This window comes from Kitasatospora sp. NPDC001159 (assembly GCF_053598235.1).
This window is the reverse complement of sequence record NZ_JBSFJV010000020.1, coordinates 16226-106675: the sequence shown is the minus strand read 5'-3', so window position 1 is coordinate 106675 and position 90450 is coordinate 16226. Positions and strand designations below refer to the sequence as shown.

The 90450-nt window shown below is 72.9% G+C and carries 98 protein-coding genes and 12 pseudogenes; 52 read left to right on the top strand and 58 right to left on the bottom strand.

The window, feature by feature from the left end:
• The 3 genes from ACWC9T_RS13595 to ACWC9T_RS13585 all read right to left on the bottom strand — a co-directional run.
• The coding region (locus ACWC9T_RS13595) for a helix-turn-helix domain-containing protein (protein ID WP_449821203.1) at window positions 1-584 on the bottom strand (584 nt) is incomplete at its 3' end.
• A 204-nt stretch (window positions 585-788) separates the two neighbouring features.
• Window positions 789-1154, bottom strand: coding sequence for a hypothetical protein (locus ACWC9T_RS13590; RefSeq protein ID WP_449821202.1), 366 nt, complete (start codon window positions 1152-1154; stop codon window positions 789-791).
• 136 nt (window positions 1155-1290) lie between these two features.
• Window positions 1291-1497: a hypothetical protein gene (locus ACWC9T_RS13585; RefSeq protein WP_449821201.1), complete on the bottom strand. Its 207-nt coding sequence runs from the start codon at window positions 1495-1497 to the stop codon at window positions 1291-1293.
• Between the two features lie 37 nt (window positions 1498-1534).
• Here ACWC9T_RS13585 and ACWC9T_RS13580 point away from each other — a divergent pair, with 37 nt between their 5' ends.
• On the top strand, window positions 1535-2002 hold the full coding sequence (locus ACWC9T_RS13580; protein ID WP_449821200.1) for a hypothetical protein: 468 nt from the start codon (window positions 1535-1537) through the stop codon (window positions 2000-2002).
• 295 nt (window positions 2003-2297) lie between these two features.
• Here the strand turns inward: ACWC9T_RS13580 and ACWC9T_RS13575 are convergent, their stop codons facing one another.
• Entirely contained in the window at window positions 2298-2519 is a 222-nt protein-coding gene (locus tag ACWC9T_RS13575; protein WP_449821199.1) for a hypothetical protein, read from the bottom strand.
• Between the two features lie 56 nt (window positions 2520-2575).
• On the opposite strand from ACWC9T_RS13575, the gene ACWC9T_RS13570 reads away from it, so the two are divergent.
• The gene (locus ACWC9T_RS13570) at window positions 2576-3073 is read left to right on the top strand and encodes a MarR family winged helix-turn-helix transcriptional regulator (protein WP_449821198.1); all 498 of its coding nucleotides are present in this window, start codon (window positions 2576-2578) and stop codon (window positions 3071-3073) included.
• A gap of 71 nt (window positions 3074-3144) precedes the next feature.
• On the opposite strand, the gene ACWC9T_RS13565 is transcribed toward ACWC9T_RS13570, so the two are convergent.
• Window positions 3145-4410 carry a cytochrome P450 family protein gene (locus ACWC9T_RS13565; RefSeq protein ID WP_449821197.1) on the bottom strand — a complete coding sequence of 422 codons (1266 nt, stop codon included), beginning with the start codon at window positions 4408-4410 and terminating at the stop codon, window positions 3145-3147.
• 723 nt (window positions 4411-5133) lie between these two features.
• Window positions 5134-5616, bottom strand: coding sequence for a MarR family winged helix-turn-helix transcriptional regulator (locus tag ACWC9T_RS13560; RefSeq protein ID WP_449821196.1), 483 nt, complete (start codon window positions 5614-5616; stop codon window positions 5134-5136).
• A 44-nt stretch (window positions 5617-5660) separates the two neighbouring features.
• Here ACWC9T_RS13560 and ACWC9T_RS13555 point away from each other — a divergent pair, with 44 nt between their 5' ends.
• The 3 genes from ACWC9T_RS13555 (at window position 5661) to ACWC9T_RS13545 (ending at window position 7515) form a co-directional block, all read left to right on the top strand.
• Window positions 5661-6602, top strand: a complete 942-nt coding sequence (locus ACWC9T_RS13555) for an alpha/beta hydrolase (protein WP_449821195.1) — start codon at window positions 5661-5663, stop codon at window positions 6600-6602.
• Window positions 6603-6740: 138 nt separating this feature from the next.
• Complete coding sequence (locus tag ACWC9T_RS13550) at window positions 6741-6899, top strand: hypothetical protein (protein WP_449821194.1); 159 nt, start codon at window positions 6741-6743, stop codon at window positions 6897-6899.
• Window positions 6900-7008: 109 nt separating this feature from the next.
• On the top strand, window positions 7009-7515 hold the full coding sequence (locus tag ACWC9T_RS13545; RefSeq protein WP_449821193.1) for a nucleotidyltransferase domain-containing protein: 507 nt from the start codon (window positions 7009-7011) through the stop codon (window positions 7513-7515).
• Between the two features lie 41 nt (window positions 7516-7556).
• On the opposite strand, the gene ACWC9T_RS13540 is transcribed toward ACWC9T_RS13545, so the two are convergent.
• From ACWC9T_RS13540 to ACWC9T_RS13520, 5 genes are all read right to left on the bottom strand, one after another.
• Complete coding sequence (locus ACWC9T_RS13540; protein ID WP_449821192.1) at window positions 7557-7763, bottom strand: DUF397 domain-containing protein; 207 nt, start codon at window positions 7761-7763, stop codon at window positions 7557-7559.
• Window positions 7748-7903 (bottom strand): hypothetical protein, encoded by a 156-nt coding sequence (locus ACWC9T_RS13535; RefSeq protein WP_449821191.1) that lies wholly within the window; start codon window positions 7901-7903, stop codon window positions 7748-7750. The genes ACWC9T_RS13540 and ACWC9T_RS13535 overlap by 16 nt, the downstream gene beginning before the upstream one ends.
• Before the next feature lie 282 nt (window positions 7904-8185).
• Complete coding sequence (locus ACWC9T_RS13530; protein WP_449821190.1) at window positions 8186-8665, bottom strand: hypothetical protein; 480 nt, start codon at window positions 8663-8665, stop codon at window positions 8186-8188.
• 146 nt (window positions 8666-8811) lie between these two features.
• Window positions 8812-9204, bottom strand: a complete 393-nt coding sequence (locus tag ACWC9T_RS13525; RefSeq protein ID WP_449821189.1) for a nuclear transport factor 2 family protein — start codon at window positions 9202-9204, stop codon at window positions 8812-8814.
• A 117-nt stretch (window positions 9205-9321) separates the two neighbouring features.
• Window positions 9322-10485 (bottom strand): hypothetical protein, encoded by a 1164-nt coding sequence (locus tag ACWC9T_RS13520; RefSeq protein ID WP_449821188.1) that lies wholly within the window; start codon window positions 10483-10485, stop codon window positions 9322-9324.
• 346 nt (window positions 10486-10831) lie between these two features.
• On the opposite strand from ACWC9T_RS13520, the gene ACWC9T_RS13515 reads away from it, so the two are divergent.
• Both ACWC9T_RS13515 and ACWC9T_RS13510 read left to right on the top strand, forming a co-directional pair.
• The gene (locus tag ACWC9T_RS13515; protein WP_449821187.1) at window positions 10832-11953 is read left to right on the top strand and encodes a peptidoglycan recognition protein family protein; all 1122 of its coding nucleotides are present in this window, start codon (window positions 10832-10834) and stop codon (window positions 11951-11953) included.
• 41 nt (window positions 11954-11994) lie between these two features.
• The gene (locus ACWC9T_RS13510; protein WP_449821186.1) at window positions 11995-12534 is read left to right on the top strand and encodes a SixA phosphatase family protein; all 540 of its coding nucleotides are present in this window, start codon (window positions 11995-11997) and stop codon (window positions 12532-12534) included.
• Window positions 12535-12587: 53 nt separating this feature from the next.
• Here ACWC9T_RS13510 and ACWC9T_RS13505 read toward each other — a convergent pair whose 3' ends face one another.
• Both ACWC9T_RS13505 and sigJ read right to left on the bottom strand, forming a co-directional pair.
• Window positions 12588-13259 (bottom strand): hypothetical protein, encoded by a 672-nt coding sequence (locus ACWC9T_RS13505; protein ID WP_449821185.1) that lies wholly within the window; start codon window positions 13257-13259, stop codon window positions 12588-12590.
• Between the two features lie 139 nt (window positions 13260-13398).
• Window positions 13399-14343: an RNA polymerase sigma factor SigJ gene (sigJ, locus tag ACWC9T_RS13500; RefSeq protein ID WP_449821184.1), complete on the bottom strand. Its 945-nt coding sequence runs from the start codon at window positions 14341-14343 to the stop codon at window positions 13399-13401.
• Between the two features lie 127 nt (window positions 14344-14470).
• Here sigJ and ACWC9T_RS13495 point away from each other — a divergent pair, with 127 nt between their 5' ends.
• Together ACWC9T_RS13495 and ACWC9T_RS13490 are read left to right on the top strand one after the other, a co-directional pair.
• Window positions 14471-14950 carry a carboxymuconolactone decarboxylase family protein gene (locus tag ACWC9T_RS13495; protein WP_449821183.1) on the top strand — a complete coding sequence of 160 codons (480 nt, stop codon included), beginning with the start codon at window positions 14471-14473 and terminating at the stop codon, window positions 14948-14950.
• A gap of 30 nt (window positions 14951-14980) precedes the next feature.
• Window positions 14981-15367, top strand: a complete 387-nt coding sequence (locus ACWC9T_RS13490) for a DoxX family protein (RefSeq protein WP_449821182.1) — start codon at window positions 14981-14983, stop codon at window positions 15365-15367.
• A gap of 106 nt (window positions 15368-15473) precedes the next feature.
• Here the strand turns inward: ACWC9T_RS13490 and ACWC9T_RS13485 are convergent.
• Window positions 15474-15770, bottom strand: a pseudogene (locus ACWC9T_RS13485) (hypothetical protein); the annotation flags it as partial.
• A 1324-nt stretch (window positions 15771-17094) separates the two neighbouring features.
• Between ACWC9T_RS13485 and ACWC9T_RS13480 the strand changes: the two are divergent.
• Both ACWC9T_RS13480 and ACWC9T_RS13475 read left to right on the top strand, forming a co-directional pair.
• Window positions 17095-21081 carry a Pls/PosA family non-ribosomal peptide synthetase gene (locus ACWC9T_RS13480; RefSeq protein WP_449821181.1) on the top strand — a complete coding sequence of 1329 codons (3987 nt, stop codon included), beginning with the start codon at window positions 17095-17097 and terminating at the stop codon, window positions 21079-21081.
• Window positions 21082-21182: 101 nt separating this feature from the next.
• Window positions 21183-21422, top strand: a complete 240-nt coding sequence (locus ACWC9T_RS13475) for a DUF4287 domain-containing protein (protein ID WP_449821180.1) — start codon at window positions 21183-21185, stop codon at window positions 21420-21422.
• A gap of 76 nt (window positions 21423-21498) precedes the next feature.
• Here the strand turns inward: ACWC9T_RS13475 and ACWC9T_RS13470 are convergent, their stop codons facing one another.
• A complete protein-coding gene (locus ACWC9T_RS13470; RefSeq protein ID WP_396251009.1) occupies window positions 21499-21972 on the bottom strand; it encodes a MarR family winged helix-turn-helix transcriptional regulator in 474 nt (157 codons plus the stop codon).
• A 238-nt stretch (window positions 21973-22210) separates the two neighbouring features.
• On the opposite strand from ACWC9T_RS13470, the gene ACWC9T_RS13465 reads away from it, so the two are divergent.
• Together ACWC9T_RS13465 and ACWC9T_RS13460 are read left to right on the top strand one after the other, a co-directional pair.
• The gene (locus ACWC9T_RS13465; RefSeq protein WP_449821179.1) at window positions 22211-23404 is read left to right on the top strand and encodes an MFS transporter; all 1194 of its coding nucleotides are present in this window, start codon (window positions 22211-22213) and stop codon (window positions 23402-23404) included.
• A gap of 462 nt (window positions 23405-23866) precedes the next feature.
• A complete protein-coding gene (locus ACWC9T_RS13460) occupies window positions 23867-24457 on the top strand; it encodes a hypothetical protein (RefSeq protein ID WP_449821178.1) in 591 nt (196 codons plus the stop codon).
• A gap of 61 nt (window positions 24458-24518) precedes the next feature.
• On the opposite strand, the gene ACWC9T_RS13455 is transcribed toward ACWC9T_RS13460, so the two are convergent.
• The 3 genes from ACWC9T_RS13455 to ACWC9T_RS13445 all read right to left on the bottom strand — a co-directional run bounded on the left by ACWC9T_RS13455 (window position 24519) and on the right by ACWC9T_RS13445 (window position 27033).
• A complete protein-coding gene (locus ACWC9T_RS13455) occupies window positions 24519-25151 on the bottom strand; it encodes a flavin reductase family protein (RefSeq protein WP_449821177.1) in 633 nt (210 codons plus the stop codon).
• A gap of 104 nt (window positions 25152-25255) precedes the next feature.
• Window positions 25256-25888 carry a carbonic anhydrase gene (locus ACWC9T_RS13450; RefSeq protein ID WP_449821176.1) on the bottom strand — a complete coding sequence of 211 codons (633 nt, stop codon included), beginning with the start codon at window positions 25886-25888 and terminating at the stop codon, window positions 25256-25258.
• Window positions 25885-27033, bottom strand: a complete 1149-nt coding sequence (locus ACWC9T_RS13445; protein ID WP_449821175.1) for a PP2C family protein-serine/threonine phosphatase — start codon at window positions 27031-27033, stop codon at window positions 25885-25887. Before ACWC9T_RS13445 ends, ACWC9T_RS13450 begins: the two co-directional genes overlap by 4 nt.
• A 198-nt stretch (window positions 27034-27231) precedes the next feature.
• Here ACWC9T_RS13445 and ACWC9T_RS13440 point away from each other — a divergent pair, with 198 nt between their 5' ends.
• A complete protein-coding gene (locus ACWC9T_RS13440; RefSeq protein ID WP_449821206.1) occupies window positions 27232-27612 on the top strand; it encodes a helix-turn-helix transcriptional regulator in 381 nt (126 codons plus the stop codon).
• Window positions 27613-27617: 5 nt separating this feature from the next.
• Entirely contained in the window at window positions 27618-28034 is a 417-nt protein-coding gene (locus ACWC9T_RS13435; protein ID WP_402948911.1) for a VOC family protein, read from the top strand.
• A 3-nt stretch (window positions 28035-28037) separates the two neighbouring features.
• Here ACWC9T_RS13435 and ACWC9T_RS13430 read toward each other — a convergent pair whose 3' ends face one another.
• The 4 genes from ACWC9T_RS13430 to ACWC9T_RS13415 form a co-directional block, all read right to left on the bottom strand.
• The gene (locus ACWC9T_RS13430; RefSeq protein ID WP_449821174.1) at window positions 28038-28232 is read right to left on the bottom strand and encodes a hypothetical protein; all 195 of its coding nucleotides are present in this window, start codon (window positions 28230-28232) and stop codon (window positions 28038-28040) included.
• A gap of 26 nt (window positions 28233-28258) precedes the next feature.
• Complete coding sequence (locus ACWC9T_RS13425) at window positions 28259-29032, bottom strand: MerR family transcriptional regulator (protein WP_449821173.1); 774 nt, start codon at window positions 29030-29032, stop codon at window positions 28259-28261.
• Between the two features lie 70 nt (window positions 29033-29102).
• A complete protein-coding gene (locus ACWC9T_RS13420) occupies window positions 29103-30317 on the bottom strand; it encodes an FAD-dependent monooxygenase (protein WP_449821172.1) in 1215 nt (404 codons plus the stop codon).
• 191 nt (window positions 30318-30508) lie between these two features.
• Entirely contained in the window at window positions 30509-31246 is a 738-nt protein-coding gene (locus ACWC9T_RS13415) for a maleylpyruvate isomerase N-terminal domain-containing protein (RefSeq protein WP_449821171.1), read from the bottom strand.
• A gap of 75 nt (window positions 31247-31321) precedes the next feature.
• Between ACWC9T_RS13415 and ACWC9T_RS13410 the strand changes: the two genes are divergently transcribed.
• Window positions 31322-31822, top strand: coding sequence for a zinc ribbon domain-containing protein (locus ACWC9T_RS13410; RefSeq protein WP_449821170.1), 501 nt, complete (start codon window positions 31322-31324; stop codon window positions 31820-31822).
• Here ACWC9T_RS13410 and ACWC9T_RS13405 read toward each other — a convergent pair.
• Window positions 31720-32577 (bottom strand): BPL-N domain-containing protein, encoded by an 858-nt coding sequence (locus ACWC9T_RS13405; protein ID WP_449821169.1) that lies wholly within the window; start codon window positions 32575-32577, stop codon window positions 31720-31722. The two genes, ACWC9T_RS13410 and ACWC9T_RS13405, sit on opposite strands and share 103 nt — an antisense overlap.
• Window positions 32578-32782: 205 nt before the next feature.
• Here ACWC9T_RS13405 and ACWC9T_RS13400 point away from each other — a divergent pair, with 205 nt between their 5' ends.
• Together ACWC9T_RS13400 and dmpI are read left to right on the top strand one after the other, a co-directional pair.
• Window positions 32783-33679, top strand: a complete 897-nt coding sequence (locus ACWC9T_RS13400) for a LysR substrate-binding domain-containing protein (protein ID WP_449821168.1) — start codon at window positions 32783-32785, stop codon at window positions 33677-33679.
• Between the two features lie 124 nt (window positions 33680-33803).
• Window positions 33804-33986, top strand: a complete 183-nt coding sequence (gene dmpI / locus ACWC9T_RS13395) for a 4-oxalocrotonate tautomerase DmpI (RefSeq protein WP_449821167.1) — start codon at window positions 33804-33806, stop codon at window positions 33984-33986.
• A gap of 54 nt (window positions 33987-34040) precedes the next feature.
• Here the strand turns inward: dmpI and ACWC9T_RS13390 are convergent, their stop codons facing one another.
• The gene (locus tag ACWC9T_RS13390; RefSeq protein WP_449821166.1) at window positions 34041-34826 is read right to left on the bottom strand and encodes an NAD(P)-dependent oxidoreductase; all 786 of its coding nucleotides are present in this window, start codon (window positions 34824-34826) and stop codon (window positions 34041-34043) included.
• A 65-nt stretch (window positions 34827-34891) separates the two neighbouring features.
• Between ACWC9T_RS13390 and ACWC9T_RS13385 the strand changes: the two are divergent.
• A pseudogene (locus ACWC9T_RS13385) lies at window positions 34892-35722 on the top strand (LysR family transcriptional regulator); the annotation flags it as partial.
• A gap of 80 nt (window positions 35723-35802) precedes the next feature.
• Here the strand turns inward: ACWC9T_RS13385 and ACWC9T_RS13380 are convergent.
• Window positions 35803-35939 (bottom strand): annotated as a pseudogene (locus ACWC9T_RS13380) (bifunctional 5,10-methylene-tetrahydrofolate dehydrogenase/5,10-methylene-tetrahydrofolate cyclohydrolase); the annotation flags it as partial.
• A 470-nt stretch (window positions 35940-36409) separates the two neighbouring features.
• Here ACWC9T_RS13380 and ACWC9T_RS13375 point away from each other — a divergent pair.
• Together ACWC9T_RS13375 and ACWC9T_RS13370 are read left to right on the top strand one after the other, a co-directional pair.
• On the top strand, window positions 36410-36979 hold the full coding sequence (locus ACWC9T_RS13375; RefSeq protein ID WP_449821165.1) for a helix-turn-helix transcriptional regulator: 570 nt from the start codon (window positions 36410-36412) through the stop codon (window positions 36977-36979).
• A 164-nt stretch (window positions 36980-37143) separates the two neighbouring features.
• A pseudogene (locus ACWC9T_RS13370) lies at window positions 37144-37347 on the top strand (cupin domain-containing protein); the annotation flags it as partial.
• A 245-nt stretch (window positions 37348-37592) separates the two neighbouring features.
• Here the strand turns inward: ACWC9T_RS13370 and ACWC9T_RS13365 are convergent.
• Complete coding sequence (locus ACWC9T_RS13365; RefSeq protein ID WP_449821164.1) at window positions 37593-38102, bottom strand: hypothetical protein; 510 nt, start codon at window positions 38100-38102, stop codon at window positions 37593-37595.
• A gap of 171 nt (window positions 38103-38273) precedes the next feature.
• Here ACWC9T_RS13365 and ACWC9T_RS13360 point away from each other — a divergent pair, with 171 nt between their 5' ends.
• On the top strand, window positions 38274-38588 hold the full coding sequence (locus tag ACWC9T_RS13360; protein ID WP_449821163.1) for a hypothetical protein: 315 nt from the start codon (window positions 38274-38276) through the stop codon (window positions 38586-38588).
• A 54-nt stretch (window positions 38589-38642) separates the two neighbouring features.
• Here the strand turns inward: ACWC9T_RS13360 and ACWC9T_RS13355 are convergent, their stop codons facing one another.
• Complete coding sequence (locus ACWC9T_RS13355) at window positions 38643-38792, bottom strand: hypothetical protein (protein WP_449821161.1); 150 nt, start codon at window positions 38790-38792, stop codon at window positions 38643-38645.
• Window positions 38793-38987: 195 nt separating this feature from the next.
• Window positions 38988-39227, bottom strand: a complete 240-nt coding sequence (locus tag ACWC9T_RS13350; RefSeq protein ID WP_449821160.1) for a zinc ribbon domain-containing protein — start codon at window positions 39225-39227, stop codon at window positions 38988-38990.
• Here ACWC9T_RS13350 and ACWC9T_RS13345 point away from each other — a divergent pair.
• Window positions 39156-39884, top strand: coding sequence for an RNA-guided endonuclease InsQ/TnpB family protein (locus tag ACWC9T_RS13345; protein ID WP_449821159.1), 729 nt, complete (start codon window positions 39156-39158; stop codon window positions 39882-39884). The two genes, ACWC9T_RS13350 and ACWC9T_RS13345, sit on opposite strands and share 72 nt — an antisense overlap.
• A gap of 239 nt (window positions 39885-40123) precedes the next feature.
• Here ACWC9T_RS13345 and ACWC9T_RS13340 read toward each other — a convergent pair whose 3' ends face one another.
• The 4 genes from ACWC9T_RS13340 to ACWC9T_RS13325 form a co-directional block, all read right to left on the bottom strand.
• Window positions 40124-40630, bottom strand: coding sequence for an XRE family transcriptional regulator (locus ACWC9T_RS13340; protein WP_449821158.1), 507 nt, complete (start codon window positions 40628-40630; stop codon window positions 40124-40126).
• A 285-nt stretch (window positions 40631-40915) separates the two neighbouring features.
• A complete protein-coding gene (locus ACWC9T_RS13335) occupies window positions 40916-42157 on the bottom strand; it encodes a cytochrome P450 (protein ID WP_449821157.1) in 1242 nt (413 codons plus the stop codon).
• A gap of 13 nt (window positions 42158-42170) precedes the next feature.
• Window positions 42171-43565 (bottom strand): NAD(P)/FAD-dependent oxidoreductase, encoded by a 1395-nt coding sequence (locus tag ACWC9T_RS13330; protein WP_449821156.1) that lies wholly within the window; start codon window positions 43563-43565, stop codon window positions 42171-42173.
• Window positions 43562-43789, bottom strand: coding sequence for a ferredoxin (locus tag ACWC9T_RS13325; protein WP_449821155.1), 228 nt, complete (start codon window positions 43787-43789; stop codon window positions 43562-43564). Before ACWC9T_RS13325 ends, ACWC9T_RS13330 begins: the two co-directional genes overlap by 4 nt.
• A gap of 395 nt (window positions 43790-44184) precedes the next feature.
• Here ACWC9T_RS13325 and ACWC9T_RS13320 point away from each other — a divergent pair, with 395 nt between their 5' ends.
• Window positions 44185-45180: an aldo/keto reductase gene (locus ACWC9T_RS13320; protein WP_449821154.1), complete on the top strand. Its 996-nt coding sequence runs from the start codon at window positions 44185-44187 to the stop codon at window positions 45178-45180.
• A 233-nt stretch (window positions 45181-45413) separates the two neighbouring features.
• Here ACWC9T_RS13320 and ACWC9T_RS13315 read toward each other — a convergent pair whose 3' ends face one another.
• Both ACWC9T_RS13315 and ACWC9T_RS13310 read right to left on the bottom strand, forming a co-directional pair.
• Window positions 45414-45614 (bottom strand): DUF397 domain-containing protein, encoded by a 201-nt coding sequence (locus ACWC9T_RS13315; RefSeq protein WP_449821153.1) that lies wholly within the window; start codon window positions 45612-45614, stop codon window positions 45414-45416.
• Complete coding sequence (locus ACWC9T_RS13310; protein WP_449821152.1) at window positions 45595-46443, bottom strand: Scr1 family TA system antitoxin-like transcriptional regulator; 849 nt, start codon at window positions 46441-46443, stop codon at window positions 45595-45597. The genes ACWC9T_RS13315 and ACWC9T_RS13310 overlap by 20 nt, the downstream gene beginning before the upstream one ends.
• A 147-nt stretch (window positions 46444-46590) precedes the next feature.
• Between ACWC9T_RS13310 and ACWC9T_RS13305 the strand changes: the two genes are divergently transcribed.
• The 3 genes and pseudogenes from ACWC9T_RS13305 to ACWC9T_RS13295 all read left to right on the top strand — a co-directional run.
• On the top strand, window positions 46591-46800 hold the full coding sequence (locus tag ACWC9T_RS13305) for a hypothetical protein (RefSeq protein ID WP_449821151.1): 210 nt from the start codon (window positions 46591-46593) through the stop codon (window positions 46798-46800).
• Window positions 46800-47045: a hypothetical protein gene (locus ACWC9T_RS13300; protein ID WP_449821150.1), complete on the top strand. Its 246-nt coding sequence runs from the start codon at window positions 46800-46802 to the stop codon at window positions 47043-47045. The genes ACWC9T_RS13305 and ACWC9T_RS13300 overlap by 1 nt, the downstream gene beginning before the upstream one ends.
• 75 nt (window positions 47046-47120) lie before the next feature.
• Window positions 47121-47384 (top strand): annotated as a pseudogene (locus ACWC9T_RS13295) (NUDIX domain-containing protein); the annotation flags it as partial.
• Between the two features lie 95 nt (window positions 47385-47479).
• Here ACWC9T_RS13295 and ACWC9T_RS13290 read toward each other — a convergent pair.
• Together ACWC9T_RS13290 and ACWC9T_RS13285 are read right to left on the bottom strand one after the other, a co-directional pair.
• Entirely contained in the window at window positions 47480-49270 is a 1791-nt protein-coding gene (locus ACWC9T_RS13290) for a glycoside hydrolase family 35 protein (RefSeq protein WP_449821149.1), read from the bottom strand.
• 317 nt (window positions 49271-49587) lie between these two features.
• On the bottom strand, window positions 49588-50160 hold the full coding sequence (locus ACWC9T_RS13285) for a hypothetical protein (protein ID WP_449821148.1): 573 nt from the start codon (window positions 50158-50160) through the stop codon (window positions 49588-49590).
• Window positions 50161-50365: 205 nt separating this feature from the next.
• Here ACWC9T_RS13285 and ACWC9T_RS13280 point away from each other — a divergent pair, with 205 nt between their 5' ends.
• A complete protein-coding gene (locus ACWC9T_RS13280) occupies window positions 50366-50695 on the top strand; it encodes a DUF1330 domain-containing protein (RefSeq protein ID WP_449821147.1) in 330 nt (109 codons plus the stop codon).
• Between the two features lie 9 nt (window positions 50696-50704).
• On the opposite strand, the pseudogene ACWC9T_RS13275 reads toward ACWC9T_RS13280, so the two are convergent.
• Window positions 50705-51660: pseudogene (locus tag ACWC9T_RS13275) on the bottom strand (NAD-dependent epimerase/dehydratase family protein).
• Between the two features lie 152 nt (window positions 51661-51812).
• Between ACWC9T_RS13275 and ACWC9T_RS13270 the strand changes: the two are divergent.
• A complete protein-coding gene (locus ACWC9T_RS13270; protein WP_449821146.1) occupies window positions 51813-53192 on the top strand; it encodes an ALF repeat-containing protein in 1380 nt (459 codons plus the stop codon).
• Between the two features lie 58 nt (window positions 53193-53250).
• Here the strand turns inward: ACWC9T_RS13270 and ACWC9T_RS13265 are convergent, their stop codons facing one another.
• Window positions 53251-53742, bottom strand: coding sequence for a hypothetical protein (locus ACWC9T_RS13265; RefSeq protein WP_449821145.1), 492 nt, complete (start codon window positions 53740-53742; stop codon window positions 53251-53253).
• Window positions 53743-53786: 44 nt separating this feature from the next.
• Here ACWC9T_RS13265 and ACWC9T_RS13260 point away from each other — a divergent pair, with 44 nt between their 5' ends.
• From ACWC9T_RS13260 to ACWC9T_RS13250, 3 genes are all read left to right on the top strand, one after another.
• Window positions 53787-54308, top strand: a complete 522-nt coding sequence (locus ACWC9T_RS13260) for a peptidylprolyl isomerase (protein WP_449821144.1) — start codon at window positions 53787-53789, stop codon at window positions 54306-54308.
• An 11-nt stretch (window positions 54309-54319) separates the two neighbouring features.
• Window positions 54320-54757 (top strand): hypothetical protein, encoded by a 438-nt coding sequence (locus ACWC9T_RS13255; RefSeq protein WP_449821143.1) that lies wholly within the window; start codon window positions 54320-54322, stop codon window positions 54755-54757.
• A gap of 194 nt (window positions 54758-54951) precedes the next feature.
• Window positions 54952-55170, top strand: coding sequence for a hypothetical protein (locus ACWC9T_RS13250; protein WP_449821142.1), 219 nt, complete (start codon window positions 54952-54954; stop codon window positions 55168-55170).
• Between the two features lie 107 nt (window positions 55171-55277).
• Here the strand turns inward: ACWC9T_RS13250 and ACWC9T_RS13245 are convergent, their stop codons facing one another.
• Window positions 55278-55610 carry a cupin domain-containing protein gene (locus ACWC9T_RS13245; RefSeq protein ID WP_449821141.1) on the bottom strand — a complete coding sequence of 111 codons (333 nt, stop codon included), beginning with the start codon at window positions 55608-55610 and terminating at the stop codon, window positions 55278-55280.
• 71 nt (window positions 55611-55681) lie between these two features.
• Between ACWC9T_RS13245 and ACWC9T_RS13240 the strand changes: the two genes are divergently transcribed.
• A complete protein-coding gene (locus ACWC9T_RS13240; RefSeq protein ID WP_449821140.1) occupies window positions 55682-56662 on the top strand; it encodes a helix-turn-helix domain-containing protein in 981 nt (326 codons plus the stop codon).
• 69 nt (window positions 56663-56731) lie between these two features.
• On the opposite strand, the gene ACWC9T_RS13235 is transcribed toward ACWC9T_RS13240, so the two are convergent.
• Entirely contained in the window at window positions 56732-57145 is a 414-nt protein-coding gene (locus tag ACWC9T_RS13235; RefSeq protein WP_449821139.1) for a winged helix-turn-helix transcriptional regulator, read from the bottom strand.
• A gap of 120 nt (window positions 57146-57265) precedes the next feature.
• Here ACWC9T_RS13235 and ACWC9T_RS13230 point away from each other — a divergent pair, with 120 nt between their 5' ends.
• The 3 genes from ACWC9T_RS13230 (at window position 57266) to ACWC9T_RS13220 (ending at window position 60639) form a co-directional block, all read left to right on the top strand.
• Window positions 57266-58315 (top strand): zinc-binding alcohol dehydrogenase family protein, encoded by a 1050-nt coding sequence (locus ACWC9T_RS13230; protein ID WP_449821138.1) that lies wholly within the window; start codon window positions 57266-57268, stop codon window positions 58313-58315.
• A 555-nt stretch (window positions 58316-58870) separates the two neighbouring features.
• Window positions 58871-59704 (top strand): hypothetical protein, encoded by an 834-nt coding sequence (locus ACWC9T_RS13225; protein WP_449821137.1) that lies wholly within the window; start codon window positions 58871-58873, stop codon window positions 59702-59704.
• A gap of 212 nt (window positions 59705-59916) precedes the next feature.
• The gene (locus ACWC9T_RS13220) at window positions 59917-60639 is read left to right on the top strand and encodes a hypothetical protein (protein ID WP_449821136.1); all 723 of its coding nucleotides are present in this window, start codon (window positions 59917-59919) and stop codon (window positions 60637-60639) included.
• Between the two features lie 33 nt (window positions 60640-60672).
• On the opposite strand, the gene ACWC9T_RS13215 is transcribed toward ACWC9T_RS13220, so the two are convergent.
• Window positions 60673-61941 carry an RNA-guided endonuclease InsQ/TnpB family protein gene (locus ACWC9T_RS13215; RefSeq protein ID WP_449821135.1) on the bottom strand — a complete coding sequence of 423 codons (1269 nt, stop codon included), beginning with the start codon at window positions 61939-61941 and terminating at the stop codon, window positions 60673-60675.
• 109 nt (window positions 61942-62050) lie between these two features.
• Here ACWC9T_RS13215 and ACWC9T_RS13210 point away from each other — a divergent pair, with 109 nt between their 5' ends.
• Together ACWC9T_RS13210 and ACWC9T_RS13205 are read left to right on the top strand one after the other, a co-directional pair.
• Window positions 62051-62917 (top strand): hypothetical protein, encoded by an 867-nt coding sequence (locus tag ACWC9T_RS13210; RefSeq protein ID WP_449821134.1) that lies wholly within the window; start codon window positions 62051-62053, stop codon window positions 62915-62917.
• Window positions 62914-63948 carry a hypothetical protein gene (locus ACWC9T_RS13205; protein WP_449821133.1) on the top strand — a complete coding sequence of 345 codons (1035 nt, stop codon included), beginning with the start codon at window positions 62914-62916 and terminating at the stop codon, window positions 63946-63948. The genes ACWC9T_RS13210 and ACWC9T_RS13205 overlap by 4 nt, the downstream gene beginning before the upstream one ends.
• Window positions 63949-64296: 348 nt before the next feature.
• Here ACWC9T_RS13205 and ACWC9T_RS13200 read toward each other — a convergent pair whose 3' ends face one another.
• Together ACWC9T_RS13200 and ACWC9T_RS13195 are read right to left on the bottom strand one after the other, a co-directional pair.
• A complete protein-coding gene (locus ACWC9T_RS13200) occupies window positions 64297-65400 on the bottom strand; it encodes an NADH:flavin oxidoreductase/NADH oxidase (protein ID WP_449821131.1) in 1104 nt (367 codons plus the stop codon).
• 147 nt (window positions 65401-65547) lie between these two features.
• Window positions 65548-68292: an ATP-binding protein gene (locus ACWC9T_RS13195; RefSeq protein WP_449821130.1), complete on the bottom strand. Its 2745-nt coding sequence runs from the start codon at window positions 68290-68292 to the stop codon at window positions 65548-65550.
• A gap of 234 nt (window positions 68293-68526) precedes the next feature.
• Between ACWC9T_RS13195 and ACWC9T_RS13190 the strand changes: the two genes are divergently transcribed.
• Entirely contained in the window at window positions 68527-69489 is a 963-nt protein-coding gene (locus ACWC9T_RS13190; RefSeq protein WP_449821129.1) for a hypothetical protein, read from the top strand.
• Here ACWC9T_RS13190 and ACWC9T_RS13185 read toward each other — a convergent pair.
• Window positions 69429-69740: pseudogene (locus tag ACWC9T_RS13185) on the bottom strand (hypothetical protein); the annotation flags it as partial. The gene ACWC9T_RS13190 and the pseudogene ACWC9T_RS13185 overlap by 61 nt on opposite strands.
• Window positions 69741-69963: 223 nt before the next feature.
• Window positions 69964-70017 (bottom strand): annotated as a pseudogene (locus ACWC9T_RS13180) (hypothetical protein); the annotation flags it as partial.
• Window positions 70018-70128: 111 nt separating this feature from the next.
• On the opposite strand from ACWC9T_RS13180, the gene ACWC9T_RS13175 reads away from it, so the two are divergent.
• Complete coding sequence (locus tag ACWC9T_RS13175; RefSeq protein ID WP_449821205.1) at window positions 70129-70242, top strand: DUF397 domain-containing protein; 114 nt, start codon at window positions 70129-70131, stop codon at window positions 70240-70242.
• A gap of 213 nt (window positions 70243-70455) precedes the next feature.
• On the opposite strand, the gene ACWC9T_RS13170 is transcribed toward ACWC9T_RS13175, so the two are convergent.
• Window positions 70456-71001: a hypothetical protein gene (locus ACWC9T_RS13170; protein ID WP_449821128.1), complete on the bottom strand. Its 546-nt coding sequence runs from the start codon at window positions 70999-71001 to the stop codon at window positions 70456-70458.
• Window positions 71002-71296: 295 nt separating this feature from the next.
• Window positions 71297-71458 (bottom strand): annotated as a pseudogene (locus tag ACWC9T_RS13165) (nitrate reductase); the annotation flags it as partial.
• Between the two features lie 86 nt (window positions 71459-71544).
• Between ACWC9T_RS13165 and ACWC9T_RS13160 the strand changes: the two are divergent.
• Window positions 71545-71736 carry a hypothetical protein gene (locus tag ACWC9T_RS13160; RefSeq protein ID WP_449821127.1) on the top strand — a complete coding sequence of 64 codons (192 nt, stop codon included), beginning with the start codon at window positions 71545-71547 and terminating at the stop codon, window positions 71734-71736.
• Between the two features lie 650 nt (window positions 71737-72386).
• The gene (locus ACWC9T_RS13155; RefSeq protein ID WP_449821126.1) at window positions 72387-73052 is read left to right on the top strand and encodes a ricin-type beta-trefoil lectin domain protein; all 666 of its coding nucleotides are present in this window, start codon (window positions 72387-72389) and stop codon (window positions 73050-73052) included.
• Between the two features lie 84 nt (window positions 73053-73136).
• Here ACWC9T_RS13155 and ACWC9T_RS13150 read toward each other — a convergent pair whose 3' ends face one another.
• The gene (locus ACWC9T_RS13150) at window positions 73137-75854 is read right to left on the bottom strand and encodes a BTAD domain-containing putative transcriptional regulator (protein WP_449821125.1); all 2718 of its coding nucleotides are present in this window, start codon (window positions 75852-75854) and stop codon (window positions 73137-73139) included.
• A gap of 69 nt (window positions 75855-75923) precedes the next feature.
• Complete coding sequence (locus ACWC9T_RS13145; RefSeq protein ID WP_449821204.1) at window positions 75924-76085, bottom strand: helix-turn-helix domain-containing protein; 162 nt, start codon at window positions 76083-76085, stop codon at window positions 75924-75926.
• 178 nt (window positions 76086-76263) lie between these two features.
• On the opposite strand from ACWC9T_RS13145, the gene ACWC9T_RS13140 reads away from it, so the two are divergent.
• Both ACWC9T_RS13140 and ACWC9T_RS13135 read left to right on the top strand, forming a co-directional pair.
• Window positions 76264-77583 carry a M14 family zinc carboxypeptidase gene (locus ACWC9T_RS13140; protein WP_449821124.1) on the top strand — a complete coding sequence of 440 codons (1320 nt, stop codon included), beginning with the start codon at window positions 76264-76266 and terminating at the stop codon, window positions 77581-77583.
• A gap of 323 nt (window positions 77584-77906) precedes the next feature.
• Entirely contained in the window at window positions 77907-78044 is a 138-nt protein-coding gene (locus ACWC9T_RS13135; protein WP_449821207.1) for a hypothetical protein, read from the top strand.
• On the opposite strand, the pseudogene ACWC9T_RS13130 reads toward ACWC9T_RS13135, so the two are convergent.
• Window positions 78035-78142 (bottom strand): annotated as a pseudogene (locus ACWC9T_RS13130) (antibiotic acetyltransferase); the annotation flags it as partial. The gene ACWC9T_RS13135 and the pseudogene ACWC9T_RS13130 overlap by 10 nt on opposite strands.
• A gap of 281 nt (window positions 78143-78423) precedes the next feature.
• On the opposite strand from ACWC9T_RS13130, the gene ACWC9T_RS13125 reads away from it, so the two are divergent.
• Window positions 78424-78717, top strand: coding sequence for a hypothetical protein (locus tag ACWC9T_RS13125; RefSeq protein WP_449821123.1), 294 nt, complete (start codon window positions 78424-78426; stop codon window positions 78715-78717).
• A gap of 273 nt (window positions 78718-78990) precedes the next feature.
• Here the strand turns inward: ACWC9T_RS13125 and ACWC9T_RS13120 are convergent, their stop codons facing one another.
• The gene (locus ACWC9T_RS13120) at window positions 78991-79560 is read right to left on the bottom strand and encodes a helix-turn-helix domain-containing protein (protein ID WP_449821122.1); all 570 of its coding nucleotides are present in this window, start codon (window positions 79558-79560) and stop codon (window positions 78991-78993) included.
• 36 nt (window positions 79561-79596) lie between these two features.
• Here ACWC9T_RS13120 and ACWC9T_RS13115 point away from each other — a divergent pair, with 36 nt between their 5' ends.
• Entirely contained in the window at window positions 79597-80859 is a 1263-nt protein-coding gene (locus tag ACWC9T_RS13115) for an alpha/beta hydrolase family protein (RefSeq protein ID WP_449821121.1), read from the top strand.
• 11 nt (window positions 80860-80870) lie between these two features.
• On the opposite strand, the pseudogene ACWC9T_RS13110 reads toward ACWC9T_RS13115, so the two are convergent.
• A pseudogene (locus ACWC9T_RS13110) lies at window positions 80871-81053 on the bottom strand (IS200/IS605 family accessory protein TnpB-related protein); the annotation flags it as partial.
• 304 nt (window positions 81054-81357) lie between these two features.
• Window positions 81358-81816 carry a MarR family transcriptional regulator gene (locus ACWC9T_RS13105; RefSeq protein ID WP_449821120.1) on the bottom strand — a complete coding sequence of 153 codons (459 nt, stop codon included), beginning with the start codon at window positions 81814-81816 and terminating at the stop codon, window positions 81358-81360.
• Between the two features lie 263 nt (window positions 81817-82079).
• On the opposite strand from ACWC9T_RS13105, the gene ACWC9T_RS13100 reads away from it, so the two are divergent.
• The gene (locus ACWC9T_RS13100; protein ID WP_449821119.1) at window positions 82080-82490 is read left to right on the top strand and encodes a hypothetical protein; all 411 of its coding nucleotides are present in this window, start codon (window positions 82080-82082) and stop codon (window positions 82488-82490) included.
• Between the two features lie 79 nt (window positions 82491-82569).
• Here ACWC9T_RS13100 and ACWC9T_RS13095 read toward each other — a convergent pair whose 3' ends face one another.
• On the bottom strand, window positions 82570-83016 hold the full coding sequence (locus ACWC9T_RS13095) for a MarR family winged helix-turn-helix transcriptional regulator (protein ID WP_449821118.1): 447 nt from the start codon (window positions 83014-83016) through the stop codon (window positions 82570-82572).
• Between the two features lie 104 nt (window positions 83017-83120).
• On the opposite strand from ACWC9T_RS13095, the gene ACWC9T_RS13090 reads away from it, so the two are divergent.
• Window positions 83121-83513, top strand: a complete 393-nt coding sequence (locus ACWC9T_RS13090; RefSeq protein ID WP_449821117.1) for a nuclear transport factor 2 family protein — start codon at window positions 83121-83123, stop codon at window positions 83511-83513.
• Between the two features lie 221 nt (window positions 83514-83734).
• On the opposite strand, the gene ACWC9T_RS13085 is transcribed toward ACWC9T_RS13090, so the two are convergent.
• Window positions 83735-84325 carry a TetR/AcrR family transcriptional regulator gene (locus ACWC9T_RS13085; protein ID WP_449821116.1) on the bottom strand — a complete coding sequence of 197 codons (591 nt, stop codon included), beginning with the start codon at window positions 84323-84325 and terminating at the stop codon, window positions 83735-83737.
• Between the two features lie 50 nt (window positions 84326-84375).
• Here ACWC9T_RS13085 and ACWC9T_RS13080 point away from each other — a divergent pair, with 50 nt between their 5' ends.
• The 4 genes from ACWC9T_RS13080 (at window position 84376) to ACWC9T_RS13065 (ending at window position 88526) form a co-directional block, all read left to right on the top strand.
• A complete protein-coding gene (locus ACWC9T_RS13080) occupies window positions 84376-84930 on the top strand; it encodes a GNAT family N-acetyltransferase (RefSeq protein WP_449821115.1) in 555 nt (184 codons plus the stop codon).
• Window positions 84931-85801: 871 nt separating this feature from the next.
• Window positions 85802-86050: a cupredoxin domain-containing protein gene (locus ACWC9T_RS13075; RefSeq protein WP_449821114.1), complete on the top strand. Its 249-nt coding sequence runs from the start codon at window positions 85802-85804 to the stop codon at window positions 86048-86050.
• The gene (locus ACWC9T_RS13070; protein WP_449821113.1) at window positions 86047-87000 is read left to right on the top strand and encodes a metallophosphoesterase family protein; all 954 of its coding nucleotides are present in this window, start codon (window positions 86047-86049) and stop codon (window positions 86998-87000) included. Before ACWC9T_RS13075 ends, ACWC9T_RS13070 begins: the two co-directional genes overlap by 4 nt.
• Entirely contained in the window at window positions 86997-88526 is a 1530-nt protein-coding gene (locus ACWC9T_RS13065) for a DUF6529 family protein (protein WP_449821112.1), read from the top strand. The genes ACWC9T_RS13070 and ACWC9T_RS13065 overlap by 4 nt, the downstream gene beginning before the upstream one ends.
• A 742-nt stretch (window positions 88527-89268) precedes the next feature.
• Here the strand turns inward: ACWC9T_RS13065 and ACWC9T_RS13060 are convergent.
• From ACWC9T_RS13060 to ACWC9T_RS13050, 3 genes and pseudogenes are all read right to left on the bottom strand, one after another.
• The gene (locus tag ACWC9T_RS13060) at window positions 89269-89424 is read right to left on the bottom strand and encodes a DUF7196 family protein (RefSeq protein ID WP_387630498.1); all 156 of its coding nucleotides are present in this window, start codon (window positions 89422-89424) and stop codon (window positions 89269-89271) included.
• Between the two features lie 57 nt (window positions 89425-89481).
• The gene (locus tag ACWC9T_RS13055; protein ID WP_449821111.1) at window positions 89482-89769 is read right to left on the bottom strand and encodes a hypothetical protein; all 288 of its coding nucleotides are present in this window, start codon (window positions 89767-89769) and stop codon (window positions 89482-89484) included.
• A gap of 234 nt (window positions 89770-90003) precedes the next feature.
• Window positions 90004-90450 (bottom strand): annotated as a pseudogene (locus tag ACWC9T_RS13050) (hypothetical protein); the annotation flags it as partial.

The window sequence follows — 90450 nt, the reverse complement described above, 5'->3', positions numbered from 1 at the left end:
CGGGCCTGGCCGAGGTCGTCGAAGAACCGGGTGAGGACGTCGGTGCCGTGGCCGTCGGCCATCCACACCACCCGGCAGGTGTCGTGGTCGACCACCACGGTCATGTAGCGCTGGCCCTTGCGGTAGGAGATCTCGTCGATCCCGATCCGGCGCAGTGCGGCCAGCCGGTCGGTGTGCCGGTCGCGGTCGGCGGTGAAGCGCTCGACGATCCGCCCGACCGTGCGCCAGGTGCAGCGAAGCAGCTCGGCCGCGGCGCTCTTGGAGCACTCGGCGGCCATCCACGCGGTCTGGGCGTCGAAGGCCAGGGTGTGCCCGGCGTCGTGCCGGGCCCAGGGGACGAAGGCGACGGTCGGGCCGTGTTCGCGGCAGGCGACGCGCGGGGCGTCGGCCTCCAGGAACGCCCGCACCGTCCCGTGGTCCAGGTCACGCCACCGGCGCCGGCCACGTCCCCGGTCGTACCACGGCGCCGGGCGCCGGCACACCCCGCACCGCCCACGCCGCCGCGCGTCAGGCCGTACCGACACGGCCACACACTGTTCCGATTCATCCCAGCGGACACCCTCGACCACGGTGTTTTCGACCATCAGGGTGCGCTTCCATATGCTGAAGGCAGACACGCCGTCTCTCTGCTTGATCCAATTTGAGTCTCGACACCTCAAGGATCACAGGGAACGGCGTGTTTCACGTCCAGCCGCAGATCAGCACACCCACACATGCGCAGGAGAGCCGGAAAAGGGGGGTGCCCGCCGTCCCCCCGGACACGGCGGACACCAGCTGTATGACGACCGTCAGGACCGATCGAGGGTGATGGAGTTGATCGGGCCCAGGTCGTAGTAGACGCCCTTCTGGGCGGGGATGTCGTACACGCAGTCGGAGCCGCCCGAGCCGCGGCACAGGTGGGCGTGGGCGCCGCCGGACTGGTTGTTGAGCACCCAGTGGTTGCCGGACTGGTTGCTCAGGTTGTGGGCGCCGTAGCTCCAGTACACGTCGCTGGGGGCGGAGGCCGGGTTCTGGTCCTGCGGGTAGACGCACACGGCGCCGTACGGGCAGCCCGCCCAGGAGCCGTCGGCGGCGCCGGCGTTGCCGGTGCCCAGGGTGGTCAGCGCGGCGGCGGCGATCCCGAGGGCGGCCAAGGTGCGGGTGATCCTGCGCATGGTGGTTCTCCCTTGCTGGTGGAGCGGCCCTGACGTGGGGTCGGGGCCAGTGCTCGCCAGCCTAGGAACGCGGGTGCGGCGGCGGTCCCTGACATCCGACAGGGGCGCGCCGCCGCGCACGGGCGCCGCTCTTCGGCTAGGGCAGCGCCGGCTCGGCGGCCCCGGCGATCAGCCGGGGCAGGGCGCGCAGGTCGTCGAACAGGCGGGTGCCGGGGCCGGCGAGCCAGTGGCCGGGAGTGAGAGCGCCGTGGAAACCGGGCGAGCGCATCCCGGCCGCGCGGGCGGCGGCCACTCCGTACTTGCTGTCCTCCGCCACCGGACGGGCGGCCGGACCGACGCCCATCGCCTTCGCGGTGTGCAGGAACAGGTCGGGGGCGGGCTTGCCCTCGGCGACCTCCTCGGCGCTGAAGGTGATCCGCCCCCTCGAAGCGCGCCGGCAGGCCGGTCTGCCCCAGGGTGCGGCGCAGTCGGCTGTGGCTGCTGGAGGAGGCCACGCAGTCGCGCAGCCCATCCCGTTCCAGGCGGGCCAGCGCCTCCACCACCCCGTCCACGGGCGCGAGTTCGGCGGCGAACACCTCGTCGTACAGGTGCTGGTACTTCCGCTGCCGGCCGCTTTCCAGCGGCACGCTCGCGTGCGCAAGGCCGGCTCCGGCGGCACCCACCTCACCGGCGGCTACCCCGGCGACGCCACCGGCACCCCGGCCGCCGGCGACTCCACCGGGCCCGCCGCCTGGACCGTCTCGGTCCACGTCGGCGGCTCGCCCTCGCCCGACCCCTGCACCGACGTGTGGGCGCTGTGCCTGGACACCCGCCACGGCCCGGGCAACGAGGGCCGGCCCCGTCCGTGACGGCGCATGCGCCGCGCCGCGCGGGAAGTCGGCCCGGCCGACTTCCCGCGCGCGGCTACGCGGCTCGGCCAGGGTGTCGAGATGGGCGCCGATGCGCCGCAGCAGGGTCATCGGGGTGGCGAACTCCTGCGGCGTCACACAGGCCGTCAGTCGCTCGCGCAGCGCCGCGACCTGCGTGGAGATCCGCAGGTGGGCGGCGCGCCCGTCCTCGGTGAGGGAGACGACGGTGTCCTCGCCGATCCGCACCCAGCCGCGGGCCGCGAGGGCGTCCACGTACGGGTGCATGGTCGGCTCGTCAGGGGAGGAAGGCCGCCATGGTCTCGTCGACCCCGGCGGTGGACAGCGGCCCGCAGGCCACGGTGTTGAGCACCTGCCAGCCGCGCCGGCTCAGGGCGTCGGCGGCGAACAGGCGGGCCATGGACTGCTCGATGGCGCCGTCGATGTGCCGCAGCCAGTAGCCGAACGGGCGCTGCTCGCGGACGTCGGGCAGGCCGGCCGTGGTGGCGGACGTGGGCATGGCGGTGACCCCCCATTGATGCATGTCTTTTGACAACAGTTGCAACCCTGGCATGCATGTCGAAGCAGGAGAAGCAGGAGAAGAGCCCACAGCAACAGGAAGCCGTCGCCGCCGTCGAACGCGCCATGGCCGCCATCCGCCGCAGCCAGACCCGCCGCTGCCTGGGCCGCATCACCCCGCCCGACGGCGCCCGCGCCACCGACCCCACCCTCTTCGGCGTCCTCGACGCCGTCGAGGCCCCTGGCGGCCCCTGCGCGGTCACCGACGTCGCCGCCGCCCTCGGCGTCGACCAGCCCCGCGCCAGCCGCCTGGTGCTGCGCACCGTCGAGGAGGGCTGGCTGGAACGCGGCAGTGACCCGTGCGACGCCCGCCGCACCCTGCTTGTCCTCACCCCCGTCGGCCGCGAACAGCTGGACCGCGCCCACCACTTCCGCCGCGAGGTCTTCGCCCGCGCGATGGCCGACTGGCCCGATGCCGACCGCACCGAGTTCGCCCGTCTGATCACCGCCTTCGTTGCCGGCTTCGGCCGGGCCGCCACCCCCCAAGGCCGCTGAACCGCCGCCCCGTTGCCCGGTGCGCCCGCGCACCCCGGGCAACGGGGCGCCAGGCCCACCCGCCCACGTGCCTAGACGCCCTGCGCCTCGCCGCCCGGCAGCACCGGCAGCGACCGGTGCCCGTTGGAGATCAGCGACTCCACCGGCTCCAGCTCCGCCCCCGGCGCCAGCACCATCCGCGGGAAGCGCTCGAACAGCGCCCGCAGGGCCGTCCGCGCCTCCAGGCGGGCCAGCGGCGCGCCGGGGCAGAAGTGCGGGCCGTGCCCGAACGCCAGGTGGTCCTTGACCGGCCGGGTGACGTCGAAGACCGCGCCGCTGTCCCCGTACCGCACCGGGTGGCGCCCGGCCGCCGCGTAGGAGGCCAGGATCGCCTCGCCCCGGCGGATCACCACCCCACCCGGCAGCACGATGTCCTCGACCGCGTACCGCAGCGGCAGGTGCGCCACCGGCGCCTCGCGACGCAGCGCCTCCTCGACCACGTCGTCCCAGCCGACCTTGCCCGAGCGCACCAGGTCGAGCTGCTCGGGGTGGGTGAGCAGCAGCGCCACCGCGTTGTCGATCAGGTTGACGGCGGTCTCGTAGCCCGCCGAGACGACCAGCAGCAGGGTGTCGCGCAGCTCCTCCTCGGTCAGCGCACTGCCGTCGCCCTCGGTGTCGCGCACGGTGATCAGCCGGGAGGTCATGTCGTCCCCGGGCCGCTCGCGCTTGGCCGCTATCAGCTCGTCCAGCATCGTGGAGAACGCCGCCGCGTTGGCCGCCGACTCCTCCGGGGCCAGGGTGGTGTCGAAGACCCGGTCGACGGTGCGGCGGAACCGATCCCGCAGCGTCTCCGGCAGCCCCAGCAGCCGGCCGATCACCTGGATCGGCAGCGGGTAGGCCAGGCGCTCGCGCAGGTCCACCGCCACCCCGGGCGGGGTCAGCGCCACCTCCTCCAGCAGCGCCGCCGTCAGCTCCTCGATCCGCTCGGCCATCGCCGCGACCTGACGGGCCGTGAACGCCGCGCCCACCAGGCGCCGCAGCCGGCGGTGGTCGGCGCCGTGCGCGGTGAACATGTTGCGCGCCGTCACCCACAGTGCCAGCGGCCAGTTCGGCACCACCTGCGCGAAGGCCGGCCAGTGCCGCGGACCGTCCTTGGAGATCCGCGGGTCCTTGAGCAGCTCCTCCAGCAGCACCGGGTCGGCCACCGCCCACGCCTGCACCCCCAGGATGTCCACGGGGGTGGCCGGCCCGCGCGCGAACAGCTCGGCGCTCTCGGCGTCACGCCCCCGCCCGGTGGGGTCCAGCACGAGCCGCGGGCATTGCACGGGGTGGTCGGGGGGGTCCAACTGAGGTTCCACGAGGGCTCCTTCACCTTTGATCTGACTCTTGGGCGCAGATCCCCTGCTTCAGCTGGGGGCTAGCCCATCCTTGGCCCGGAGCCGCGAAGCGGCGGAGATCGCTGCGTTGTCAGTGGCGTGCACTCTGTCGGTCGCAGTTGCCGAAGGGGTGTTCCCATGCAGTCCGGGCGACATTACCGCCCTGAACTTACCGGAGACCAGGCCGAGTTGTGCGAGACGTTCGCGGCCCAGCAGGTACTGCCCAAGATTGCGGACCCCGTGGCCGGTCGCGGAGCCCGCGTCGCTGTCCAGGACCGAGCGGAGGATCGCCGGCATGTCGATCTCGCCGAGCAGTGTCGGCACCTCGGCGACCGCGGCGGGGGACAGGGCGGGGGAGCGGAGCCGAAGAAGGCGATCGTATGCGGGTGGGTGCCGAGGAAGCCCAGGCCGATGGCGCTGTCGCCGTCGGTCGCGCGCCCGAGCGCCTCCTGGTGGACGGTGTCGAGCCGCGCCAGCTCGCAGGCACGTTTCAGCATGGACGGTGCCCAGTCCAGGTCCAGACAGTCCACGGACGGCGGATCCCAGCCGTGGTCTCCGTCCGGTGAGCCGTCGGCGCACTGACGGCAGGCGGCGAGGTACTCCGCCGGGACTCGGGCGAGCTGCCGGGTGACGGCCATGACGGCAGTATCCGGACGGTGTCGACCGGTTGAGCTGTCACCGGCCCCGGCTCGGCCCGGGTGCCGGTCAGCCGCTGGGTGTGCCGACCTGGTCGCGTTCGAGCGCGGACCGCAGGGTCGCCAGCGCCCGTGCCAGTGCTGACACCGAAGGCCCGTCGAGGGCGCCGCCGAGCAGTTCGGCCAGGGCGACGGTGAAGGTCCGCTGCGCCTCCTCGACGAGCCGTGCGCCGTCGTCGGTCAGGGTCAGCAGTGAGGACCGGCGGTCGGCCGGGTTCGGGCGGCGGGCGGCCCATCCCTGCTTCTCCAGGCGGTCGATGCCCTTGCTGGTCGCCCCGACGCCGATGGCGAACTCGGCGGCGAGGTCCGCCACCCGGCACCCGGGGTGATCGCGCAGGTGGCTCAGGAACTCGTACTGCGAGGTGACGATGCCGTGCCGTTCGCGCAGGCGGTCGTTGAGGGCGTTGTACAGGCGCGTCTCGCTCCGCACCAGGTCGGCGAAGAGGCCCGGGAAATCGGCTGTGGCGCTGTCGCCACCCAATGTATATTCCACGGAAGATAGTGTACGGGAAGTTACTTGCAGGTGGGAGTGTGTCCATGAGCAGGGAGCAGCGCATCCGGGTCGACCGGATCCTGCGGCAGCCGGGCCCCGAGGGGCCCCGGTCGGTCGAGGAGATCCGGGCCGGATTCCGGGAGTTGATGGCCGGGATGATCGTGCCCCACGACAGCATCCGCACCGCGCCGACGGTGCTGGGCGGCCGGCCCGCCCTGCGCGTCGAGCCGAAGGACGGGCCGGACGCAGGGGCGGCGGGCAGCCCGGGCTCCGGGACGATCCTGTACTTCCACGGCGGCGGCTGGGTCTTCGGTTCGCCCGAGACCGCCCTCTCGCTGACCGGGCACCTGGTGGCCAGGACCGGCCTCGGGGCGTACTCGCTGGACTACCGGCTCGCCCCCGAACACCCCTTCCCGGCCGCGATCGAGGACACCCTGAGCGCCTACCGCGCCCTCCTCGACCGCGGAGAGGACCCCTCGGCCATCGTCTTCGCCGGGGACTCCGCCGGCGGCGGCCTGGCCGTCACCACCTGTCTCGCCGCCCGGGACGCGGGCCTGCCGCTGCCCGCCGCGATCCTGGCCTTCTCCCCGGGCGCCGACGCGACCCGCACCGGCGAGAGCATGGACACCAAGGAGGGCATCGACCCGATCTTCACCCGCGCGGCCCTCGCCCGCACCGGAGCCATGTACCTCGCCGGCGCCGACCCGCACCAGCCCCTGCTCAGCCCGGCCGTCCTCGCCGACCTGACCGGCTTCCCCCCGATGCTGATCCAGGTCGGCGCCAACGAGGTGCTGCTGGACGACTCCACCCGCCTGGCCGCGCGGGCCGGGGCGGCCGGCGTGGACGTCATCCTCGACGTCACCGCCGACGTGCCGCACGTGTTCCAGTGCTTCGCCGGCCTCCTCGACGAGGCGGACGAGGCGCTGGAGCGCGCCGCCCTCTTCCTGCGCCAGCGGATCCGCGCCCGGGCCGCGGCACGCGCGTGAGGCGCGGGCGGCGAATCGCCGCGCGTACCGGCGGAGCCGGCGTTGATCGGCAGCGCGATCCAGTCGACGCTGATCGAACATCCACCCGCACATTGATCTACTGTCAGGGCAGACCCAGCGAATGTTCGGAGGACCACCATGCTCAAGCGTCTCGTCGTCGGTATCGCAGCAGCCGCGCTGCTCGGCCTCGGTAGCGGCCAGGCCTTCGCGGACACCTCCTGGGGTGACGTGGCACCCCAGGGCGGCACGGCCGTCACCAGCGCCTCGGTGAACCACGCCGACCACCTCTGCTGCTGATCGCCGGCAGGTAAGGCCCCGGAGCCCTCCCGCCCCCTCGGCGCGGGAGGGCTTTCGCCTGCGCAAATCCCGGTGGCGGCGGATCGCCGGCGGTGCCAAAGTACCCGTCGTGCCGAACGAATCCGATGTCCTCGAGGTACTGGACCTGCTGGCGGCCGCAGGGGTGACCGCCTGGGCGGACGGCGGCTGGGGCGTGGACGCCCTGATCGGGGAGACGACCCGCGAGCACGCGGACCTCGACCTGGTCGTCCTGCTCGACCAACTCGACGAGGTGCGGCAGGTGTTGGCCCGCGCCGGGTTCGCCACCGTCCTGCGGGACTGGCTCCCCGCCGCCCTGGCCCTCACGGACGGCGCGGGCCGGGAGATCGACCTGCACCCGGTCACCGGATCCGCCACCGAGGGCGGGTACCAGCTGCTCCCGGACGGGGAACGGTTCCACTACCCAGCCCCGGTGGCCGGGGCGATCGGCGGGCGCCGGGTCCCGTGCGTCGACGCCGAGACCCAGGTGAGGTGCCACACCGGCTACGAGCTACGGGACAAGGACCGCCAGGACATGGCGCGGTTGCACTCCCGTACGGGAGTTGAGCTTCCCGGGGAGTACCTGGCATTGCCGTGAGTGGGAAGTCGGCCCACCGACTTCCCACTCACGGGCGGCCGCTAGAGGAGGTCGAACTCGCCTGCGCGAACGGCGGTGACGAAGGACTGCCAGGAGGTGGCGGAGAAGACGAGGGCCGGGCCGGAGGGGTCCTTGGAGTCGCGGACGGGCATGAGGCCGGCGAAGCCGTCAGCGACCTCGACGCATGTGCCCCCGCTACCGCTGTAGGAGCTCTTTCGCCAGTGAGCGTCAGTCAGGTCGACATCCATTCAAAGTCCCTCCGTACTGCACGAATCACGGCTACCGATTCGGTCCGGCCCAGCACCTCAACCACGAGCCGATCGTAGTCGCTGGCCAGCGCCGTGATCTGGCCGCCGCCCGCCACCTCCACACCGAGACCGGCCTCCACCTCCGTCTCACCGACCTCGTCGCGGTCGACTTCACCCCCCCGCCGACCGCTACCTGGAACGCCTGAACCTCGTCTTCGACGCCGGCGCCGTCCGCGACAACACCCGCCTCACCGTCCCGCCCCCCAGCACCGCAGCGGCCTGCTCGGCGCCCGCATCGTCCCCGTCCGTGAACTCCCCGACGTCACGGCACCGTCCCAACTCGCGCGCATCACCGATGCCCTCGCCAACCGCACACTGCCCGTCCTCCTCCACGGCCAGCGCGCCGCCCGACGAGCGACGGCTCAGGGCGCCTCGGTCACGGCCCAGTCCGCGGCGAGGCAGTCGCCGCCGGGCTGGGCGCCGAGGTTACCCGCCTGCGTCTGCGTCAGATACAGATCGTTGTTGTTGAGCTCGGACTCCGACCGGATGCGGACGTTACTGCCGGGGGCGAGGTCCCAGGCGGCCTCCGTCGTGCGGCACTGCCCGTAGCGGACGTTCCAGCTGTCGCCGATGGCCACGCAGCCCCGGCCGCCCTTGTCCGGGTCGAACGCCGAGACGTTGAGGGAGGCGCCCTCCGGCCGTAGCTCCCACCGCTGTTCGGGCACCGACTCGCACGGCTCCAGGCGCACCTGGGCGGTGCCGAAGGCGTGGTGCAGGCAGGTGCCGGTACGGGTGTTGCGCAGCGTGTACGTCACCGGCTCCGCCGAGTGCGCGGCGGCCGGGAGCAGGAACAGCGCCGCGACGGCGGCCAAGGCCACCGTGCGGCGAAGGCGAACGGGCATGAGGGGCTCTCGCTCGGGGCGCGGGGCACCCGATGCCGCGAGCACGGCACAGCAGTCCACCCCCGCCGACTCCACGTCGGATCTGCGTGATCCATTCCATGGGGATCAACGACCGGCGCGGAGGCAGGACACGAAGTGCCGCAGCCCTACAGCACCTCGGACGGGTCGGCGTAGGCGTGCATGCTCACGATCCGCCCGTCGCGGACGGTGAACACGTCGGCGGCGGTGATGCCGGACGGGTTGCCGTCGGCGAGGACGCCGTGGACGTGGTGGACGATGACGACGTGCTCGCCGCTGCGGTAGGCGACGGGTTCGGAGTGCAGCTCGCTCCACATCGCGTAGGAGGCGCTCAGGTACTCGTGGACGGCGTCCGCGCCATGGTGCGGGCCTCCGTTGGGGAAGTCCTCGGGCTCGACCCAGTCCACGTCGGGGTGGAGGTCGGCGACGGCGGCGTCGATGTCGCCCCGGGCGTACGCGTCGTACGCGGCGAGTACCAGGGCGACATCGGGGTCGGTGCGGTCTGCGGGGGCGGCGGCCATTGCCAGGGCCTTTTCCAGTAAGGGAGTTGAGTGGAAGAGGGGTGTCGGGCGCGGACATGCGAGAGCGCAGGAAGTCGGCCGGGCCGACTTCCTGCGCTGTGCCCGCTGAGGGGTGGGTTACCGCTGCGAGGCGCGACGCCGGCTGATCCGCGTGGCCGCCGCGCCCGCCGCCAGGAACGCGGCCGAGAGGCCGAGCAGGACGGGGGTCTTCGGCGCGCCCGTCTGGGCCAGCTCGCCGTGGTGGTGTCCGTGGTGCTCCTCGGCGTGGTGGCCGGGCGTCACCTTGTGCTCGTGCTTGCCGTGGTGGGCCGCCTTGTGCGGCGGCTGTGCCTCCACCTCCTCCGCGACGAACTTGACCTTGTTCGTGTTCAGGTTGGTCTGGCTCTGCTGGTTGGAGAGGTCGTTGGTCACGGTGTTCTGTACGACGACGTTCACGTCGACGTCCTGGTCCTGGTCCTGCTTGCCGTTCTGGCTCTGGCCCTGGTGCTGGCCCTGCTCCTGGCCGCCGTGCTCGTCGTGCTTGCCGTGCTCGTCGTGCTTGCCGTGCTCGTCGTGCTTGCCGTGCTCGCAGGGCTTGCAGTGGTCGCCGTGCCCGTCGTGCTTGCCGTGCTCGCATTCGTCATGCTTGCAGTGCTCGCCGTGCTCGTCGTGCTTGCCGTGCTCGGCGGGGATGCCGGGAACGTCGGGCAGGCAGAAGAACTCGCCGAGGCCGTGGCCGGCGAGGTGGCTGCGGTGCTCGTGCCCGGACTCGGGGCGGCAGTTCTTGTTGCCGTTCGTTCCCATGCTCATGGGAAGCGTCGACGGCGCCTGCCCCGCCAGCCGCTCGCCCTCGGTGCCCTGCTCGCCGGGCTGGGCCGCGTCATCCGGCCGCGCGGCGCCGGGCTCCTGGCCGTCGGCCAGGGTCGCCTCGGGCTCCTGGCCCTCGGCCAGGGCGGCCTCGGGCTCGGTGTCACCGTCGGCCCGGTGGAGCGGGCGGACGGCCTGCGTCGGCCGGAAAACGCCGCTGCTGGTGAAGGTCCTGGCGCCGTCCGCCGAGGTGTTGCCCTCCTCGGCCAGACGCAGAAGGCTGTCGACCCATTCGCCCCGGGCCTTCGTCGAGGCGGAGGCCGCGCCGTGGTCGGCGACGCGCGAGGCGGAGGCCGCGCTGTGCTCGGCGACGCGCGAGGCGGAGGCCGCGCTGTGGTCGGCGACGGGCGAGGCGTAGGCCGCACCGCCGGCACCCCACACGAGGGCGGCCGACGTCAGCCCTGACAGGACCAGGGTGGTGATTCGAATTCGCATGACGCTCCTGGATGATCCGCAAAACGGATCCTCTGCATACGCTCCTGTAGCCTCCGGCTGCGGTGAGCGTCGCCGCGGATTAATCATTTCGGCCCAACGGATTACCGAGTACGGACGAACGCCGCCGGGGCGGTCCGCGCCGCCGCTCCGGCGGCCACACCCCGGGGCCGGGCCGGGCCAGGAGCCCTGTGTCACCGCCGACCGGATTCCTCCGTACGGCGCAGCTGGGGAAGGTCACGTGGATGCCTTTTCCCGTGCCCCGTCCCCGGGCCCGGTGGCCTTGCGTGGCGATGCGTCGACCGTCGGCGACATGCAGGGGTGATGAATTGTGGTGAGCATCCGTTTCATGAGGTTCTCAATCCCGGCAGCCGTCCTGGCCGGCTGCGCCACCGTCCTGCTCTTCCAGCCCACGGCCGTTGCCGTGGACGACTCGGGTGCCGCTGCCCCGGCACCCCGTACCTCCGCCGGAGGCGGCTCGGTCACCTCGGTGGCCCTCACCTCCGGTGGAGCGGTCGCGCCCCGGGCCACCCGTTCGTTCGAACTTCTCGGCGTGGTCTGGGACGGCTCCCCGAAGGCCCTCGCCGGAGGCTCCGTCCGGATCCGCACCCGCGACGCCGCCACCGGCCGCTGGAGCGGCTGGCACACCCTGGAGGCCGATGCGGTGGACGGCCCGGACGCCGTCGCGCACGGTGCCACCGCCCCGCTGTGGGCCGGACGCAGTGACGGCGTCGCGGTCGACGTGCACCCCGGTCCGGCCGGACTCCCGCGCGGACTGCGGGTCGAACTGGTCGACCCCGGTCAGGGGGCGGCCTCCACCGATGCCCAGACCCTGCCCGAGCGCCCGGCCGGGCCCGCAACCGCCGCCGCTCCGCGCCCCGGCATCGTCACCCGGGCCGGATGGGGCGCGGACGAGTCCATCCGTGAAGCGGGCTTCGTGTACACCGGCGCGGTCCGGGTGGCCTTCGTCCACCACACCGCGACCGCCACCGACTACGCCTGCTCCGACGCCCCCCGGGTGATCAGGTCGATCTACCAGTACCACGTGCAGAGCAACGGCTGGCGGGACATCGGCTACAACTTCCTGGTCGACCGCTGCGGCACCATCTACGAGGGCCGCGCCGGCGGCGTCGACCAGCCCGTCTTCGGTGCCCACACCCTCGGCTTCAACACCAACTCCTCCGGTATCGCCGCCATCGGCACCTTCAGCTCGGACACCCCGCCGCAGGAGCTGCAGGACGGCCTCGCGAAGATCTCCGCGTGGAAGCTCGGCCTCACCGGCCGGTCGGCCGGCGGGACCGCCCAGCTCACCTCCGGCTCCGACGCCAGCCTCTATCCCAAGGGCACCGTCGTCGCCTTCGACGCCGTCTCCGGCCACCGCGACGGCTTCGCCACCGAATGCCCCGGTGACGCCCTCTACGCCAGGCTTCCCGCCATCCGCAGCACGGCGGTCCGTCTCCAGGGGTCGTGAACTGCTTACGAGGAAGTGCGCAGGAGTGTTCGTTAGCTCGATTGGGTGAGCAGCCCGTGCCCGAGGAGCAACAGCGCCGGATCGTCCTGGTCCGCCACGCCAAGTCCGACTGGCCCGAGGTGGACGACCGCGACCGCCCCCTCGCCGAGCGGGGCCGCAAGGCCGCCCCGCTCGCCGGGCGCTGGCTCGCCGACCACGGCCTCATCCCGGATCTCGCGCTGGTCTCCACCGCCGTCCGCACCCGCGAGACCTGGGCGCTCATGGCCGCCGAACTCCCGACCGCACCCGCGACCGTCTACGACGAACGCCTCTACGGCATCGGCCTCGGCGAGCAGCTCATCGCCCTCCTCGCCGAAACCCCCGGCGACGTCGCCACCCTGCTCGTGCTCGGCCACAACCCCGTCGTCCACGAGGCGGCCGACGCCCTGGCCGGTGAGGCCGACGACGAGGACCAACTGGCCCGGATGCAGGGGCGCTTCCCGACGGCCGCCATCGCGGTGCTGACCTTCCAGGGCCCCTGGCAGGGCCTCGGGCCCGGCAGCGCGCGGCTCACCGCCTACCGCACGCCCAAGGACGCCTGACCGCCGCACCCCGGTGACCGCCCGGCGCCGTTCGGCCGGGCGGTCACGGCGTGTCAGACGCGGGTGCAGGCGTGGGTGGTCCTGCTGCTGCCCGAGGTGTGGACGATGGTCAGGGTGGTGCCGTCATACGTCACCGCCAGGTTCTCCTTGCTGCTGTCGTTGGAGCCGGGCGGCTGCCAGGGCAGCGTGACCTGGACCGTGTCGCCCACGGTGGCGGGGACGTTGAGGGCCTCGGGGGAGCGGTGTTCGCCGGCCAGTTTGGCGGGGCCGTCGAAGAAGGTGAGCGACAGATGGCCGCCGCGCAGCAGGAAGCTGCCGCGCCAGGTGCCGTCCTTGCCGCTCAGGCCGTCGAAGGTGATGGTCCAGCCGCCGTTGCCGCCGCCGTCGGTCTGGACGGTGACCTTGCTGTGGAGGGGCTTGCCCCGGGAGCTGGTGGACTGGACGGTCCAGCTGCCGCGCACGAAGGCGTCGAAGGCGCGGTCGGCGACGGTGGGCGCAGCGGTGGGGGCGGGGGAGGAGGCGGCTGGTGCGGGGGCTTGGCCGGTTGCCGTCGGGTCGCTGTTGGAGGGTGCGGCCGGACCGCTGTCCGCCGTCGTCGCGCTGTCACCGCCGCTGCTGCCGGAGCAGGCGGCGACCAGCGCGGACCCCACTCCCAGCGCCAGGTAGCGCAGGGCGTTGCGGCGTCCTATGACGCCTGCGGCGGCGGTGAACTGGCGGATGCCCATACCGATCTCCCCGTTGTGACGTGCACTTGATCAAACGGGGAGTCTAGGGGAACGTACCGTCACCCGCCCTCCGGTATCGGGCCGAAGGACGGGGCGGGGCGCGGTCGAGCCCGGCGGTTCACCCGAAAGCTTCGCACGCCTACCGCTCCTGGGGCTCCCGTACCTTCCGCAGCCCCAGGTCCGACACCTCGCCCAGGTGCCCGAGCTTGTCCGGGTTGGCGACGGCGTGGATCTCGCGCACCGCGCCGTCGACGATGTCGAGCGCGACCACGTTGAGTACCCGCCCCTCGGCGTCGTAAGCGACCATGCCGGGGCGGCCGTTGACCCAGGCCGGCACCAGGCTCGCGCCGAGCCGGGCGATCCGGCGCACGCCGCTGACGAGCAACTGGGCGACCTGGCGCGGGTTGGAGACCGAGCGGCCGATCGCCTGCGCCTTGCCGCCGCCGTCGCCGTGCAGGGCGACGTCGGGGGCGAGCATGCCGAGCAGCTCCTCCAGGTTCCCGCCGGCGGCCACCTCGAAGAACCGGCGGGCGAGTTCGTCGCCCTCCGCGCGCCGGGTCGGCGGCAGCGGGGCGTCCGCGCTCACCGCCAGGCGCTTCTTCGCCCGGGCGAAGATCTGGCGGCAGTTCGCCTCGGACTTGCCGGTCAGCTCCGCGACCTGCGGGTAGCCGTAGCCGAAGGCCTCGCGCAGCATGAACACCGCGCGCTCCACGGGGGAGAGGGCCTCCAGCATCACCAGGAAGGCCATCGACAGCGAGTCGGTCAGCTCGGCGTGCTCGGCCGGGCCGCCGGGGCGGTCGGCGAAGGCGACGACGGGCTCGGGCAGCCACTCGCCGACGTAGGTCTCTCGCCGCACCCGCGCCGAGCCCAGGTGGTTGATGCCGAGCCGGGTGACCGAGGTGGTCAGGTACGCCTTGAGGTTGGTGATGGAGGTGCCCGCCTGCTCGGCGCGGGTCAGGTTGAGGAAGGTGTCCTGGACGAGGTCCTCGGCGTCACCCACCGAGCCCGTCATGCCGTAGGCGATGGAGAACAGCAGCGGCCGGTACCCGACCGCGTCCGCCGTCACATCCGCCGATCCCGCCATGGAGTCCCTCCCTTTCGGTGCCGCCCCCACCCCGGAGTGGGGGCGCGTCACATCGGCACCTGTCACAGGATGCCCGGCTGACCTGTCTTAAAGGACGACCAGCGGACAACGTACCGAGGAGCACATCATGGAAGCCCGCCTGAACCCCTTCGCCAGCCCCGTCATGGGCAAGGTCTTCAAACACCTCGTCGCCGCCAACCAGATCCTGCTGGAGTCGACCCTGCCGGTTGCCGTCCAGGAGCTGGTCAAGCTGCGCGCCAGCCAGATCAACGGCTGCGGGTACTGCGTCGACATGCACTTCAAGGACGCCGTGCACGCCGGCGAGGAGGCGACCCGGCTGAACCTGGTGGCGGCGTGGCGGGAGGCCACCGTGTTCACCGAGGCCGAGCGGGCCGCCCTGGAGCTGGCCGAGGAGGGCACCCGGCTCGCGGACGCGGCGGGCGGGGTCGGCGACGAGGTGTGGGAGAACGCGGCCAAGCACTACGACGAGGAGCAGCTCGCCGCCCTGGTGAGCCTGATCGCGGTGATCAACGCCTTCAACCGCGGCAACGTGATGACCCGCCAGCCCGCCGGAAGCTACCGCGCCGGGCAGCCCCGCACCCTTTGATGCCCGTACCAGGTCCGTAAGGAGAACGCCGTGAACCTCGCACTGTGGATCGTCGCCGGACTGCTGGCCGCCGCCTACCTGCTCGGCGGAGCCTTGAAGATGGTCGCCCCGAAGGAGAGGATCGCCGCCGCCGGGCAGAGCGGGCGCTGGGTCGAGGACTTCAGCGCGGGAGGTGTGAAGGCGATCGGCGCCGTCGAGGTGCTGGCCGCGGTGGGGCTGATCCTGCCCGCCGTGCTCGGCATCGCGCCGGTGTTCGTGCCGCTGGCCGCGCTCGGGCTGGTGCTGCTGATGACCGGGGCCGCAGTGGTGCGGCTCCGGCGGCAGGAGTTCAAGCTCGTCGCGGTGGACGTGGTCTACATCCTGCTGGCCGCGTTCGTGGTGTGGGGGCGCTTCGGTCCGGAGTCCTTCCTCAACTGACGGTCAACTGGCTGGCCGGGTACGGCGCTTCGCCGTGCGACCGCTGCAGGGGAGCGGTCGCGCGACCGGGTGCCGTCAGCCGAGGGCGACATGGCGCTCGATGCCCGGCACGGGCGTCCTTCCTCTCCGTCAAGGCGGTGATCGCCTCGCGGTACCGGTCGCGGTTGCCCCGTTCGAAGGCCGGGCCGCGCAGGCAGGTCAGGTACGGGCCGATGCGCCCGCCCTCGCGCAGGAACCCGGCCTCGTCGCGGTCGCTGCGCAGGGTGCGCAGCACGCTCGAACAGGTCGACCTTGGCTGGGGCGAAGTCGGCGCGCTCGGCGAGTCGGCGAAGGTCTTGGCCAGCTCGTAGCCGCTGGTCTCCCCGTCGAGCAGCGCGGCCAGGACGGCGGGCCTGAGGGCCATCGGATCGCTCCTGCCTTCTGTCGCCCGAAACGCCCGCCATGGTGCTCACGAAACGGACTAGTCACATTCATGGCTACCCCCAAGGGGTGTCGTCCCATGACCGCCGCCCACGCCGCCGCCGACCGCTTCCGCGTCGCCGTCGACGCCCGCGGCCTCACCGCCCTGGACGCCCGCCGGGCGGCGGGCTTCCGAACCGGCTCGGGCTCGCCCCGTCACCCGTTCGGCCGAGCAGTGCCGCCCCTGCCGCCGGCGTCCAGTGCCCGGATGCGCCCGGGCGGGTGGCGAGGTAGCCGGCCGTGCGCCAGGGGCCCAGGCGTGGGACTGCGCGAGGCCGGTGCCCAGGGTGCGCAGGTAGCCGGCCGAGGGGGCGGTCGGCTCGGCGGCGGAAAGCCCTGTGGGGGAGGTGAAGGTGAGCAGTGGGTGCCCGTCCAGCTCGCCCGCGCACAGCAGCGTCTCGTAGCGGCCCGGGCCCAGTCCGTCGCGGCCCGTCGCCAGGGCCCGGGTGAGGTCGAGGTCGGAGCCGGGGGAGCGGGTACATCTCCTGCGCGGCGACGTCGCTGAATTGGCCCACTGTGACCAGATATGCGCGGCACGGTACTTCACCGGAGAGAGCGGGGTCGTAGAAGGCCATTCCGCCGCCCCAGGTCAGGGACTGTCCGGCGAAGTACAGCCCGCCCGGCAGCGTCAGCGCCGCTTCGCGCCGGGGCGCGCGCCGGTCGCGGCAGCCGGGGCAGGTGCGCGCCGCGCCCTCGGGCCGGCCGCCGTACAGGTAGCAGCCGAAGCGGGTGGCGTGCAGGTTCGAACCGTAGGCCGTGTACCAGACGAGTGGGTCTTCGCCGCCTTGGCCGGAACCACCCCTCCCGGCCCACACGGTATTCACAGGAAACGTCCCCACGGAGAACGACGACGGCAAACCCTCACGCAAATGTGCGGATCGGGTGAACGGGTTGGTGATCCGACCAGTGCCTTCCGATTCGGTAGCCACACCCTCACTACCGGTACCGTTCCGGACGCCATGGTGTTCATCACTCTCGCCCCTCCCGTCACGCCCCTGCAGTTTTCGCCGACTACCCTTCACCAGCGAAAATGCTTGAAAATAGCCGAAACGACATTCGATTCGTATCGTTGCCGCCACACATGGCATCGATCGTGAGAATTTCCTTTGACCGCACCTTCGCTGCATCCAGCGGACTCCCAGTGGAGTCAAGGTGAGTGGGCGCGCCCCATCAGGTGACACCATGTGACGTCGGCGTCACATCAGGTGCACACGCCACGTGCATGACGTACGCGCCCCCAAGGAAAACGGAGCCGAGGAACCCACCCCATGGACGCACGCCACGACACGGCCAGCCCAGGCACGCTGCACCGCCCCCATCCGGGGCAGGCGGCCAGCTGGCCGGTGGCCCAGCCCGCGCACCCGCGCAGCCTGCTCGACATCATCGCCGCGACCGCCGACGCCCACCCGCACGCGCCCGCACTCGACACCGGCGACGCGGTCCTGGACTACCGCACCTTGACGCAGGAGGTCGACGCCCTCGCCGGCGTACTGGCCGGCCACGGCATCGGCTGCGGCGACCGGGTGGGCGTGCGCATCCCCTCCGGCACCGCCGACCTCTACGTCTCGATCCTCGCGGTGCTGCGCTGCGGCGCCGCCTACGTGCCGGTGGACGCCGACGACCCCGACGAACGCGCCGAAATGATCTGGCAGGACGCCCAGGTCTGCGCGATCCTCGGTGCCGAGCGCCAGCTGTTCGCCGGACCCGCCGCCCGCCCCTCGGGCCGCCCGGCCTGGCCCTCGCCGGCCGACGACGCCTGGATCATCTTCACCTCAGGCACCACCGGCCGCCCCAAGGGCGTCGCCGTCACCCACCTCAGCGCCGCCGCCTTCGTCGACGCCGAGGCCCGCATCTTCCTGCCCGCCCAGCCGCTCGGCCCCGGCGACCGCGTCCTCGCGGGCCTCTCCGTCGCCTTCGACGCCTCCTGCGAGGAGATGTGGCTGGCCTGGCGCCACGGCGCCTGCCTGGTCCCGGCCCCCCGCTCCCTGGTCAAGGCCGGCACCGACCTCGGCCCCTGGCTCGTCAGCCGCCGCATCACCGCCATCTCCACCGTCCCCACCCTGCTCGCCCTGTGGCCGCAGGAGTGCCTGGACCAGGTCCGCCTGATCATCGTCGGCGGCGAGGCCTGCCCCGCCGAACTGGTCGAGCGCCTGGCCGTCCCCGGCCGCGAGTTCTGGAACACCTACGGCCCCACCGAGACCACCGTCGTCGCCACCGCCGCCCGGATGCTGTCCGGCCAGCCGGTGCGCATCGGCGCCCCGCTGGACGGCTGGGAGATCGCCGTCGTCGACCAGGCCGGCAACCCCGTGCCCTGGTACGAGACCGGCGAACTGCTGATCAGCGGCATCGGCACCGCCCGCTACCTCGACCCCGCCAAGGACGCCGAGAAGTTCAGCCCCCACCCCGCGATCGCCTCCCCGCGCGTCTACCGCAGCGGCGACCTCGTCCGCAACGACCCCGAGGGCCTGATCTTCCTCGGCCGCGCCGACGACCAGATCAAACTCGGCGGCCGCCGCATCGAACTCGGCGAGATCGACGCCGCCCTCCAGGCCCTCCCGGGCATCCGCGCCGCGGCCGCCGCCGTACGCAAGACCCCGGCCGGCGCCGACCTGCTGGTCGGCTACCTCGTCGCCCAGCCCGGCACCGACCCCGACCTCGCCACCGCCCGCCAGCAACTGCTGGAGCGCCTGCCCGCCCCGCTGGTCCCGGTCCTCGCCCTGGTCGACTCGCTGCCCACCCGCACCTCCGGCAAGGTCGACCGCAACGCCCTGCCCTGGCCACTGGCCACCACCGGCAGCGCCGCCGCCGCCGAGACCCTCGACGGCACCGCCGGCTGGCTGGCCGGCCACTGGGAGCGCCTGCTCGGCATGGCACCGGGCAGAGGCGACGACTTCTTCGCCCTCGGCGGCTCCAGCCTCACCGCCGCCCGCCTGGTCTCCGAACTGCGCACCCGCCACAGCGGCGTCTCCGTCGCCGACCTCTACGCCCACCCGGTGCTCGGCGACCTCGCCGGCTACCTCGACTCCCTCGCCCCGGCCCAGCCGGCGGCCGCGGCCGGGCCGGAAGCCGCCGCGACCACCGCACCCGTACGGCCGGTACGCCGCACCCCGCGCAGCGCGGGCCTGTGGCAGACCCTCATCCTGCTCGGCCTGTTCGGCCTCGCCGGCCTGCGCTGGGTCATCGTCCTGATCGCCGTCGACAACCTCCTCGGCAGCCACCTCCCCTGGGCCCCGCACAGCTCCTGGTGGCCCGTCGCCGCCGGCCTGCTCCTCTTCCACAGCGCCCCCGGCCGCACCCTGGTCGCCGCCGCCGGCGCCCGCGTCATCACCGCCGGCATCCGCCCCGGCAGCCACCCCCGCGGCGGCCACGTCCACCTCAGACTCTGGGCCGCCGAACGCTTCACCGCCATGTTCGGCACCGGCGCCCTGAGCGGCACCCCCTGGGCCCCGCGCTACGCCCGCATGCTCGGCTGCCGCGTCGGCAAGAACGTCCAACTGCACACCCTGCCCCCGGTCACCGGCCTGGCCCGGATCGGCGCCGGCGCCTGCGTCGAGCCCGAGGTCGACATCGCCGGCTGGTGGCTCGACGGCGACACCCTCCACCTGGGCCACCTGGAGATCGGCGAGGGCGCCAGCATCGCCCACCGCGCCACCCTGATGCCCGGCGCCCGCATCGGCGCCGGCGCCGAGATCGCCCCCGGCTCGTGCGTCACCGGCGCCGTCCCGCCCGGCGAACACTGGAACGGCTCCCCGGCCCGCCCCTCCACCGAGGCCCGCACCCAGTGGCCGCCCACCCCGGCCCGCCCCTCGCGGATCTGGAACCTCGCCTACGGCGTCGGCTTCGCCCTCTTCGGCCTCGTCCCGGTCATCTCCGCGCTGCCCGCGCTGTTCATCGTCTACCCGATGATCGCCACCGACCACACCCTGGTCCAGGCCCTGCTCCAGGTGCTGCCACTGACCGTCCCGCTCGCGGTGCTGACCATCTTCTGCCACGCCGCGCTGATAGCCCTGCTGATCCGCGCCTTCTCGCTCTCGCTGCGCCCGGGCTTCCACCCGGCCACCGGCCGCGTCGCCTTCTGCGCCTGGGCCGTCTCCGGACTCAGCGACAGCGCCCGGCGCACCCTCTTCCCCTTCTACGCCAGCCTCTTCACCCCGGTGTGGCTGCGCCTGCTCGGCGCGAAGATCGGCCGCCGGGTCGAGGCCTCGACGGTCCTGTCGCTGCCCAGCCTGATGCAGGTCGACGACGGCGCCTTCCTCGCCGACGACACCCTCGTCGCCCCCTACGAGCTGCGCGCCGGCTGGCTGCACCTGGGACGCTCGCACGTCGGACGCCGCTCCTTCGTCGGCAACTCCGGCATCGTCGGCCCGGACCGCCACCTGCCCGACAACTCCCTGGTCGGCGTGCTCTCCGACACCCCCGCCCACGCCCCCGAGGGCTCCTCCTGGCTGGGCCGGCCCGCCTTCGCGCTGCCCCGGGTGGCCGACACCGGCGGCGAGGGCCGCACCTACAACCCGCCCAAGCGCCTGATGTGGGCGCGCGCCGGCGTCGAGGTCTGCCGGCTCCTTCCGGTCATCATCGCCGCCCTGCTGGCCGACCTGGTGCTCGCCGCCCTGCAGTCGATAAGGAACGACTACGGGCTGGGCGTGGCCTTCGGCACCGCCGGACCGGTGCTGATCGCCGCCGCCGTCGTCGCCTGCGTCATCGCCACCACCGCCAAGTGGCTGCTGGTCGGCCGATTCCGCGTCGCCGAGCACCCGCTGTGGTCCTCCTTCGTGTGGCGCAACGAGCTCTACGACACCTTCGTCGAGGAACTCGCCATGCCCTTCGGCGGCGGCGCCATCACCGGCACCCCGTACCTGAACCTGTGGCTGCGCAGCCTCGGCGCCAAGATCGGGCGCGGTGTGTGGTGCGAGACCCACTGGCTGCCCGAGAGCGACCTGGTCACCGTCGAGGCGGGCGCCAGCGTCAACCGCGGCACCGTGCTGCAGACCCACCTGTTCCACGACCGCGTGATGCGCCTGGGCCCCGTCCACCTGGGCGCCGGCTCCACCACCGGGCCGCACTCGATCGTGCTGCTGAACTCCGCGCTCGGTGACAACACCACGGTCGGCCCGGCCTCGCTCGTCATGCGCGGCGAGAACGTCCCCGGCGCCACCCGCTGGCTCGGCAACCCCGTCGCCGCCTGGAACGCCGACCCCACCCCGCCGGCCGGCCGCCGGGCCGCCCGGGGCCGCAGGCGCGCAGCGGCGGTGTGATGCAGGCCACTCCCGGCGGGCGATGAGTCATCGGTGCGGTCACGGTCCTACCCCGTGACCGCACCGTTTCTGCTTTGCCTGCACTTGAGGGGACGCCGGACATGACCACGGCAACTGTGAAGACCGCCGCCGCGAAGACCGCCGCGGTGAAGGGCCCCGCCTCCTACTTCCCCTCCATCGAGAAGAAGTACGGCCGGCCGATCGAGGAGTGGAAGGACCTGATCCGCACCTTCCCGCTCACCAGGCACATGGAACTCGTCACCTGGCTCAAAGCCGAGCACGGCCTCGGTCACGGCCACGCCAACGCCCTGGTCGCCCACACCCTCGCCGGGACGGCCTGAACGCCCCGCGCGGGGAGCGCGCCGGTGCCCCGGGTTCGGACCGCGGTCCGGACCCGGGGCACCGGCGCGACGGGGCTCAGGGGCGCGGGAGCGCCGACGGGGGGTCGACCGCCTCGACGGCCTTGACCAGCGGGGCAAGCTCGGGGTTCCTGGCGGCCTCGTCGAGGGCCTCGCGCAGGGCGGCGTCGTTGGTCGGCCGGGCCCGCTCCAGGAGCTTCAGGCCGTCCTCGGTGACGTTGGTGTAGATGCCGCGCCGGTCGGTGGGGCACAGGTAGCGGGAGAGCAGGCCGCGGTCCTCCAGCCGGGTGACCAGGCGGGTGGTGGCGCTCTGGCTGAGCACGACCGCGTCGGCGACCTGCTTCATCTGCAGGTGTCCGCCCTCGTCGTCGTGCTGGCGGCTGAGCACGTCGAGCAGCGAGTACTCCCGCACGCTCAGGTCGTGCTCGGACTGCAGGGCGCGCTCGATGTGCGCCTCGATCCGGCCGTACAGGAGGTAGAGGGCGGCCCAGCCGTTGGCGAGGGCGGTCAGCGCGGGGTCCGTGGCGGTCATGGGCCCGGTCTCCTTTCCAGGTGCTACACGCTCCAGGATAAGCCATTTCATGAAATATCGGCTAGGGCACATATAAGGCCTATGCAAGCATCTGGGGTGCGATGTGGTCCGTCCCGGTCCGTCCACCCCCTCCCGGATCCTCGGCGAAGGCAGATTGCCTGCACTTGCACTTATGCCGCGTGTGCAACTATTGTCGAGAAGCGTAAGGCGCACTAGCAATCGCATGGAGGTCGCGCCAATGCCCCTCGCACTCCTCGCCCTGGCCATCGGGGCCTTCGGGATCGGAACCACCGAGTTCGTGATCATGGGCTTGCTGCCCGAGATCGCCGGCGACTACGGCGTGTCCATCCCCATCGCCGGACTTCTCGTCACCGGCTACGCGATCGGCGTCGTCATCGGCGCCCCGCTGATGACGGTGCTCGGCACCAGGATCAGCCGCAAGACCATGCTGATGCTGCTGATGGGCCTGTTCACGGTCGGCAACCTGGTCTCCGCCGCGGCACCGGGCTTCGGCGTCATGCTCGCCGGGCGCATCGTCGCCTCGCTCGCCCACGGCGCGTTCTTCGGCATCGGCTCCGTCGTCGCCGCCGAACTGGTCGCCCCGGAGAAGAAGGCCGGCGCCATCGCCACCATGTTCACCGGACTGACCGTCGCCAACATCGTCGGCGTCCCGCTCGGCACCTACATCGGCCAGGCCGTCGGCTGGCGCACCACCTTCGCCGTCGTCGCCGTCCTCGGCGTGGTCGGACTGCTCGGCATCGCCAAGCTGGTGCCCGCCACGCCCCGGCCCGAAGGCGCCCACCTGCGCCGCGAACTCACCGCCTTCCGCAACCCGCAGGTCCTGCTCGCCATGGCGATGACCGTGCTCGGCTTCGGCGGGGTGTTCGCCGCGATCACCTACATCGCGCCGATGATGACCCACGTCGCCGGCTACTCCGACGGCTCGGTCACCTGGCTGCTGGTGCTGTTCGGCGTCGGGATGTTCCTCGGCAACCTGCTCGGCGGCAAGTTCGCCGACCGCAGGCTGATGCCGATGCTCTACGCCACCCTCGGCGGACTCGCCGTCGTGCTGGCGCTGTTCACCCTGACCGCGCACAACAGGATCGCCGCCGCCGTCACCATCCTGCTGGTCGGGGCGCTCGGCTTCGCCACCGTCCCGCCGCTGCAGAAGCGCGTCCTCGACCAGGCCCACGGCGCACCCACCCTGGCCTCGGCCGTCAACATCGGCGCCTTCAACCTCGGCAACGCCCTGGCGGCCTGGCTCGGCGGGACCGTCATCGCCGCCGGCCTCGGCTACACCGCCCCGAACTGGGTCGGCGCCCTGCTTGCCGCCGCGGCCTTGGCCCTGGCCTTCTGGTCCGCGGCCCTGGAGCGCCGCACCCCGGCCGCCGTGGCCGCCGTCCCCGCCGCCGCCGTCCCCGCCCACCACTGAGCCATCCACGTGCTCCCTGGCGATCGACAGCGAGGCACCGCCGCAGGATGTGGGGAAGGAGGGCCGCGACCAGAAGTGCACTCCCCATGGGGGCGTGCGGATGTGCTGGCCGTACTCCTGCCTCAGCGCGGTCGTGCGGCGTTGTTGCGCACGCCGACCGGAACGCTTCCCGCAACATCGCCCACCGGGCCGCTGCTGCATGGGATGCGGGGCGGCAGTCATCCGCCTCTGCCGCCGCGTAGCGGTGGCTGGACGCGGGAGCCCACCCGACAGCCAGTTGGGCGCTACCTGCAAGCTCGGCCGCCGTTCACGGCCGAGAAGTTGACCAGCACTTGAAGTCAAGCCCGGGCCCCGTCGACGCCCCGCCCCGCCGGTGCCCCCGAGCGGCGGACGGGCACCGCAGCGAGGTAGCCTCGCTCCCGGCGGGGCCGGACAGGTCGAGAGCGGACAGGGGCGGGCGGAATGACAGAGCAGCAGCGCGGCTACTGGCGGGAGTCGGACGGCTCGGCCGTCGCCGTCAGCCAGGCGCACATCGTGTGGACCAGGGCGGCCTACCCGGCCCTGGTGGACGTGGCGCGCCACTACCACGCGGTGATCACCTACGCCGAGCTGGCCGAGGCGGTGCAGCAGGCCTCCGGGGTGCGCACCAGCGTCAACCAGCGGCACTGGATCGGCAAGGTGCTGGCCCTGGTGGTGCGCGAGGCGCACCGGCGCGGGGACCCGCCGCTGACGGCGCTGGTGGTGCACGCCGCCGACGGCATGGTCGGCATCGGCTACCAGGACGTGCTGGCGGTGGCCGGGCAGCCGCCGATCGCCGACGAGATGGACCGCGAGCAGCACGCCGCCGCCGCCCGCCTGGCCTGCTACCGGCACTTCGGCGCCGAGCTGCCCGCCGACGGCGGCATCCCGGCGCTCGCCCCGCGGCTGAAGACCACGGTCACCCGCAAGGCCGCCGCCGCCACCCCGCCGCGCCCGCCGGCGATCTGCCCGAACTGCTTCCTCGAACTGCCGGCGACCCGGGTGTGCGACTCCTGCGGGGAGAGGGTCCCGTAACCGGCCGACCCGCCGACCCGCCGAGCCGCCGTCGAACAGCCGCCCCGCCTGCCCGCCGTCGTCAGACGGCGGGCAGGCGGCCGGGCATCCGCCAGCCCTCTGCGAGGCGGGAGGGGGACAGGCGGCGGCCGTCGCCGAAGAACTCGCAGAACTTCATGATCAGCGGTTCCCAGCCGACCGGGTCCACGTAGTGGTCGGTGCCCGGCACGATCAGGTGCTCGTCCACGTGGGCGCGCACCACGGTGACCTCGAAGGCGGTGCACCGCTCGTTGCCCGCCAGCGGCACCGCCGCCTCCAGCCGGCACTCCAGCTGCACTGGGCACTCGGCCGCGCGCGGCGCCCGCACCAGCTCACCGGCCAGCTCGGTCATCCCGGCTGCGGCGAACTTGCCCCGCTCGTGGCGGTAGCCCTGCTCGCGCTTGCTCTCGGTGATGTGCGGGTTGGCGGTCAGCAGCGCGAGGGCGTCGACGGCGTCGACCTGCGCGGAGGAGGGCAGGTTGAGCACGCACTCGCCCTCGCGCCGCAGGTTGACGGCGGTCTGGGCGCTGTTGCCCAGGCCCAGCACGCAGGACTGCCCCAGCCACCAGGCCGAGGACATCGGCGCCAGATTGGCGCTGCCGTCCTCGTTGCGCGAGCCGATCAGCACCACCGGGGTGCCGAAGTAGAGAACCTTGAGGTCGGTGACCTTGTGCACGGGAATCCGGCCGTCCTCGCGTCGAGTGATCCGCTGTCGGCCACCGACTCTGCCCCCGCCGACGGCCGGCCGCTGGCGGGGATCGGACATCCAGGTCCCGCGCGCTACCCGATGCCGCGGACGGCGACCGTACGGGCCTGGCCGTCGCGCAGCCGGTAGGACAGGCCCACCACGGCCACCCGTCCCTCGGCCACCCGGGCGGCCAGCAGCTGGGAGCGCTCCAGCAGCAGGTCCACGGTCTGGCGGATGTGCTCGTCCACGATCGCGTCCGGGTCCTCGATGCCCGCCGCCCGCGCGGACAGCACGCTCGGGGTCACCCGCTCCACCACGTCCCGCACGAAGCCGCCCGGCAGCCGTCCCTGCTCCAGGGAGTCCAGCGCCGCCGCCACCGCGCCGCAGGAGTCGTGCCCGAGCACGACCACCAGCGGGCAGTCCAGCACGGCCACCCCGTACTCGATGCTGCCCAGCGCCTCCGCGCCGGTCACATGGCCCGCGGTGCGCACCACGAACAGGTCACCCAGGCCCCGGTCGAAGATGATCTCGGCGGCCAGCCGGGAGTCCGAACACCCGAACAGCACCGCGAAGGGCTTCTGCACCGGGGCGAGCGCCGCCCGGTGCCCGGCGTCCTGGTTGGGGTGCTCGGGGCTGCCGGCGACGAAACGGGTGTTGCCCTCCAGCAGCACCCGCAGCGCCTCGCCGGGGTCGGACACCGGGCCGGATATCGGAGAGGAGATCATGCCTGCACCCTAGAACGCCGCTGGCAGGGGCTGCCTGCCGGGGGCGGCCGGGGGCCGGCCGCCCGGCGCAGGGCCAGGACGGTGACGTCGTCGCGGCTGCGCCCGCCGCTCCACAGGCGGGCGCGGCGGTCGAGGGCCTCGGGCAGGGCGGCGGCCGGGGCGGCGGCGAGGTCGGCCAGGCCCCGGTCGGCGGGGTAGAAGGCGCCGGAGGCGTCCTGGGCCTCGGTGATGCCGTCGGTGAGCAGCACCAGCACGCAGTCCTCGGGCAGCGCGAAGCGCTCCACCGCCCGGGGCTCGCCGGTCAGGGCGGCCAGGCCCAGCGGGAGGCCGGCGCGCAGCGGCACGGCCTCGACGCGGCCGTCGGCGCGTCGCAGGTAGGGGGCGAGGTGGCCGCAGTCGACGGCCCGCACGTCGGCGCCGCGCCGCACGCACAGCACGGTGGCGGTGACGAAGCGCTCCAGGTCGCCGCTCTGCACCGCGTAGGCGTTGTGCCGCTCGACCGCCGCGTCCAGGGCCTCGGCGACGGCGGTCAGCTCCGCCTCGCGGAAGGCCGCCTCCCTGAAGGCGCTCAGCACCGCGAAGCCCGTGCCGATCGCGGGCAGGCCCTTGCCCTGCGCGTCGCCGACCAGCACCCGGGTGCCGTGCGGGGTGTCGGCGACGTCGTACAGGTCGCCGCCGACCACGGCGTCCTCCTCCACCGGCCGGTACAGCCCGTACAGGTCCACCTCCGGGGTACGGGCCGGCAGCGGGCGCAGCAGCTGGCGCTGCAGGGCGACCGCGCTCTGGCGTATCCGGAACAGCTCGCGCTCGCGCCGCACCCGCCGCGCGCACAGGGCGACCACGGTGGCCTCGGCGGCGGCCACGCCCACCAGGGTGCCCAGACGGGCCGACAGGTCCGAGGGCGGGTACGGCGCCGAGTGGACCACGACCACGGCGGTCACCCGCACCGAGACGGCCACCGTTTGCGCGACGGTGCCCAGGCCCGCCAGCAGCGCCGGCAGGAACACCAGCAGCAGTACCAGGCGGGAGCGGGTGCCGCTGGCCGCCTGGACGAGCAGCACGGCGGCGGTGGCGGCCAGCACGCCCAGCGCCACCGCCCGGTTGCCGGGCGCGCGCGGGGCGCCCTGCTGGTCGCTGGTGTCCACCCTGCCGCCCTCTCCGCCGCCGGCCGTCCCTCCAGGGTCGGCGGCGGAGAGGGGCGGGCGCCAACGGGCTGCGCCGTGCGGGGGAGGGGACGGCTGTCGGAGGGACTCGGTACGGTGGCTGGTGTGTCCTCCCGTGCGCCCCGCGTCTCCCGTGTACCGCTGGCCGATCTGGTGCGGCTGCGCCGGGCCCGTGACCGGATGGACCGCGAGTACGACCAGCCGCTGGACGTGCCGGCGCTGTCCCGTACCGCGCTGATGTCGCCGGGGCACTTCTCGCGCAGCTTCCGCGCCGCGTACGGGGAGACCCCGTACAACTACCTCATGACCCGCCGGATCGAGCGGGCCAAGGCGCTGCTGCGGCGCGGGGACCTGAGCGTGACGGAGGTGTGCATGGCGGTGGGCTGTACCTCGCTGGGCTCGTTCAGCACCCGCTTCACCGAGCTGGTGGGCGAGAGCCCGAGCGTCTACCGCTCCCGCGACCACGCCGACGGCGAGCCGATCCCGGCGTGCATCGCCAAGATCCGCACCCGCCCGGTGCGGCGTACGGAGGCGAAGGGCGGGCCCTCTCCCGTAGCTTGACGGGTATGAGCATCGAACTCGCCCAGTGCTTCATCGCCGTCGACGACCATGACAAGGCGCTCGCCTTCTACCGTGACGTGCTCGGCTTCGAGGTGCGCAACGACGTCGGCTTCGAGGGGATGCGCTGGGTGACGGTCGGATCCCCCGACCAGCCCGGCGTGGAGATCGTCCTGGAGCCCCCGCTGGCCGACCCGCACGCCTCCGAGGACGACCGCCAGGCCGCCGCCGAGCTGCTGGCCAAGGGCCTGCTGCGCGGGGTCATCTTCCGCACCGACGACTGCGACGCCACCTTCGAGCGGATCCGCGCCGCCGGCGCCGAGGTGCTGCAGGAGCCGATGGACCAGCCCTACGGGGTGCGCGACTGCGCCTTCCGCGACCCGGCGGGCAACATGCTGCGCTTCAACCAGCCGCGCGCGAATTAGCCGTCAGCTCCCGGCCGTCGGCCGTCCCAGGCGGTGGAAGACCAGCCAGGCCTGCACCCCCTGGGCCAGGGCCACGGCCGGGAGCACCGACCAGGGCAGCAGGCCGGCCAGGGCGAGCGGGGGCAGCGCGAGCGCTGCGACGGCGAGGACGGGCAGGGTGCTCAGCAGGCTGACGCGCAGCCGGACGTGGTGGGACATCGGGATTCCTCGGGGCGCGGCGGCGGTCATGAGTGGCGGGCCTGGCGGGCGTGGTCGAGGAAGGTGCGCAGGTCGGCCCAGGCGTCGGCGGGGGTGGTGGGGTCGCCGGACATGGCGGCCGGGTCCTCGCGCCAGGCGGTGCGCACGGCGGCGGACAGGGTGGTGTCGCCGCCGCTGAAGAGGCGGGAGAGCTCGTCGAGGCGCTCCACGATGCGGCGCACCCGGGGGTCGGCGGGGTCGGCGCCGGCGGTGCGCAGGTCCTCGGCGCGGCGGTAGAGCTGGGGCCATTCGACCTCCAGCAGGTAGTGGGCGGCGGGGCCGAGGGCGGCGGCGTGGTCGGCGAGGGCGTGCAGCTGGTCCTCGTCGAGGTGGCGGCGCAGGGCCTCGTCGGCGCCGGGGCCGGTGGCACCGACGGCCTGGAGCAGGCGCAGCAGGTCGGCGGTGCCGGGGGAGCGTTCGGCGCGGAGTTCGGTGTGCAGGTGGGTGAGGCGCTCGCGCAGGGTGTGCAGGGCGGCGAGGGAGGCCTCGGTGGCGGCCAGGTGCTCGCGCACCAGCCGCAGCGGGTCGACGCCGGCGTCCAGGCAGGTGGCGATGGTCTCCAGTCCCAGGCCCAGGCGGCGCAGGGCGAGGATCTGGTAGAGGCGCACCACGTCCTGCTCGGTGTAGGCGCGGTGGCCGGAGACGGTGCGCAGCGAGGGGCTGAGCAGGCCGATCCGGTCCCAGTGGTGGAGGGTGCGTACGGTCAGGCCGCTCGCCTCGGCGAGCGGGCCGACCTTCCAGGTCTGTGCGGAGGAGGTCATGGCACGAGCATCCCTCCTGACGTCGCGTGAGGTGCAAGCCCCGGGGTCGGGCGGGGGTTCGGATGCCGGCTCAGGCACGGGCGGGCAGCGGGTAGTCGGGCAGGACGATGTCGCCGGCCTTGGCGAACTGGGCGGCGATGATGGTGCGCAGCGGCCAGCGGCCCATCCAGCGCATGGAGGCGGCGCGCAGGCGGATCATCAGGGCGGTGTCGGGGGCGTAGCCGTTCATGCCGCCGGGCGGCAGCTCCTGGGCGCGGGCGACGTAGGGGCGCATCTGCTCCTCGTAGCGGGCGAAGGCGGCGGCGAAGTCGCCTGCGGCGGCGGCGAGTTCACCGGCCAGCAGGTAGCCGCCGACCAGGGCCAGGCTGGTGCCCAGGCCGGTGAGCGGGCTGGGGCTGTAGCCGGCGTCGCCGAGCAGGACGACGCGGCCGCGGGCGTAGTGGTCGAGGTGGATCTGGCCGTAGGAGTCGAAGGCGAAGTCCTGGGCGGTGGCCATCCCGGCGAGCAGGCGGTCCACCTCCCAGCCGGCGCCGGCGAAGCGCCCGGCGAGCAGCCGGCGCTGGGCGGCGCCGTCGCGGCGGTCGAGGGTGAGCGGTTCGGAGCGGAAGCCCAGGGAGGCCTTGACCTCGCCGGGCAGCCGGCCCGGGCGGGCGGCGGCGACCAGGCCGCCGGGCGCGTTGTACATCAGGAACCAGCTGTCGAGGTCGCGGGCGAGCGCGGGGTCGTGGACGGTGAACCAGGAGTGGTAGCCGCCGACCGGGCGGTAGTGGTCCTGCTCGGGGCCGAAGGCCAGGCTCCGGACGACGGAGTGCAGGCCGTCGGCGCCGACGACGAGGTGGAAGCGGCGGACGGGGGCGTTCTCGAAGTGGACGGTGACGCCGTCGGCGTCCTCGGCGAGGGCGGTGATCGTGTCGTCGTAGAGGTACTCGACGCCGTCGGTGGCCTGCCGGAGCAGGTCGGCGAGGTCGCCGCGCAGGATCTCGATCTCGGAGACGATGCCCTCGCCCTCGAACAGTTCGACGGGCATCCGGGCGATCTGCTTCCCACGGCGGTCGACCAGGGCGATGCCGCGCTGCTCCACGCACAGCGCGCGGGTCCGCTCCATCAGGCCCATCCGTTCGACGACGGTGCGTCCGGCGCCGCGCAGGTCGACGGCCTGCCCGCCGGGACGCGGGCCGGGGGCGCGCTCGACGACGACGGGCTTGAAGCCGTGACGGCGCAGCCAGTAGGCGAGGGCGGGGCCGGCGATGCCGGCGCCGGAGATGAGGATATCGGGATTCTCCATGCCCGCAACCGTACGCCGTACGCATTGCGCTCAACAAGGCTTGTAATGCGGTTATTTGAGATCAATGCACTAGTGCACTAGGGTGCTTCGGAGGTGCGGCGGGGGCGGTTGCCCAGCGGTCGCGCGGGCTTTGCGCAGGCCGGCGCCCCCGAAGGTGCACTAGTGCGCGGCGGGCCCCGCGCGGTGCGGGATCAGTACAGGAACGGCGGCTCGGGCAGCCCTGGAGCCGGGGCGGGGGAGCGACCCATCAGCCAGGCCAGCAGGACGTGCTGCGGGGCCCGGGCGGTCGGCGCGTCGGCCGCCGGGGCGCCGAGGTCGAACGCCGCGCCGGTGTCGGCGGCGCGCAGACGCAGCGCGGGGGCATCCGGGCGGGCGGCGAGGGCCGAGGCGACCCGGGCGAGCATGGCGCGGACGAAGTCGGACGGCCAGTGGTCGGGCGTGAAGCCGGCATCCTGGTCGACGTGGTGGACCAGCACCTCGCACAGCCGCGCGTCCGCCGCCCGCGCGGCGGGCCGCTCCTGACCGCGCGCCCACCGCACCGGGTGCTGCCACGCCCCGGGCGGCATCCGGCGGTACTCGGCCTCGAAGGCGGCCGCGGAGGCCCGCAGGTCGGCCAGCAACCCGGCCGCGCCGCGCCCGGCCCCCGCCTCGATCCCGGCCTCCCGCGCCGCCAGGCTCGGGTACTCCGGGACCGGCACCCCGGTGCGCGCCCAGGACAGCAGATTGCGCCCGCCGTCGGCGTTGCGCGCCAGGTGCGTCAGCACATGGGCGCGCGACCAGCCCGGCAGCAGCGAGGGCCCCCGCACGTCGACGTCGGTCAGTCGCCCGGCGGTGCGCAGCAGGTGCCCGGTGGCGGCGCGGATCCGCTCCAGCCCGGCTGCCGGGTCGAAGGGCGGCTCCTGGTGCCCGCCCGCGGGGTGTCCGTCCATGGACAGGAGGGTAGGCCGCCCGGGGCCGCCTCGCCCCCGTTCGGACATCAGAGTTGACTCAATCCCGAACAGTTCGTGCCCCCCGGAGCTCGACGGACACCTGTGGCCCACCGCCGAGCACTACTTCCAGGCCCACAAGTTCGCCGGCACCCGCCACGCCGACCTCGTGCGCCGCGCCCGCACCCCGCTGCGCGCCGCCGAGCCCGGCCGCTGCGCCGCGACTGGGAGCGGGTCCGGCACTATGTTGATCGCGTCGACCGAGAGGGGGGTGGGCCGGAGGATCTGAACTCTTGGGCGCAGACCCCCGCAACACCCCCCCGCAGATGTCCCGCATGCGGGCACACCGCCAAGGAGAACCGGCCCACACAAGACACCTTCCACTGCGTCAGCTGCGGCCACCGGGCCCACGCCGACACGGTGGGAGCCGTCAACGTCCTACGGGCCGGGCTGGTCCGTCGCGACACCCGGAAGGGTCAGCGAGAAGCCCCCGGCCCAGCCGGGGAAGGAGTCACCAGGGTGTGCAGCAGGTCCTCGCCCAGGCTCAGGCCGGCCTGCGACTCGTCCGGCAGGCCGTAGTCGCGGTACCACTCCGCGGGCGCCTCCGGGTGCGGGCCGCTGACCGCGACCCGCCCCGCGCCGTAGGGGGCGACCACGGCGGCGGCGCGGTCGTTGGTGTAGCGGGCCACCACGTCCACGTCCGGGCCGTCCACGTCGAAGTACGGGCCGTCCTGGAAGTACATCCGCTGCGGGCGTCCGCGCCAGGTGACCTCCACCAGACGGTCCCGGTCGTCGGTGACGGTGGCGCCGCTGGAGCTGATGTACTGGCCGGAGTCGCCCGGCAGGAGGCCGTAGCCCGGGTCCTCGCCGGCCAGGTAAGCGCCCATGCACAGGCCCAGGTAGTGCCCGCCGCCGCGCACGTAGGCGCGCACCAGCTCCGGGGAGAAGCCCGGGTCGCGCTTCAGAAGGCCCCAGGCGGTGGTCACCTCCTGACCGCTGGTGCCGCCCGGCTGCACGTACAGGGCGGCTCCGGTCAGCGCGTCCGGGCCGAAGCCCGTCTCCTCGTCGGGGCCGATGTAACGCACCGTGAAGCCGTCGTGCTCCAGCATGTCGTGCGCCGCCTCCGGGCAGCCGTCGCAGGCCGCCGGGCCCCGGTAGACCAGGGCGAGCGGACGGCCGCCCGGGGCCGCCGGTGCGGGCGTGCCCTTCAGGGCGCTGTCGCCGTTGCCGTAGTCGCCCTCGTCGCCGCTGGACGGGGGCGCACCGCAGGCCGACGCCACCAGTACCGCCGCCACCGCCAGTGCCGCCGCACTGCGCCGCAGCCCAGCCCTCATGACCCGCACTCCCGCTGCCTCCCCAGGCCTCCACCGCACGCCGCCACGACGCTACGTCCCATCAGTACCGCGGCGCACACCGGCTCCCACGATCGGGTGAATACCGGTTCGGCGCTTGACACCCGGGGCGGGGCGGGGTGGGGGCGGGGTGGGGGCGCCAGGCCTGCGACCATGGGCCCGTTCGCGCATCGAGCAGGGGGACCGCATGGAGCTACGGCAGCTGCGCTGCTTCGTCGCCGTCGCAGAGGAACTGCACTTCGGCCGGGCCGCCGAGAAGCTGCTGCTCGGCCAGCCCGCCGTGAGCCAGCAGGTCCGGCGGCTGGAACGGGAGTTGAAGGTCGAGTTGTTCGACCGCTCGCCCCGGTACGTCCGGCTGACCCCGGCCGGCGAGCGCTTCCTGCCCGCCGCCCGGGACGTCCTGGCCGCCGAGGACGCCGCCCGCGCCCTCGCCGCCGACCTGGCCGCACCCGCCGCGCTGCGCCTCGGCACCGTCACCGGGCTGGGCGAGCGGCTCGACCTGATCCTGGACACCTACCGGCGCCGGGCCCCCGACGTACGCGTCGAGCTCCACTCCACTCCGGTACGGGAACGGCTCGCCCGGCTGGCGGAAGGCCGCCTCGACGCCGCCTTCGTACGCGGTGCCGTCGCCGAGAACAGCGCTGAACTCCGCTTCCTGCCCGTCTGGCAGGACGAGTTGGTGCTCGCGCTGCCCGCCCGGCACGCCCTCGCCGACCAGCCCGAGGTCGACCTCGCGGACCTCGCCGCCCTCCCGCTGCGGCTGACCGAACGCCGCAACCACCCGGCGCTGGTGGACCTGGTGACGGACGCCTGCGCGCGGGCCGGATTCCAGCCGATCCTCGGCCCGGCCCACAGCTCCCTGCAGGACACCCTGGCCTCGATCGGCTCCGGAACCCCGACGTGGACGGTCGTGTACGCCGCCAACGCCCGGATGGTCAACGCCCACCGGATCGCCTTCCGCCCCTGCCGGACCCCGCTGGCCCTGCCGACCTCGATCGCCGTACGGCGCTCCGCCCCGATCCCCGGGCTGCTCCTGGAAGCCTGCCGCCAAACGGCCCCGACCTGGGATGATCAGGATTCGTGATCGCTGCAAGAGCGAATCGGGTCTGGGTGCGGGCGGCTTGATCGGGTGGACTGTTCCCAGCCGGAGAACCCGGCAGGAAAGGCCGGCAGGAAGCCCGGTAGGAACCCCCGGTTAGGAGCCGAAGATGCCGATCGTCACCATTCAGCAGGGCCCGCGCGAGGTCGAGCAGAAGCGCGAGCTGGTCAAGCGGATCACCGAGGCCTTCACGCAGACGCTGGAGGTGCCCGCCGAGAGCGTGTACGTGTGGATCCAGGAGTACCCGGCGGAGAACTGGGGCGCGGCCGGCAAGCTCACCGCGGACCGGTAGCCGGCCACGGTGAGTCCGGCCGGCCAGGGCCCGCGAGGCGGGCCCTGGCCTCGCTCAGCCCCGCCGCAGTGCCGTCACCACCGCCGACAGGTCCTGCTCCGCGATCGACGGGTCCGCCAGCAGCACCTCCCGCGCCGCCGACAGCACGCGGCCGCCGCCCGCCAGAGCGAGGTCCTTGGCGGCCAGGCGGACGGGGAAGTCCGACACCGTGCTGTGCGCCCGGGCCACCACCCCCGCGAGCGGCCCGGACGCCAGCACCTCCGCCGCGACGTCCTGCGGAACGCCCAACTCATCGGCCACCGCCAGCACTTCGCCCACCGCCGTGACCGAGGCGACGATCGCGCTGATCACCACCACCTTCAGCGCCGCCCCCGCACCCGGGCCGCCGCAGTGCCGCACCCGGCCGAGGTGCTCCAGGACGGGCCGGGCGCGCTCCAGGTCGGCGTCCTCGCCGCCCGCGTACACGACCAGGTCCCCGCTGGCCGCCGGTCCCACGCTGCCCATCACCGGGGCGTCCACCATGCCCACCCCGTCCGGCAGTTGGGAGCGCAGCTCGGCGACCGCGCGCGGGCCGACCGAGGACATGTCGATCCACAGCGCGCCCGGAGCCAGTTCGGCCGTGAACTGCCCGGCCACCTCGGCCACGGCCGCCGGGTCGGACAGCATGGTGACCACGACGTCCGCGCCGGCCACCGCCTCGGCCGCGCTACCGGCCTCGGCGAGGCCGTCGGCACGGCCGGGGGAACGGTTCCAGACGGTCAACGGGTAGCCGGCGGCGGCGAGACGACGGGCCATCGGCTGCCCCATCCGGCCCAGGCCCAGAAAAGCGATCTTCTCCATGTCCACCACGCTAGGCAGCCGCAAGCCAGGCGACAAACGAATGTCTCGCATGATAGCCATGCGCAATGGACATGGCTTGGCTGGACGTCTTCCGCACCGTCGCCCACCTGGGCTCCTTCACCGCCGCCGGGGAGCGCCTCGGCTTCACCCAGTCCGCGATCTCCCGCCAGATCGCCACTCTGGAAGCCGAGTTGGGCACCCCCTTGTTCGACCGCCTGGCCCGCGGCGTACGGCTGACCGAACACGGCCGCACGCTGCTCCCGCACGCCGAAGCCCTGCTGGAACGCCTCGACACCACCCGGCGCGACCTCGCCTCCCTCACCGAACTGAACGCCGGACGGCTGCGGGTGGGCGCCTTCGACAGCGCCAACGCTGAACTCGTCCCGAGCGCCCTCGCGGCCTTCCGCGCCGCGCACCCGCAGGTCGAGATCGGCCTCACCGAAGGCCTCTCCGCGCACCTGCTGGACCAGCTCGCGGACGGCGCGATCGACCTCGCCGTGGTCGCCACCTACGCCTCGGCCGCCGAAGACGCCTACGACACCGAGCAGTTCGACCTGCGGCCACTGCTGGACGACCCGGTGCTGGTCGCCCTGCCACGCGGCCACCGCCTCGCCCGCCGGCGCCGTGTCCGGCTGCTCGAACTCGCCGACGAACCGTGGATCGCCGCCCGCCGTGAGCTTGGATCCACCCTGCTCGCGGCCTGCGTACGCAGCGGCTTCCAGCCCCGGATCGAGTACGCCATTGGTGCCTGGACCGCCAAACTCGGCCTGGTCGCCGCCGGCATGGGCCCCACCCTCATCCCCTCCCTGGCCGCCCGCGCCGCCCGCCCCGACATCGCCCTGGTGCCGCTGCACCCGGACGACACCCCGGTCCGGCACGTCTACACCGCCACACGGCGGGGCCGGCGGACGGCACCGGCCGTCGCCGGGTTCCTGCGGTTCCTGCGGGAGCGGGCGGGGGCCGGGGCCGGGGATTGGCCGAGCCGGCGCGCCGCCGCCTCGACCGTCTGGGCGAGCAGCACCGCGATGGTCATCGGGCCCACACCGCCCGGAACGGGGTGATCAGACCCGCCCGCGGCCGGGCCGCCTCGAAGTCGACGTCCCCGACGTGCCCGGCGGCGGTTGCTGCCGCGTTGGCACCGGGCGAGCTGCTGGTTCAGCCGACGCAGCCGCCCAGTCTCACCCCCAGCGCTGCGCGAGTGCGTGGACGGCCGGGTGGGCCAGTGACGGCGGCGCTCGCCGACTTCGGCGAGCGCCATGCCGGTCCGGCGCTCGGCAGGTGGTGTCAGCCGGCAGCAGCGAGCCGGTCAACAGGTAGGTGTCGACGTCCTGTTGGGCGCACGGGCGGTAGCCGTTGAGGTAGACGGTTTGGACCCGGCCGGGGATGAGCAGGCGGGAGGGCTCATCCGGGCGTGCAGGGCGAGGGCGGCGGCTGACGCCAGCGGGGTCTTCATGTCGCCCACGCCAGACAGCTGCGATGCACCGTCAGTTGTCCGGTAGGCGGGCGGCAGGCCGGTGAGGTCGGCGGCGCGGGCGGGGGCGGCGTAGCAGTCGGCGTCGGCGGGGCCGAGGTAGCGGCGCCACATGCCGCGCACCACGCGGCCGTCGACGACGCGCCCGTCGGTGCAGGCGTCGACCGAGGGCAGGTGGCAGCGGTCGTCGAGGGCCGTCGCCTACCTCAAGGCCCGGGTCGAGAGCTCCGTCGGTCACTACTGGCCCATCCCGCACGCCCAGCTCTACCGTGACCCGCCGCGCCTGGCCGAACTGGGCCTGCTGCGCGAGGAGGCGGAGGAGCACGGGCGCCGCCGCAGGGTCTTCCACCTCACCGACGCCGGCCACCACGCCCTGCTGGGCTGGCTCGCCGACCCCGCCACCCCCGAGCCGGAGACCCGCAACCCCGCCCTGCTCAAGCTCACCTTCGCCGATCTCGGCGCGCCCGGTCAGGTCGCCGCCCTCGCCCGGGCCCAGGCCGCGCAGCACCGCCACTGGCGCGACACCTACCGGCAGTTGCGCGAACGCCTCGACCCCGACGCCCCCGACACCCAGGCCCGCACCCGCCTGATCACCCTCGGCATCGCGCACGAGCAGAGCTACGTCGCGTTCTGGGAGGCGCTGGCGGCCGATCCGGACGGCACGGGCGAACCCGCCTCCTAACCGGCGGCTCCCGCGATGCAACGCCCGACGGCCTGATCGTCACCCCAGAGGCGCAGAGAACTCCGGCGCTCCGCGCCTCCGGGGCAGGGATGGCCTTCATCTCCGGCGTAAACGCCGGAGCACCGGCCAAGATCAGAGGTAGACGTCCCAGCCCCGCACGCTGCGCCTTCGCTGCCGCCCCGGGCGCCGGGGCCGACGTGCTGTTCATGTTCACTTCCGGCATGGACCGCTTCGACTACCTGCGCCTGCTGGGCGGCGTCATGCGCGGCGAGAGTGACCCGGGCGCGATCGCCGCCTGCGCCGAGCGCTTCGACAACCACCACCTCGACAGTCCCGCCTGGCGCGCGGCCCTGGCCGGCACCGTCTGAGCGGTGCCCGGGTGCCGCTCGACGGGCCGGGGCGAGCGGGGTGTGGAACGGTGGAAGACCCGGGGGGTCCGGTCGCGAGAGGAGTCGCCATGTCGTCGAAGCGCCGCCGCAAGAAGAAGGCCCGGGCCAGGCGCGGGGCCAATCACGGCCGCCGCCCCCAGTGCTGAGCCGCTGAAACGGCTGACCGTACGGCCGTCGACGGCCGTACGGTCAGGCGCGTCCGCGCCCGGCGGGGCCGCCCCGCGTCACCGTGTAGTACCTGCAGCCCTGCGCCAGTCGGTGCGCAGCTCCAGCTCCAGGACCAGCCCGTCCCCGTCCGTGCGGGCGGCGCTCAGCACGGCGGCCGGGTCGGCGTCCTCGGGCGTCTGCTCGTTGCGGAAGCGGACGGTGCTGCGCAGGCGCTTCCAGTACGGGGCCGGACGTGGGATGCCCGGCAGGTCCCAGGACAGGTCCGCGCCGGGACTGGTCAGGCCGGGGGAGTCCATCCGCCGCCCCTCGGGGCTGACCCCGCCGTCGCGGTACCAGTGCAGCGCGTGGGCGACCGTGCCGGTCCTGCCGTCCGGCGAGCCCCAGTCGGCCAGGCCCGCCGCCTCGATCCGGGGAAGCAGCACGCGGATGTCCTCCCGGGTGGCGAAGCCGGCCGGCGCGGACATCCGGCAGAGCAGCGCGGCCCGCCCCTCGGACGTGGTGCTGAGCGCGCCGAAGGAGGACGGGCGGTCGCAGTGGTCGGCGACCCGGGCCAGCAGGTGCTCCACCCCTCCACCGCCCCCAGCGCCTCGACCAGCTGCCGGAGTCGCTCACGCGCGGCCCGGCCAGGTGCCGGGCGGCGCGTACCGGCGCTCCGTCAGCGTGTTCAATGGAGGGCGGGGGCGTGATCGTGACGATGCCCCCTGTGATTCGAGATGTGATTCGAAAGGGGGGCAGTGATGTTCCAACCGCTGTCCGGCCGCCCGAAGCCGGCCAACCTGGAAGCGCTGAGGGCGGCTCTGCGGGCCGCACTGGACACCGCTGACGAGGAGGAACGCCCGGGTCTGCGCCGGGCGATCGACATCGTGGAGGGTTTCGTCGCCGGTGCCGGTCCGGTCGGCGTGGAATGGGCGCGAAAGGTCCTGGAGCTCGCCGGTGTCGACCCCCGTAAGGCGGAGGTCAGGGCGGTCAAGGAACTGCGCTCCGCGCGCCCCGGCCTCGGTCTCAAGGAGGCGGTCGCGCTGGTCAGGGCGCTCGTCGCACAGTCCGGCTGAGGAACCGGCAGGCCACCGGCCCCGCCCGGTCTGCCCGGCCGTTCAGGGCCGGGGTCAGGGCTGGGCGAGGTAGGCCGCGACGAAGGCGTTCACGGCGGTGGCCGCTGCCGCGGGTACGGCCCCGGCGGTGAGCGGCCCGCCCGAGGTGAGCAGGGCCGCCGCGGTCAGGATTCCGGCCCGGCTGCGACGGGATGTGCCTCGCATGCTGCACCTCCAGGAACTTGACTCCCAAACTCCCCGGCGTGAACGCCGGGGATTCCTACCACGCTTCGCGCGGTACCGCTGCGCGTGGGCATGATGGTTGGTTCCTGCTTCCTCCCCTGACGAGGGTTGTTCGCGTGCCTCCCGATTTCCGACCGGGTGGTCTTCTGACGATCCGCAGGCGTTGACCTCACTCGGTTACCCGGTGAGGGCCGGTACGTCCCCCGGTATGTCGTGCTGTCGGGCCGCCCGGATGCGGCGGCCTTCGGTGCGGATGTTGCGGGCCGCGTTCACGTCCCGGTCGTGGTGGGTACCGCAGTGCGGGCACTCCCATTCCCGGATGCTGAGCGGCTTCGCGCCGGTGTTGTGTCCGCAGGCGGAGCACAGCCGGGAGGACGGGAAAGCGACGACGAACGATGCAGCGACGGCGCATTCCACGACCGCGCGTTCGCCACTGCGGGCGAAGCTGAGCGTCTGCGCCGGTTGCAGCAGAAGCTGTCCCGGCAGAAGAAGAAGGGCAGCCAGCGCCGCAAGCGGACCATCGGGGCGATCAACGCCATCACCGGCCGCGTCCGTAACCGCCGCGCGGACTTCTGCGCGTGGACGGCGAACCGGATCACGGACCGAGCGGCGTTGGTCGTGCTGGAAGACCTGCGGATCAAGAACATGTCCGCCAGCGCGGCCGGGACGGTGGACGCCCCCGGCGTCAACGTCCGGCAGAAGACCGGACTCAACCGGGCCATCCTGGACAAGGGATGGCACCTGCTCGAACTGGCCCTGCGCAACGCCGCCCGGAACACCGGGACGGCCGTGGTGCTGGTCAACCCCGCGTACACGTCGCAGACCTGCCATGCCTGCGGGCACTGCGCACCGGAGAACCGCGAGAGCCAAGCGGTCTTCCGGTGCACGGCCTGCGGGCACCAGGACCACGCCGACGTGAACGCCGCGAAGAACATCAAGGCCGCCGGGCAGGCGGTCTCAGGGCGTGGAGACCTCGGCACTGGCCGGTCTGTGAAGCGCCAACCACCGGCCAGGCGCACGCGCACGGGGCGAAGCCCCCGCGCGGCACGCGCGGCCGGAATCCCCGTCCTTTGAGGGCGGGGAGGAAGTCAACCGCCGGTACAGCGCGAACTGCGGCCGCCCGCGCCGCGCGGCCAGCCGATCCAGCAGCACCGCCGGGTCGAACGGGCGCGGCAGCTCCAGCCGTTCGGCCATCCGCCGGCAGCGCCGCAGCGTGGACCGGTGACCCCGGCCACCCCACAAGAGACTCGCCCGGAGAAACGCCAACAGCGGTCAACCTCTTCCCGGGCCAGGGGGCCAGGGCCCGTCCGGCCTCAGGGGCGTTTGCGCGCCGCGTCCCGGCGGGCGATGACGTCGACCAGCTCGCTGACGGTGTCCAGGCCCTCCGGCGACAGGCCCACCGCCCGCAGCGCCAGGCTGCGCACGCCCGCGTCGCGCAGCGCGCCCAGCAGTGCCAGCTCCCTGGCGATCTCGGCGCCCTGCCGCTCGTCGAAGAAGTAGGCGGGCGGGACCTGGAAGAACTGGGCCAGCGCCTCCAGGTGGCGCTTGGTCGGGTTGTCCCGGCGTCCGGTGCGCAGCTGCCACAGGTAGGTGGTGGAGAAGGACTCCCCGGTCGCCTCGCGGCAGGCCCGGGCCACCTCCTCGTTGGTGTACTGGTCGCGGTCGGGGCGGCGGACGGTGTGGAACAGCGCCTCGATCCGGGTCGCGAGCCCGCTCAACTCCGCGGGTCCGCTCAACTCCCCGGGTCTGCCCGGCTCCCCGGACACACCCTCCGGCCCCTCCGGCCGCACCTGAACGACGTCCCCCGTCGACTCCGCCATGCCCCACCTTCCTCACCCCGGGCCCTCCGCGTCGCGATCCCGACGGACGGGGCAGGGCCGGCCAGGTCACGATAGCCGAACGGCATCAGCTGGTGTGGATCAGAAGATACCCGTGATCAACCTCGGTTGACCCACGTGGCGTCGGCCGACATCCTGGACGTGCAGGCCCGCAGGCGCGGCGGAGCGACCTGACGTTCACTCACTTTTGCCCGCATCGACGACACTTGACGTTTCCACCGGATCGCCCCCGATCCGATCGCGCCGCTCCTCGCCCCGATTCCCTTGCTAACGACCTCCGTTGTCCACTCCACCGTCACCCTGCTCGATGTGCAGATGGATCGGACCGCGGAGAACGGGGCTTCGCCGGTACGGTGGTGGGTCGGCGACCAGCCTGGGGCGGTCGAGGCGGCGTACCAGCTCGGTCAGGGCGATCTGGGTTTCCCGTCGTGCCAGGGGGCCGCCGAAGCACAGGTGGATGCCGCTGCCGAACCCCAGATGCTGGATGTCACGCCGATCGGGATCGAAACGGCCCGGGTCGTGGAAGCGCTTCGGGTCGCGGTTGCCCGAGGCCAGCATGAGGATGATCCGCGAGCCCTTGGGGATGACGGTGTCGGCGACGGTGATGTCGCTGTACGCCGCCCGCCAGGGAATGATGTGCACGGGTGGCTCGTAGCGCAGGAGTTCCTCGACCAGCGGGACGACGAGGTCCGGTTCGTCGCGCAGTCGTCGCAGCACCTGTGGGTGGCGGAGCAGTGTCAGCATGCCGTTGGTGATGAGGTTGACGGTGGTCTCGTGGCCGGCGATCAGCAGCAGGTGGGCGGTGGCGACGATTTCGTCGTCGGTCATGCGCCCGTCGGGCCCGTCATCGTTGGCCAGCCGTGTCAACAAGTCGTCGCCCGGCCGTCCCTGCCGTTGTTCCAGCAGCCCGCCGAGGTACTGCTGCAGGTCCTTGCGGGCCTGCACGCCGTTCTCCAGTTTCTCCTTCGGGTCGATCTCGGGGTTGTAGTCGATCGAGTTGACGATGGCGTCCACCCACAGGTGGAACCTTGGTTCGTCCTCGCGTGGCACGCCGAGCAGGTGGCAGATCACCGCGACGGGGAACGGATAGGCGAAGTCGTCGACGATGTCGATCTGCTCCTTGCCCGCGAAGCCGTCGATCAGACCGCTGACCGTGGCGGTCAGGTCGCCTTCCATGCCCGTCACCAGCCCCGGGGTGTGCGGGGGGCCGAAGTGGCGCATCGCCATGCGCCGCAGGCGGTCGTGCTCGGGCGGGTCGAGGTTGATGAACGCCGGCGTGGTCTGCCCCTCAGTCACCTCCAGCGGATGTGACAGATTGCGGACGTCTGAACTCAGGTGCGGGTTGTGCAGGAGGTCCGTGATCTCGCGATAGGTGCTGATGACGTAGTTGCCGTCCTCCTGCCGGGCCACCGGTGTCTCACGCAGTTCGGCGTACAGCGGGTACGGGTCGGCCCGGGAGGAATAGTCGAGGATCCGGCGCAGGGTGTCGGGTGTCTCGGTCGTGGTCATCGCGGTTGCCCTCCTACCGGTGGTGCTGCTGCGCGGCCGTGACCCGCCGCTCGCCCGGGTCATTGCCGGTGACGACCACGGTGGCCCCCTGGGCGAGCAGGGTGGGGCCGGGGAAGTCGACGGGCACCGGTTTCGCGTCGACGGGCTGGTCGGGCGTGGGACAGGGCGGCGGGAAGGGCGCGGCCGTCTCGATCAGCTGCCGGTAGTGGTCCAGCCACTTCGCGTTGTTGAAGCTCACGGCCGCGGTGACGCGGCCCCGATAGCCGTAGGCGGCGACGAAACGGCGGTCGGACACCGACCCCTGGGCGACGACCACCTCGTCGGCGAAGGTCGGCACGCCGACCGACTTGATGTTGACGCCGAACTGGATCGACCAGAACACCGGGAGGGACAGGTGGGGCCAGCGGTCGGCCTGACCACTGACCATGTTGTGCGCCGCGACCTCGGCCTGCTCCACGGCGTTGGCCCAGTGCTCCAGCGAGATGAGCCGGTACTCGTAGACCGGATTCGGGCAGCGGGCCACGTCTCCGGCGGCGAAGATGTCGTCAGTGATCAGGCCGTCGAGGGTGAGGGCGCGGCAGCCCGTGTCGCAGGCGATTCCCCACGGGCCTGCCGCCAGTCCCGAGCCCCGTAGCCACTCGGTGTTGCGGATGCCCCCGAGTGCCACCACCGCCACGTCGGCGTCGATCGTGCTGCCGTCGTCGAAGTGCGCGCGGCGGAAGTGCCCCTGTGCGTCGCCCTCGAGCCGGGTGACCTTGACCCCGCAGCGCAGGTCGACGCCGTGAGCGCGCTGCATGTCCGCCGCGACCTCGCCGATCATGGCACCGAGCGCTCCGACCAGCGGGGCCGGCGCGAGTTCGGCCACGGTCACCGGTATGTCCCGTTCCCGGCAGACGGAGGCGATCTCGGAGCCGGTGAATCCCGCCCCGATCACCAGTACGCGGGAGGGACCGGCGGCGAGGGCTCGCTGCAGGCTCTCGGCGTGCTCGCGGGTACGCACGACGAACACGCCGGCCAGGGCCGCCTCGGACTCGACGAACCATGGCCGGGCCCGCACCCCGGTGGAGATCAACACCCGGTCGAAGGGCACCTCGCGTCCGTCGGCCAGCCGTACATGGTCGGTCTCCAGGTCCAGCCCGCTCGCGGGCACGCCCAACAGCCACTCCGCGTCGATGTCACGACGTCGCGGCAGAGTGGTGTTCCCTGCCGGGACCCAGCCGGTCAGCACCTGCTTGGACAGCGGAGGCCGGTCGTAGGGCTCGGCCGGTTCGTCACCGATCATGGTCAATGAGCCGGCGAAACCCTCGTTGCGCAAAGCCTCGGCGGCTCGCAGTCCCGCCAGGGACGCCCCGACGACCACGATGCGTCCGGCGCGTTTGAACGCTTGCAGGGTGTCAGCGCTGGTCATGACGCCGATGCCTCGACCGGTACGTCCCGTCCCTCCAACTGGCCGACCAGAATCGCCTGGACCGGGCACGCCGCCGCGGCGCGCAGCACCTGGTCGCGCTGGGCGTCGTCGGGCTTCGGGTCGTACATCAGCGCTTCCTCGCCGTGCATCCGGAACGCGTCCGGAGCCAGGAACGCGCACTGCGCGTACCCCTGACACCGGGAAAGATCAACGACGACTCTCATCCCGACCTCCACAGGGACTGCGAGCTACGGACCCTGAAGCCGATGCAGTTCCGGCGCGCACAACGCGAGAGGCCGCACGGGATGGACCTACAGAGGGAATGAGCCCCTTGTGCACCCTGCCGAGCGCGAGGGGCGCACCGCGTTCGTCGGGTCCCCGCAGAAATAACTGATCACCGCGAATCGGGTGACTGACCTCTGTAAAATTTCTTGAACATGGTCTCTTTCGAGGCTATCCCTCGCACGCATCACCCGCACCCCCGGGAAAGCGATGCCCTGCCTGCTCGAACCCGAGCTCCGCACCGGGGGCCCCAACTCCCCGGCCTGAAGGCCGGGGCATCGACATCCCGGGAGAACATAGGGCGAGCACCCCCGAGCCCGCCCGAGGAGACCCCGCCGTGCCGACCGAGCCCACCACCGCCCCCACCGCCCGCCCGCACACCGCGCGCCTGGGCCTGGGCACCGCAGCCGTCGGCCGACCCGGCTACATCAACCTCGGACGTGAGGCCGACCTGCCCGCCGAACGCACCGTCGAGGCGCTGCGCGAGCGCACCCACACCCTGCTCGACGCCGCCTACGCGGCCGGCGTGCGCTACCTCGACACCGCCCGCTCCTACGGCCGCGCCGAGGAGTTCCTCGCCCAGTGGCTCACCGAACACCCCGAGGCGGCGGCCGAGGTGACCGTCGGCAGCAAGTGGGGCTACACGTACACGGCCGACTGGCGCACCAGCGGCGTCGCGGCCCATGAGGTCAAGGAGCACTCGACGGAGGTGTTCGACCGCCAGATCCGCGAGACCCGCGCCCTGCTGGGCTGCCACCTGGACGTTTACCTCATCCACTCGGTGACCCCCGACAGCCCCGCCCTCACCGACCCCGCCCTGCACGGGCGCCTGGCCGCCCTCGCCGCCGAGGGCGTGCGGGTGGGCCTGTCCACCAGCGGCCCCGCCCAGGCCGCCGCCATCCGCCGCGCCCTCGACGTCACCGTGGCCGGCCGCCCACTGTTCACCGCCGTCCAGGCCACCTGGAACCTGCTGGAGACCTCCGCCGCCCCCGCCCTCGCCGAGGCCCACCGGGCCGACTGGCTGGTGGTGGTCAAGGAGGCCATGGCCAACGGCCGCCTGGCCGGCCGCAACACCACCGGCCCCGACACCGCCCCGCTGCGCGCCCTCGCCACCCGCACCGCCACCACCCCCGACGCCCTCGCCCTCGCCGCGGCCGCCGCCCAACCCTGGGCCGACATCGTCCTCTCCGGCGCCGCCACCCTCGACCAGCTCACCTCCAACCTGACCGCGGCCGAGGTGTCCCTCACTCCCGAGGACCTCGCCGCCCTCGCCGCGATGGTCGAGCCCGCCGACACCTACTGGCGCACGCGGGCGTCCCTGCCCTGGGCCTGACGGGCAGTCGATCGGAGCGGGGTCGGGCCCGGGCCCTGTGACAATGCCTGCCCCGAGCCCCCGCTGTCGGCCCTACCCGCCCTCGCGGACGGCCGGAATTCACTCGCCGTCGCCCCTGCGAAGAGACGGGCGGTTCACGGGCGGGAGGCCGGGGCTTGGGGAGTTGAGCTTGCGGTGGGGATTGAGAAGGCCCCGCCGCCCCGAGGCCGGGGCTGCGGGGCCGGGTGCTACTGTCAGCGGGCGTCGAACTCGTTGGTGCGGATGGCGTCGATGAAGGACTTCCAAGCAGTCGGCGAGAAGTTGAGGCGGGGCCCGTCGGGGTCCTTGCTGTCCCGCACGCGGCCCGGGTGTGCATCATCCACTTCGATACAGGCGCCGCCATCGTTGTTGCTGTGGCTGCTCTTTCGCCAGCTCTCATGCTGGTTCGCTTGCACGGCCGTACTCCTTCGAGATGCGCCTGATCATCACCCGAGAGTCCCTGGGCGACAGGGCCATGGCCCTGAGCAGATCGTATGACCTCCGGCGGGCGGCTACACCCTCGGCATCATCGATGAGCTCGCCGCTGCGCGCACCTTCTTCCCAAGCCACCATCGGACAGCCCGGCACCGAGTAGAGAAAGAGTGAGCCTCCCATCTCGGAGTGAACGCCTGCGGCGAACGGCAGGATCTGCACGGTGATGTGCGATCTCTGGTCCGACGCGATGGCATCGAGTTGTTGCCTCATCACCGCAGGGTTTCCAACCGGCCGTCGGAGAGTCGACTCGTCAAGGATGAACCAGCAATGTGGAGGAGCTGACGAGGACAATCGTTTCTGGCGGTCGAGACGCGTTGACACCAGCGCTTCGAGTTCTTGCGGGGTTGCGTAGGGATGGCCCGCGAGCAGTGAGCAGCGCGCGACCTCGGGGGTCTGCAGGAGCCCCGGAATGGTGGCAGCCGAGAATTCCTCGATGGCTTCAGCCTTGGCCTCGATCTCGGACCATTGGCGGTACTTGCCGGGGAACCTTTCCTTCCTGGCGAGCACGTAGACGCGGCCGAAGCGCCCGTCGGTGCCGAAAGCGGCATCGAGCTTGGCCGGAAGGTCCGGCGGCGGCATCGACTCGGCTCGCTCAATCCGGGCCAGGTGCCCCTTCGAGAAGCAGCCCAGGATCTCCGTCAGCTGATCAAGCGACATGGAGTCGGCCAGCTTTCGGTGATTGCGCATTTCCCAGCCGAACAAGTCGCGGGCCGAACGCCCCGGATCTAACTCCTTGGGCTTGAAGGCCATGTCGTCCCTCCAGTGTGTCCAACCACGATGTGGCACACGTCCACGCTGGTCAGCCTAGCTGCGATGAGCAACGCTTGAGGCACGGAAAGTGATGTCGGTCGTGAATCGACTCATGTGACTGCAGATTCATGTGGAAGGCGATCAGTCATGGCCATGAAGTCACCCCAACCTGCCAAGTTCCATGGCTACGGTGTCCTGTGGGACACCGAGGCCCAGCGCTACCGGGTGCGGAACGAGATGACCGGGGAGTGGCTGCGCAGCGCCGCCACCGGCGAGTTGGCCGCCTTCAGCTCCTTCGGCGACGCCTGGGGCGCCTGGAAGGTCTTCGAGGTCCACAAGCGGCCGGGGGAGCAGTGATGGGCTCGACCCTCTCCCGGGCGACCGCCGAGCAGCGCTGGCAGGCCGCCGCCGTGCTGGACGACCTGACCGCCGTCCTCGCCCTCGGCGGCGTCCGACTCCCCACCCTGGAAGTCGACTGGGCCAACGGGCGCTTGACGTGCGAGTACCTGCTCCACATCACTGCCCGCCCGGTCGACCTCCTGCGGATCGTGGACCTGCTGCGCAAGGGGCAGCGCTACGAGCGCCTCACGCATGACGACTGACCTCCTGGCCCGCTTGCTGTGGTGGGCGGGCTTCTCCCTGCTCCTCTTCTTCGCCCTGAGAAAGTGAACCGCCCGATGCGCGACCCCCGCCTGCTCGCCGAGCCGCCCGTGACCCGGCTCGGCTGTCTCGTCCTCGTGCGCAACCGGCGCGGCCACGTCCTGCTCGTCGACCCGGACTACATGGACGGCCTGATCCTCCCTGGCGGCGCCGCCCGCCCCAACGAGCCCCCGCACCGCGCCGCCGCCCGGCACCTCCACGCCGAGACCGGCCTCCACCTGCGCCTCACCGACTGCGTCGCGGTCGACTTCACCCCCGCTGGCCGCTACCTGAAACGCCTCACCTTCGTCTTCGACGGCGGCACCGTCCGCGATACGCCGAGCAGCTGGTCGACTCCCCGCACTGGTACTTCTGGTGGGACTGGCCGGGGCGCCGCTCAGTACTCGGCACTGGGGGCCGCCGTGGTCGGGCCCAGGTCAGGCTGGTCGCGCAACTCCACCGCCTCACCGTGGAGTTCGAGTTCGAGCACGACCACCTCATTGTCCCCGGCGTGCCACAGCGGCGCCGGGGCGTAGAGGGTACGCTGCGGCCCCTCCGCCCGGTAGCGGCCGAGCAGGAAGCCGTTGACCCACAGCAGTCCGCGCCCCCAGCCGGGCAGGGCGACGAACGCGTCGGCGGGGGAGTCCAGTTGTGCCGTGAAGCGGTGGAACACCGGCTGCCCGTCCACCGCCTCGACCTTGCCCGAGAAGCGCAGCGCGGACAGGTCGGTCAGCGGCAGCGGCCGGATCTGCCAGCCGAACAGCCGCTGGTGCCCGTGCGAGACGCCTCGGGTGATGCCCTTGCGGTCGTCCATCTGCGGCCCGTAGTTCACCCGGCCCAGCGCCTCGACCAGGATGTCCAGTTGGACCCCGTCCTCCCCGGTGGCCAGGGCCAGTGTGGCGCCGGGGGCGTTGCGGTCCAGCGTGCCGAGCGGGCGCCCGTCGGCGAACACGTGCGCGCGGTCGGCCAACCCGTCGATGCGCAGCGGCAGTTCGGGGCGCGGGCCGGGCACGCGGGTGCGGTAGTGGATCAGGCCGCGGTCCTGCCCGAGGGCCTCCATCGGCAGCGGCGCGGCGCGCTCCACCGGCTGCGACAGCGCGTCCAGGCCCGCCAGCAGGGCCGCCCGGCCCTCGGCGTGCTCCAGTCGCTGCGGGGCCACCCTCGGCGGCTCGGGCGGCAGTTCGCCGTCCGGCAGGCCAACGTAGCGGCCGATGACCTCGCGCAGCGCGTGGAACTTGTCGGTCAGCTCGCCCGCCTCGCCGATCGGCGCGTCGTAGTCGTAGCTGGTGACGGTCGGCTCGTACCCGGCGTCGTACGGGTGGGCGCCGGCGTGGTTGGCGCCGGACCACAGGCCGAAGCTGGTGCCGCCGTGCGCCATGTAGAGGTTCACGGACGCGCCGGTGGCCAGCAGCTCGTCCAGCGAGGCGGCGGTCTCCTTGGGGTCGCGCACGTGGTGCGGGCGGCCCCACTGGTCGAACCAGCCGATCCAGAACTCCATCGCCGCCAGCGGTCCATCCGCCTGGTGACGGCGCAGCAGCGCGAGGCGCTCGGGGGCGCGCGAGCCGAAGGTCGCGGTCGCCAGGTGCCCGGGGATCCCGCCGCCCTGCTGCATGAGGTCGTGGGCGCCGTCGGTGGTGAACAGCAGGCAGTCCACCCCGCGCCGCACCAGGCCGTCGCGCAGGTGGAGCAGGTAGGCGGCGTCGTTGCCGTAACTGCCGTACTCGTTCTCCACCTGCACCGCCACCACCGGCCCGCCCCGGCTGGCCAGCAGCGGCAGCACTTCGGGCGCCAGCGCGTCGAACCAGCCGTCCACCTCGGCCAGGTACGCCGGGTCCGCGCACCGCAGCCGCAGCCCCTCCACCGCCAGCAGCCGGGCCGGCAGCCCGCCGAACTCCCACTCCGCGCAGATGTAGGGGCCCGGCCGCAGGATGACGTCCAGCCCCAACTCCCCGGCCAGGCGCACGAACCGGCCCACATCGCGCCACCCGGTGAAGTCCACCTGCCCGGCCCGCAGCTCGTGGAAGTTCCACGGCACGTACGTGTCCACCGTGTTCACACCCAGCGCCCGCACCCGCCGCAGCCGGTCCTCCCACAGCCCGGGATGCACCCGGAAGTAGTGCACCGCCCCGGCGACCACCCGGTGCGGCAGTCCGTCCCGCAGGAACCCGGTCCCGTCGAACCCCAGCATGCGCAGCCCCGCCTTCCCTCAGGAGACCTCCGGCACCGCCCGAGCCTAGCGAGCGGCGCTACTCCTGGTCATCGGTTCCGTTGCTGATTCCATAGGCGGATATCAGCAATCCGGGCGTGACGGCCCGCGAGGTCCGTCACGGTGTCAACAGAGCGTGAGTTGCGCTTCGGTGTCCTGAGTGCGGTCTCGCGCTTGCTCCTCGCCGTGCCGGCGGGGGAGGGTTGCGCCACCTGCCCGCCCCTCGCCGTGCGGCGGGTGCGGGTGGCGCGGGTCTCCTCCATCGCGCTTGAGCGAGTGGCCCGCGGCGGCGCAGACGCTCAGCCGGTCGGGGTGGTGGGGCCGAGGGTGATGACCGGGCCGAGGGGGTGGCAGCCGTCCCAGGAGGCGATCTGGCCGCGCGGGCAGGAGGCGGGGATGGGCGGCAGTGGGGGCAGGGGCGGCCTGGGCGGGACGGTCCAGTCGGGGGGCGGCTTGGCGGCGGGTTCCTTGGCGGGGGGCTGCTTCGCCGACGGTTGCTTCGGCGCAGGGGCGGCGGAGGCCTGGGTGGCCGTGGGGCGGGGGCGGGCCGGGGTCGGCTGGGGGGCCGGGGCCTCGTGGGTGGCGGTGGGCTCGGGCGCGGCCTCGGTCTCGTCCGCCGCAGGCGCGACCGTGGGCGTCTCGGTGGGAACCGGCGCAGGTGCGGTCGTCGGCGTCTCGGCCGACGGGGAGGCGGAGGAGGCGGCGGAGGGAGAGGGTGCGGCGGGGGAGGGGCTGGCCGTGGCCGCCGCGTTCGGCGCCGCCGGGGCGGCCGTGCCCGGCGAGCCGGTGAGCAGCAGCGCCCCGCCGATGCCGGCCGCGCCGAGGACGCACGCCCCGGCCGCGACGGCGACGGTCCGCCGACGCCGCGTCACTCTGCCGTCCTCAGGCTCGTTCCCGGCTCTCTCCGGCACCCGCCCCACCCCATCCGTATCGATCACGCGTTTGAGCTGCGCTGTACACGAACCATCAAGGCCGGTACCTCCGCACCCCCTACTGATCCGTGACGGATTCGCCCGACCCCCGCCGCCCCGTAGCGTCGTAGACGTCAGCCACACCCCCGACACCTTGGGAGCAGCCATGACCGCCTACGCCCTCGCCCAGGTCCACTCCGCCGACTTCTGCCCCGACATCGTCGAGTACCTGCAGCGCATCGACGCCACCCTCGACGCCTTCGGCGGCCGCTTCATCGTCCACGGCGGCAAGTTCGAGACCCTGGAGGGCAGTTGGGGCCAGCTCGGGCTCATCCTGATCGAGTTCCCCGACTACGAGCGGGCCCGCGCCTGGTACGACTCGCCCGCCTACCGGGACATCCTGGAGCTGCGCACCCGCCACATGGTCGCCGACGTGATCATCGCCGAGGGCGTGCCGGCCGGCTACCGCGGCGAGCAGAGTCTCAAGGAGCGCTGAGCCCGTCGTCTACCGTCCCGCAGGCTGCTCCAGCCGCTCGCGCCACCACCCGACCGTCGCCGCGAGCTGCTCCTCCAGCGGCGTGGCCCGGACGGTGAACTCCGCCTCGTACGCGGAGGTGTCCATGACGAACGGGCGGTCGAACTGGTAGCGGACCTCCCGCAGTTCGCGCAGCAGCGGGGAGAACAGGACCGCTACGCCCAGCAGGACGGGGGACAGTCGGCGCACCGCGACCGGGCCGGTGCCGGCCTCGGCGGCCAGGCGCTCGACCATCGCGCGCACCGGCAGAGCGGGGGCGGTGGGCACGTGCCAGGCCCGGCCCCAGGCGCGTTCCTCGCCCGCGATCTCGACCAGCGCGCGGGCCACGTCCGGCAGGTAGGTCCAGCTGTGCGGGGTGTCCGGGTCGCCGAGCACCGCGACCGGACGGTCCTTCAGCAGGGCCGGCATCGCCCGGGCGGCCAGGTGGCCGCCGTCGGTGACGCCCGGTCCGAAGAAGTCGGAGGCCCGCCCTCCACGGCCCGGATCCGCCCGGCCTCGTGCAGCGCCCGTGCCTGCTCCCAGGAAGCCGCCCGTACCCGGCCCTTGGGGCCGGTCGCGGCGAGCGGCAAGCCCTCGGTCATCGGACGGTCGACCGGGCCGTAGCCGTAGAGGTTGCCGAGCATGACCAGCACCGCGCCGCTGTCCTCGGCCGCCGCGCACAGCGCGGAGCTGAGGGCGGGCCAGCGCTCGGTCCACTGCGGCAGCGGGGGCGCGGCGCAGCCGTAGATCGCGGCGGCGCCGCGGGCGGCCTGGGCCAGCCGCGCGGGGTCGCTCGCGTCCAGGGCGAGGTGTTCGACGCCCTCGGCGGCCTGCCCGGCGGGGCGGCCGGTACGGGTGGCGACCCGGACCTCGTGGCCCTGTTCGGCCAGCAGGCGGGCGGTGGCGGCCCCGGCGGGCCCGTGTCCGACGACCAGATGGAAGCTCACCCGCCCACCCTAGCGGCGTGCTTGACCAGGCGGGACACGCGATCGGGCGGGGTCTGGCGGCCCGGACAAATAATTGGTATGGCAAGAGTAAATAAGGATCTATGCTGTGGGGCATTCATGATCCCTTCACAGATGAAGACAGGTTCCGCTGCATGAAGCTGCCCCGGGTGTCCGCCGTCGTCGCGGCCGCCGTCCTGGCCCCCGCCGTTCTGTTCCCCTCGGCGGCCTCGGCTGCCGACGCCCCCCAGCCGACCGGGGTCTCCGGCCCTGACACCGCCTCGGGTTCCGCGCCGGACGCCACCCCCACCGAGGGTACCGACGGTCAGGAGCAGCGCGACCGCGCCGAGATCCAGCGGATCCTGGCCGACAAGGAGACCGGGCCCGGGGTGCGCGAGGGCGCCGAGAAGGCCCTCAAGGGCACCGCGGCCGAGATGCGGCACTTCCTGGAGATCGACCTGGCCAAGCTGCACGGCGACGACATCCGGGTGAAGCTGTCCCAGATCATGGTCGCCGGTGGCCCGGCCGTGCGCGCGGCGGCCGGCAAGGCGCTGGACAGCGGCACGGCGGCCATCGAGAAGTTTCTCAAGGAGGACTGGCCCGCCGCCAAGGCCGAGGACGACGACCGCGCCGAGATCCAGCGGATCCTCGCGGACAAGGAGACGGGTCGCGGGGTGCGCGAGGCCGGCGAGAAGGCCCTCAAGGGCACCGCCGCCGAGATGCGGCACTTCCTAAAGAGCGAGCTGCCCCAGCAGCGCGCCATCGACAACCGGGTGAAGGTCGCCCAGCTCATCTCCTCCGGCGGCCGCGCCGTGCGCGAGGGGGCCATCAAGGCGATGGACGGCAGCGACGCGGACATCACCAAGTTCCTCAAGGAGGGCTGGCCCGCCGCCCAGGCCGAGGACGACCGCGTCGCGGTGCTGGTCATCCTGGCAGACAAGAACACCGGCCGGCACACCGTCGAGGCCGCCCAGAAGGCGCTCAACGGCACCCCGGCCGACGTCGCCCACTTCCTGTACGTCGAGTTGCCCAAGCTGCGCTCCGACGACAACCGGGTGAAGGTCTCCCAGATCATGGCCGCCGGCGGCCCGGCCGTGCGCGAGGCGGCGGGCAAGGCGATGGACGGTAGCGACGCCGACATCCTGGCCTTCCTCAACGAGGGCTGGGCCAAGGCCCGCGACCTGGACGACGCCGCCGCGAACAAGCCCGCCGACAAGCCGGCCGACAAGCCCGCTGACAAGCCCGCGGGGCAGCCGGACCAGGGAGCCCAGCAGCCGCAGACCGCCCAGCCGGCCGCCCTGACCGAGACCACCACCACCGGCACCACCACCACCGGCTCCGGCACCACCGGCTCCGGCACCACCGGCTCCGGCACCACCGGCACCATCACAGGCGCCACCACCACCGCCGGCACCGGCACGCTCGCCGCCACCGGCACCGACGGGCTCGGCTGGGAGGCCGGCGCCGCCGCCGCTGCCCTGGCGGCCGGGGCCGCGCTGGTCGCGATCTCCCGCCGCCGCTCCACCGAGAGCTGACACCCGTACCTCCCCGGCCGTCGCCGCCGTCACGGCGATGGCCGGGGAAGCGCACCGCTCAGCCGCCCTCGCGGCCGTCGCCCCGCCCGGCGAACCACCGGGCGATCCGCTCGCGCTGGCGCGCCGCGTTGGCGCCGTCCAACTGCCTCTCGAAGGCGAGCCGAGCCGGCGCCACCAGCTCCTCCGGCGCCCGCGGGTGCGCGTCGTACACCACCCACAGCGCGTCCTCGGTCTCCGCGTCCAGGCCCAGGCAGGTCGGCACGCCGTTCCCGGCCAGGGCGTCGGCCAGCGCCGCCGTGAACACGCGCCGCAGCCGCTGCTCGTCCGTCACGCCTCGCAGGTTGGCGATGCGGTGGTGGACCTTGTTGCGCTGGTCGTTGGCGCGCAGCCATCGCTTCGAGGGCTGCCGGCCGGTGCGGCGGTCGGGCCCGGTACGCCGGGAGACGGTGCGGGACAGGCGGCGCAGGCGCTGATGAAACTGACAACAGTTGGCCGCCCTTCCGGCCCACCCGGTTCGGCCGCGAACCTCCCACTGTGCCAGGATGCCCACCCGAAAGCCCTGATGATCGACTGAATTGACCCGAGGAGTCACCCGTGGCCACTGCCCGGTTCGCCACCCTGCACACCACGGCCGGCCCCATCCGGCTGGAACTGTTCCCGTTCCACGCGCCGAAGACGGTCCGCAACTTCGTCGAACTCGCCGAGGGCACCAAGGAGTACACCGACCCGCGCACCGGTGAGCCGGGCAGCGGCCCGTACTACGACGGCACGCTCTTCCATCGGGTGATCGCCGGCTTCATGATCCAGGGCGGCGACCCGACCGGCACCGGCACCGGCGGTCCGGGCTACGCCTTCGCGGACGAGTTCCACCCGGAGCTGTTCTTCACCAAGCCCTACTTGCTCGCGATGGCCAACTCCGGCCCGGGCACCAACGGTTCGCAGTTCTTCATCACGGTGGGCACCCCCACCCACCTCAACCGCCGCCACACCATCTTCGGCCAGGTCGCCGACGCCGCCTCCAAGGCCGTGGTGGACGCCATCGCCGCCACGCCCACCGAGGACGACCGCCCGGTCGAGGACGTGGTCATCACCTCGGTCGAGATCGCCCAGGCCTGACCGGAGCAGTGATGGAACCCGAGCCGATGACGGCCTTCCCACCCCGCCCCGTGCGCGGTGTGCGGGCGCGCTATGTGTTCCAGTCGGCCTGCGGCGACCTCGCGGACGCCACCGTGGACTTCGAGCCGTGGGAGGAGGGTGTGCATCTGGAGGTCGCCGCCGGCGCCACCGTGCGCGGCGACCCGGCGCCGGAGGACCTCGCCCGCTACCACGCGGCGCTGGTGGCCGGCGTCCGCGAGGAGCTGGCCGAGCAACTGCCGGGTGTCCCGGTAGCGTTGGCGCTGGTCGTGCACCATACCGTCGTGCACGACATCGACACCAGTGAGCGCTCCTACCGCAAGGCGGGGCGACTGGCCGTGCGCGAGGTGCTCGTGCGGCTGGGAATGCCGGTGGACGGGCAGCCGTCGGGCCGCCGCCCGGTCAAGCGCGGGCGGCGGCAGCGGGCCTGACAGTCGTCAGATGGTGAGCGTCGGGGGCCCGCACCCTGGACGAGCTGCCGCTCAAACTCGCCCTCGGCGACGACGACCTGGCCATCGTCACCCTGCCCGCCGACGACCGCGACGGCGTCGTCTCGCTGCTGATCCGCCCCTCCGACCTGCTGCACGCCCCGGCCGCCGTCTTCGAGACCCTGTGGCGCCTGGCCGTGCCGGCCACCATCGCCGGCGTCGACCTGCGCATCGACGAACGCGACCGCCGCATCCTCACCCTGATGGCCAGCGGCGCCACCGACGACGCCATCGCCCGCCGCCTCGGCGTGGGCCGGCGCAGCGTGGTCCGCCGCGTCTCCACCCTCCTCGCCCACCTCGGCGCCACCACCCGCTTCCAGGCGGGCGTCCAGGCGGCCCGCAAGGGCTGGCTCTGACGGGCATGCGGGCGGGGCGGCCGGCCCGTTGCGGCGCGGCGTCACACGGACGGGGCCGCGGGGCGCATCGCCCCGCGCCCCGTTCAGGCCCCGCCCCCGGCGGTCCGTCAGGCGGCGGAGATGGTGATCCCGAGCATCCGCGCGCCGGTCTCGGTGCGCGGCCGGTGGCGGCTGCCCGGAGCGAAGACCACGTAGCTGCCCGTCGGGTGCCGCTCGTCCCCCTCGATCACCTCGCCGCTGAGCACGTAGTAGCGCTCCTCGGTGTGGTGCACGTCCACCTCCGGCCACTCGCTGCCCGGCGCGAAGTCGATCAGCCAGCCGCGGGCGTACCCGGTGGCGGTCAGCCGCCGCCGCACGATCCCCGGCCCGACCTCGACCGGTTCCACGTCGTCGGCCAGCAGCGTCGTCTTCGGCGCGTCGTTCCCGTAGTTCTCGCTCATGCCCCCACTGTGGCCGCCGCCGCCCCCGCCGCTCCAGAGTCCAGAAAGACATCATCGGGTACATTCCTGCCATGGACGCCTCTGTCGCGAACGCGGCCCGCCACCGGGTGGTGGCCCTGCTCGGCGCGCCCCAGTCGCCGTTCGAACTCGCCTGCGCCGCCGAGGCCTTCGGCACCGAACGGGCCGGACTGCCCTCCCACTACGACTTCGCCCTGTGCACCCGCACCCCCGGCCCGGTGCCGACCACCCTCGGCGTCGCGCTGCTGGTCGACGCGGGCCTGGAGGCGCTGGAGCGGGCCGACACCGTGGTCGTCCCCGGCTGGCAGCCGCCCGGCTCCCCGGTGTCGCCGCCCGTCCTGGACGCGCTGCGCGCGGCCCACGCCCGGGGCGCCCGGATCGTGTCCATCTGCACCGGCGCCTTCGTCCTGGCCCAGGCCGGACTGCTGGACGGGCGCCGCGCCACCACCCACTGGGGCCGCACCGCCCAACTCGCCGCCGAGTACCCGGCCCTGACGGTTGATCGGGACGTGCTGTACGTCGACCACGGCGACGTCGCCACCAGCGCCGGGTCCGGCGCGGGCATCGACCTGTGCCTGCACCTGCTGCGCCGCGACCACGGCGCCGCCTACGCCGCCCAGGTCGCCCGGCACATGGTGCTGCCCCCGCACCGCGAGGGCAGCCAGCTGCAGTACGCCGCCGTCCCGGCACCCGCGCGGGCGGACGAGTCGCTGGCCCCGCTGCTGGAATGGGCCGAGGAGCACCTGGGGGAGCGGCTGACCCTGGAGGACCTGGCCGCCCGCGCCGGGCTCTCCGGGCGCACCCTGGCCCGGCGCTTCACCGAGCAGCTCGGCACCAGCCCCGGCCAGTGGCTGCTGGCCCGGCGCATCGACGCCGCCAGGGCGCTGTTGGAGCAGACCGACCTGCCGGTGGAGGCCGTGGCCGTACGGGTCGGCCTGGCCTCCGCCGTCAACCTGCGCCGCCGCTTCCACACCGCGCTCGGCACCACCCCCGGCGCCTACCGCCGCACCTTCGGCGCCGCCCGCACCGACTAGCCCCCGACGCCGCGCCGCGCGCCACCCCCGTCCCGCCCGCGGACTGGGACCGGTCCGGGCGGGTTCGGTTCACGCGGGTTCGGGGAAGCGCTCGATGTTGAGCTCCACCCAGGTGCGCAGGTGCGCGAGCGGGATGCAGGCGTCCGCGCCCAGCGCGGTGAGGCTGTACTCGACCCGTGGGGGGACCTCGGCGTGGATCTCCCGGTGGACCAGGCCGTGGTCCTCCAGCCGGCGCAGGGTCTGGGTGAGGACCTTGGGGCTGACGCCCTGCAGGCGGGTGCGCAGCGCGCCGAAGCGCCGCGGGCCGTCCTCCAGGGCGCCCAGGGCGAGGGCGCTCCACTTGTTGGCCAGCAGGTCGAGCATGTCGCGGCAGGGGCAGGCCGCGGCGTAGACGGACTTGGGGTCGGTGCAGGAGTCGGCCGCGTGCTTCGGTACGGCCTTGGTCGCGGTCTTCGTCGCGCTCTTCGGTACGGTCTCGGTCACGGGCCGATAGTACCCGTTGGGTATCAATAGCCCTTGCGGGTAACCACTACCTTTCCCATACCGTCGCCGACGTGCCCGGATCCCGCCGGGCCGCCCCGAACCCCCGGTGAGGAGACCTCCATGAACCCGATCCCGGCGACGACACCGATCCCGGCGGCGATGCCCGCCGTCGCCTACCGCAGGAGCCTGCCGATCGACCACCCGGAGAGCCTGGTCGACCTCGAACTGCCCGTCCCCGAGCCCGGTCCGCACGACCTGCTGGTGCGGGTGGAGGCCGTGGCGCTCAACCCCGTGGACTACAAGGTCCGCCAGAACGCCGACCCGGGCGGCGAGCCGAGGGTGCTGGGCTGGGACGCGGCCGGCACCGTGGTCGCCGTCGGCGCGCAGGTGGAGCTCTTCGAGGTCGGCGACGAGGTCTACTACGCCGGCGCCCTGGAGCGCCCCGGCGCCAACTCCCGCTACCACGCGGTGGACGAGCGCCTGGTCGGCCGCAAGCCGTCCTCCCTGTCCTTCACCGAGGCGGCGGCCCTCCCGCTGACCTCGCTCACCGCCTGGGAGGGCCTCTTCGAGCGCCTGGGCCTGCGCACCGGGGACCCCGCCCAGGCCGGCACCCTGCTGGTGACCGCCGCCGCGGGCGGCGTCGGCTCCGTCGTGACCCAGCTGGCCCGCGCCCTCACCGGACTGACCGTCATCGGCACCGCCTCCCGCCCGGAGTCGGCCGCCTACGCCCGCCGGATGGGCGCCCACCACGTGATCGACCACAGCGCGCCGCTCGGCCCCCAACTCGCGGAGGTCGCGCCGAACGGCCTCGACCACGTCTTCAGCACCGCCGCCACCGACCGCAACCTCGCCGCCTATGCCGAGGCCCTGAACCCGTTCGGCGCGGTCGTGGCCGTCGACGACTTCGACTCCCTGCCGATCGGCGCGCTCAAGACCAAGAGCATCTCCTTTCACTGGGAGTTCATGTACACCCGCTCGATGTACCGCACCGCTGACCGGGCCGCTCAGCACCGCATCCTCACCCGTGTCGCCCACCTGGTGGACGCGGGCGTCCTGGCCACCACCGCCACCCGGGACCTCGGCCCGGTCAACGCTGCCAACCTTCGCGAGGGCCACCGCCTCCAGGAGTCGGGCACGGCCGTCGGCAAGACCACCCTCACGGGCTTCTGACCGCGGGGGAGCGGCGCCCGGGCCAGACCGGAGCGCTCCTCGCCGCGGCCGGCGCAGCGGTGACGGCCCTGCTTGCCGGACTCCCGCTGGGCGGCGCCTACCCGGCGCACCGGCAGGCCCCGGCCGTGCTCGCGTGGCTCGACGCCGCGGTGCTCGGCGCCACGGCGCTCGGCGTCGGGGCCGCCGCGGCCGTCCCGCCCGGGCCGCCGCGCAGGGGCATGGTGAGGCGGCGGGCCGTCAGCCCGCCGCGACCGGCACCGTGCCCCGGCTCCCGGTCAGCCGCCGGTCACCCTACCGCCGTCGCCCGGGCGGTGAACCGGTTCGCTCGCGAAGGTCACCCGGCCTCTTCCTCGCGCACCGGGTTGCGTTTGGATCACGGCGTGTCTGGTTTGTGGTCATTGGGTGGGAGTGCGGCGATTGAATTTGTTGGCACCGGTGTCATCGGACTCTCATAATGCCTGCTGAGACACGTGACGGACGGTCCGGAGAGCCGCAGGGGAGCGGAATCCGAGAGTGGTCCGCGTGCGAAATCCACTTTTCCCCTGGGGGAGTCCTTTGTCCGCGCCCGAAAACGAGAGCGCTTTCGCTGATCCGCCGCCGAAGCCGGCCGCGGAGCCCGAGGCTGTTGCCGCGCCCGGTCCCGCCCCGCGTCGCCTGCCGCGCGCCGTCGGCGTCGCGCTGGCCACCGCCGGGCTGCTCGCCGTCACGGCGGCCAGCGCCGCGGTGACCGTCGCGGTCGGCAAGCCGGACACCCGCCCGGCCGCCGCCGCGCCCGCCCCGGTCACCACCGCTTCGGCGAGTGCGAGTGCCACGCCCTCCGCCGTGCCGGTCCCGGTGCCGACCGCAGTCCCGACCGAGCCCAAGCCCGCCAGCACCGTCAAGGGCACGGTCAACGGCTCCACGCACGAGGGCGACCTGCGCTACTTCCTGCTCCCGATCCCCGACGGCGGCGAGTCGTACGGGCCCGCGGACGGGATGGCGATGACCCACGACGAGGTCTCCGCGATGTTCGGCAAGCCGGACGACATCGACACCCTCCTCAAGGACCTCGGCTACAAGGACGGTGCCCTCCGTACCTACCGGACGGCCGACGGCAAGGCCGAAGTGACCGTCACCCTGCTGCACCTCGGCTCCGCCGACATCGCCAGCAGGTTCGTCAAGTTCTACAACATCAAGTCGCAGGAGCCGATCGACATCGACGGCGACCCGAACGCCCACGGCTTCCGGAAGAAGCCCAAGAACGAGGCGTTCACCGGCTCGATGACCGGCATCGGCAGCCAGGGCGACGTCCAGTACACCATCGACGTCGAGGTGAAGGGCACGCCGGACAAGGCGCTGCTGAACGACCTGATGAAGCGCCAGCGCGAGTGGCTCGCCTCCGGCGGCTGAGCCCGCGCCCGCCCACTGACGCCACCCCTTCCTCCTCCTCTGGAGCTACTTCCGTGACCACCGAACCCGCGCAGCCGCCGGCCGCCGCCTCGCCCGCGCCGGCCGTCCCGCCGGCGCAGCCCGAACCGGCTGCGCAGCCCGAGCCGCCTGCGCAGCCCGTTCCTGCGCAGCCCGTTCCTCCGCAGCCACAAACACCGCCCTCCGCAGGTGAGTTGACCGCCGACCCCGACCTGCCGTCGGCTGCCCCCGAGGCCGCGCCGCGTGCCCCGCGCCGCCCCCGCCCGGTGCTGCTGTCCACCTGCGCCCTGGTGCTGGGCGCCCTGGCCGGCGGCGGCGTCGGCTACGCGATCCAGGCCCAGCGCCCGCCCACGCCGCTGCCGAAGCTGCAGGTCGCCCACCCGTCCTACCCGGCCCAGGTGGTCGACCCGACCGCCTTCGCCGCCGAGCAGCCCGCGCCGCCGGCCATCGACGGCGACCTGCGCAAGCTGCTGATCAGCGCCCCGGAGGGCAGCGGCCCCTGGGGCGAGCTGCCGGACAAGCCGAGCTGGATGTCGGCCGGGGACCTCGCCGAGCACGGCAGCAGGCCGGAGGCCGAGTTCAAGGGCCTGATCTCCAGCGGCTTCCGGCGCGCGGTCGAGGTGGACTGGAAGAAGGACGACATCAGGTACCGCGTCCTGCTCACCCAGTACACGCCCGACCACTCCGACGAGGCGAAGTCCCGCCGCGCGGAGCCCTTCGCCGACGGCGCCAACAGCGGCTACACGGTGTACGACGTGCCCATGCGCTGGTCCGACAGCAACGATCAGTACTACTACGGCTTCGCCACCGCCAAACGCGGCACGGTGCAGATGACCGTGGAGATTTTCAGCCCCAAGCAGGTGGACTCCGGGGCCCTCAAGGACCTTGCGAAGCAGCAATGGGAGCGGCTGGTTTGACTTCCTCCCCCGGCCGAAGCCGGGGGATTCCCCTCAGCCTCGCGGCTGAGCCGCTGCGCGTGTGCGCTGCGGTGGGACGACTTCCTGCTTCACCGACGACCGCCCGCCCGGAGTGCTCCGTTGAGGTCTTACACCGTCTCCACAGGCTGCAACCGCCAGTCCGGCGGCCAGGATGTTGCGTGCCGCGTTCACGTCCCGGTCGTGGACTGCTCCGCAGTCGCACGCCCACTCGCGGACGTTCAGGGGCATCTTGTCGCGGATGGTTCCGCAGGCCGAGCACAGCTTGGAGCTGGGGAACCACCGGTCGATGGCCACCAGGTCTCGGCCGTACCAGGCGCACTTGTACTCCAGCATGGTCCGCAGCTTGCTCCAGGAGGCGTCCGAGATGACTCGGGACAGCTTCCGGTTCTTGAGCATGTTGCGGACGGTCAGGTCCTCGATCACGACCACTTGGTTTTCGCGGACGAGTCGAGTGGTGAGCTTGTGCAGGAAGTCCCTGCGACGGTCGGCGATCTTCACGTGCACGCGGGCCACCTTGACCCGGGCCTTCTCCCGGTTCTTCGAGCCTTTGGCCTTGCGGGACAGCTCCCGCTGGGCCTTGGCCAGTCGTTTCCGGTCCTTGCGTTCGGACTTTGGGTTGGTGATCTTCTCCCCGGTGGAGAGCGTCACCAGACTGGCGATACCGGCGTCGATGCCTACAGCCGTGTCGAGCGCGGGGAGGGGCTTGACGCCGGGGTCCTCGCACAGCATCGAGACGAACCAGCGGCCCGCGCCGTCCCGGCTGACGGTCACCGTGGACGGACTCATGTCCTCGGGCAGGGGTCTGGACCACGCGATGTCCAGCGGCTCGGCCATCTTCGCCAGCGTGAGCTGTCCGCCTCGGAAGCGGAACGCGGACGTGGTGTACTCGGCCGAGTCGCGAGACTTCTTCTTCGACTTGAACCGGGGGTACTTCGCCCGCTTTGCGAAGAAGTTGGTGAACGCCCCTTGCAGGTGCCGGAGAGTCTGCTGGAGCGGCACCGAGGAGACCTCGGTGAGGAACGTCAGCTGCTCGGTCCTCTTCCACGCCGTCAGCATCGCCGACGTGGCGTTGTAGTTCACGCGTTCCCCGCGCAGCGACCATGCCTCGGTCCGAGCCTGCAACGCCAGGTTGTAGACCTTCCTCACGCACCCGAACGTGCGCGAGAGCTCTGCCGCCTGTGCATCGGACGGATAGAAGCGGAACTTGTAGGCCCGCTTCACGTGAGTGGCTGCCGGTTCACATGATACGCCGTCAGCTTGTGACCATCTGCGGGTGATCACTTGCCGAGACGCCATACCGCCTTGGCAGCGGTCTGGCTTGCCCTGCTCCGCTACGCGGGAGCTTCGTTCCCTCCCCCGGCTGAAGCCGGGGGTATCCGCGAGAGATCTGATGACCGACGACACCGTGACCGGAACCCCGTCCGCCCCGGACGCCCCCGAACCGGCTCCGCCCGCCGCGCCTCCCGCCGCGCCTCCCGTCGCGCCGCCTGGCCCCGAGCAGCAGCCCGCCCCGCCCCGCCCCGCCTCCCGCCGCCTGCTGCGCGCGGGCGCCGCGACCGCCGCGGCGGCGCTGGTGGGCGTGGCGATCGGCATCGGCATCATCAAGACCCAGTACGACGAACCCGCCCCGGCCACCGCCACCGGCCCCACCGGCGCGCCAGCCCCGGCGGCGAGTACCACGCCGTTCGGCGCCAAGTCCAACGGCAGCCACTTCGGCTCGCTGCGCGACCTGCTGCTGCCCGTCCCGGCCGGCTACGAACTCGGCCCGGACCAGGGCGGCTACGGCAACGACACCGAGTACGGCACCGGGCAGCTGGCCGGCGAGCTGGAGGCCGAACTCCAGCAGATCCCCAAGGACAAGCGCGAGCAGCTCCGCTCCTACTGGGAGGGCCTGCACGTCAAGGGCACCGGCGTGCGGACCTACCGCAGCAGCGGGGACGACCTGGTGATCGGGCTTCGGCTGCGCCAGTTCAACCAGCAGGAGGTGCAGAAGATCAACGAGTACACCGCGGTGTTCACCGGCGACACCGGCATCTTCCGCGTCGGCCCGCAGATCCCCGGCCACCCCGAGGCGCACTGCTACCTGATGCCGGCGCCGCCGTCCGCGCCGATCGACCACCTGGAGTGCTCGGCCGCCGAAGGCGACCTCCTGGTGATCATGGAGACCGAGGGCTTGGCGCCGCTGCCCAAGGACAAGATCGTGGCCCTCTTCACCATGCAGCTCGACCGCCTCGCCCTCCCGGGAGCGTCAGTATGACCGACCAGCCCGCCGCCCCGCAGCCCGCGCCGGACCCGACCGCCCCGGCCCCGGCCGAGAGCCCGGCCGCCCCCGTCACCCCCGAGGCCGCGGAGGCCGTCGCGACCCCCGAGGCCGCGCAGACCCCCGGGGCGCACGAGACCCAGGAGACCCCCGAGGAGCAGGCCGCCCGGCGCACCCGCCGCCGCAAGGCCGCCGTGCGCTGGAGCTGCGCCGTCCTGGTGTTCGCCCTCGCCGGCACCGGTGCCGCGATGGCCGTCACCACCCCCGAGCGCACCGACATCCCCGGCCTGGCCACCGCGAACGACGGCCGCTACACCTTCCCGCCCCTGACCCTGCCGCCCCTGCCCTCGGGCAAGGCCACGCCGGGCGCCAAGGGCAAGGCGCTCCACTACGCGGACCTGCGCTACCTGCTGCTGCCCGCGCCCAAGGAAGCGGGCGGTTCCGTGACCGCGCCGGTCTTCCCGGTGCCCACCGCGCCCCCCTCGGCGTCGTCCTCCGCCACGGCCTCCGACGCCCCCTCGGCGAGCGCGAGCCCGACCCCCACGGCCTCCGCCACCCCTTCGGCGCCCGCCGGGACGGCCCTGGCCTCCTGGGTCCCCTGCGATGCGATCCTCGCCGAGCAGAAGGACCCGGCCAAGCTGCGCGTGCTGCTCCTGCAGAACGTGTGCCGGGCGGCCACCGTCCGGGAGTGGACGGCCTCCGACGGCACCCGCACCCAGATCCGGCTGCTGCGCTTCGGCTCCTCGGCGGAGGGCTGGGACACCTTCTCCAGCCTGCGCTCGGACAGCCCGGCCAAGGCCGCGCCCGACGCGAAGACCGCCCCCCACGACGACTGGGACACCGTCGACGGCGTCGACGTGACCCTCAAGGACTCCCCGGAGACCGCCGGCAAGGGGGCGCCGACCACCCGCCTGGCGTACCTGTCCGCCTCCGACGTCGTGGCCGTCATCACCATGACCAACCCCCAGGGCGTCCCCACCGCGGCGTTCCGTCAGGTCGTCACCCTCCAGTCCGACCTGCTCGCCTGACCGGCTCTCGGTCTCCTCAGCCCCGCCCGCCGGCAGCCCTGTCGGCGGGCGGTTCGCGTTGCGGCTCCGGCCCCGTTTGTCCCCGCCCGCGTGCCACCTCGCCCCGCCCGTACCCCACTTGGCGCGCCGGGGCCGGAACCCGCCAAGAGGAAAGGGTGACAAACCCGTGGTGATTCCCTTGCCGATTCCGGCGTGTCCCGGCTCGACGATCACGCGCCCGTTGCACACACGCCGCACAACCGGGCCAACAGACATGAGGGAATCGACAGATGAGTACACCGGAAGCAGGCCCACCGCGGCCGCCGCCACCCCCCAGGGTGCCAGCGGGCGCGGCGGTCGTCGGGTGCGTCAGGCGCGGTGGTACTGGACGGGGGAGTGGACCTCGCCGCCCAGCTCGGCGGCGGCGCGGCGGGCCCAGGACGGGTTGCGCAGCAGCTCGCGGCCGATCAGGACGGCGTCGGCGCGGCCGGAGGTGAGGATGTCCTGGGCCTGGGCGGGGTCGGTGATCAGGCCGACGGCGGCGACCGGCAGGCCGGCCTCGTTGCGTACCGCCTCGGCGAAGGGCACCTGGAAGCCGGGCACGGCCTCGATCCGGGCGTCGGGGACGAGGCCGCCGGTGGAGACGTCCAGCAGGTCCACGCCGTGCGCCTGGAGTTCCTTGGCGAGGCGGACGGTGTCCTGCGAGGTCCAGCCCTCGCGGCCGTCCTGCGGGTTCTCGGTGAGCCAGTCGGTCGCGGAGACGCGGAAGAACAGCGGCAGTTCCTCGGGCCACACCGCGCGCACCGCGTCGACGACCTCCAGGGCGAAGCGGATGCGGCCCTCGAAGGTGCCGCCGTAGGCGTCGGTGCGGTGGTTGCTCTGCGGGGAGAGGAACTGGTGGATCAGGTAGCCATGCGCGCCGTGGAGCTCGATGACCTGGAAGCCGGCGTCGAGCGCGCGCCGGGCGGCGTCGCCGAACTTCCGTACGATCTCGCTGATCTGATTGATCGTCAGCTCGTCCGGGGTGCTGTGCTCGGGGGAGAAGGCGGCGGCGCTGGGGGCGAGCGGCCGCCAGCCGTGCTCCTCGTCCGGGGCGAGGGCGCGACCGCGGTCCACCCAGGTCCGCTCGGTGGAGGCCTTGCGTCCGGCGTGGCCGAGCTGGACGGCGGGGACGGTGCCCTGCTCCTTGAGGAAGGAGGTGATCCGGCGGAAGGCCTCGACCTGGGTGTCGTTCCAGAGGCCGAGGTCGTACGGGCTGATGCGGCCCTCGGGGCTGACCGCGGTGGCCTCGACGATGATCAGTCCGGTGCCGCCGGCGGCCCGCGCCGCGAGGTGGGTGTAGTGCCAGTCGTTCGGGACTCCGGCGGCCTCGCCGGTCGGCGCGGCGCTGTACTGGCACATCGGCGGCATCCAGACCCGGTTGGGGATGGTCAGTTCCCGCAGGGTGTACGGGCTGAAGAGGTTGGTGCTCATGGTCGGACTCCCGGTGGGGTCGGCGGCGGGGGCGCCCGGCAATCGCTTGCAGGTGCGCTTTATATGTCATCACAATAGTTGCACGGGACGATAAAATCCAAGAGTTCCCCGCCCGCGGCCCCACCGCCCGGTCCGCCACAGCCCGCCTCAGCCCGCGGCGTCCAAGCGCAGGAGACCGCGGGCCCGGGCGGCCAGGCCGTCGGCGCCGCACTGGACGGCCAGTTCCAGGCCCCGGGTGAGCGCGGCCCCGGCCGCCGGGGCCGCGCCCAGCACCTCCCCCAGGTCCACCAGGGCGAGCGCGTGCTCGTAGCGGGCGGGCGAACGCTCCAGATGCCGGACCGCCTCCGCCAGCAGGTCGGCCGCGCGCGGCCGCCCGTGCACCGCGGCGCCGAGCCGCAGGGCGCTGCCGACGGCCGAGTCCGTCCCGGACTCCCGGGCCCGGCGGACCGCCTCCTCAGCGAGGCCACGGGCCCGCTCCGGCTGGTCGACGGCCACCGCGCGGGCCAGGTGCCCCAGCCACGGCGCCCACACCGTGTTGCGCCACCCGCGCGCGTCCAGGGCCGCGCCCGCGGCGGCCAGCGCCTCGGCCGCCCCCGACGCGTCGCCCCGGGCCAGCAGCAGCCGGCCGTACAGCGTGGAGGCGTCCGGCAGCACCATCACCGTCGGGTACGGCGGCCCGAAGGCGTGCTCACGCGCCAGCTCCAGGGCCTCGTCCAGCCGGCCGCGCGCCGCCAGGGTCTCGGCCAGCGCCCCGACCGCGTCCCAGTGCAGCGGGCTGCCCGGGCCGATCCGCTCGGCGATGCGCAGAGCCCGGCGCAGGTAGTCCTCCGCCTCGGTGAGGACACCGCAGCGGAACCGGAGCATGCCGGTCAGCAGGTAGGCGAAGCCGAGATGGCCGCCGCTCCACCCGGCCACCTCGTAGGCGCGCACCGCCTCGGTGAACAGCTCCTCCGCCCGGTCGACCCGGTCGGCGTACAGGTAACTGATGCCCAGGACCCCGGGCAGCTCGAAGCCCCAGGTGGTGTTGGTCCAGCCGAGACAGCGCGGCAGCCGGCCGCCCGGCAGCGCCGACTCGGCCAGGGCGATCACCTCCGCGCGGTCGCCGCCGCGCAGCGTGAGGTCCCAACAACGCAGCACGGCCACCGCGTGAGCCAGGCCGTCGTGCTCGAACACGGCCTCACCCGGGGCCGCCCCGTCCTCGACGGCGTCGGCGAAGGCCAGACTGACCGTGCCCAGCATCCGGGCGAACTCCGCGAGCCGCCGGGAGCGGCCCGGGCCGTCCTCGTCCTCGAACTGGAACGCGGCGAACATGAAGTGGGCGACCTCCAGCCGAAGCCGCCCGGGACCGGGCCGGGTGCGCGCGGCCTCCTCGGCACACAGCGCGGCCGCCTCGCCGAGCCGGTTGCTGTGGGCGAGCGCCTGGGCGAGCCGGAAGACCGCGTCCACCCGCAGCTCGGGGCCCAGCCCGTACGGCTCGGCGAGCGCCTGACGCAACTGGTTGACCGTGGTCGCCGGATCGGTGAGCAACGCCGAGCAGCCGAGTTCGTAGAGCACCGGGGCCCTGTCCTCATCGGCGGGCGGCTCACTGATGGCACGGCGCAGGCACCGCTGCGCCGCTTCGGGCGCGCCGATGGCCAGGTGCTCGCGGGCCGCCCGGCGTAGCTTGTCGACGATGGCGCCGTCCCCTTCGGGCAGGATCTCCAGCAGGTGCCGGGACGCCGCCAGCAGGCCGAGGCCGGCGTTCTCGACCTCGACGGCGGCGACTCCGTGCATCCCGGTCCGGGCGGCGGGCGACATCGACTGGTAGACCGAGGTGGCGACCAGCGGGTGGACGAACTCCAGCCGGCCCGACGGTGTGGCGGTCAGCACCTGGTGCCGGCGCAGCTCCCGGATGGACTGGGCGGCGGTCTCCGGCCCCTGGGCGCAGATGGCGGCGGCGAGGTCGGGCCGGACGTCGGTGTCCAGCACCGACGCCGCCCAGGCGAAGCGCAGCGCGGTCGGACCGAGCCGGTCCAGCCAGTGCCGCAGCGTCATCCCCCGTGCCGTGGCCGCGAGTTCGCGCAGCTGCCCGGTGCTCTCCTCGACCGGGTCGAGCCGCTGGTCGGCCACCTCGCGCAGCAGGGCGGCGGTTTCGTACGGGTTCCCGGCGGTGACCGCCCAGACGTGGCGGCAGAAGGCGTCCTCGGCCCGCGCGCCCAGGGCCGCGCGGACCAGGTGCGCGACCGAGGAGGGCTGCAGCGGCCGCAGTTCGTGTCTGCGGTCGGCCCGGTCGGTGAGACCGCGCTGCAGCGGCAGGGCGTCGTCGGGGAACTCGTCGCGGCAGGCGAGCACCAGCAGGGCCGGCAGCTCCCGGGCGCGGACCGCGAAGCCCGCCAACCAGCCGAGCGACTCCGGGTCGGCCCAGTGCAGGTCGTCCACGATCACCGCCACCGGCGAGCGGAGCTGGACGAGGCGGGTGAGGACGAAGTCCAGCCCGTCGCGCACCCCCTGCGGATCGAGCTGCCCACCGGGTGGCCGCAGTCCCGCCGCCGGACCGACGATCTCCTCCCACGGCCCGAAGACCTGCGCCCGCTCCGCGTCGGACAGGGCCGACAACACCGGCCGCACCAGCTGGCGCACCACGTGGAACGGCTCGTGGCACTGCCGCTGCCCGCCCCGGGCGAACAGCACCGTGCAGCCCGCGCGCTTCGCCGCCCGCCGCACCTCGGTCAGCACCGCGGTCTTCCCCAGCCCGGCCGCGCCGGTGTAGAGCAGCAGTTCCCCGAGCCCGGCGTCGGGCCGGGTGAGCGCCTCGATCGCCTGCGCGGCCGACCGGATCTCGGCCTCGCGCTCGTGTAGCGCAGGGCCCTCTCTCCCGGCCTCGTCGCCGCCCTCGGCCTTCCCCTCGGCCACGCGTCTCCTCCAATTCGCCCCGCCAGGGCCGTCGTTGCAGAGGGCCGAGGCTACTGCTGATCGGTCGGCTCCGGTACGGGCTTGACAAAGCCGCCCCACGTCCACCCGGGCGGTGCGCGACCACCTCCTGCCGCTGCTGCGCGAGCGCGGCGACCTGCCCTGGAGAACCCGTTGGAGAACCCGTTGGAAAACCCGTTGGCCCCCGTCCACCCGGACCGTGATACTCGCCTGCCGGTGCGGACAGAGGGGGAGCGGGCGGGCGTGGAGGTCTTCGAGTGCAGGCGGTGCGGCACGGCGCTGACCGCGCCGGTGTCGCGGGTCGCGTTTCCCGTCTACGCCGGCCTCTCCTACGGCAACGGCCACCCCATGCCCGTCCTGATGGAATCGGGCACCTACGCCGTCGATGAGGACCCGGCCGGAGAGTCCTTCTCGATCGTGATCGCCCCCGGAGACGCCCACGGCACCGCCCTGATCCAGCGGCGTGAGCCCGGCGCCTGCTGCGGCATCGACGGCCGGTACGGCCCGAACCTCACCTGCGTCGGCTGCGGTCGGAAGGTGGCGACCAGGATCGACGACTGCTCCCTGTGGCAGGCCACCTGGCTGAAGCCGGCCACCGTGCGCCCCGTCCCCGCGGGCCCGGCCCGTCCGCTCGCCGACTGGGCGTCACTCACCGCACCGTGGCGCGCCACCGCGCCGTTGGAGGCGGACGGGGAGTGGAGCATCCGCTGGGAGGCGGAGGCCTCCGTGACGCTGGCCCACCTGGTCCACGCCGCGCAAGGCGCGCCCGTCGCCTTCTCCGGCGGCCCGCTCGCGGATGCCTTCCGCAGGCTCCTCGGCGAGCTGACGCCCCCGACGGACCGCCCGGCCCGCCGTGCGGTCCTGGTCGGACCGGGCCTGCCGCTGCCCGCCGCCCTCCCGGACATCGCCGTGGTCCCGTACCACCCCCAGACCGGCGAGCCCTGGCCCACGCCGCCGGGCGTGGCGGCCGTGCCGCTGGCCGCTGACTTCTGGACGTACCTGGCGTTCCACAACGAGCGCCCGCTCAGGCCCGTTACCGGCGGGCTGCCCCCGGGCGTCGAACGCGACGACCCCCTCCCGCTCCACCCCCGGCGCCCCCTGCTGCCCGTGCGGAGGGCCTACCTCCACACCCTGAAGCGCCTGGACCCCGCCCTGGTCAAGGAATCCGACCTCTGGTGAGCCGACGGCGGCGCCGCCTTGGCCGTACGCGCGGAAGCCGGCGCGGCACCCAGCGCCGTCCCGAGCGTCTCCTCGGCCCACAGCACGCACACCAGCAGCCCCAGCGCCGTCGTCCCGGCAGCGATGAGCATGGTCGGCCCGGTGCCGAGCCCGGACAGCGACAGCGGCAGGAGGTAGGTGCCGACCGCCGCGCCGATCCGGCTCACCGAGGTGGCCACGCCTACGGTGGTGGCCCGGATTTCGGTCGGGAAGAGCTCGTTGGGTTGACTTCCGCTCTCCGGTCGAGGGGCCGGAGATTCCTACCACGATCGTCTGACCGTCTCGGTGGGTTCCTGCTTCTTCGCGCTGCGCCGGGACGAGTCCCGGTCTTACCTGCGCTCGACAGGCTGTCACCGCCAGTCCGGCGGCTTTGGCGATGTTGACGGCGGCGTTCACGTCCCGGTCCAGCCACGCCCCGCACGCCTGGCATTGCCACGTGCGGACGTGAAGGGATTTGGGGCCGTCTTTGACGCCGCAGGCGGAGCACACCTGGCTGGTGGGCTCGAACCGGCCGATCCTGATCAGGGTCCGGCCGAACTCAAGTCCTCCTACAGCAACAACGGTGGTACTTGCGTCGAGGTAACAGCGGACTTTCCCGGCGTGGCGCCTGTCCGCGACTCGAAGGATCCTCAGGGGCCGGCCCTCGTCTTCCCGTCCGAGGCCTGGGAGTCGTTCGTCGCCGCTGCCCGCAGCGGCGAGTTCGGCGACGTCTGAGTCGAGGCTCGCAACCGTAGACCCGGACCGCAGCCACTGCGGTCCGGGTCTACGGGCGTCTACCCGGGTCTACGGGCGTCTACGGGGTGCCGCGCCCCGTCCCGCCCTCGGCCGGCTCGTCGTAGGAGGAGGTGCCCGCGTCCAGGAGTGGCTCCTGGGTCCTGAGGTGCGTCGGCCCCGGGGGGAGAACCGGGACCGGCGCGCGGAGTGTTATCACACCGGGGTGCCCGGAACCAGGGTGAACCCTGAGCCGCAGGCAGCCGCCAGGTTCGACGCGTCGAACGGCGTCGCGGTGATGTTGCAGACGGCCTCGTAGATCTTCCCCTCCTCGCTCTCCACGTTGAGGAAGAGCTTGTTGGGGATGTTTGCGCCGCTCTCGGTGGCGGACACGCTGGTGTCGATCACACACTTCGGGGCACCGGGGATGACGTCGACGTCCACCCATACTCCCGGGTTCCGGCTGTCGTTGAGGAAAGCCTCGCCCTTGCGGCTCGTAGCCAGGCGGAACTCGGTGTCCGAGAAGGTTCCGAAGTCCACGACGTCGGAGCTGAAGCCTCGCTGTTCCCGGGCGCAGTAGTGACCGCCGCCTCCGTTGCCGCCCTGCCGGTCCGCCGAGTGCCCGGACGGGAGTCCGGGAGCGGTGGAGTTGGTTCGAGCTGTCGAGTCCATGCCGCCCTGGGCGACCGCGGGCGAGGCAAGGAGGATCCCGGCGACCACCGCTCCGGTCACCGTGGACAGGCGTCTGAAACCGTACTTCATTCGTGAATCCCTTTCCTTGGAGGGGTGCGACGCCTGCCCGGCAGTTCCAAGGAAGTTCTCCGACCGGTTCACCGTCGGTGCGATCTCACTGCGATCGACTTCCAGTGGGCTTCGGAGGTTTCATGGAATCAGGCCGCAGCCCTTCTGCCGGGCACAGACTGCACACTCGAATGAAGTCGATGATCCCCAAGAATGGCGCGCGGGAGTTCACGCCATGCCGGAGCCATCGCTCGCAGGGGGGCACGGCGTTGCCCCCGAACGGATCAAGCGTCCGCCGCTGCGGGGTGCGTGGCGGCCCGGGCTCCCCGGTGTCCCCGCGCTGCTCGTCGTACGAGGAGGTACCCTCGTCCAGCAGCGGCTCCTGCGTCTTGAGGTGCGCCGGGGCCAGCGCCCGCAGCGCGTGGTAGCCGGTGATGACGACCAGCGTGCCCAGCGTGATGCCGCTGAGGCTGAAGGTGACGCCTGACCGGCACTGCCACCCACCGCGACGCGCAGTTCCGCCACGCCATCACCCGACTGCTGCACTGGGCGAAGCGGTGCGGGGTGAGGGCGATCGGTCTGGAGAACCTGGACTTCACCGCCGAGACCACCCGCGAGAAACACGGCCGCAGGAAGCGGTTCCGGCAGTTCGTCTCCGGTATCCCCACCGGCCAACTCCGCGCCCGGCTCGTCTCCATGGCCGCGGAGCTGGGCATGGTCATCGTCGCCGTGGACCCGGCCTACACCTCCCAATGAGGGCGCAGCACCGGAAGCCGCTCACGACGCCCAGTCAGCCCAGCCGCACGATGCCGCGAGCATCGCGATCGGGCGACGCGCCCTCGGGCACCCGATCCGGCGACGGACGGCACCGCCCCACGGCGACCGGAGCGATCGTCGTGGGCATCGGACCGTTCAGGCCTCATCGGGCGCCCGGGGGCGTGAGGAGGCCCGCCGCCCCGTCACGGACCGGGCGCACGATGCGCGCAGCCGGACGAGGACCACGAGAACGGGGGCGACCGGTCGGGCATCCACCACCGTTCGGGATGCACGCAGTGATCAGACCCGAGTCCAAGACTCACTCCTGATCACTTGATTGGAACGGTGCACTACCCGGCGACGTCATCGCGGGGGCGGTGCTGGGCTCGGCGTGCGCGTCGCTGGTGCCGGCGATGGGTCACAAGGGGCTCGTATCCGGCGGGCGCGGCTGACGCGGCCGCCGCGATCAGCTGGCGTGAACAAGTTCCGTACAAAGCAAGGCAGTTGACGGGTCCATCACCACATCCCCCACGCTGGGCGACACCGACCACGCACTCCACACACCCGGTCGGTCCGTGTCCACCGGAAGGGGTCCCCTCGCATGCGCCGAACCTTCGCCGCGTTACTGACCGCCCTGCTCGCCCTGGTGGGTGTCGCCGTCCTGCCGTCCGTCGCGCAGGCCGACACCCCCCGGCAACTGCACCACCGGCCGAGGTGCCGGGATAGCCACCGCGAGCTGCGGCAACGTCCCGGCCGGCACCGTCTGGCACGTCGAGACGGTCTGCTTCTACGTCGTCCAGACCCAGCCGATCACCTACTGGGTCGCCGGTAACACCGTGGTCGGCGACGGGACGTCCACGTCGGTCTGCCGTCCCGGTGACATCGCCACCGACACCATCCGCCCGGTCGTCATCGGCATGCAGGGCAAGCAGGGCCGTCTGGTCGGCTACGGCGGCAGTTGCGTGGACATCGCCCACGGCAGCACCAACATCGGCACCCCGGTGCAGATCTACGACTGCAACGGCACCGGCGCCCAGTGGTGGACCCTGGGCCTGGACAACTCCGGGCGCGCCCTCGGCAAGTGTCTGAACGTGGTGTGGGGCAGTCCCGACAGCCCCAACGGCACCAAGGTCGAGATCTACGACTGCGTCGGCAGCCAGGGCGAGCAGTGGGTCCCGCAGCCCGACGGCTCGCTGAAGAACGTGCTGACCGGCAAGTGCCTGGACGAGCTCGGCTTCAACACCGCCAACCGCACCCAGCTGGGCATCTGGGACTGTAACGGCCTGGACAACCAGAAGTGGGTCCTCACTCCCTGACGCTCGTGGAGCGCCTTTCGGCGGGCCCGCCTCCCCGGAGAGGCCGGAACCCGTCGAACGGCGCGCCCCGGCTCCGTCCGGCCGTCAGCACCGTCCGGGCAGGAGCGTCGTGGCCGTCGTGGCGGGGTGGGCGGGCAGGGCGCGCAGGGCCGCGTGGGCCGCCGCCTCACCCTCGCCGTACTGGTGGGCCCGGGCGGAGCGCAGGGCGGCGTCGAGGTGGAGCGCGGCCTCCTCCGGGCGGCCGGTGGCGGCGAGCGCGCGGCCGTAGAGGGTCTGCAGGACGACCCGGCGGGTGACCGGGAAGGGCGGGTCGGCGAGGGCCAGGCCGCGGGCGGCGTGGTGGGCGGCCTCCTCGGGGTCGCCGGCCGCCAGGCACTGGTCGGCCAGGTGCTGGCGGGCGAGGGCGACGAGGTCGGCGCGGTCGGCCAGTTCGGCCAGCGCGAGGGCCTCGGTCAGCAGGCCGTGCACCCGGGCCCGTCCGCCGTACCGCGCGCCGCGGCCGTACCGGGCGAGGGCGACGGCCAGGTTGGTCAGGGCGACGGCCTGCGCGGTGCGGTCGCCGGCCAGGGCGGCGAGGCCGGGGGCCTGCTCCAGGTGGGCGAGGGCCTCCTCGGGCCGGTCCTCCTCCAGCAGGACCCAGCCCAGCAGCGCGCGGGCGCGGGACTGGGCGCCCGGGTCCGGGTCGGCCTCGGCGGCGGCCAGGCCGTGTTCGAGCAGCGGCACCCAGCCGTCCCGGACCTGCCACACGATCAGCGGCCACTGCAGGAGCACCAGGCGCCAGGCCCGGTCGTGCAGTCCGGCCGAGACCGCCGCCTCCACCGCGCCGCGCAGGGTGTCGCGTTCGGCGGCGTACCAGGCGAGCGCGCCCGCCCGGTCCGGGAACGGCCGGACCTCGACGGGCTGCCGGGCCCCCGGCGGGGGGACACAGCACGGCTCGCTGCCCGGCTCGGCGGCGGCGCACGCGGCGAGCAGGGTGTTCACCAGGTGGTCGAGCAGGCGGGGCAGCGCCTCGGCGTCGTCCTCGCCCGGGCGCAGCGGCAGGCTGCGGGCGTAGAGGCGGACCAGGTCGTGCAGGGTGTAGGCGTCCCGGCCGATCTCGACGACCAGGTGGGCGGTGGCCAACTGGCCGAGCGCGCCCGCGGCCTGGGGCAGTGCGCTGCCGGCCAGCGCGGCGGCGGTGCGGCTGTCGAGGGTGGCGCCGGTGTGGGTGCCGAGCCGGTGGAACATCCGGCGGGCCGGCTCGGGCAGGTGCTGCACGGTCAGCGCCAGGGCGGCCGCGACGCTGGTGTCCTCCACGTCCAGCAGACCCAACCGGCCCTGCTCGTCGGCCAGTTCGTCGGCCAGGGCGGCCAGGCCCCGGGTCGGGCAGGTGGCGACCCGGGCCGCCGCCAGGCGCAGCGCCAGCGGCAGCCCGTCGCACAGGGCGGCCAGCCGGGCGGCGGCCGCGGGCTCGGCCGAGACCAGCTCCCGGCCCAGGGTGTCGGCCAGCAGGGTGACGGACTGCGGCGCGGACAGCTCGGCCAGCGGGACGGGCCGGGCGGCGTCCGAGGCGACCAGGCCGCCGAGCCGGTCGCGGCTGGTCACCACGGTGACGCAGCCCTCCCCATCGGGCAGCAGCGGGCGGACCTGCTCGGAGGTGCGCGCGTTGTCCAGGACGATCAGCATCCTGCGCCCCGCGGTCAACTCCCGGTAGCGGGCGGCCATCGCCTCGGGGGAGTGGGGCATTTGCTCGGCCGGCAGACCGAGGGCGAGCAGCAGCTCGCGCAGCACCGCGGGGGTGGAGCGCTCGGGCAGCGGGCTGTGCCCGCACAGGTCGACGAACAGCCGCCCGTCGGGGAAGTCCGCCTGCCGCCGGTGGGCCCAGTACACGGCCAGGGTGGTCTTGCCGACCCCGGCCCCGCCGGCGACCACGGCGATCGCCCCGGGGGAGGCGGTGGCCCGGTCGAGCGCGGCCAGGTCCTCCCGGCGCCCGGAGAAGCCGCGGGGGCGCCGGGGGAAGGGCCAGGGCGCGGGCGACGGCGGGGCTTCGACGGCCGGGGCGGGCGGGGCGTCGGAGCGCAGCAGCGCCTCGTGCACCCCGGCGAGTTCCGCCCCCGGGTCGATCCCCAGCTGCTCGGCCAGGGCCCGGCGGGTGCGGTGGAACCACTCCAGGGCCTCCGAGCGCCGACCCGCCTGCCCGAGCGCCGTCATCAGCGCCGCCACCAGCGACTCCCGCAGCGGGTTGAGCGCCGCCTCGGTGCCCAGCGCCCCGGCCGCCGCCCCGTGGTTGCCGAGCCGCCCGTACGCGCGCGCCAGCTCCTCCACCGCCGCGAGCCGCAGTTCCTCCAGTGCCTGCGCCGCGCACCGCAGCGGCAGGCTCGGCGACGTCCCGGCCAGCGCCGGCCCCCGCCACAGCCCGAGCGCCTCGCGCAGCGCCGCCACCGACTCGCCCGCGTCCCGGGCCGAGCGGGCCGACCGTACGAGGTGCTCGAACCGCCCGGCGTCCACCGCCGAGTCGGGCACCCGCAGCAGGTACGCGCCGCCGCCGGTCACCAGCTCGACCCCGCCATCGGCGGCCCCGTGCGCGGCCAGCAGCGCGCGCAGCCCCGACACGTGGTTCTGGATGACCGTGCGCGCGTGCCGGGGCGGCTCCTCGTCCCACATCGCCTCGGTCAGCCGCTCGACCCCCACCGGCACGCCCGGGTTCAGCAGCAGCATCGTCAGCAGACTCCGGCGCTTGACCGACCCGACCGCGAGCTCCCGCCCCTGCGCGGCCACCACGGCCACCGAGCCCAACAACCGGAACTCCACCCACGCCCCCACCGCGCCACCAGCAAATATGACAAGCATATGGCGGCGGGCAACCTCCGTTCCTTGAGAGGTCAGTGAATCTCAGGGATTTGCCCATGACTGGGCAAGGTCCTCGTCTGATCCGACGTGGAGGGCCGGTGCGAGGTAGACGCTTCGTACCACCCGGGCCGCCCCGGCATGCCGCAGCAACGCACGACCCTGACGCTCCGTCGGGTCGAGCGCAAAGCGGTACGCCTGCGTCACGATCACCAGGCGACCGTACCGCCCGCCACCGACAGCCAGGCGAAATGCCCGAATTGTTGGCTACCCCCGCCCGCCGCGCCGGGACCGGCACCGCCACCCTGGACGCGCCGATACCCGAGCGGATGTACTGCGATCTCCGCAAGGGCGTCACCAAGGACGTCACCGGGGAGGGGAACCGATGCTCACCGACACCTCGACCAGCGCGGGCAGAGCGGTCCTGCTCCACGACCGCCACCCCACACTGAAGGAACTCACCGACACCGCACACCTGCTGGCCGCCCGCCATCCGCACCTGTGCCGGGTGCGCACCCTCGGCACCTCCCGCGCCGGCCGGCCCCTGCTGCTCCTGTCGATCGGCCACGCCGCGGACAACGTGCTCGTCGTCACCGGCGCCCACGCCGACGAGTTCCCCGGCCGGTCCGGCCTGGTGGAACTGGCCCACCGCATCCTGGCCCACCCCGCCCTGCGCGAATCGACGGCCTGGCACCTCCTGCTCTGCCTCGACCCCGACGGGGCCGGCCTGGCCGAAGGCGGCCACCGCGCCCGGACCCTGCCCGAGTACTTCACGCACTACTTCCGCCCCGCCGCCGAGGAACAGCCCGAATGGGCCCCGGCGATCGGCGGAAGGCTCCCGGAGAGCCGGATCCTCCTCGACCTGATCGACGAACTCCGCCCCTGCCTCCAGTTCTCCCTGCACGGCTCGGACGTCGGCGGAACCTTCGTCCAGGCGACCCGCGACCCGGCCGCCCTCGCCGAACCACTCGCCAAGTCCGCCACCGACCTCGGCATCCCGGTCGAAACCGGCTGCTACGACACCTTCTCGCTGCACGCCTCGGGCCCCGGCGTCTTCCTGATGAAGACCCACCACATCGATCGGCAGGAGACCACCACGGGAGCACTGACACCGCCCCACCCCGACCGGCGCGAGGACACGGGGGGCGCCCGCGCCAGCACCTGGTTCGCCCCCCAGCGTTACGGCGGCGCCACGGTCGTCATCGAGACACCGGCCTGGACCAGCGACCACCTCGCCGACACCCGCCCGGCCCACGACGCCCGCCCCCGCCTGACCGCCTGTGCCGACCAGCTGCGCGACCGGGGCCGACTGCTCACCGAACTGCTGGACACCGCCCCGCCCCATCCGGACGACACCGCCCTGCTCAGGGCCGTGCGCACCCCGCTGACCGCACTGCGCCAGCTCGCCGACGAATGGGACCCGCGGGCCGGCGGACAGGACCTCCTGCGCCCGGGCCTGATGACCCGGGCGAAGCTGGCCGGCATCGAACTGTGGGCCCACCGCATCCCGGTCCGCACCGCCGCCATGCTGCGCCGCGCCCTCGACCCGTCCGACGCCCGCCCCGACCGCCTCCTGCGGGACTGGTGTGCCCAGTACCAGCGGCGCTTCCAGCCGACCTGGCTGCCCGTCGGACGCCAGGCGGACCACCAGGCGAACACCGTCCAGGCCGCCACGCAACTCACCCCTCTCCGCACGCGCCGGTAGGCGCGAGGCGGGCCGAGCACCCCTCGTCCAGTCAACCGCCCCGCCGGGCCTTCAGGCCACGGGTTTGCCGCGGTCGGCTCCACCGACGCGCCCCTGCCAGCCAGGGGCTCCGTATGTCGAATGCGCCGAGGCCCCGGTCTCACTTGAGCTGCGCGGGGAGTTCACCCGCGGCGCGACCGTGACCGACCGGTACGGTTTCACCGGACGCACTCCCCGACGCCAACGCGGCAACCCGCCTGGACGCCGAGCGATTCCGGGACGTCTTCAGGAAGGCGCTCGCCGCTCCGGGCTGACCCGCTGACACCCATGGAGGCTGACCCGCCGTGCACGCTTCTCCCGGACCGACCCCCGGCCCCCGTCTGCTCACCGCACTGGCCGGAGCCCAACTGCTGGTGGCGCTCGACTTCTCCATCATCTACGTCGCGCTCCCCGACATCGGGGGGAGCCTGCCGATCGCGTAGTCGGGGATGCCGGAGGTGACGACCGACCCGGCGGCGACGATCGCGCCGTGGCCGATCCGCACCGCGGGCATGACGGTGGTGCGGTATCCCAGCCACACGTGGCCATTGTGTGGTCGCGGCAGCTGCCGGAGGGAGCGGCACCGTCCACGGTGACCAGCGGTTTGAGGAGCACCACCCGCGGCTGCTCGGGGAAGGGGTGCAGCACGGTCGGGTCGGAAACGGCGGGGATCACGCGGGCGCTCGCTTTCGGGACGACGGGACAACGGGAACGCAACACTCCCTGATTCACTACGGGCCGCCACCCGCCCCGCGAATTACCGCCCCCGCCGCGCGTCGGCCCACAGTTGATCACCGGACGCTCCGTCGGCATCATGGGGGCATGGGGGAAGAACGCTGTGACCACGGGTTGATCATCGGGCAGTGCAGTGACTGCAAGCCGGCGCCCGAGGGCCTGAAAGCACAGGTGTGGATCACCAAAGGCGGATCGGTGTTCCACCGTACGCCGGGGTGTGAAGCGCTCGCGGACGGGCAGGACCGCGCCGCCCGCCTCGGCCTTGAGCTGCACCAGCCGACCCTGGTCTCGCTCACCGAGGCCATGGCCCAGGGGAGGGGCGCCTGCATCCCCTGCTTCCCCAAGTACAGGCCGAACGCCACCACCTCGGGGAGCGATTGAGGTCGGGGCGTCGCGGCCCGGCGTTTCGGCTCTGGCGTGATCAGCAGGCCGTCGGGCGGGCCAGCGCCAGTTCGGTGCTGGTCTCCCGGCGGGTGGCTCGGCGGGCCGAGCGGTCGGAGACCAGACCGGCGATCGCGGCCTGGGTCCCGGCAAAGAACACCAACTGGTGTTTCGGGCCGGCTCCTTCGGCGCGCCGCCGATCGCCACCACGTCGCTGGGCTAGAGTCTCGCGACAGCCGGATTGGCCGAGCCGTCCGTCCAAACATGTGACCGTCACGTGACCGACTTCGGCCCTCGGCTGCTCGGCTTATTGTCCCGGGGTTCCACTGGGAAGTGGATTGGACTCAGCAGGTACTGCGCCCGCTCGGGGCTCGGCCGGTTGGCCAGCCTGGTCACGATGGCCGCGCGCAGCTCGCCGATCAGCTGATCCAGCTCCGCCGGACTGAGCCAGAGCGCATGTTGCCGGTAGCCCACTTGGTCGGCCACCGGGTCGGCCTGCTCGCGGTCGAGATAGGCGTTGAACTCGGCCAGCAGGGCCGTCATCGCGGTGGCGAAGGCGCGTCGGTGGTCGTCGGGGGCCAGCGATCGGATGGTCTCGGGGCTGATGACGGCTCGGTCCTGGCGCAGCCGGTAGTGCCGCTGTACCGCGCCTCGCACCCTCTGCTCTTCGGCCACCTCCAGGATTCCGCCGGCCACCAGCAGGTCGATGTGCCGATAGACGGTGGCTTTGGAGGCCTCGGGGATGCGCGTACAGAGCTGAGCAGTCGTCAGCAGCCGCCCGCCACCCATCGCGTGCACGATCCGCAGCCGGATGGGGTGGGCGAGCAGTTCCAGGGAGTCCATGCCCAAACCTTCTCATGACTGCTACCGTTCTCAAATGTGAGAATTAATGAGGGAAGGGCGCTGGAGGTCACGGGGGGCTTCGCCGCACTGCTGCGGACGGAGTCGTTCGCCGAGATCGTCGAGCAGTTCGCGCCACCGCTGCGCGCTGCCGTCAACGCCGAGGCGCTGCAGCTCGCGTGGGCGGCCGAGGCCACCGGACGGGGCGGGATCACGGCGATCGGAGAGCCGGTGAGCGAGCCCGGCGAAACCGGTCCGGTGCGCGTGCGCATCCCGGTGACGTGTGCGAACGGCAGCTTCACCGTGGTCACGTCGATCGGTGGTGACGGCCTGCTGCACGGCCTGCGGCTCGCCCCGGACGGCGACGCCGAGTGGCAGCCGCCGCACTACGCGGACCCGGCCCGGTTCACGGAGCGGGACGTCCTGCTCGACACCGGACCGCTCGCCGTGCCCGGCACGCTGAGCCTGCCCGTCGGCCCCGGGCCGTGGCCCGCCGCCGTGCTACTCAGCGGTGGCGGTGCGTTCGACCGGGACGAGAGCATCGGCCCCAACAAGCCGCTCAAGGACCTCGCCTGGGGACTCGCCACGCGACAGGTGGCCGTGCTGCGCTTTGACAAGGCGACCTTCGCACACCCGGACCGTCTGCCGCCGGACTTCACCATGGCCGACGAGTACCTGCCGCATGCGCTTGCCGCCGTCCAACTGCTGCGGCAACAGCCCGAGGTGGCCCCCGACCGGATCCACCTGCTCGGCCACAGCATGGGAGGCAAGGTGGCGCCCCGGATCGCCGCCGCCGACCCGTCTATCGCCGGGCTGGTGCTGCTCGCCGCGGATGCCCAGCCGATGCACGAGGCGGTCGTCCGGGTGGCGCGCTATCTCGCGGCGCTCGCCCCCGGTCCGGGCGTGGACGAGGCGGTGGAGGCGCTGACCCGGCAGGCCGCGCTGGTGGCCGGCTCCGAACTCACCCCGGACACGCCGTCGGAGCTGCTGCCACTCGGGCTCTCCGCCCCCTACTGGCTCGACCTGCGCGCGTACGACCCGGTGTCCACGGCAGCTGGACTGGCCTGCCCGATGCTGATCCTGCAAGGCGGGCGGGACTACCAGGTCACCGTCCCCGACGACCTGACGCGCTGGCAGGCCACCCTGGCGGACCGATCCGAGGCGGTGATCCGGATCCACCAGGATGCCAACCATCTCTTCTTCCCCGGCCGCGGCCGCCCCACTCCGGCGGAGTACACGCGACCGGGGCACGTCGAGCCAGCGGTGGTGGACGAGATCGCGACCTGGCTGGTGCGGCGCTAGAAAGGGTCCGGGCCGTCAGCGCACCGTGCCTTGAGGTCACGAGAGGCCAGCGAACCCAGGTGCGCGCCGACCAGCCTGAGCACCTTCTCATCCTGCGGGGTGAGGCCCTTGAGCCGGTCGCGTATCGACACACCCGAGGGGCCGAGAGCGACGAACGGTGCATCAATCGCGCGGAGCTGTTTCTTGTCACTCACCAGCGGCAGCCGTCTCCGACCGGCGTCGACGGGCGCATTCTTGTCGGCTTTCCTGTCCAACCGCCCGACCCGGCCGGCGAAGCGGTGCTGGAGGACCGGCTTCCGGGCGCTGCCGCCGTTCACCGGGCCGGCGGCCGGCGGCGGGGCCCCGGCGCAGGCGCCGCCGCAGCGGCGGCGTGGTGGAAGCGGGGGAACTGAACCCGGGTCCCCGCCCGTCCCCGCGCGGGCGAATCGTCAGGCGGTCGGGGAATTGCCGGCCGGCGGCGCCCGCTGAGGTCCCGTCAGGCAGAGCCGGTGGCCGTCCTCAAAGCCGGTCGTAGACGGCGGACAGCCGGTGCAGCACCTCGGCGGCCCGGTCGAGGGCGTCGTCGTCGTAGTCGTCCAGGTCGGTGTGCAGGGCCTCGGTCAGCGCCCGCTGGCGCTGGTCGTGCCGGGCCCGGCCGACGTCGGTGAGGGCGACCAGGACGGAGCGCTTGTCCTCGGGTTGGCGGGTGCGGGTGACATAGCCGGCCGCGACCAGGCCGTTCACCAGCTGGGTGGTGGCGGCGCCGGTGGTCTCGGTGCCGGCGGCGAGCTGACTGATGGTGAGGGGGCCCTGTTCGGCCAGGGTGCGCAGGGCCCGGGCGTGGGTGAGGGAGAGGGCGCCCTGGGTGCGGGTGGCGCGTCCGCGCAGCCGGGCGTCGGCGGCGCTGAGGCGGTAGGCGGCGCGGGCCAGGCGGTCGAGCGCCTGGGCGCGGTCGGCGGTGGGTGGCGGCTCGGCCATGGTCGGTCCTTCTCCTCGGCGGGTTGACAGCAGCCTAGCCTCAGTACTTAATAGCTAAGTACTTATTCAATAAGTACTTATCTCAAAGCTCGGAAGGAGACCCTCATGACCATCCGTTCGACCGGCCAGAGCTGGGCCCTGGACATCGCTCCCGGGCGGCCGCCACCGACCGCCGCCTGGCCGCGCTCGCCGCCTTCGAGGCTGTCGCGGGGGACTTCGCGACGATCTTCGAGCGCGCCCAGCCGACCTTCAAGAACAACTACATGTACATGGCCGGGTACACCGACGAGGAGGCCTTCGACCGCGACCTGGCCCACCGGATGCCGCTGGGCGACCTGGTGGCCGACATCAACTGCCCGGTGCTGTACGGGATCGGCGAGTTCGATGAGCTCACCGGCCTCGGTCGGGCGCTGGAGAGCTTCGAGCGCATCCGGGCGCCGAAGGAACTGCGGGTCTACGAGGGCGAGTTCCACCCGCTCGGGGGAGTGGCGGCCGAGGTGTTCCGGTTCGGGGCGGAGTGGCTGGAGCGGGCCCTCGCCGGGGAGTTCGCCGCCCCCGGACGGGACGTGCGGCACTACGTCCACCGCGGCGGCCGCACCACCGACGGCGGCGCCGACCCCACCTGGTGGCTCGGCGCCGCCCCGGCCCGGCTCGCCGAAATCCGGCGGGGCTGAGCCGGGCGGCGGCCGCCGGCGCGCCGGCGGCGCCGTGCCTGGCGGGTGCCGGCACTCCTTGCGGTGACCGCCTCCCTTCCTATGCCTGGAAGGGCCCCTCCTCGACGAACAGCCGCAGCAGCCGGGCGAAGGCCCGGGCGTCCGCCGCAGGCCAGGACGCGAGGGAGCCCTCGATGCGGGCCGCCAGGCGCTCTCGGGTGGCCCGCACCACGCCCTGCCCGGCGTCGGTGAGGACGAGCAGGGTGGCGCGCCGATCGCCGGGGTCGGCCTCGCGCCGCAACAGGCCGGCCTCCTCCAGCCGGTCGGCGCGGCGGGTCACGGTGGTGCGGTCCAGCCCGGTCTCGCGGCCGAGGTCGGCGGCGCTGCACGGGCCGGTGCGGGCCAGGCCGCTGAGCACCGGATAGGTGAGCTCGTCGACGGCCTCGCCGAGGCCGTCGACGAGCTGGGCGTGCAGGCCGGCGCGGGTGCTGCGCCGCAGCAGCAGCCCCAGGGCCTCGGCGATCTCATGTCCCGTCGGATTCGTCACCCCTCCAGATTAGCGTGCGCCGAGCACGCTTTTCATGTACCGTGAAATGCGTGCTTCAGGCACGCATCTTCCCGCTCCACCCACCCATCCACCGGAGGAACCCCATGCACCGCACCGACATCAGCACCGCCCTCACCGACCTCCTCCTCACCCCCGGACTCGACCTCAACGAGGCCGCCGACCGGCACTTCGCCCCCGACTACCGTCAGCGCACCGACGGCCGCTGGAACGACCGCCAGCAGTTCCTGGCCCACATCGCCCACCTGCGCACGATCGTGGCCGGCGGCTCGATCGAGGTCCACGACGAACTCCTCGACGGCGACCGCTACGCCGACCGCCACACCATGACCGTCGACAAGACCGACGGCTCCACCGTCCGCATGGAGGTCTACCTCTTCGCCGAGTTCGCCCCCGACGGCCGCTTCCGCCGCGTCGAGGAGACCACCCTCATGCTCGAAGGCGCCGAGCACGACCGGAACATCGGCAGCGCCCGCTGAACCTCTGACATCCTCCCCGCCCCGATGGGCGGGGATTCCCCCGCGCCTGCGGCACGGACACCCGTGGGGCGCAGGTCGCCGAGGTGGGTTCCCCGTTCAACGGGCCGTGCCCGGCGTGGGATCGCCACGCCGGGACTTGCGGCCCTCCATGGGCGTTCAGCCCCCACGGCGGCCCGGATGGTCTGACGCCGCGCAGCCGGGAACGGCCTCAGCCTCAGACCTCAGGGGAGCGTGGCGGCGAGGAAGTCGCGCCAGGCGGCGTGTACCCGCCCGGCGGGGAAGCCGTCGCTGCCGTGGTTGTCGTCGTCGTTGCCGTCGGCGAGGAGGTCCAGCAGCAGGCCGCGCAGGACGGCGAGCACCACGGTGGCGTTCACTCCGGTGCCGTCGAGGACGCGTTCCAGCGGCGGCAGCCACTCCTGCAGCGAGGCGGTGCCGAAGTCCAGCCAGGGCTCGCAGCGGTCGAAGGCGCGGACGTACCCCTCGAAGAAGAGCCGCAGCGCGCCCCGGCGCTCGGGCCTCGTCAGCCACTCCCAGAGCAGTTCGAGGGTCTCGCGGGCGCTGCCGCCCTCGGCCTCACACCGCTCCAGCAGCGCCAACTGCTCGGCCCGTCCGACCGCCAGGACCTCCCGGACCAGCTGCTCCTTCGACCCGAACAGGTACAGCAGCACGCGGGGGCTGGAGCCGATCCGCGCCGCCAGCGGGCGCAGCGAGAGGTCGGACACGTTGTGCTCGGCGACGTAGCGGACGGTCGCGGCGAGGATCTCCTCGCGGCGCGGCGACGGGCGGGAGGCTGCGTTGGCGGGAGTGGACACGTGGTCTATCGTTCCACTGAAACGAGCGTTTCAGTGGAAGGGATGCCGCCATGGCCGCCACCGCACCCGCAATCGCGACCATCCGCGAGGCCGACCGCCCCGGCGACCTCGGCACCGTCGCCGCCCTGCACGGCGTCCTCTACACCCGCGAGTACGGCATGGACGCCACCATGGAGGCCTACGTCGCCGCCGGCATGGCCGAGTTGGTCCTGGCCCGCATCCGCGAGGGCGACCCGGCCCCCGGCCGCCTGTGGGTCGCCGAACTCGCCGGCCGGGTGGTCGGCGCCGTCGGCCTCGTCCGCGCCGAGGAACGCCCCGGCTGGGGCCAGCTGCGCTGGGTGATCCTCGACCCGGACGTCCGCGGCCAGGGCCTGGGTCGACGACTGCTGGCCACTGCCCTGGACGAGGCCCGCGCCCGCTCCTACGAAGGCGTACTGCTCTGGACGGTCACCGGCCTCGACGCCGCCCACCACCTCTACGCGAAGGCCGGCTTCGAGCTCACCCTCTCCCGCCCCGCCCACAAGTTCGGCCTCGACACCGTCGAACAGCGGATGGACCTGCGATTCGGCCCCGGAGTCCTGGCCCGGACACCATCCGCAAAGTAGTGGGATGATCGCCTGCTCTCCGTTGTGGCGGCCTGTTCATCGCAGCTTTGACATCCTCCCCGGCTGGAGCCGGGGGATTCCTCCCGCGCCTGCGGCACGGACTCCCGTGGGGCGCAGGTCGCCGAGGCGGGTTCCCCCTTCAACGGGCCGTGCCCGGCATGGGATTGCCACGCCGGAACTTGCCGGCCCTCCAGGGGCGTTTAGCCTGCCCGCCTACCCGCCGGCCAGGATGTTGCGAGCAGCGTTCCGAAGATCGCTCCGCCGCTTCGCGGCTCCGGTCCAAGGACCATTCCTCCCCTGGCTGAAGCCAGGGGCATCCCGGGAGAACAAAGGTGAGCGGCCCGAACGCCCCTGACCTGCTTGAGGCGGCCCGCTGCCCGCCGCCGGGGTGAAACAACGAGACTCCACTGCGGAATTCGTTTCGCTACATGGAATGTGCTGTCCGCTCACATAAAGTGACCCACCGGGTTGCACCCCTTCCAGCATCCCCCGGCGGGTGTGACACGGTCGTCTGTCTGCTGAGAAGACCGATCCCGGACCGGTCCTGGATCGCACCCGCCCGTGCGGCTGGGGACGCGCAGAAGGAACGATGACCATGAATGCGAGCTCCTCTTCTCCGACGGACCGGCGGTCGCGCACGGTGTGCCTGGTCGCTGTCGCCGTTGCCGGAGCACTCGGACTGCTCAGCGCGTGCGGCGGATCGTCACACCCCGAACCCGCCGGCGCGCTGAGTCCCGGACCCGGCCAGACCCTGGCGGGATTTCCAGGGGCCTCCGGAACGAGCGGTACGGTCGCTGTCAGCGCACCACCAAGCACGTCCTCGACCTCACCTGCCAGCGGCCAACCGTCCGCTCCAGCCGCTGCCAACGCGGTGACGATCAAGAACTTCGCGTTCTCCCCGCCCACGCTGACGGTCAAGGCGGGCACGAAGGTGACCTGGACCAACACCGACCCCGACGCCCACACCGTCACCAGCAAAGAGGGATCGGGCGGGCCACTGCAGTCGGCAGCCCTGGCCACCAACGACACCTACAGCTACACGTTCACCCAACCCGGCACCTACCCCTACTACTGCACCATCCACCCGTACATGACTGCCACCGTGGAGGTGACTCCATGACCGAGGACACACACGACTCCAACGGCGGCGGCGAGCACGGCATGACCCGTCGGCAGCTCATGCGGCACTCCGCCTGGTTCGGTGGTGCCGTCGTCCTGACGGTCGTCGCAGGAGAGGTGATCAGCCATATCCCGGGATCGGCGAACGCGGCCCCGGCAAGCAGTGCAGACCTGCATTTCGTGCAGATCTCCGACAGCCACATCGGCTTCCAGGGCCCGGCCAACATGGACGTCACCGGGACGTTCGGCACAGCGATCAACCAGGTCAACTCCCTCGGGTTCCGACCTGACTTCGTCATGCACAGCGGCGACCTGACGCACCTCTCCACCCCCGACCAGTTCGACCAGGTCAAGCAGATGCTGTCGCAACTGGACACGGACCGGGTCTTCACCGTACCGGGCGAGCACGACTCGATCGGAGACAACGGACCACGCGCCTACCGACAGGCCTTCGGCCAAAACACCCTGGGCGACGGCTGGTACAGCTTCGACACCCACGGTGTGCACTTCATCGCGCTGGTCAACACGCTGCACCTGGAGCAACTCGGCCACCTGGGCAACGATCAGATCGACTTCGTGCGCAAGGACATCGCCGGCCTGTCGTCGGACACCCCCATCGTCATCTTCAGTCACATCCCGTTGTTCGCGATGTATCCGACGTGGGGCTGGGGCACCGACGACGCGGTACAGCTGCTGTCGATGTTCCACCGCTTCTCCTCAGTCACGTGCCTCAACGGGCACGTCCACCAGCTGTTCAGCAAGACCGAGGGCAACATCACCTTCCACTCGGCCCGCCCCACCTGCTACCCGTTCCCCAAACCCGGCCAGGGCCCCGCCCCACTTCCGCAGGTGCTGCCCGCCGGACGCCTCAAGGACGCACTCGGCATCCGCACCGTCAACTACTGGCAGGGCAACCACACACTGGCCGTCAAGGACGAAAAGCTCGCATGAACACCCGGAGCCTGACGGCCCTCGCACTGCGCCTGGTGCTCGCTGCCACGCTCGCGGCGAGCGGATACATCCACGCTCAGCTCTACATCGACGGTTACCGCTTCGTCCACATCATCGGCTCGTTGTTCCTGCTGCAGGCCAGTACCGCCTTCGCGGTGGCCGCACTCCTGTTGTTGGCGGCACCCCTGCTCCTGCGAATCGCCGCCGCCGCGATCGCCGTCTGCACGCTCGTCGGGTTCGCCGCATCCCGCACCACGGGATTGTTCGGGTTCTCCGATAACGGCCTGCAGCCCGCCCCGCAGGCCCTGCTCAGCCTCATCGCCGAGACGCTCACCCTGCTGATCCTCGCGTCCTGGCAGGCATCCGAGGCCCGGCGACACCGCCGCGCCCGGCCAACTGACGGTCAAGGCGGGCGCGAAGGTGACCCGGACCCACAGCTATCCGTTCCCCGAACCAGGCCAGGGCCCCGCCCCGCTTCCGCAGGTGCTGCCCGCCGGACGCCTCAAGGACGCGTGGCTGCCCCGCCAGTAGTCGGCGGTGCGGATGCCGAGAAAACCCGGAGCCTGACGGCCCTCGCACTGCGCCTGGTGCTCGCTGCCACGCTCGCGGCGAGCGGATACATCCACGCTCAGCTCTACATCGACGGTTACCGCTTCGTCCACATCATCGGCTCGTTGTTCCTGCTGCAGGCCAGTACCGCCTTCGCGGTGGCCGCACTCCTGTTGTTGGCGGCACCCCTGCTCCTGCGAATCGCCGCCGCCGCGATCGCCGTCTGCACGCTCGTCGGGTTCGCCGCATCCCGCACCACGGGATTGTTCGGGTTCTCCGATAACGGCCTGCAGCCCGCCCCGCAGGCCCTGCTCAGCCTCATCGCCGAGACGCTCACCCTGCTGATCCTCGCGTCCTGGCAGCCCTCGCTAGCGGCGGCGGTGAAATCGAGAGCGGCGGCGGCCGAGCACGTGGAGGGCCTCGCTGCCCCCGCCGGCCACCGACGGCTCCATGACGTCCTGTGGCTTCTCCTGCCCTTGGCGGTCATGGCCGGCCTCTTCTGGTACGGCCGGGCGCACACCTCCAACTACGAGTCCAGCCTCTTCGGGAACCGCGGCACCGACGCACAACTGCTGAAAGCCCAACTCGGCTCCGCGCTCCTGGGTTTGGCGCTGATCCAGCTACTCCTCGCGCTGTGGATCTACGGTCGCCTGCCCGCACTGCGAGCCGCACCGCGCGCGGTCCGTACCACGCACCGCCTCATCGGCGTGACCGCCTTCCTCCTCTCCCTGCCCATCGCCCGGCACTGCATCACCGCCTACGGAGTCCAATTCACCGACACCCGTGTGGCGCTGCACTCGCTCACCGGATGCTTCCTCTACGGGGCCTTCGTCGCCAAGGTCATCGTGGTCCGGCACCGCCGCTGGCCCGGCTGGGCGCTCCCCCTGGCCGGCGGTACCCTCGTCACGGCGATCGCCCTGATCTGGTACGCCGCCCCCTTCTGGTACCTGAACGGCTTCCAGGTACCCGGCCTGTGAGCAGAACGTGGGGTGCCTCTCCCGCACTGCGCTTTCCAGCGCGCTGGCCAGCAAGAACGTCTACTTTGTGGCCTGGGGCACGGACAGGAGTCCGGGGTCGTTCCTTCCCGCTCAGTCCTTCGGGCGCTCCCATGGCCAGAGCGGTTCCCAGGGGCCGTACTCGTTCATTTCCGCTCCGCGACCTTCACCCGGCGGGGGCGGCACTGGTTCGTCTCCTTTCTGGTCGAGGACGGCAAGCAGACCCCCGAACGGCACGCGATGCCGTCCACGTCCGTGGGTATCGACCGGGGTGTGAAGGTCGCCGCGACCCAACTGCTCCCACGTTTGTGTCGAGTTGTGCGTAGGCGAGGTAGTAGGCGATTTCATCGGGCTTGCTCAGGCTGCGGCGGGCCAGGGCCCACCGCCGGCGAGCCTGGACCTCGCCCTGGTCCAGTGGAACGCCGAGCCGTCCGCGCAGCGGGCCGTGATGCAGGCGTTCGACGCCGGCCACGGCCCGTTGCCAGGACGGCCAGCGGGCGGGCAGCGCGACGCTGACGATCGAGACGTCCAGCAGGGTCCTCGCGAATCGCAGATCCAAGGGATGGTCCTGCCTCACCCCGCGCGGCGGCAGCCGGGTGGTCATCCGGGCCGACCCGCGGATGCGCCGGGATGGCAACGGTGCTGCTCCTCCCTTCGGGAAAGGGGAAGGCGGCCGGTCGAAGCGCCGACCGCCCTCGGTGCGCCCCGATGCCGGGCGCCCGTGTCACCGGGTGACGACGGTGATCGTTCCGGCGCCGCCTTCTCGGCGCTGTGCGGCCAGGGCTTCCTGGTAGGTGACGTACTGGCGAACGGTGCCGTCAGGCAGGCTCAGCTGGTAAACGACGGTTTGCGGTGATCCTCCGCCGCAGTTGCAGGCCATGAGTTCAGTGTCCTTTCCGGGTGCTGGGGTTCGGGTCTTCTGGAGAGGGGGCGTTGGTCAGTCCAGCCATCGTGAGGCCACACCCGCCAGGTACGAGACGCTGAGCGCGGTCGCCGGTATCCGGAACCACGGGCTGCCCTCCAGGCACGCGGCACAGCCGACCGCGACGGCGGACACCCAGACGCTCGAACACCAGCTGCAGGTGATCAGATAGGCGGCCTTGGACTTCTCGCCGAAGCGATCGGCGACCCAGATCCTGAGACCGCCCGCGAGGGTGTCCTTGGTCAGGAAACGGGTGACGCGGCAGGTGGCGCCGAGCGCGAGAAGGAACATGGTCAAGCTCATCGGGACAACTCCACTGACCAGGGACGCGGCAGTACGGTTGCGGGCGGCGCGGCGGGTACGGTGGCTTCGCCGCTACGCCCCCAGCGCGTCCGTCCCCCCGCCGTGCGAGGGCGGGGGGACGGACCTTCGAGGTCGGCCGCTCATCTGCGGACGATGAGGTCAGGCCTCACCTGGCTCGGCCACCAGTACCGGTCCGCGATCCACGTCCCGGGCCCGATAGGACCGGTCCGGTCACTACTGCGGCCAGCAGGGCAGCAGGGTGCCGGTCGACTCCAGCGTCGTGCCGCCGACGGTGGCGGTCGCGGTGAAGGTGCCGGACCGGACCTGAAGCAGGTTCAGGTCGGTGGTGAGGGTCGCGATCCCGGACGCGTCCGTCACCGCCGAGCCCACCGGCTGTCCGGCGATGAGGAAGTTCACCGTCACGCCGGCGGCCGCGGGAGTGAGCTGGGCCTTCAGCGTGGCGGTGTACGGCTGCCCGTGCGAGGGGTTCGCCAGCTGGTGCTCCCAGTGGCCCTGCCAGCAGGACGGCAGAGCCTGCAGGCTCGCGGCGGGGCCGCCTACGCCGACGGTGATCGGGACGGGGAGCGAGACGACGTTGGTGCAGGTGCAGTTGGTGCCGGCTGCGGTGACGGTGGCGGTCAGCGACACCGGTCCGGCGGTGGGGAAGGTCATCGACCCGGT

Bases quoted from the DNA above. Each gene is read 5' to 3' on its own strand.
- ACWC9T_RS13590 (WP_449821202.1), bottom strand. From the start codon at position 1,154: ATGCGCAGGATCACCCGCACCTTGGCCGCCCTCGGGATCGCCGCCGCC.
- ACWC9T_RS13585 (WP_449821201.1), bottom strand. From the start codon at position 1,497: ATGGGCGTCGGTCCGGCCGCCCGTCCGGTGGCGGAGGACAGCAAGTAC.
- ACWC9T_RS13575 (WP_449821199.1), bottom strand. From the start codon at position 2,519: ATGCCCACGTCCGCCACCACGGCCGGCCTGCCCGACGTCCGCGAGCAG.
- ACWC9T_RS13570 (WP_449821198.1), top strand. From the start codon at position 2,576: ATGTCGAAGCAGGAGAAGCAGGAGAAGAGCCCACAGCAACAGGAAGCC.
- ACWC9T_RS13555 (WP_449821195.1), top strand. From the start codon at position 5,661: ATGAGCAGGGAGCAGCGCATCCGGGTCGACCGGATCCTGCGGCAGCCG.
- ACWC9T_RS13550 (WP_449821194.1), top strand. From the start codon at position 6,741: ATGCTCAAGCGTCTCGTCGTCGGTATCGCAGCAGCCGCGCTGCTCGGC.
- ACWC9T_RS13540 (WP_449821192.1), bottom strand. From the start codon at position 7,763: ATGGATGTCGACCTGACTGACGCTCACTGGCGAAAGAGCTCCTACAGC.
- ACWC9T_RS13530 (WP_449821190.1), bottom strand. From the start codon at position 8,665: ATGCCCGTTCGCCTTCGCCGCACGGTGGCCTTGGCCGCCGTCGCGGCG.
- ACWC9T_RS13525 (WP_449821189.1), bottom strand. From the start codon at position 9,204: ATGGCCGCCGCCCCCGCAGACCGCACCGACCCCGATGTCGCCCTGGTA.
- ACWC9T_RS13520 (WP_449821188.1), bottom strand. From the start codon at position 10,485: ATGCGAATTCGAATCACCACCCTGGTCCTGTCAGGGCTGACGTCGGCC.
- ACWC9T_RS13515 (WP_449821187.1), top strand. From the start codon at position 10,832: ATGAGGTTCTCAATCCCGGCAGCCGTCCTGGCCGGCTGCGCCACCGTC.
- ACWC9T_RS13505 (WP_449821185.1), bottom strand. From the start codon at position 13,259: ATGGGCATCCGCCAGTTCACCGCCGCCGCAGGCGTCATAGGACGCCGC.
- sigJ (WP_449821184.1), bottom strand. From the start codon at position 14,343: ATGGCGGGATCGGCGGATGTGACGGCGGACGCGGTCGGGTACCGGCCG.
- ACWC9T_RS13495 (WP_449821183.1), top strand. From the start codon at position 14,471: ATGGAAGCCCGCCTGAACCCCTTCGCCAGCCCCGTCATGGGCAAGGTC.
- ACWC9T_RS13480 (WP_449821181.1), top strand. From the start codon at position 17,095: ATGGACGCACGCCACGACACGGCCAGCCCAGGCACGCTGCACCGCCCC.
- ACWC9T_RS13475 (WP_449821180.1), top strand. From the start codon at position 21,183: ATGACCACGGCAACTGTGAAGACCGCCGCCGCGAAGACCGCCGCGGTG.
- ACWC9T_RS13470 (WP_396251009.1), bottom strand. From the start codon at position 21,972: ATGACCGCCACGGACCCCGCGCTGACCGCCCTCGCCAACGGCTGGGCC.
- ACWC9T_RS13465 (WP_449821179.1), top strand. From the start codon at position 22,211: ATGCCCCTCGCACTCCTCGCCCTGGCCATCGGGGCCTTCGGGATCGGA.
- ACWC9T_RS13460 (WP_449821178.1), top strand. From the start codon at position 23,867: ATGACAGAGCAGCAGCGCGGCTACTGGCGGGAGTCGGACGGCTCGGCC.
- ACWC9T_RS13450 (WP_449821176.1), bottom strand. From the start codon at position 25,888: ATGATCTCCTCTCCGATATCCGGCCCGGTGTCCGACCCCGGCGAGGCG.
- ACWC9T_RS13440 (WP_449821206.1), top strand. From the start codon at position 27,232: ATGGACCGCGAGTACGACCAGCCGCTGGACGTGCCGGCGCTGTCCCGT.
- ACWC9T_RS13435 (WP_402948911.1), top strand. From the start codon at position 27,618: ATGAGCATCGAACTCGCCCAGTGCTTCATCGCCGTCGACGACCATGAC.
- ACWC9T_RS13430 (WP_449821174.1), bottom strand. From the start codon at position 28,232: ATGTCCCACCACGTCCGGCTGCGCGTCAGCCTGCTGAGCACCCTGCCC.
- ACWC9T_RS13425 (WP_449821173.1), bottom strand. From the start codon at position 29,032: ATGACCTCCTCCGCACAGACCTGGAAGGTCGGCCCGCTCGCCGAGGCG.
- ACWC9T_RS13420 (WP_449821172.1), bottom strand. From the start codon at position 30,317: ATGGAGAATCCCGATATCCTCATCTCCGGCGCCGGCATCGCCGGCCCC.
- ACWC9T_RS13415 (WP_449821171.1), bottom strand. From the start codon at position 31,246: ATGGACGGACACCCCGCGGGCGGGCACCAGGAGCCGCCCTTCGACCCG.
- ACWC9T_RS13405 (WP_449821169.1), bottom strand. From the start codon at position 32,577: ATGAGGGCTGGGCTGCGGCGCAGTGCGGCGGCACTGGCGGTGGCGGCG.
- ACWC9T_RS13400 (WP_449821168.1), top strand. From the start codon at position 32,783: ATGGAGCTACGGCAGCTGCGCTGCTTCGTCGCCGTCGCAGAGGAACTG.
- dmpI (WP_449821167.1), top strand. From the start codon at position 33,804: ATGCCGATCGTCACCATTCAGCAGGGCCCGCGCGAGGTCGAGCAGAAG.
- ACWC9T_RS13390 (WP_449821166.1), bottom strand. From the start codon at position 34,826: ATGGAGAAGATCGCTTTTCTGGGCCTGGGCCGGATGGGGCAGCCGATG.
- ACWC9T_RS13375 (WP_449821165.1), top strand. From the start codon at position 36,410: ATGCCGCGCACCACGCGGCCGTCGACGACGCGCCCGTCGGTGCAGGCG.
- ACWC9T_RS13360 (WP_449821163.1), top strand. From the start codon at position 38,274: ATGTTCCAACCGCTGTCCGGCCGCCCGAAGCCGGCCAACCTGGAAGCG.
- ACWC9T_RS13355 (WP_449821161.1), bottom strand. From the start codon at position 38,792: ATGCGAGGCACATCCCGTCGCAGCCGGGCCGGAATCCTGACCGCGGCG.
- ACWC9T_RS13340 (WP_449821158.1), bottom strand. From the start codon at position 40,630: ATGGCGGAGTCGACGGGGGACGTCGTTCAGGTGCGGCCGGAGGGGCCG.
- ACWC9T_RS13335 (WP_449821157.1), bottom strand. From the start codon at position 42,157: ATGACCACGACCGAGACACCCGACACCCTGCGCCGGATCCTCGACTAT.
- ACWC9T_RS13330 (WP_449821156.1), bottom strand. From the start codon at position 43,565: ATGACCAGCGCTGACACCCTGCAAGCGTTCAAACGCGCCGGACGCATC.
- ACWC9T_RS13325 (WP_449821155.1), bottom strand. From the start codon at position 43,789: ATGAGAGTCGTCGTTGATCTTTCCCGGTGTCAGGGGTACGCGCAGTGC.
- ACWC9T_RS13310 (WP_449821152.1), bottom strand. From the start codon at position 46,443: ATGGCCTTCAAGCCCAAGGAGTTAGATCCGGGGCGTTCGGCCCGCGAC.
- ACWC9T_RS13305 (WP_449821151.1), top strand. From the start codon at position 46,591: ATGGCCATGAAGTCACCCCAACCTGCCAAGTTCCATGGCTACGGTGTC.
- ACWC9T_RS13300 (WP_449821150.1), top strand. From the start codon at position 46,800: ATGGGCTCGACCCTCTCCCGGGCGACCGCCGAGCAGCGCTGGCAGGCC.
- ACWC9T_RS13290 (WP_449821149.1), bottom strand. From the start codon at position 49,270: ATGCTGGGGTTCGACGGGACCGGGTTCCTGCGGGACGGACTGCCGCAC.
- ACWC9T_RS13280 (WP_449821147.1), top strand. From the start codon at position 50,366: ATGACCGCCTACGCCCTCGCCCAGGTCCACTCCGCCGACTTCTGCCCC.
- ACWC9T_RS13270 (WP_449821146.1), top strand. From the start codon at position 51,813: ATGAAGCTGCCCCGGGTGTCCGCCGTCGTCGCGGCCGCCGTCCTGGCC.
- ACWC9T_RS13255 (WP_449821143.1), top strand. From the start codon at position 54,320: ATGGAACCCGAGCCGATGACGGCCTTCCCACCCCGCCCCGTGCGCGGT.
- ACWC9T_RS13245 (WP_449821141.1), bottom strand. From the start codon at position 55,610: ATGAGCGAGAACTACGGGAACGACGCGCCGAAGACGACGCTGCTGGCC.
- ACWC9T_RS13240 (WP_449821140.1), top strand. From the start codon at position 55,682: ATGGACGCCTCTGTCGCGAACGCGGCCCGCCACCGGGTGGTGGCCCTG.
- ACWC9T_RS13230 (WP_449821138.1), top strand. From the start codon at position 57,266: ATGAACCCGATCCCGGCGACGACACCGATCCCGGCGGCGATGCCCGCC.
- ACWC9T_RS13210 (WP_449821134.1), top strand. From the start codon at position 62,051: ATGACCGACGACACCGTGACCGGAACCCCGTCCGCCCCGGACGCCCCC.
- ACWC9T_RS13205 (WP_449821133.1), top strand. From the start codon at position 62,914: ATGACCGACCAGCCCGCCGCCCCGCAGCCCGCGCCGGACCCGACCGCC.
- ACWC9T_RS13200 (WP_449821131.1), bottom strand. From the start codon at position 65,400: ATGAGCACCAACCTCTTCAGCCCGTACACCCTGCGGGAACTGACCATC.
- ACWC9T_RS13170 (WP_449821128.1), bottom strand. From the start codon at position 71,001: ATGAAGTACGGTTTCAGACGCCTGTCCACGGTGACCGGAGCGGTGGTC.
- ACWC9T_RS13140 (WP_449821124.1), top strand. From the start codon at position 76,264: ATGCTCACCGACACCTCGACCAGCGCGGGCAGAGCGGTCCTGCTCCAC.
- ACWC9T_RS13125 (WP_449821123.1), top strand. From the start codon at position 78,424: ATGGGGGAAGAACGCTGTGACCACGGGTTGATCATCGGGCAGTGCAGT.
- ACWC9T_RS13120 (WP_449821122.1), bottom strand. From the start codon at position 79,560: ATGGACTCCCTGGAACTGCTCGCCCACCCCATCCGGCTGCGGATCGTG.
- ACWC9T_RS13105 (WP_449821120.1), bottom strand. From the start codon at position 81,816: ATGGCCGAGCCGCCACCCACCGCCGACCGCGCCCAGGCGCTCGACCGC.
- ACWC9T_RS13100 (WP_449821119.1), top strand. From the start codon at position 82,080: ATGTACATGGCCGGGTACACCGACGAGGAGGCCTTCGACCGCGACCTG.
- ACWC9T_RS13090 (WP_449821117.1), top strand. From the start codon at position 83,121: ATGCACCGCACCGACATCAGCACCGCCCTCACCGACCTCCTCCTCACC.
- ACWC9T_RS13080 (WP_449821115.1), top strand. From the start codon at position 84,376: ATGGCCGCCACCGCACCCGCAATCGCGACCATCCGCGAGGCCGACCGC.
- ACWC9T_RS13070 (WP_449821113.1), top strand. From the start codon at position 86,047: ATGACCGAGGACACACACGACTCCAACGGCGGCGGCGAGCACGGCATG.
- ACWC9T_RS13065 (WP_449821112.1), top strand. From the start codon at position 86,997: ATGAACACCCGGAGCCTGACGGCCCTCGCACTGCGCCTGGTGCTCGCT.
- ACWC9T_RS13060 (WP_387630498.1), bottom strand. From the start codon at position 89,424: ATGGCCTGCAACTGCGGCGGAGGATCACCGCAAACCGTCGTTTACCAG.
- ACWC9T_RS13055 (WP_449821111.1), bottom strand. From the start codon at position 89,769: ATGAGCTTGACCATGTTCCTTCTCGCGCTCGGCGCCACCTGCCGCGTC.